This window comes from Aromatoleum evansii (assembly GCF_045689615.1).
Lineage (GTDB): Bacteria > Pseudomonadota > Gammaproteobacteria > Burkholderiales > Rhodocyclaceae > Aromatoleum > Aromatoleum evansii.
This window is the reverse complement of sequence record NZ_CP141259.1, coordinates 115,344-230,024: the sequence shown is the minus strand read 5'-3', so window position 1 is coordinate 230,024 and position 114,681 is coordinate 115,344. Positions and strand designations below refer to the sequence as shown.

At 67.9% G+C, this 114,681-nt stretch carries 97 protein-coding genes and 1 tRNA gene (2 of these 98 running past the window's edge); 41 read left to right on the top strand and 57 right to left on the bottom strand.

The genetic code is table 11. From position 1 onward, the window contains the following. The 3 genes in view from recD to recC are tightly spaced (each overlapping or abutting the next) and all read right to left on the bottom strand, a layout consistent with a single transcriptional unit that may run on beyond the window. A protein-coding gene (gene recD, locus U5817_RS00960; RefSeq protein WP_407279403.1) for an exodeoxyribonuclease V subunit alpha crosses the window boundary here: on the bottom strand, nt 1-500 show its start. It extends 1,645 nt beyond the left edge of the window; 500 of the gene's 2,145 nt are visible here — the first part of the coding sequence; its start codon is at nt 498-500; the stop codon falls past the left edge of the window. Continuing rightward, the gene (gene recB, locus U5817_RS00955) at nt 500-4,270 is read right to left on the bottom strand and encodes an exodeoxyribonuclease V subunit beta (RefSeq protein ID WP_407279402.1); all 3,771 of its coding nucleotides are present in this window, start codon (nt 4,268-4,270) and stop codon (nt 500-502) included. Before recB ends, recD begins: the two co-directional genes overlap by 1 nt. Beyond that, on the bottom strand, nt 4,267-7,857 hold the full coding sequence (gene recC, locus U5817_RS00950) for an exodeoxyribonuclease V subunit gamma (RefSeq protein ID WP_407279401.1): 3,591 nt from the start codon (nt 7,855-7,857) through the stop codon (nt 4,267-4,269). The genes recB and recC overlap by 4 nt, the downstream gene beginning before the upstream one ends. A gap of 161 nt (nt 7,858-8,018) precedes the next feature. On the opposite strand from recC, the gene U5817_RS00945 reads away from it, so the two are divergent. The 8 genes from U5817_RS00945 (at nt 8,019) to U5817_RS00910 (ending at nt 18,581) form a co-directional block, all read left to right on the top strand. After that, complete coding sequence (locus U5817_RS00945; RefSeq protein ID WP_407279400.1) at nt 8,019-8,276, top strand: hypothetical protein; 258 nt, start codon at nt 8,019-8,021, stop codon at nt 8,274-8,276. Nucleotides 8,277-8,383: 107 nt separating this feature from the next. Continuing rightward, nucleotides 8,384-9,325 carry an SdiA-regulated domain-containing protein gene (locus tag U5817_RS00940; protein ID WP_407279399.1) on the top strand — a complete coding sequence of 314 codons (942 nt, stop codon included), beginning with the start codon at nt 8,384-8,386 and terminating at the stop codon, nt 9,323-9,325. Nucleotides 9,326-9,463: 138 nt separating this feature from the next. Further along, a complete protein-coding gene (locus U5817_RS00935; RefSeq protein WP_407279398.1) occupies nt 9,464-11,050 on the top strand; it encodes a calcium-binding protein in 1,587 nt (528 codons plus the stop codon). A 266-nt stretch (nt 11,051-11,316) separates the two neighbouring features. Further along, nucleotides 11,317-12,936, top strand: coding sequence for a calcium-binding protein (locus tag U5817_RS00930; RefSeq protein WP_407279397.1), 1,620 nt, complete (start codon nt 11,317-11,319; stop codon nt 12,934-12,936). A 99-nt stretch (nt 12,937-13,035) separates the two neighbouring features. Further along, on the top strand, nt 13,036-14,742 hold the full coding sequence (locus U5817_RS00925; RefSeq protein ID WP_407279396.1) for a type I secretion system permease/ATPase: 1,707 nt from the start codon (nt 13,036-13,038) through the stop codon (nt 14,740-14,742). Continuing rightward, nucleotides 14,742-16,019: an HlyD family type I secretion periplasmic adaptor subunit gene (locus U5817_RS00920; protein WP_407279395.1), complete on the top strand. Its 1,278-nt coding sequence runs from the start codon at nt 14,742-14,744 to the stop codon at nt 16,017-16,019. Before U5817_RS00925 ends, U5817_RS00920 begins: the two co-directional genes overlap by 1 nt. A gap of 186 nt (nt 16,020-16,205) precedes the next feature. Then, complete coding sequence (locus tag U5817_RS00915; protein ID WP_407279394.1) at nt 16,206-17,309, top strand: metal-dependent hydrolase; 1,104 nt, start codon at nt 16,206-16,208, stop codon at nt 17,307-17,309. 168 nt (nt 17,310-17,477) lie between these two features. Next, entirely contained in the window at nt 17,478-18,581 is a 1,104-nt protein-coding gene (locus U5817_RS00910; protein WP_407279393.1) for an AI-2E family transporter, read from the top strand. An 8-nt stretch (nt 18,582-18,589) separates the two neighbouring features. Here U5817_RS00910 and U5817_RS00905 read toward each other — a convergent pair whose 3' ends face one another. Genes U5817_RS00905 through U5817_RS00885 form a run of 5 tightly spaced genes read right to left on the bottom strand, consistent with a single transcriptional unit; the run spans nt 18,590 to nt 24,573 of the window. Further along, nucleotides 18,590-20,470, bottom strand: coding sequence for an ATP-binding cassette domain-containing protein (locus tag U5817_RS00905; protein ID WP_407279392.1), 1,881 nt, complete (start codon nt 20,468-20,470; stop codon nt 18,590-18,592). A gap of 5 nt (nt 20,471-20,475) precedes the next feature. Beyond that, on the bottom strand, nt 20,476-21,357 hold the full coding sequence (locus tag U5817_RS00900; protein WP_407279391.1) for an ABC transporter permease subunit: 882 nt from the start codon (nt 21,355-21,357) through the stop codon (nt 20,476-20,478). After that, nucleotides 21,354-22,307: an ABC transporter permease gene (locus tag U5817_RS00895; protein ID WP_407279390.1), complete on the bottom strand. Its 954-nt coding sequence runs from the start codon at nt 22,305-22,307 to the stop codon at nt 21,354-21,356. Before U5817_RS00895 ends, U5817_RS00900 begins: the two co-directional genes overlap by 4 nt. Next, entirely contained in the window at nt 22,304-23,446 is a 1,143-nt protein-coding gene (locus tag U5817_RS00890) for an ABC transporter ATP-binding protein (RefSeq protein WP_407279389.1), read from the bottom strand. Before U5817_RS00890 ends, U5817_RS00895 begins: the two co-directional genes overlap by 4 nt. Nucleotides 23,447-23,469: 23 nt before the next feature. Continuing rightward, nucleotides 23,470-24,573 carry a polyamine ABC transporter substrate-binding protein gene (locus U5817_RS00885; RefSeq protein WP_407279388.1) on the bottom strand — a complete coding sequence of 368 codons (1,104 nt, stop codon included), beginning with the start codon at nt 24,571-24,573 and terminating at the stop codon, nt 23,470-23,472. 429 nt (nt 24,574-25,002) lie between these two features. On the opposite strand from U5817_RS00885, the gene U5817_RS00880 reads away from it, so the two are divergent. From U5817_RS00880 to U5817_RS00865, 4 genes are all read left to right on the top strand, one after another. Beyond that, a complete protein-coding gene (locus U5817_RS00880; protein WP_407279387.1) occupies nt 25,003-27,915 on the top strand; it encodes a type VI secretion system Vgr family protein in 2,913 nt (970 codons plus the stop codon). Nucleotides 27,916-27,924: 9 nt separating this feature from the next. Continuing rightward, on the top strand, nt 27,925-29,277 hold the full coding sequence (locus U5817_RS00875; RefSeq protein ID WP_407279386.1) for a hypothetical protein: 1,353 nt from the start codon (nt 27,925-27,927) through the stop codon (nt 29,275-29,277). Continuing rightward, on the top strand, nt 29,274-30,071 hold the full coding sequence (locus tag U5817_RS00870) for a hypothetical protein (RefSeq protein WP_407279385.1): 798 nt from the start codon (nt 29,274-29,276) through the stop codon (nt 30,069-30,071). Before U5817_RS00875 ends, U5817_RS00870 begins: the two co-directional genes overlap by 4 nt. A gap of 151 nt (nt 30,072-30,222) precedes the next feature. After that, nucleotides 30,223-30,585, top strand: coding sequence for a hypothetical protein (locus U5817_RS00865; RefSeq protein WP_407279384.1), 363 nt, complete (start codon nt 30,223-30,225; stop codon nt 30,583-30,585). 4 nt (nt 30,586-30,589) lie between these two features. Here U5817_RS00865 and trmA read toward each other — a convergent pair whose 3' ends face one another. Beyond that, complete coding sequence (gene trmA, locus U5817_RS00860) at nt 30,590-31,693, bottom strand: tRNA (uridine(54)-C5)-methyltransferase TrmA (protein WP_407279383.1); 1,104 nt, start codon at nt 31,691-31,693, stop codon at nt 30,590-30,592. Nucleotides 31,694-31,938: 245 nt separating this feature from the next. On the opposite strand from trmA, the gene U5817_RS00855 reads away from it, so the two are divergent. Together U5817_RS00855 and U5817_RS00850 are read left to right on the top strand one after the other, a co-directional pair. Next, nucleotides 31,939-32,154, top strand: a complete 216-nt coding sequence (locus U5817_RS00855) for a DUF3079 domain-containing protein (protein WP_407279382.1) — start codon at nt 31,939-31,941, stop codon at nt 32,152-32,154. A gap of 162 nt (nt 32,155-32,316) precedes the next feature. After that, nucleotides 32,317-32,892 carry a class I SAM-dependent methyltransferase gene (locus U5817_RS00850; protein ID WP_407279381.1) on the top strand — a complete coding sequence of 192 codons (576 nt, stop codon included), beginning with the start codon at nt 32,317-32,319 and terminating at the stop codon, nt 32,890-32,892. Between the two features lie 28 nt (nt 32,893-32,920). On the opposite strand, the gene U5817_RS00845 is transcribed toward U5817_RS00850, so the two are convergent. The 3 genes from U5817_RS00845 to U5817_RS00835 form a co-directional block, all read right to left on the bottom strand. Then, nucleotides 32,921-35,038 (bottom strand): AAA family ATPase, encoded by a 2,118-nt coding sequence (locus tag U5817_RS00845; protein ID WP_407279380.1) that lies wholly within the window; start codon nt 35,036-35,038, stop codon nt 32,921-32,923. A 206-nt stretch (nt 35,039-35,244) separates the two neighbouring features. Continuing rightward, nucleotides 35,245-35,760 (bottom strand): glycine zipper family protein, encoded by a 516-nt coding sequence (locus U5817_RS00840; protein ID WP_407279379.1) that lies wholly within the window; start codon nt 35,758-35,760, stop codon nt 35,245-35,247. A gap of 14 nt (nt 35,761-35,774) precedes the next feature. Then, nucleotides 35,775-36,191 carry a hypothetical protein gene (locus tag U5817_RS00835; RefSeq protein ID WP_407279378.1) on the bottom strand — a complete coding sequence of 139 codons (417 nt, stop codon included), beginning with the start codon at nt 36,189-36,191 and terminating at the stop codon, nt 35,775-35,777. 272 nt (nt 36,192-36,463) lie between these two features. On the opposite strand from U5817_RS00835, the gene U5817_RS00830 reads away from it, so the two are divergent. The 5 genes from U5817_RS00830 (at nt 36,464) to U5817_RS00810 (ending at nt 40,593) form a co-directional block, all read left to right on the top strand. Further along, nucleotides 36,464-37,870, top strand: a complete 1,407-nt coding sequence (locus U5817_RS00830; protein ID WP_407279377.1) for an MFS transporter — start codon at nt 36,464-36,466, stop codon at nt 37,868-37,870. 128 nt (nt 37,871-37,998) lie between these two features. Then, the gene (locus tag U5817_RS00825) at nt 37,999-38,412 is read left to right on the top strand and encodes a hemerythrin family protein (RefSeq protein ID WP_169125639.1); all 414 of its coding nucleotides are present in this window, start codon (nt 37,999-38,001) and stop codon (nt 38,410-38,412) included. A 31-nt stretch (nt 38,413-38,443) separates the two neighbouring features. Further along, nucleotides 38,444-39,346, top strand: coding sequence for a fructosamine kinase family protein (locus U5817_RS00820; protein ID WP_407279376.1), 903 nt, complete (start codon nt 38,444-38,446; stop codon nt 39,344-39,346). Nucleotides 39,347-39,848: 502 nt separating this feature from the next. Then, nucleotides 39,849-40,112: a hypothetical protein gene (locus U5817_RS00815; RefSeq protein ID WP_407279375.1), complete on the top strand. Its 264-nt coding sequence runs from the start codon at nt 39,849-39,851 to the stop codon at nt 40,110-40,112. Between the two features lies 1 nt (nt 40,113). Then, nucleotides 40,114-40,593: a type II toxin-antitoxin system HicB family antitoxin gene (locus U5817_RS00810; protein ID WP_407279374.1), complete on the top strand. Its 480-nt coding sequence runs from the start codon at nt 40,114-40,116 to the stop codon at nt 40,591-40,593. A gap of 350 nt (nt 40,594-40,943) precedes the next feature. On the opposite strand, the gene U5817_RS00805 is transcribed toward U5817_RS00810, so the two are convergent. Then, nucleotides 40,944-46,103, bottom strand: coding sequence for a RecQ family ATP-dependent DNA helicase (locus U5817_RS00805; RefSeq protein ID WP_407279373.1), 5,160 nt, complete (start codon nt 46,101-46,103; stop codon nt 40,944-40,946). A gap of 334 nt (nt 46,104-46,437) precedes the next feature. On the opposite strand from U5817_RS00805, the gene U5817_RS00800 reads away from it, so the two are divergent. After that, the gene (locus U5817_RS00800) at nt 46,438-47,391 is read left to right on the top strand and encodes a LysR family transcriptional regulator (RefSeq protein WP_407279372.1); all 954 of its coding nucleotides are present in this window, start codon (nt 46,438-46,440) and stop codon (nt 47,389-47,391) included. Between the two features lie 102 nt (nt 47,392-47,493). Here U5817_RS00800 and U5817_RS00795 read toward each other — a convergent pair whose 3' ends face one another. The 3 genes from U5817_RS00795 to U5817_RS00785 all read right to left on the bottom strand — a co-directional run bounded on the left by U5817_RS00795 (nt 47,494) and on the right by U5817_RS00785 (nt 49,604). After that, a complete protein-coding gene (locus U5817_RS00795) occupies nt 47,494-48,303 on the bottom strand; it encodes an ion transporter (RefSeq protein WP_407279371.1) in 810 nt (269 codons plus the stop codon). Between the two features lie 14 nt (nt 48,304-48,317). Beyond that, nucleotides 48,318-49,328 carry a TerC family protein gene (locus U5817_RS00790; protein WP_407279370.1) on the bottom strand — a complete coding sequence of 337 codons (1,011 nt, stop codon included), beginning with the start codon at nt 49,326-49,328 and terminating at the stop codon, nt 48,318-48,320. Nucleotides 49,329-49,418: 90 nt separating this feature from the next. Further along, nucleotides 49,419-49,604, bottom strand: coding sequence for a hypothetical protein (locus tag U5817_RS00785; RefSeq protein ID WP_407279369.1), 186 nt, complete (start codon nt 49,602-49,604; stop codon nt 49,419-49,421). 125 nt (nt 49,605-49,729) lie between these two features. Here U5817_RS00785 and U5817_RS00780 point away from each other — a divergent pair, with 125 nt between their 5' ends. After that, nucleotides 49,730-50,632 (top strand): LysR family transcriptional regulator, encoded by a 903-nt coding sequence (locus U5817_RS00780; protein WP_407279368.1) that lies wholly within the window; start codon nt 49,730-49,732, stop codon nt 50,630-50,632. Nucleotides 50,633-50,809: 177 nt separating this feature from the next. On the opposite strand, the gene U5817_RS00775 is transcribed toward U5817_RS00780, so the two are convergent. The 3 genes from U5817_RS00775 to U5817_RS00765 form a co-directional block, all read right to left on the bottom strand. Continuing rightward, a tRNA-Arg gene (locus U5817_RS00775) sits at nt 50,810-50,886 on the bottom strand. 104 nt (nt 50,887-50,990) lie between these two features. After that, nucleotides 50,991-55,412: a response regulator gene (locus U5817_RS00770; protein ID WP_407279367.1), complete on the bottom strand. Its 4,422-nt coding sequence runs from the start codon at nt 55,410-55,412 to the stop codon at nt 50,991-50,993. 34 nt (nt 55,413-55,446) lie between these two features. After that, nucleotides 55,447-56,544: a two-component system response regulator gene (locus tag U5817_RS00765; RefSeq protein ID WP_407279366.1), complete on the bottom strand. Its 1,098-nt coding sequence runs from the start codon at nt 56,542-56,544 to the stop codon at nt 55,447-55,449. Between the two features lie 261 nt (nt 56,545-56,805). Here U5817_RS00765 and U5817_RS00760 point away from each other — a divergent pair, with 261 nt between their 5' ends. Together U5817_RS00760 and U5817_RS00755 are read left to right on the top strand one after the other, a co-directional pair. Then, nucleotides 56,806-57,297, top strand: coding sequence for an OmpA family protein (locus tag U5817_RS00760; RefSeq protein WP_169125678.1), 492 nt, complete (start codon nt 56,806-56,808; stop codon nt 57,295-57,297). A 189-nt stretch (nt 57,298-57,486) separates the two neighbouring features. Then, nucleotides 57,487-57,954 carry a c-type cytochrome gene (locus U5817_RS00755; protein ID WP_407279365.1) on the top strand — a complete coding sequence of 156 codons (468 nt, stop codon included), beginning with the start codon at nt 57,487-57,489 and terminating at the stop codon, nt 57,952-57,954. A gap of 58 nt (nt 57,955-58,012) precedes the next feature. Here U5817_RS00755 and U5817_RS00750 read toward each other — a convergent pair whose 3' ends face one another. After that, nucleotides 58,013-58,576 carry a hypothetical protein gene (locus U5817_RS00750; RefSeq protein ID WP_407279364.1) on the bottom strand — a complete coding sequence of 188 codons (564 nt, stop codon included), beginning with the start codon at nt 58,574-58,576 and terminating at the stop codon, nt 58,013-58,015. A gap of 233 nt (nt 58,577-58,809) precedes the next feature. Here U5817_RS00750 and U5817_RS00745 point away from each other — a divergent pair, with 233 nt between their 5' ends. Together U5817_RS00745 and U5817_RS00740 are read left to right on the top strand one after the other, a co-directional pair. Further along, entirely contained in the window at nt 58,810-60,654 is a 1,845-nt protein-coding gene (locus tag U5817_RS00745; protein WP_407279363.1) for a PhnD/SsuA/transferrin family substrate-binding protein, read from the top strand. Continuing rightward, the gene (locus tag U5817_RS00740; RefSeq protein WP_407279362.1) at nt 60,638-61,270 is read left to right on the top strand and encodes a response regulator transcription factor; all 633 of its coding nucleotides are present in this window, start codon (nt 60,638-60,640) and stop codon (nt 61,268-61,270) included. Before U5817_RS00745 ends, U5817_RS00740 begins: the two co-directional genes overlap by 17 nt. Before the next feature lie 17 nt (nt 61,271-61,287). On the opposite strand, the gene U5817_RS00735 is transcribed toward U5817_RS00740, so the two are convergent. The 6 genes from U5817_RS00735 to U5817_RS00710 all read right to left on the bottom strand — a co-directional run bounded on the left by U5817_RS00735 (nt 61,288) and on the right by U5817_RS00710 (nt 69,828). After that, the gene (locus U5817_RS00735; protein WP_407279361.1) at nt 61,288-61,653 is read right to left on the bottom strand and encodes a hypothetical protein; all 366 of its coding nucleotides are present in this window, start codon (nt 61,651-61,653) and stop codon (nt 61,288-61,290) included. Between the two features lie 143 nt (nt 61,654-61,796). After that, complete coding sequence (locus U5817_RS00730) at nt 61,797-64,880, bottom strand: molybdopterin dinucleotide binding domain-containing protein (RefSeq protein WP_407279360.1); 3,084 nt, start codon at nt 64,878-64,880, stop codon at nt 61,797-61,799. 22 nt (nt 64,881-64,902) lie between these two features. Next, the gene (nrfD, locus tag U5817_RS00725) at nt 64,903-66,000 is read right to left on the bottom strand and encodes an NrfD/PsrC family molybdoenzyme membrane anchor subunit (protein WP_169125684.1); all 1,098 of its coding nucleotides are present in this window, start codon (nt 65,998-66,000) and stop codon (nt 64,903-64,905) included. Nucleotides 66,001-66,019: 19 nt separating this feature from the next. Beyond that, nucleotides 66,020-66,760, bottom strand: a complete 741-nt coding sequence (dsrO, locus tag U5817_RS00720; protein ID WP_169125685.1) for a sulfate reduction electron transfer complex DsrMKJOP subunit DsrO — start codon at nt 66,758-66,760, stop codon at nt 66,020-66,022. Between the two features lie 163 nt (nt 66,761-66,923). After that, nucleotides 66,924-68,906, bottom strand: a complete 1,983-nt coding sequence (locus tag U5817_RS00715; protein ID WP_407279358.1) for a UvrD-helicase domain-containing protein — start codon at nt 68,904-68,906, stop codon at nt 66,924-66,926. 238 nt (nt 68,907-69,144) lie between these two features. Continuing rightward, nucleotides 69,145-69,828 carry a DUF4197 domain-containing protein gene (locus tag U5817_RS00710; RefSeq protein WP_169125687.1) on the bottom strand — a complete coding sequence of 228 codons (684 nt, stop codon included), beginning with the start codon at nt 69,826-69,828 and terminating at the stop codon, nt 69,145-69,147. Between the two features lie 150 nt (nt 69,829-69,978). Between U5817_RS00710 and dksA the strand changes: the two genes are divergently transcribed. Beyond that, nucleotides 69,979-70,407 carry an RNA polymerase-binding protein DksA gene (gene dksA / locus U5817_RS00705; protein WP_169125744.1) on the top strand — a complete coding sequence of 143 codons (429 nt, stop codon included), beginning with the start codon at nt 69,979-69,981 and terminating at the stop codon, nt 70,405-70,407. A gap of 191 nt (nt 70,408-70,598) precedes the next feature. Here dksA and lipA read toward each other — a convergent pair whose 3' ends face one another. From lipA to U5817_RS00650, 11 genes are all read right to left on the bottom strand, one after another. Then, nucleotides 70,599-71,546, bottom strand: a complete 948-nt coding sequence (gene lipA / locus U5817_RS00700; RefSeq protein ID WP_169125688.1) for a lipoyl synthase — start codon at nt 71,544-71,546, stop codon at nt 70,599-70,601. A 51-nt stretch (nt 71,547-71,597) separates the two neighbouring features. Then, nucleotides 71,598-72,221 (bottom strand): lipoyl(octanoyl) transferase LipB, encoded by a 624-nt coding sequence (lipB, locus tag U5817_RS00695; RefSeq protein WP_407281139.1) that lies wholly within the window; start codon nt 72,219-72,221, stop codon nt 71,598-71,600. Between the two features lie 23 nt (nt 72,222-72,244). Beyond that, nucleotides 72,245-72,457 (bottom strand): YbeD family protein, encoded by a 213-nt coding sequence (locus U5817_RS00690; protein WP_407281137.1) that lies wholly within the window; start codon nt 72,455-72,457, stop codon nt 72,245-72,247. Nucleotides 72,458-72,509: 52 nt separating this feature from the next. Then, nucleotides 72,510-73,367: an aminotransferase class IV gene (locus U5817_RS00685; RefSeq protein WP_407279357.1), complete on the bottom strand. Its 858-nt coding sequence runs from the start codon at nt 73,365-73,367 to the stop codon at nt 72,510-72,512. A 19-nt stretch (nt 73,368-73,386) separates the two neighbouring features. After that, entirely contained in the window at nt 73,387-74,514 is a 1,128-nt protein-coding gene (locus tag U5817_RS00680; protein ID WP_169125692.1) for a D-alanyl-D-alanine carboxypeptidase family protein, read from the bottom strand. 132 nt (nt 74,515-74,646) lie between these two features. Continuing rightward, on the bottom strand, nt 74,647-75,648 hold the full coding sequence (locus tag U5817_RS00675; protein ID WP_407279356.1) for a septal ring lytic transglycosylase RlpA family protein: 1,002 nt from the start codon (nt 75,646-75,648) through the stop codon (nt 74,647-74,649). A gap of 16 nt (nt 75,649-75,664) precedes the next feature. After that, nucleotides 75,665-76,807, bottom strand: a complete 1,143-nt coding sequence (gene rodA, locus U5817_RS00670; protein WP_169125694.1) for a rod shape-determining protein RodA — start codon at nt 76,805-76,807, stop codon at nt 75,665-75,667. Next, nucleotides 76,804-78,792 (bottom strand): penicillin-binding protein 2, encoded by a 1,989-nt coding sequence (gene mrdA, locus U5817_RS00665; protein ID WP_407279355.1) that lies wholly within the window; start codon nt 78,790-78,792, stop codon nt 76,804-76,806. The genes rodA and mrdA overlap by 4 nt, the downstream gene beginning before the upstream one ends. A 4-nt stretch (nt 78,793-78,796) precedes the next feature. After that, a complete protein-coding gene (gene mreD, locus U5817_RS00660; RefSeq protein WP_169125695.1) occupies nt 78,797-79,318 on the bottom strand; it encodes a rod shape-determining protein MreD in 522 nt (173 codons plus the stop codon). Nucleotides 79,319-79,321: 3 nt separating this feature from the next. Next, the gene (mreC, locus tag U5817_RS00655; protein ID WP_407279354.1) at nt 79,322-80,218 is read right to left on the bottom strand and encodes a rod shape-determining protein MreC; all 897 of its coding nucleotides are present in this window, start codon (nt 80,216-80,218) and stop codon (nt 79,322-79,324) included. 57 nt (nt 80,219-80,275) lie between these two features. Continuing rightward, nucleotides 80,276-81,319: a rod shape-determining protein gene (locus U5817_RS00650; RefSeq protein WP_076602349.1), complete on the bottom strand. Its 1,044-nt coding sequence runs from the start codon at nt 81,317-81,319 to the stop codon at nt 80,276-80,278. Between the two features lie 120 nt (nt 81,320-81,439). Between U5817_RS00650 and gatC the strand changes: the two genes are divergently transcribed. From gatC to U5817_RS00615, 7 genes are all read left to right on the top strand, one after another. Continuing rightward, nucleotides 81,440-81,727: an Asp-tRNA(Asn)/Glu-tRNA(Gln) amidotransferase subunit GatC gene (gene gatC, locus U5817_RS00645; protein ID WP_407279353.1), complete on the top strand. Its 288-nt coding sequence runs from the start codon at nt 81,440-81,442 to the stop codon at nt 81,725-81,727. A gap of 3 nt (nt 81,728-81,730) precedes the next feature. After that, nucleotides 81,731-83,194, top strand: coding sequence for an Asp-tRNA(Asn)/Glu-tRNA(Gln) amidotransferase subunit GatA (gatA, locus tag U5817_RS00640; RefSeq protein ID WP_407279352.1), 1,464 nt, complete (start codon nt 81,731-81,733; stop codon nt 83,192-83,194). A gap of 7 nt (nt 83,195-83,201) precedes the next feature. After that, nucleotides 83,202-83,726, top strand: coding sequence for a hypothetical protein (locus U5817_RS00635; protein WP_407279351.1), 525 nt, complete (start codon nt 83,202-83,204; stop codon nt 83,724-83,726). A 25-nt stretch (nt 83,727-83,751) separates the two neighbouring features. Further along, complete coding sequence (gene gatB, locus U5817_RS00630) at nt 83,752-85,209, top strand: Asp-tRNA(Asn)/Glu-tRNA(Gln) amidotransferase subunit GatB (RefSeq protein ID WP_407279350.1); 1,458 nt, start codon at nt 83,752-83,754, stop codon at nt 85,207-85,209. Nucleotides 85,210-85,311: 102 nt separating this feature from the next. Beyond that, a complete protein-coding gene (locus tag U5817_RS00625) occupies nt 85,312-86,133 on the top strand; it encodes a class II glutamine amidotransferase (protein WP_407279349.1) in 822 nt (273 codons plus the stop codon). Between the two features lie 69 nt (nt 86,134-86,202). After that, entirely contained in the window at nt 86,203-86,625 is a 423-nt protein-coding gene (locus U5817_RS00620) for an HIT family protein (protein ID WP_169125702.1), read from the top strand. A 38-nt stretch (nt 86,626-86,663) separates the two neighbouring features. Continuing rightward, a complete protein-coding gene (locus tag U5817_RS00615; protein WP_407279348.1) occupies nt 86,664-88,304 on the top strand; it encodes a hypothetical protein in 1,641 nt (546 codons plus the stop codon). Here the strand turns inward: U5817_RS00615 and phoR are convergent. Beyond that, nucleotides 88,246-89,559, bottom strand: coding sequence for a phosphate regulon sensor histidine kinase PhoR (phoR, locus tag U5817_RS00610; protein ID WP_407279347.1), 1,314 nt, complete (start codon nt 89,557-89,559; stop codon nt 88,246-88,248). The two genes, U5817_RS00615 and phoR, sit on opposite strands and share 59 nt — an antisense overlap. Nucleotides 89,560-89,620: 61 nt before the next feature. Continuing rightward, on the bottom strand, nt 89,621-90,325 hold the full coding sequence (phoB, locus tag U5817_RS00605; protein ID WP_407279346.1) for a phosphate regulon transcriptional regulator PhoB: 705 nt from the start codon (nt 90,323-90,325) through the stop codon (nt 89,621-89,623). Between the two features lie 161 nt (nt 90,326-90,486). On the opposite strand from phoB, the gene U5817_RS00600 reads away from it, so the two are divergent. The 4 genes from U5817_RS00600 (at nt 90,487) to U5817_RS00585 (ending at nt 93,200) form a co-directional block, all read left to right on the top strand. After that, the gene (locus U5817_RS00600; protein WP_407279345.1) at nt 90,487-90,909 is read left to right on the top strand and encodes a gamma-butyrobetaine hydroxylase-like domain-containing protein; all 423 of its coding nucleotides are present in this window, start codon (nt 90,487-90,489) and stop codon (nt 90,907-90,909) included. A 2-nt stretch (nt 90,910-90,911) separates the two neighbouring features. Further along, nucleotides 90,912-91,649, top strand: coding sequence for a bifunctional demethylmenaquinone methyltransferase/2-methoxy-6-polyprenyl-1,4-benzoquinol methylase UbiE (gene ubiE / locus U5817_RS00595; protein WP_407279344.1), 738 nt, complete (start codon nt 90,912-90,914; stop codon nt 91,647-91,649). 73 nt (nt 91,650-91,722) lie between these two features. Continuing rightward, complete coding sequence (locus U5817_RS00590; RefSeq protein WP_407279343.1) at nt 91,723-92,574, top strand: Tim44 domain-containing protein; 852 nt, start codon at nt 91,723-91,725, stop codon at nt 92,572-92,574. A 23-nt stretch (nt 92,575-92,597) separates the two neighbouring features. Next, nucleotides 92,598-93,200 (top strand): SCP2 domain-containing protein, encoded by a 603-nt coding sequence (locus tag U5817_RS00585; RefSeq protein WP_407279342.1) that lies wholly within the window; start codon nt 92,598-92,600, stop codon nt 93,198-93,200. Nucleotides 93,201-93,300: 100 nt separating this feature from the next. Here U5817_RS00585 and U5817_RS00580 read toward each other — a convergent pair whose 3' ends face one another. The 14 genes from U5817_RS00580 to U5817_RS00515 all read right to left on the bottom strand — a co-directional run bounded on the left by U5817_RS00580 (nt 93,301) and on the right by U5817_RS00515 (nt 106,374). After that, on the bottom strand, nt 93,301-93,726 hold the full coding sequence (locus U5817_RS00580; RefSeq protein WP_169125710.1) for a F0F1 ATP synthase subunit epsilon: 426 nt from the start codon (nt 93,724-93,726) through the stop codon (nt 93,301-93,303). A gap of 53 nt (nt 93,727-93,779) precedes the next feature. Next, complete coding sequence (gene atpD, locus U5817_RS00575; protein ID WP_169125711.1) at nt 93,780-95,180, bottom strand: F0F1 ATP synthase subunit beta; 1,401 nt, start codon at nt 95,178-95,180, stop codon at nt 93,780-93,782. A 26-nt stretch (nt 95,181-95,206) separates the two neighbouring features. Beyond that, nucleotides 95,207-96,076, bottom strand: a complete 870-nt coding sequence (gene atpG / locus U5817_RS00570; protein ID WP_169125712.1) for a F0F1 ATP synthase subunit gamma — start codon at nt 96,074-96,076, stop codon at nt 95,207-95,209. Between the two features lie 21 nt (nt 96,077-96,097). After that, a complete protein-coding gene (gene atpA, locus U5817_RS00565; RefSeq protein WP_407279341.1) occupies nt 96,098-97,636 on the bottom strand; it encodes a F0F1 ATP synthase subunit alpha in 1,539 nt (512 codons plus the stop codon). Between the two features lie 12 nt (nt 97,637-97,648). Continuing rightward, the gene (locus U5817_RS00560; RefSeq protein ID WP_169125714.1) at nt 97,649-98,185 is read right to left on the bottom strand and encodes a F0F1 ATP synthase subunit delta; all 537 of its coding nucleotides are present in this window, start codon (nt 98,183-98,185) and stop codon (nt 97,649-97,651) included. Nucleotides 98,186-98,188: 3 nt separating this feature from the next. Then, the gene (locus tag U5817_RS00555) at nt 98,189-98,662 is read right to left on the bottom strand and encodes a F0F1 ATP synthase subunit B (protein ID WP_169125715.1); all 474 of its coding nucleotides are present in this window, start codon (nt 98,660-98,662) and stop codon (nt 98,189-98,191) included. Nucleotides 98,663-98,720: 58 nt separating this feature from the next. Next, nucleotides 98,721-98,966, bottom strand: coding sequence for a F0F1 ATP synthase subunit C (gene atpE, locus U5817_RS00550; protein ID WP_050414076.1), 246 nt, complete (start codon nt 98,964-98,966; stop codon nt 98,721-98,723). Between the two features lie 59 nt (nt 98,967-99,025). Then, nucleotides 99,026-99,856, bottom strand: a complete 831-nt coding sequence (atpB, locus tag U5817_RS00545; RefSeq protein WP_407279340.1) for a F0F1 ATP synthase subunit A — start codon at nt 99,854-99,856, stop codon at nt 99,026-99,028. 2 nt (nt 99,857-99,858) lie between these two features. After that, the gene (locus tag U5817_RS00540; RefSeq protein ID WP_407279339.1) at nt 99,859-100,200 is read right to left on the bottom strand and encodes an ATP synthase subunit I; all 342 of its coding nucleotides are present in this window, start codon (nt 100,198-100,200) and stop codon (nt 99,859-99,861) included. Between the two features lie 198 nt (nt 100,201-100,398). Further along, a complete protein-coding gene (locus U5817_RS00535; protein WP_169125718.1) occupies nt 100,399-101,259 on the bottom strand; it encodes a ParB/RepB/Spo0J family partition protein in 861 nt (286 codons plus the stop codon). Between the two features lie 25 nt (nt 101,260-101,284). Continuing rightward, on the bottom strand, nt 101,285-102,055 hold the full coding sequence (locus tag U5817_RS00530) for a ParA family protein (protein WP_169125719.1): 771 nt from the start codon (nt 102,053-102,055) through the stop codon (nt 101,285-101,287). Further along, the gene (rsmG, locus tag U5817_RS00525; RefSeq protein WP_407279338.1) at nt 102,056-102,691 is read right to left on the bottom strand and encodes a 16S rRNA (guanine(527)-N(7))-methyltransferase RsmG; all 636 of its coding nucleotides are present in this window, start codon (nt 102,689-102,691) and stop codon (nt 102,056-102,058) included. Beyond that, nucleotides 102,688-104,610 carry a tRNA uridine-5-carboxymethylaminomethyl(34) synthesis enzyme MnmG gene (gene mnmG, locus U5817_RS00520; RefSeq protein ID WP_169125721.1) on the bottom strand — a complete coding sequence of 641 codons (1,923 nt, stop codon included), beginning with the start codon at nt 104,608-104,610 and terminating at the stop codon, nt 102,688-102,690. Before mnmG ends, rsmG begins: the two co-directional genes overlap by 4 nt. A gap of 150 nt (nt 104,611-104,760) precedes the next feature. After that, nucleotides 104,761-106,374 (bottom strand): YiiX/YebB-like N1pC/P60 family cysteine hydrolase, encoded by a 1,614-nt coding sequence (locus U5817_RS00515; RefSeq protein WP_407279337.1) that lies wholly within the window; start codon nt 106,372-106,374, stop codon nt 104,761-104,763. Between the two features lie 207 nt (nt 106,375-106,581). On the opposite strand from U5817_RS00515, the gene U5817_RS00510 reads away from it, so the two are divergent. Beyond that, nucleotides 106,582-106,923 carry a zinc ribbon domain-containing protein YjdM gene (locus U5817_RS00510; protein ID WP_169125723.1) on the top strand — a complete coding sequence of 114 codons (342 nt, stop codon included), beginning with the start codon at nt 106,582-106,584 and terminating at the stop codon, nt 106,921-106,923. A gap of 28 nt (nt 106,924-106,951) precedes the next feature. Here U5817_RS00510 and U5817_RS00505 read toward each other — a convergent pair whose 3' ends face one another. The 4 genes from U5817_RS00505 to U5817_RS00490 all read right to left on the bottom strand — a co-directional run bounded on the left by U5817_RS00505 (nt 106,952) and on the right by U5817_RS00490 (nt 110,106). Then, nucleotides 106,952-107,680, bottom strand: coding sequence for an amino acid ABC transporter ATP-binding protein (locus U5817_RS00505; RefSeq protein WP_169125724.1), 729 nt, complete (start codon nt 107,678-107,680; stop codon nt 106,952-106,954). Between the two features lie 18 nt (nt 107,681-107,698). Next, a complete protein-coding gene (locus tag U5817_RS00500) occupies nt 107,699-108,379 on the bottom strand; it encodes an amino acid ABC transporter permease (protein ID WP_169125725.1) in 681 nt (226 codons plus the stop codon). Between the two features lie 2 nt (nt 108,380-108,381). Then, nucleotides 108,382-109,119 carry an amino acid ABC transporter permease gene (locus tag U5817_RS00495; protein WP_407279336.1) on the bottom strand — a complete coding sequence of 246 codons (738 nt, stop codon included), beginning with the start codon at nt 109,117-109,119 and terminating at the stop codon, nt 108,382-108,384. A 90-nt stretch (nt 109,120-109,209) separates the two neighbouring features. After that, nucleotides 109,210-110,106 (bottom strand): transporter substrate-binding domain-containing protein, encoded by an 897-nt coding sequence (locus U5817_RS00490; protein WP_169125727.1) that lies wholly within the window; start codon nt 110,104-110,106, stop codon nt 109,210-109,212. Nucleotides 110,107-110,547: 441 nt separating this feature from the next. On the opposite strand from U5817_RS00490, the gene U5817_RS00485 reads away from it, so the two are divergent. The 3 genes from U5817_RS00485 to U5817_RS00475 form a co-directional block, all read left to right on the top strand. Further along, entirely contained in the window at nt 110,548-112,806 is a 2,259-nt protein-coding gene (locus tag U5817_RS00485; protein WP_407279335.1) for a WD40 repeat domain-containing protein, read from the top strand. A 78-nt stretch (nt 112,807-112,884) separates the two neighbouring features. Then, nucleotides 112,885-114,018 carry an aminotransferase class V-fold PLP-dependent enzyme gene (locus U5817_RS00480; RefSeq protein ID WP_407279334.1) on the top strand — a complete coding sequence of 378 codons (1,134 nt, stop codon included), beginning with the start codon at nt 112,885-112,887 and terminating at the stop codon, nt 114,016-114,018. 232 nt (nt 114,019-114,250) lie between these two features. Beyond that, nucleotides 114,251-114,681 carry the beginning of an alpha-2-macroglobulin family protein gene (locus U5817_RS00475; protein WP_407279333.1) on the top strand. It continues 4,714 nt past the right edge of the window, so 431 of the gene's 5,145 nt are visible here — the first part of the coding sequence; its start codon is at nt 114,251-114,253; the stop codon falls past the right edge of the window.

The window sequence follows — 114,681 nt, the reverse complement described above, 5'->3', positions numbered from 1 at the left end:
GCACGCACGTCACATTCGTATTGCCAGTAGCGGCGCAGGTAGAGGCGGGAGCCGACGAGGACGAGCGGGGTCGTGCCGGCACCGCCGGCGACCAGCAGCGGGTGCGCCATCGCGGCGCGCCAGCGTTCGAGCGTCACGCCCGTGAGCACCTCGTCGGGCAGCGGCGGCAGGTCGGTGTCGTCGTCCCCCTCGGGCGGCAGCGACAGCGCGAAGCGCGGGTCCGCGAGCGTCGCAGCAAGGTCCAGGCACACGTGACCGCGGCCGAGCTGATGGCTCGCGAGCGCTGCGGCCAGGAGCAGCAGCGGATCGGCATCGGGCGCCTCGTCGCGCAGGAATCCCGCGAACACGCGGTCGAGCGGGCGCAGCCAGCCACGCTCGGCCCAGCGGCGCAGCAGCGCGGGCACATCGCCGCGCGCCGCGGCGCCGCGATCGTCCGCGCCCGCGAACAGGTCGTCCATGAACTCCGCGCCGGGACGGCGGCCTTTGCTCGTGCGCGTCATCACCGCACCTCCCCGACCGCGGCCACCATGCCGAACTCCGCATCCAGCGCCTCGATCAGCGCGCGTGGCGGGCGCTCGGCATGCACGCCGCGGGTCGGCGCGTGGCTGCCGCGCAGGAAGAGGTACACCGCGCCGCCGACGTGGCGGTCGTAGTCATAGTCGGGCAGGCGCGACTTGAGCAGGCGGTGCAGCGCGAAGAGGTAGAGCACGTATTGCAGCTCGTAGCGCTTCGCGAGCACCGCGCCGCGCATCGCGGCGGGGGTGTAGGCCGCGTCGTCCGGCCCCAGCCAGTTGGATTTGTAGTCGGCCACGTAGTAGCGCCCCTGGTGTTCGAAGACGAGATCGATGAAGCCCTTGAGCATGCCGTTGAGCCGGCCCGGCGCGAGTTCCGGGCGCGGTGCGGTGCCGAGCGTGTGGGCACGCACGAGGGCGTCGAGGCGCACCAGGTCGGCGCGGTGGGTCTCGAACCAGAATTCCATCTCGGGCCGCGCCCCCGCGAGGTCGGCCAGCCGCGCGGAGTCGCCGCCGGGCAGCGGCAGCGGCGTCGCGATGAAGTCGAGCAGCCAGCGTGTCAGGGCCTCGGTCCACTGGCTCCAGCCGCGCACGGCGCAGCGGCGCGCGATCATGTCGCGGGCGCGCTCGGGCGCCGCGAGCACGCGGCCGAAGCCTTCGCGCGCGGCCCATTCGAGGAGCTCGTGCAGGAAGGTGCCGGGGCCGGGGCCGCGCGCGAAGCGGTGCAGGCGCTGGTCGCCCGCCGGCGCGGCGGGGCTGCCGGGGGCTTCGGCCAGGGTCTCGGCGAAGGTCTCTTCGGCCGGGGTTTCCGCCGCGGGGGGGACGGGTTCCGCGGTCGGCGCGGTGCCTGCCGCGATCACCTCGGCGGCGACGCCCTCCGCTTCCGCCGTGCGCAACGCCGAATAGCTCGCGATCCACCAGAATTCGCGCACCGCCCGGCGCGGTTCGCGCGCGGCGCCTATTTCGCTGCGGGCGACGCGCGGGGCGAAGCGCTCGCCCGCGGGCGCCGGCGCGGGTTCGACCGCGATGTGCGCGCAGTCGCCGCGCAGGGCGGCCAGCGCATCGGGCAGGGCATCCGTGGCGATCGACGCGCCGCCGGCGAGGAGATAGCCCAGGGCACTGAGTTCGAGCTTCTCCAGCGGCGCGACGCCGATCCAGGTCGCGTGGCGCGCGCGGGTGAGCGCGACGTAGAGCTTGCGCAGGTCCTCGCCGAGGCGCTCGCGGTCGGCCTGCGCGATGTCGTCGCCCTGCGGCTCCAGCACGAGCCGGAGGGCGCCTGCGGCCTCGTGCAGCTTGATCGGCAGGTCGTCGGGATCGACCTGGCGACAGGTGCAGGCGAAGGGCAGGAACACCAGCGGGTATTCGAGGCCCTTGGACTTGTGCACGGTAACGACCTGCACGAGGTCGGCATCGCTTTCGAGGCGCAGTTTCCTCGCATCGTCGCCGTTGCCGGCGTCGGCGCGCTGCTCGGCCAGATGCCGGATCAGCGCGTGCTCGCCGTCGAGCGCGACGCTCGCGTGCTGCAGCAGCTCCGCGAGATGCAGCAGGTCGGTGAGCGCCCGTTCGCCGTCGCTCCCCGCGCCCGTCCCACCCTCCTCGCCGCCGAGGAGGCGCCGCGGCACGCCGAAGTCGCCCAGCAGGCGCCGCAGCATCGGCAGCACGCCCTGGCGGCGCCACAGCTGGCGGTAGCTGCGGAACTGCAGCACACGCTCTTCCCATTCGAGTTCGTCGTGGCGCAGGCGGTCGAGCGCGGCCCAGTCCAGGCCCAGACAGGGCGTGGCGAGCGCCGCGCGCAGCAGGCCGTCGTCGTCCGGCTCGGCACAGGCCGCGAGCCACTGCTGCAGCTCGGCGGCCTGCGGACTGGCGAACACCGATTCCTGGTCGGAGAGATAGACGCTGCGCACCCCGCCCGCGGCGAGCGCGGCGCGCACGGCGCTGGCCTCGGTGCGGCTGTTCACGAGGATCGCGATATCCGCCGGGCGCAGCGCGGCGAGCGCATCGCCCCCGGTTTCGTCCCCCGCCCGCTCGAATCCCGCCCGCCCCTGCTGGCCGAGGTTCAGCAGGCGCACGATCGCCGCGGCGCAGCTCGCAGCCATGCGCGTGCGGAAGTCGGTGACACCGACCGCCTTGCCTGCCTCGCGCGGGTCGAGCGCCCAGCAGGTGAGCGCCGTGACCGGCTCGCCGTCGACGACGAGGCGCTCGCGCCGCCCGCGGGCCTCGACCTCCAGGAAGGGCACGGGGTTGTCGTCCTGCGCGCGGAACAGGAAGGCGCCCGCGCCGTCCGCGCGCGCCTCGGCCTGCGCGAAGCAGCGGTTCACCGCGGCGACCATCGCTGCGGTCGAGCGGTAGTTCGTGCCCAGCGTGAACAGGCGCCCGCCGACGTCGCGGCGCGCGCGCAGGTAGGTGAAGATGTCCGCGCCGCGGAAGGCGTAGATCGCCTGCTTGGGGTCGCCGATCAGCACCACGCCGGCTTCGGGCGCGTTGTCGGCGATGCGATAGACGCGGTCGAAGATGTCGTACTGGACCGGGTCGGTGTCCTGGAACTCGTCGATCAGCGCGACCGGGAACTGGCGGCGGATCACCTCGGCGAGGCGCGCGCCGTTGGGCTGGCGCAGCGCCGCGGCGAGGCGTGTGAGGAGGTCGTTGAAGCCCATCTGCGCGCGGCGCTGCTGCTCGGCGGCGAAGCGGCAGGCGACCCAGCGCGCGGCGAAGCGCAGCAGGTCGGCGCGGGCGTCGGGCAGCGCGGCAAGCGCCGCCTGCAGGCGCGGGATCTCATCGAAGGCGGGGTGCGCGGGCGGCTCGACGCCTTCCTTCCAGCCGTCGGCGATGCCTTCGGGCGTGAGGCGGTCCCAGCCGCTCTTCAACTCCGGCGTTTCGGCGGCCTCGTCGGCAGCCCAGCCGCGCAGCGCGTCGAGCCAGGGCTGGTAGTAGCGCTTCTGGATCTTGCGGCCATTCACCTGCTTCGCGGCGACCGCACCGTCCAGCAGGGTTTCCAGCTCGTCCGCCCAAGCCGTCCACGGCGCCTTGAGCGCCGCGAGCGCATGCGCCTTGTCGTCGCGCGCGACCGCGACCGCCTCGGCCGGCGCCGGCGCGTCGTCGAGTGCCTCGGCGTGCTCGACCAGCTTGCCGAGCTCGCCCTGCAGCGCCTCCGGCGTCGCCCACCAGCCGGCGATCTCCGCGACCGCGCGCTCGTCCAGCGGCACGAAGAAGCTGCGCCAGAAGTCGCGCACGACCTCGGCGAGCAGTTCGCGCTGGTCGGTCTCGAGCTGCTGGGTGAACAGGCTGTCGCTGTCGAAGGCGTGCTCGTTGAGCATGCGCTTGCACCAGCCGTGGATCGTCGACACTGCCGCCTCGTCCATCCATTCGGCGGCGAGCTGCAGCTTGCGCGCGCAGCCGGGCCAGCTTTCCGGCGGATAGTCGGCGCGCAGGTCGTGCAGGAAGTCCTTGCCCGGCTCGCTCGTGCCGACTTCCGCCGGGTCGGTGCGGAAATACCCCGCGGCCTCGGACAGGCGCGCGCGGATGCGGTCGCGCAGCTCCTTGGTCGCGGCGTCGGTGAAGGTCACGACGAGGATCTCGGGCGGCGTCAGCGCGCGCGCGAAGGCGGCCTCGCCACCGTGGCCGAGCACGAGGCGCACGTACAGGGCGGCGATCGTGAAGGTCTTGCCGGTGCCGGCGCTCGCCTCGATGAGGCGGCTGCCGTGCAGCGGAAAGGCGAGCGGGTCGAGTCTGCGGGCGTCGGTCGTCATGGTGGCATTCATGCCTCGTCTCCCTTGGCGAGGCCCAGCTTGTAGTCCTTGCTCGTGCCGATGCCGAAATACACCGGCAACAGCAGCGCGTCGGCAAGCCGCGCGAACTCGCCGCCCGCCCACAGCGCGTCGAAATCCGGCCAGGCGCGGGCGAGGTAGGGGCTGTCCTCGATCTCGCCGCGCCGCTTGAAGCCGTCGCCCTCGTAGGCGATCCGCGCGGCGCGGCCGGCGTCGCTGTCCTTCGGGGTATCGGCACGGCCACCGGCGTCCAGCCACGCGAAGGCGGTCTTCGCGGCGAGCGGCAGCGGGCGCCTGAGGCCCTCGTGCCAGGCCTCGAGCAGGCTGCGGAACCAGCCGCGTGCGGCCTCGACGTCGAGCGGGTCGAGCGGCGCATTGCCGACCTTGCCGACGACGAGGCTCGCCAGCGGCACGCCCGCGAGGTGGCCGGCGACGTGCGCGACCCAGTGGCGCAGCAGCTTGTCGCGGCGGTACTTCTTCTCCTTCGTGACCACCCCGCTGCGCTCCAGCACGAGCCGTCCGCGCGCGCCCTCGGCATTGCGGCGCAGGCCGCCGAGGCGGTCGGCGACCATGAGCCGCGTCGCTCCAGCGCCGTGTTCGAAGGCGATCTCCTCATCCGGCTCGATCGCCTCCGGCCACTCGACGAGCGCCTGCGCGTAGCGCGCGAAGAGGTCCTCCATCGGCTCGGCCAGCGCGGCCTGCATCAGCGCGGCGAAGTTGCCGGGCGCGAGTTCGCCGCGGCGCTCGATGCGCGCGAGCGCCCGCTCCAGCGCCGCCTCGCGCTCATCGCCGTGGTCCAGCGCGTCGAGCTGGGCCGCGATCAGCTCGTCCTGCAGCTGCCAGTTCTGCAGCGCATCGAGCGCGAAGGGCTCGTGGTCCTCGCTGGCCGGGTCGGGCAGCTCGAAATACACGCCCAGGCGTCGGCGCAGGAAGACTTTCGCGGGCTCCTTGAGAAAATCCGCTAGCTCGCGCAGCGTCAGCGGCTCGGTCTCGTCGAGCGGCGCCAGCGGCGCGGGCACGGCGGCCGGGACCTCCGCCGCGAGGCCATCGCGCCACTCGTGCGCATAGGTGAACAGCGGCGACTGGGAACCCGCGGCCGGGAAGTAGTCCGGGCTGAAAGGCTGCAGGCGGTGTTCGACGGTGAGCGCACGAAGGAGCCCCTCGCCGGCGTCCTCGCCACCCTCCCGCGCCAGCCGCCAGCCGGCCGCGAGGTGGTCGCGCAGTTGCCCGACCAGCACCGAGGGCGGACGCTCCGTGTTGTCGTGGATGCTGCGCCCGACCCAGCTCACGTGCAGGCGCTCGCGCGCGGAGAGCAGCGCCTCGAGGAACAGGTAGCGGTCGTCCTCGCGGCGCGAGCGGTCGCCGGGGCGGTAGTCGCGCCCCATCAGGTCGAAGTCCATCGGCACGCGCGTGCGCGGGTAGTCGCCATCGTTCATGCCCAGCAGGCACACGTGGCGGAAGGGGATCGCGCGCATCGGCATCAGAGTCGCGAAGGTCACCGCGCCGGCGAAGAAGCGCTGCGACAGGCCCGAGTCGTCCATCTGCGCGAGCCAGTGTTCGCGCACCACGGACAGCGGCAGCGCCTCGGCGAGCCCCGCCGCGGCGCAGGCGTCCTGCCACGCCTGCAGCGCCGATTCGAGCCGCTGCAGCGTATACGCGCCGTTGCTGTCGGCGGGGTCGAAGAAGTCCGCGAGCAGCCCGCGCAGGCGGACGCACCAGTCCTCGACCGCGGCCGTCTCGCGCAGTCCGCGCCACGCCGCGTCGAGACGCTCCAGCAGCGTCGCGAGCGGTCCGACCAGGCCCGCATCGAGGCCGCCGATCTCGTCGTAGGGCTCGATGCCCTGCCAGGCCTCGTCTGCACTCCCTGCATCCCCCGCGCCGCCCACCGCATAACCGAGCAGCATGCGACGCAGCCCGAACAGCCACGAGTTCTGCTCCGCCCCATCGGGCAGGCCGAGGCTCGCACGCTGCTCCGCGTGCAGGCCCCAGCGGATGTTCGCGCCGCGCACCCAGCGGTGCAGCAGCGGCAGTTCGTCCTCCGCGATGCCGAAGCGCGCACGCAGCGCCGGCACTTCGAGGAGATCGAGCACGTCGGAGACGGCCACGCGCGACTGCGGCAGGCCCAGCAGCTTCTCGACGGCATTGAGCAGCGGATCGTGGTGGCGCAGGCCCTGGTCGGCGACCGTGAAGGGGATGAAGCGCGGATCCTCGGCGTCGAGCAGGCCGAACACCGCCTGGATGTGCGGCGCGTAGGCGTCGATATCCGGCACCATCACGATCACGTCGCGCGGGCGCAGCGTCTCATCGGCGTTGAAGGCCGCCAGCAGCTGGTCATGCAGGATCTCGACCTCGCGCTGCGGGCCGTGCGCGACGTGGAAGCGGATCGAGGCATCCGTCGCGGGATCGACCACCGGCCAACGCGCGCGCGTCTCCGCGAGCGGGCGCAGGTCGCGGATGTCGTCCTGCAACTGGTGCAGCAGGCAGTCGTCACCGTGCGGCGCGAAGAGATCGATGCGCGTGCCGACCTCGGCGAAGCGGCGCGCGTAGCGCTCGCGGGCGTCGCCGGCGTCGTGCTCGTCGAGCAGGCCGATGAAATCCCGCCCCTGCTTGCCCCAGGCCGCGAGCAGCGGATGGGCGTGCAAGTGCAGTTCCTCCTCCGCCAGCACCGCCGGCATGCCGGCGCGGCGCGCATGGCGCGAGCTGCTCGCGCGCAGCAGCTCCTTGTCCGCGACGATGTCGGCCCAGTAGTGCTCGCAAGGGTTATGCACGCACAGCAGCACCTGGCTCCACTGCGCGATCGCCGCGAGCACCTCCAGCGTCTGCGCCGGCAGCGAGGAGATGCCGAAGACCATCACGCGCCGCGGCAGCGCGGGCGGGCGGGGCGCATCGCGCATCTCCGCGACGGCCGCGAGGAAGCGCGTATGCACGGCCGCACGGCCGCTGCCGGCGAAGTCCGGGCCGACATCCTCCAGCAGCGCGCGCCACAGCGCCGGCTGCCAGACCTGCGCTGCCGGCAGCGCCTCGCGCGCACCGCGCGCGGTGAGCAGCACGTCCTCACCCGCCGCCCAGGCCGCGAGCCAGTCGGCGCGGTACATCTGGTACTGGTCGAAGAGGTCGGCGAGGCGCTCGGCGAGCTGGTGGCGCTTGCGCAAGTCCTCGTCGTCCGCCAGGAAGCGCGCGAGCGGTGCGAACTCGTCACGCGCGAGCAACGCCGGCAGCAGGCGCATCAGGCGCCACACCAACAAGGGCTTGTCGAAGGGCGACACCTCCGGCACCGCATCGCGCCCGAGCACCGCGCGGTACGCCTGCCACACGAAACGCGAAGGCAGGAAGGCATCCAGCGCCGCGGCGATGCCGCAGCCCCCCGCCGTCTCGTCGGCCGCCAGTGCCATCTTCAGCCACTGCGCGATGCCGTTGCTCTGCACCAGGATCAGCTCGTTCTCCAGCGGCGCCAACGGATGGCGCTTCATCCACGCGACCAGCACGTCGCGCAGCGCCTCGGGGTGATTGCCGTGGATCACCATCAGCCCGCCCCTCAGGTCGCCGGTCAGCTCGCCCGCCACTTCGTCCTCACCGTCCATGCCTGTCCCGGTCTCCCCTTGCCGCACCGAATCCATTCGCCTCGCACTGTAGCGCCGGGCTGCGACAGAATGCGTCGCACCCCGCCGCCGTAGCCGCGCGCAGCCCAACACAGTAGCATGCGCCCCGCGCCGCCCCCACCACGACCACCCCGGAGTCATGCATGGTCCGCGAAATCGAATTCCAGCTCGTCAGATTCGCCCCCGACGTCATGGACCTGTGGGCCGACGTGCTGCGCGTCAATTATCCCCGCCTGCGCCTCACCGGCCGCCCCAGCTCGCCCTGGAAGGTGCACGAGGTCATCGCCACCCGCGCCCGCATCCTCGACTCGGGCGAGCTCGAACTCTTCGCCGAAACCGGCTCGGGCGACCCCGTCACGCTGCGCATCCCCGCGCGGGAATGGGGCTGGCGCTCGCACTGAGAGTTCCGCGAGAAGACAGCCCCCGGGCGGCGCGCCCGTCGACAAGCGACTGAAACATTGCCCTGCGATAGTGCGTCGTACATGCGTAACGACGAACAGGCAGGACGATGACGCCGGACTCCCGAACACTCGCGCTTCCCCTCACGACCCCCTGGCGGGGCGCGCTCGCCGCGGCAGCGCTGCTGGGCCTGGCGCTGGCCATGCAGCAGGCCGACGGCGGACTGCTGGACCGCGCCTTCGCCGCCGCGATCTCCGCCCTGAAGCCCGCCCGCGCCGAAGGCACGGCCAGCGCTCTGTCCGACCCCCGCGTGAACGTCGAGGCCTACCCCGTCGCCGGCGTCGCGCGCAACCTCTCGGGCCTCGCCTGGGACGCGCAGCGCGGCCACCTGTGGGCCGTCGTCAATGAACCGCCGCAACTGCTGGCGCTCGACCGCGACGGCGACGTGCTGGCGCGCCATCCCCTGCCCGGCTTCAACGACGTCGAAGGGGTCGCCGTGCTGGGCGACGGCCGCCTGCTGCTCGCCGAAGAGCGCCGCCAGTCCCTCGTCGTCGCCCCGATTCCGGCGGCGAGCGACGCGGTGCTGTCGCGCGACGGCCTGCCCGCACTCACGCTCGCACTGGGTGGCGGCGACAACGCCGGCATCGAGGGCGTCGCCTACGACCCGGCGCGCGACCGCCTGTTCGTCGTCAAGGAGCACTCGCCACGCAAGCTCTACGAGATCCGCGGCCTGCGCGCGAGCCTCGCCGGCCACCTCGAGGTCGAAGTGATCGACCGCGAGGACTGGATTCGCGACAAGTTCGTCGCTCGCGATTTCTCCTCGGTCGAATACGACCCGCGCACCGGCCACCTGATCCTGCTCAGCGACGCCTCCAAGCTCGCGCTCGAACTCGATGCCGACGGCCGCTACGTCGGCTACCAGGGCCTCGCCGCCGGATTCGCCGGCCTCGCCGGCAGCATCCCCCAAGCCGAAGGCGTCACGCTCGACGAGCGCGGCAACCTGTATGTCGTCAGCGAACCCAACCTTTTCTACGCCTTCCGCCCCGAATAGGCGGGGCATTTCCCCCAGCCAAGTCAAGGACTTGAGCCAGATCAATCCTACCCGTTTTGCAAATTAGCCGTTGCTTACAAAGCCTATACTGAAACAGATAAGCAGGCTTCCGACGCACCACTGCAAAAGGGGAAGAAAATGACAAAGTTCACCAACCTGAACAGCACGGCGGCTGTTCTTGATCCGGGCTTCACGTTTTCCGCCTACACGGATGAGCTGCTCTCCGCGATGCTGTCGATCGACCAGGCGGCCACCACCATGAATTTCCAGGATCCGATATCGATGACACCGCCCGGTATCGGCACGATGCACGCGGAGTGGGCCGACGGCACGCACCTGCAGTTCGGCATCACCGCGCTCGGCTCCAACTCGCTGACGATGGACGGCCTGCATCTCGGCGCGGGCGACGGCTCCTACTTCACGCTGTCGGGCGGAGGTCGTCTCGCCGTCAATAGCTCGGGCGAGCTCACCAGTTCGAACCTGCGCATGACGCGCATGATCTTCGGCAACGACCAGGTCGGCCAGATCCTCGCCGGCTCCGGGCGCATGAACCTCGACACCGGCGCCGTGTCCGGCAAGATCACCGCCATGACCTTCAGCTGGCTGGCTGACGATGTCGCCACGCCGGCCCTCGAATGGCAGTACGTGACGCTCAAGGGTAGCGTCAAGCTCACCGGCGACGCCTTCTCGTCCGACCTCGGCACCCTGACCGGCCGGTTCACCGCTTTCGAATGGGGCACGATGAGCACGGATGCCGACGGCAACCCGATCGCGTTCACCCCAACGACGAGCTTCAGCGGGCTGAAGATGGATGCCGCAAGCACGCTGAACGGCCTCGATTCCGGCGGCTTCAACTCGCTGATGGCAGGGCTGTATGCCGGCAGCGACGTAATCGACGGCACCGCCGGTGACGACTTCCTCGAAGCCTCGAGCGGCAACGACAAGGTCTTCGGCGAGGAAGGCGACGACCACATCGATGGCGGCGCCGGCAACGACCAGCTGTTCGGGGGCGCCGGCAACGACCACATCATCGGCGGCGCGGGCAACGACAGGATCGTCGATGACGCCGGCAACAACACCGTGATCGACACCGAAGGCAACGCGCGCGTCACCACCGGCGCCGGCGACGACGACATCATCACCGGCGCGGGCAATGACAAGATCGTCGCGGGCGACGGCGACAATGATGTGGACGCCGGTGCCGGCAACGACAACATCGCGACCGGCGCGGGCGCGGACTTCATCCTGGCGGGCAGCGGCAACGACAAGGTCGTCGCCGGCGATGGCGCCAACTGGGTCGAGGGCGGCGCGGGTAACGACGTGCTGCGCACCGGCGCGGGTGCCGACGTGATCTACGGCGGCGAGGGCGCCGACAAGATCAACGGCGGCGCGGGCCTCGACGTCTTCGTGTTCGACAACCTCGCGGTCGGCGGCAAGGACACCATCAAGGACTTCAATGCTGGCGAGGATTTCCTCGCCTTCGACACCAGCGTGTTCACCTCGCTGTCGGGCGGCATCGCAGCCGGCAACGTGGTGATCGGCGATCGGGCGACCGCCGCGCAGGCGGATGATTTCCTGATCTTCGATACACGCGGCGGCAAGCTGTACTACGATGCCGACGGTAGCGACACGGCTTTCGCCGCGGTACAGATCGCGGTCGTGAAGGGCTCGCTGACCGACCTGGATGCCGGCAATTTCATCGACGAGGCGACGCTGTTCGCCTAGCCGCCAGCCAAACCACCATGCCCGGAAGGCTGCCTGCGGGCAGCCTTTGATTTTCGGCCCCTCCACAAGGGCGAAAGGTTCTGCATGCCCACCCGAAGCGCGTGACGACGAGGTCGTGGGGTGGCCGATCTCGCCGCGCCGCGGAGCAACCAATTCTCGCCCTGCATAGTTTGAATATGGCGTTGACCTAACTCAAGAGCGCAGGCAATCCATTCGCGCTACCATGCAATCAATTTTTACATTTCCCCGCGCAGGAGCATCCTCACATGGCTTCGTTCAGCAACGTCAACAACACCCTTGCAACCATCGATGCCGGTTTCAGCTACGCGGACTACGCGGATACGCTCCTCGATGCCGCCGACTCTATGTCTTACGCGCTTGACACAGTGGCGTATGGCGAACCGATGTACTGGGACATGTATGGCAATGACGCCTGGATCGAATGGGCGGATGGAACGGCCATTTACGCGGGGTTCTCATCGGTCGGCACGAGCTCCGCGACGATTGATGAGTTGAACGTCTATGGGCCGTACACCCTAGGTATGGGTTGGGGGTGGCTAGCCGCCGAAGGCAGTGGGAAGGTCGAGTTCAACCAGAATGACGGAATCACCTCGGCTTCCGTCTTCACGCTGAAATCGGCGACGCTGGGCGGATACAGCGATGCATATGATGCGATGGGCGACCTGACTCTCAAAGGCTCCATGAAGCTGAATCTTGATACAGGAGGATTCAGCGGCAAGGCGACCTCGGTGACGATGAAATGGTCGAACGATAACCCCACCACGCCTGACGTTTGGGAATGGGACTACGTGACGCTGAAGGGAAGCATCAGCCTGGGCAGCGCTGGCCTCGATTTTTCCGGCATCTCGGGCAAGATCACGGGGATCGAATGGGGCACCGCACTGGAAGCCTACAGTGACGAGGACAACGTGCAGTTCGTGGCATCCGGCAGCGCCAGCGGCCTGAAGCTCGATGCCGCAAGCGCCATGAACGCCCTCGAGGCTGACGGCTTCGCCGGTCTTTCCGCGTCTATCTACTCCGGCAACGACACCATCACCGGCACCGCGGGCGACGACTACCTCGACGCATCGACCGGCAACGACAAGGTCAACGGCGGCGAAGGTGCCGACGAGATCTACGGCGGTGCCGGCAATGACCAGCTCACGGGCGGTGCGGGAAACGACTACATCGATGGCGGCGCCGGCAATGACAAGATCAGCGACGATTCCGGCAATAACACGATCGTCGACGAATCGGGGAATGCCCAGATCACCTTGGGCGCGGGCCACGACGACGTGTTCACCGGCGCCGGCAACGACAAGATCGCTGCCGGCGACGGCGTGAACTGGATCGAAGCCGGTGCCGGCAACGACAACATCACGAGCGGTTCCGGGGCGGACTTCATCTTTGCAGGCAGCGGTAACGACAAGGTCGTCGCCGGCGACGGCGACAACTGGATCGACGGCGGCGCGGGCAACGACACCATCACGACCGGCGCAGGTGCAGATCTGATCTACGGAGGCGAAGGCGCCGACAAGATCAGCGGCGGCGCGGGTATCGACGCCTTCGTGTTCGACAACCTCGCGATCGGCGGCAAGGACCTGATCAAGGACTTCAACGCGGCCGAGGACGTCTTCGCCTTCGACACCACGGTATTCGGGTCGCTCGCCGGCGGCATCACCTCGGAAAACGTGGTCATCGGCGCGAAGGCGGTTGCCCTCGCAACAGACGATTACCTCATCTTCGACACCCAGGGCGGCAAGCTGTATTACGATGCCGACGGCAGCGGTGGCAACTTCGCCGCCGTTCAGATCGCGGTCGTGAAAGGCTCGCTCACCGGCCTGGATGCCGACAACTTCATCCAGGAAGCCGCGCTGTTTGCCTGATCCGGTCCGTCCCGGCAATTGCGAAAGGCTGCCCCGGGGCAGCCTTTTTTATGCCAATATGTTCGATTCGCCGTACCGGCCTCAAACCGCCTCTCCGTGATGTCAGAAACCCGGCAGTTCGTCTCCGCCTTCCGCTCCATCTTCGTGAACGCAGGTGTGTTCAGTCTCGCGATCAACGTCGCGCTGCTCGCCCCCTCCCTCTACATGCTGCAGGTGTTCGACCGCGTGCTCGCCAGCCGCAGCGACGAAACCCTGCTGATGCTGAGCATCGCGACCGCCGGCGCGCTGCTGCTGGCGCTCGCCCTCGACTACCTGCGCGGCCTGCTGCTGCAGCGGGCCGGCGCGCTGCTCGACCGCACACTCGGCCGCCGCGTGCTCGTCGCGCTGATCCGCAACGCCTCGAACATCCAGCGCCGCGAGAACCTGCACGGACTGCGCGACGTCGCGACGCTGCGCGGCTTCCTCACCGGCAGCGGCATCATCTCGCTGTTCGACGCGCCCTGGGGCCTGATCTTCGTCGTCCTGATCTTCCTCTTCCACCCGCTGATGGGCACCGTCGCGCTCGCCGGCATGCTCGCGCTGCTCGTGCTCGCGCTGTTCAACGAGCGCATGAACCGCAAGAAGGTCGAGGCGGTGCAGGACCGCGCGCGCCGCGCCGGCCAATACATCGACAAGGGCATGGCCAATGCCGACGTGCTCAACTCCATGGGCATGACGGTGCCCTTCGTCGAGCGCTGGCACGCGCTCAACGACGAGGTGATCACCAGCTCGCTCGCCACCAGCGGGGCCATGAGCGGGGTCACCAGCCTGTCGCGCTTCGTGCGCCAGCTGATCCAGGTCGCAGTGATGGGCACCGGCGCATGGCTCGTGATCGACCAGCACGTCACGCCGGGCATCATGATCGCCTCGACGATCCTGCTGGGCCGCGCGCTCGCGCCGGTCGAGAGCGTCATCGGCAACTGGAACAACTTCGTGCTCGCACGCGCGGCATGGGGACGCATGAAACCCTTCATCGACGAGGACGAGGCCGCGGCGCCGACCACCCTGCCGGAGCCGCGCGGCGAGCTCTCCGTCGAGGCGGTGACGCTCGCCGGGCGCACGGCGATGCAGACCATCCTGCGCCAGGTGAGCTTCCAGCTCCCGGCCGGCCAGTCGCTCGCGATCGTCGGCCCCAGCGCCTCGGGCAAGTCCAGCCTCGCGCGCCTGCTCGCCGGCGTGTGGGCGCCCACCCACGGCACCGTGCGCGTCGACGGCGCGGACGTGCGCCAGCTCGTCGCCAGCGGCCACGGTCGCCACATCGGCTACCTGCCGCAGGACGTCGAGCTCTTCCCCGGCACCATCGCCGAGAACATCGCCCGCCTCGGCAGCGTCGACGCCGAGCGCGTGATCGCCGCCGCGCAGCGCGCGCAGGTGCACGAGCTGATCCTGCGCCTGCCCGAAGGCTACGACACCCGCATCGGCCAGAACGATTACATCCTGTCCGGTGGCCAGATGCAGCGCATCGGCCTCGCGCGCGCGCTGTACGACGAACCCGCGCTGGTGATCCTCGACGAGCCCAACGCCAACCTCGACGCCGACGGCGAGGCCAGCCTGGTGCGCTGCATCCGCCAGATCACGCACGAAGGCGTGACGGTGGTGATGGTCACGCACAAGCCCAGCCTGCTCGACTGCATCGACCGCGTGCTGGTGCTGCGCGAAGGCCGCGTCGAAGGCTACGGGCCGCGCGAGGAGCTGCTCGCGCGCATCGCGCCGCAGCGCGTCGCGCCCGTCGCTCCCGTCTCCCCCTCGCGCGCGCAGGAGGCATGATGATCGACCAGACGAAACGCCTCGTCCGCGTCGGCCAGCTCATCATCGCGATCGCGTTCGTGGGCCTGGGCACCTGGCTCGCGCTCGCGCCGCTGCAGGGCGCCGTCATCATGATGGCGCAGGCGAAGGTCGACGCCAACCGCAAGGCCGTGCAGCACAACGAAGGCGGCATCGTGAAGGAAATCCTGGTGCGCGACGGTGACATCGTCACCGCGGGCCAGCCGCTCATCGTGCTGCGCGACGCGCAGGCCGAGGCGCTGTACTCGGTCACGCACACCGCGCTCGACGCCGAACTCGCCCGCCATGCCCGCCTCGAAGCGGAGATGACCGGCAGCACCCCGAAGTTCCCGCAGGCGCTGCTGCAGCGCAAGGACGAGCCCGTCGCCGCCGAGATGATGCGCCGCGAGCAGGCCCTCTTCGAGGAACGCCGCCGCGCGCTCGCCGCACAGATCGCCCTGCTGGAGAACCAGGCGAAGAGCGTCGGCGACGAAGTCGAGGCGCTCAAGGCGCAGATGGAGGCCGAGCGCATGGGCGCGGCCGCCGCCGAGGAGGAGATGGCCAGCCTCACGTCGCTGAAGGACCAGAAGTTCGTCGCCAACACCCGGCTGCTGACGCAGAAGCGCGTGATCTCCGACTACCGCTCGCGCGAGGAGGAGCGCCGCTCCGAGATCGCCCACGCGCAGAGCCAGCGCGAGGAGCTGCGCCTGCGCGCGGTGACGCTGCGCAGCGACCTCGTGCGCCAGGCCGCCGAGGAGGCGAAGGCCAGCACCACGCGCATCATGGAACTGCAGGACCGCCTGCGCCCGGCCTCCGACCTGCTGCAGCGCCTCACCATCCGCGCCCCGGTCGGCGGGCGCGTGCTGAACCTCACCGTGCATACGGCGGGCGGCACCATCGCCCCGCGCGCGACGCTGATGGAGATCGTGCCCGACACCGGCCCGCTCGTCCTCGAGGGCCGCGTTCATGTCGACTCGATCAAGGAGCTGCACGTCGGGCAGGGCGCGGACATCCGCCTCACCGCGCTGCCGCAGCGCACGACGCCGCTGCTGCCGGGCAAGGTCAGCTACATCTCGCCGGATGCGCTCACGGTCGAGGACGGCGCGACCTTCTACCTCGTCCAGCTCGTCCCCGATGCCGCGGAGGCCGATTCGCCGCTGGCCGAGCTGCAGCCCGGCATGGCCGCCGAGGTGTTCATCCGCACCAAACCGCGCACGGCGCTCGAATACCTGCTCGAACCGGTCACCGACACGATGATGCGGGCCTTCCGCGAACGCTGAGCCTATCGACGGGGCAGTCGGAAAGGACACCGGCCGTTCCCCCTGAGCCTGTCGAAGGGCCCGGTTCAGCAGGGCTCCGACAGGCCTGTCCTGAGCCTGCCGAAGGGCTCGGCCCGAACGGCCATTGCCTGCCGGGCGATCGGTGCGGACAGGGAACGAAGCCCGCCCGATCGCCTCAAACGCCGCATGGACACACTCACCCACGCCCTTTCCGGCGCGATCGTCGGCCGCCTGCTCGCCGCACGGCGGCCCGCCGCCTCCACCGCGGCCGCAACTCCCTCCGCCCCCGCGACGCCCCTGCCGGTCTGGCAGACGGTGGCCGCCGGCGCGGCGGCCGCGACCTTTCCCGACCTCGACTTCGTCCTCGGCTACGTCTCCGAACTCGCCTACCTGCGCGGCCACCGCGGCGTCACCCACTCGCTCGTCCTGCTGCCGCTGTGGGGCCTGCTGCTCGCGTGGCTGTTCGGGCGCCTCGCACGGCGCAGCCGCCCCGGCACGGACTGGCGCGGCTTCTATGCCGTCGCCTGCGCCGGCATCCTGATCCACATCGCGGGCGACCTCATCACCCAGTTCGGCACGATGATCCTCGCCCCCTTCTCCGACCGGCGCTTCGGCTGGGGCACCACCTTCATCATCGACCTGGTGATCACCGGCAGCCTCGTCGCGGGCCTCGTCGCCAGCGCGCTGTGGCGCAGCAGCCGCATCCCGGCCGCGACGGCGCTCGTGCTCGTCGTCGCATGGATCGGCGTCGGGGCCGTGGGCCGCGGCGAGGCGATCGCCGCCGCGCGCGCCTGGGCGGCGGCAAACCAGGTGCCGATCATCGAGGTCGATGCCGCGCCGCGCCCGGCCTCGCCCTTCAACTGGACCGCGATCGTGTTCGACGGCGAGCAGTACCATTTCGCCCACCTCAACACGCGTCGCACGGAGGTGCTCACCGCCGGCCCCGAGGACAACTTCATCCGCCGCTTCTCCGCCCCCTACCGCCCGGTCGCACTGGCACAGTGGGAAACACGCCCGCGCTTCGGCAACGGCAACCTGCAGGGGTTCGCGCGCGAGGTGTGGGGCAAGGGCGATTTCGCCTTCTACCGCTGGTTCGCGATGTTCCCGGTGCTCGACCACGCGCAGCAGGACGCCTCCGGCAGCCTGTGTGCGGGCTTCCGCGACCTGCGCTTCGAGATCCCCGGCCGTGCCGAACTGCCGTTCATCTACGGCCTGTGCGGCACCCCCGGCGCCGACGGCTGGCGCTTGTACAAGGTCGCCGCGGAAGGACGGCGCTGGGTGATGCACTGATCGGGCCCCGCGGCGGAACAGGCCACGACGAGCTCATCGAGAACCGGACCGAAAGACTGGCGGCCGCTTGATCGCGCAACACGCAGAAGTCTTTCATCGTCACACGGAGTCACGCATGAAACGCATCCTGCCGTTCCTGACCACCAGGCGCGCCGTCGAGGCGGCGCGATGATCGACCAGGTCGCCGACAAGCTGGTGCGCCGCGTGATCCTCGGCTTCCTGCTCGGCGGGCTGCTGGTGCTCGCCTACGCCGTGCTGCAGCTATTCATCGTGCCGGTCGCGTGGGCGCTCATCATCGCCTACGCGACATGGCCGCTGTATCGGCGCCTGCGCCGGGCGCTCCGCCGCCCGACGCCCAGCGCATTGCTCATGACGCTGCTGCTGAGCGCGGCCTTCATCCTGCCTGCGCTGTGGCTGGGCGGACTGTTCCGTGGCGAGATCGGCACGGCCTACACCGCGGTGATCGAGCGGCTCACGCAGGGGCCGCTGAGCTTGCCCGAGGCGATCCGCACGCTGCCCTGGCTCGGCGGCTGGCTGCAGGAACAGCTCGACCTGATCGGCAACGACCCGGACGCGCTGCGAACGCAGCTCGCCGCCTGGGGCCGCGAGGGTGCCGACCAGCTCGTCGCCCTCGTCGGCGATGTCGGGCGCAATGCGGCGAAGCTCGGCTTCGCGCTGATCACGGTCTTCTTCCTGTACCGCGACGGCGAAAAGGTTCTGCAGCAGGTCCACAGCGTCCTGTCCCGTTTTCTCGGCAGCCGCATCGACGCCTACCTTGCCGCCGTCGGCGGCATGACCAAGGCGGTGGTGTGGGGGTTGATCGCCACCGCGCTGGCGCAGGGCTTCGTCGCCGGGCTGGGCTACTGGTGGGCGGGCCTGCAGGCCCCGGTGCTGCTCGGTGCGGTCACCGCGCTGATCGCGATGATCCCCTTCGGCGCACCCTTCGTGTGGGGGTCGATCGGCGTCTGGATGCTGGTCAACGGCGACATGGTCGGCGGCATCGGCCTGCTGCTATGGGGCGCGCTGGCGGTGAGCTGGGTCGACAACCTGGTGCGCCCGCTCGTGATCAGCAACGCGACGCGCATTCCCTTCCTGCTCGTGATGTTCGGCGTGCTGGGCGGCCTGGCGGCGTTCGGGCTGGTCGGGCTGTTCCTCGGCCCGGTCATTCTGGCGGTCGTGATGGCCGTGTGGCGCGAATGGATCGAGGAGTCCCGGCTCGAGGCTGCGGCGCCTAAAGCGGCCGACGCTTCGGCATCCGAAGGATCGCGCTGACGGCGGCATCAGCCGCGCGCGCTGCCCTGCACCGCGAGCATCTCGCGGAACAGCGGCGAGACCTGCGCGAGCTCCCACGCCGTCCCCATCGCCTCGATGCGCCCGCCCTGCATCAGGATCACCTGGTCGAAACGGTCGAGCAGGTGCAGGCGGTGCACCGAGGACACGACCACCGCATCGGCGAAATGCGCGAACAGGCCCTGATACACGCGCGCCTCGGTTTCCGGGTCGAGCGCGCTGCTCGGCTCGTCGAGCAGCACCAGCGAACTGCCGTCGGCCGCGAGCACGCCGCGGGCGAGCGCGAGGCGCTGGCGCTGGCCACCGGACCAGTTCGCGCCGCCTTCGACGACGCGCGCGGCGAGCCCGCCGTGCAGTCCTTCGACGAAGGCATCCGCGCAGGTCGCGCGCAGCGCGGCGGTGATCGCGTCGGGATTGGCGGTGCCGCCCAGCAGGAGGTTCTCGGCGACCGTGCCGTCGAACATCTCGGCCTGCTGCGGGATCAGCGTCGCGATGCCGCGCAGGATGGACGCGGCCTCGGGCGCGGGGATCGCGTCGAAGCTCACGACCGCCTCGGCCGGGGTGTCGAGCCCGGCGAGCAGGCGCAGCAGCGTGCTCTTGCCCGCGCCGCTGGGGCCGACCAGCGCGTAGCGGCGGCCGCGTTCGAGCTCCAGGCGGGGGATATCGATCGCCGCGCCGGCGCGCTCGGCTCCGGCATGGGCGAAGCGCAGGTCCACCACGGTCATGCGCTGCCACGGCTCGCCCTCGGCGCTGCAGCGCGCGGGCTCGGCCGCCTCGCGCGCCGCGAACACCGGCTGCGCCGAGGCGAAATCAGCGCGCTGGCGCGACAGCGACTGGAAGTGCGAGGCGATCGCGGTGATCACCCCGCCGGCCTGCTGCGAGTATTCGTACACCATGAAGACCTTGCCCAGCGCGATGCCGGTCGCGACGCCCGCGGCGGCTTCCGCACCGATCACGCCGGCCGCCTGCGCGGCATACACGGCGACGAGGATGCACCACAGCAGGCTCGCGAGCAGATCGACCGACGCCCATTTCGCCTCGTTGATGACGATACTGCGCTTCAAGGGCCCCGCCATCGCCTCCAGCCGCGCCGCGATCAGGCGCGCGACGCCCTCGGCGCGGCGCAGCGCGAGCACGGACAGCACGTTGCCGAGCACGTCGACCAGGGTCGCGGACCACGCGCGCTCGGCGCGGTTGGTATCGACGGCGATCTTCATCATCACACGGTCGAAGCGCGTGATCATCAGCGCGATCAGCCCGTAGCCGATCACCGCGACGCTGCCGACCAGCGTGGAGATCAACCACAGCGCGACGATGGGGCCGATCAGCTGCACGGTGTTCTGCAGGTAGATGAACTGGCTCTGCGCGAAGTCGTACAGCGCGCTGGTGCTCTGCTGCACGCGGTGCGTGATCTCGCCGGAGTGGTGGCGCTCGTGCCACGCCAGCGGCGCGCGCATCAGCCGCCCGACGAGCAGCGCCGACAGGCGTTCGCGCACGCGCAGCGCAACGTTGCGTTCGAGGATGCGACCGGGGCCGTGCAACAGCCAGGTTGCGACGATGGCCGTGAACACGAGGATCAGCCAGCGCCCGGCATCCGACAATGAGCCGAGCCCGCCCTTCTGGATCGCGTTGATCGCGTTGCCGGCGAACCACGGCACCGCGAGCTTGAAGAGCTGGGAGGCGAGCAGCAGGCCGAAGGCGCCGAAGATCAGGTGGCGCACGCCCTCGGCGTGCAGCCACAGCGCGCGGTACATCGCCGGCAGGCTGGCCGGGCGCTCGTCGGCGGCATGCTCCTCGACCGCGGCGGCCGCCTGGACGGCCTTCTCGTCATCCTGCTCGTCGATGATCTCGACGGTTTCGGGAACGCGCAATCCACTCACCTCCGCATGTCGGGACTCGAAAGTGTAACGGTTGGCGCAGCCGTCGGTGAAATTCCCGCCGCATGACGCAGCGCCGCCGCGCGTTTCCTCTGCGCCGACAGCATCGCGCGATTGGCGACGACGACGGCGAGCGACACGAGCACGACGATGACCGTCGCAAGTGCATTGATCTCGGGTTTCAGGCCGTGGTGCAGGCGCGCGAACACCAGCACCGGCAGCGTCGTGCTGCCGGGATCGGACAGCATCGCGGCGAGCACGAAGTCGTCCATCGACAGCGTGAACGCGAGCAGCCATCCCGCCAGCAGCGCCGGCGCGATCACCGGCACGGTGATCACGAAGAAGACCTTGAACGGCGGGCAGCCGAGGTCGAGCGCCGCCTCCTCCAGCGAGCGGTCCATCTCGCGCAGGCGCGACTGCACGAGCACGGTGACATAGGCGGTACACAAGGTCGTGTGTGCGGCCCAGATCGCCGCGACGCCGCGCCCGCCGAGAAAGGCGAAGAGCGGATGCGTGAACAGCAGCACCAGCGACAGCCCGATCACGACCTCGGGCATCACCATCGGCGCCGTCGTCATGCCGGCGAAGGCGGCGCTGCCCGGATAGCGCCCGAAGCGCGCGAGCACGAAAGCCGCCGCAGTGCCGACGACAACCGCCGCCGTCGCCGCCAGCGCGCCCACGCGCAGCGACAGCAGCACCGCGCCGATCAGCTCCTCGTCGCGCGCGAGCTCGGCGTACCAGCGCAGCGAGAAGCCGTCGAGCTGCGTCGTGATCTCGCCGGCCGTGAAGGAGAACACGATCAGGCACAGGATGGGCACGTACAGGAAGGCGTATACGGCCAACAGCCAGGCCGTCGCACCGGGACGGGAGCGCACGCTCATGGTCCTGCCTCCCCGTCGTCGCCATTGGCGCGGCCATGCCGGTGCAGCAGCACGATGGGAGCGAGCAGCACCAGCACCATCGTCACCGCGACCGCCGCCGCCATCGGCCAGTCCTGGTTGGGACCGAAGTCCTCCCAGATCCTGCGGCCTATCATCAGCACGTCGCCGCCGCCCAGCAGATCCGGGATCACGAACTCGCCCACCGCCGGGATGAACACCAGCATGGCCCCGGCGACGATGCCGCGCCGCGACAGCGGCAGGGTCACGCGCAGGAAGGTCGTCCACGGCCGCGCGCCGAGGTCGGCGGCCGCCTCGAGCAGGCGCTGATCGAGCTTCACGAGGTTGGCATAGAGGGGCAGCACCATGAAGGGCAGATAACTGTAGACCATGCCGACCAGCACCGCGCCCTGGTTGTAAAGGAGCTGCAGCGGCGCATCGACGAGGCCCGCCGCGAGCAGCAGGCGGTTGATCAGCCCCAGCTCGCTGCTGTCGAGCAGCACCATCCACGCATACACGCGCAGCAGGAAGGAGGTCCAGAACGGCAACATCACCAGCATCAGCAGCGTATTGCGCGCGGCCTCGCGCGCGCGGGCGATGTGGTAGGCGAAGGGATAGCCGATCAGCAGGCACAGCAGCGTCGTCAGGGCCGCCAGCAGCAGCGAGCCGCCCCACGCGGAGAGGTACTGCAGGTCCGCGCCGGGCGTGCCGAGCGCGAGCAATTCGTCGTGCAGACGGCGGTAGCTCGTGAAGTCCGGGCGGAAATGCGGCAGCAGCTCGCCCGGCTCCATGACGAAGGGCGGCACGTAGGGCGGGATCGCGAGCTCGGGCGTGGACAGGCTGACCTTCACGATCAGCGCGAAGGGCAGCGCGAAGAAGAGCAGCATCCACGCCCAGGGCAGCAGCCCCGTCCAGAAGCGTCCGCGCGCGAGGACGAAGCGCCGCCGTGTCATCGCGCCAGCACCACGCCGTCGGGCGCGAACCACGCGACGCGCACCGCATCGCCCCAGGTCGGCGGCGCGGCGTCGCCCCAATGCACGGACGGCACGCTCGCGATCACGACGCGGCCGCTGGCGAGGCGCACGTGATACACGGAATGGCTGCCGAGATAGGCGATCTCGGCGACCTCTCCCGTCGCCGCGTTGCAGCCGGCGCCATCGGACGTTCGGCTGGATGCGGCGCCGACGCGGCTCAGCGTCACGCGTTCGGGGCGCACCGAGACCCAGGCCTCGTCCCCTTGCGCCAGCGCCGCATCGGGCGGAAGCATGATCGGCGCGGGAAACTCCGCGCACGCGAGTGCCCCACCGACGACACGCCCATGGAACAGGTTGGTCTCGCCGATGAACTCGGCCGTGAAGCGGCAGTCCGGCGTCTCGTAGATATCGCCCGGCGTGCCGACCTGCAGCAGCCGCCCCTCGTTCATCACGCCGATGCGCCCGGCCATCGTCATCGCCTCTTCCTGGTCGTGCGTGACCAGGATGCATGTCACGCCGACACGCTCGATCAGGTTCACCAGCTCCAGCTGCGTGCGCTGGCGGATCTTCTTGTCCAGCGCGGCGAGCGGCTCGTCGAGCAGCAGCAGCTTGGGCTCCTTTGCGAGGCTGCGCGCGAGCGCGACGCGCTGCTGCTGCCCGCCCGAGAGCTCGTGCGGCTTGCGGCGCGCATAACGCTGCATCTGCACCAGCTCCAGCATCTCGGCGACGCGCGCTTCGACCTCGGCACGCGCGAGGCGCGGGCGCAGCTGCCACAGCCCGAACGCGACGTTGGCCTCCACCGTCATGTGCGGGAACAGCGCGTAGGACTGGAACATCATGTTGGTCGGGCGCCGGTGCGCGGGCACGGCAGCGAGGTCCTCGCCGTCGAGCACGATGCGCCCCGCGTCGGGCATCTCCAGCCCCGCGAGCATGCGCAGCAGCGTGCTCTTGCCGCAGCCGGAGCTGCCCAGCAGCGCGAAGATCTCGCGCTCGGCGATCTCCAGCGACACGTCATCGACCGCGAGGGTGTCGTCGAAGCGCTTGGTCACGCCCTCGATGCGCAGGTAGGCGCGCCGGTTTGCCCTACCCCCCGCCGCCCCGTCGCCGTTGTGGTCCACGACCGCCTCCCGGCCCGGCCGCGCTACTTCGCGGTCTTGAAGCGGTTCAGCGCCTGCGTGAGCTCGCGCTGAACCTCCTTCGTCAGCACCGGCTTGGCGTGCAGGCGCTGCTTCAGCGCCTCGGGCACGTTGATCGCCGGGTTGCCCGTGATCTCCGCCGCGGTCAGCGGCAGCGCCGCCTTGTTCGCGCTGAGGTAGTAGGTCTCGTTGGAGATCTGCGCGACGACCTGCGGATCCAGCATCGCATTGATCCATGCGTGCGCGTTGGCGACGTGCGGCGCATCGCGCGGAATCGCCATCACGTCCACCGACATCATCGCCCCCGTGTTCGGGATCAGGTAGCGCACGTTCGCGCCGGTGTGCGACTCGGCCGCCCGCCGCGCGGCGATCAGCGCGTCGCCCGAGAACATCATCGCGACGCACAGGCTGCCCTTGGCCATCTGGTCGATCGGCGACGTGTTGAACACGCGGATGTCGCCCCGCACCGGGCGGATGCGCTCGACCGCGGCACGGATGTCGGCCGCGTCCATCTTCGCGGTGTCGGCGCCGGCATACAGCATCGCCGCGGGAATCACGTCGCTCGCCTCGTCCATCAGCGCGATGCCGCAGCCCTTCAGGCGCGCGGTCACGCCCGGGTCGAAGAGCAGGTCCCACGCGTTGTCCGGCAGCTTGCCGCCCAGCGCCTTCCCGACCTTGTCGACATTGATCGCAACCCCGGTCGTGTACCACATGTAAGGCACGAGGTACCGATTACCCGGGTCGGCGCGCTCGACTGCCTTGAGGATCACCGGATCGAGATTCGCGAGATTCGGCAGGCGCGCCTTGTCGAGCGGCTGGAAGATGCCCGCCTGGATCTGCCGGCCCGCATACTCGACGCTGGGATAGACGACGTCGTAGCCGCTCGCACCCGTCAGCAGCTTGCCCTGCAGCGTCGCGTTGCTGTCGTACAGGTCGTACTTCACCGCGATGCCGGTCGCCTTCTCGAAGGCCGGGACCGTATCGCGCGCGATGTAGTCGTTCCAGTTATAGACGTTGAGCGCATTCGCGTCGGCCGCGCCCGCCGCGGACGCGAACAGGCCGGCGCCCAGAAGGCCCAGCAGCGTCACCAGAAACCCGTGCAGTCGCATGGCCGTCCTCGCACCAAGTCCCGTTGTCGTCATTGTGCCCAGACACCCGAAAAATGTAAGCAACATTTTTCGCAGCGCAGCACCCCGCGCGCGAGCCCGCAGCAGGCATCCGCCACCAACTTCGACCGCGTTTTGCGCGCTCCGTGCCACCGCGTCAGCGGGGTCAGCCGCTGATCGGCACCGATTCCCCCGTGGGAGCCGCTGATCGACACCAATTCCCCCGTAGGAGCGGCTTCAGCCGCGAATGGGCCGCGCCGCGTGCGATATCGCCGATTCGCGGCTGAAGCCGCAACCCCCTCCATCGCCCTGCGAGCCGCTCGACGATAATCCCGATGACATTGATTTACGTTATGCTAACGGGCTTTCCTGCAACCTGGCGCAAGCGCCGCTGCTGCCCCTGTTCGCGGCGGCGCGCGTCCCGGCTCCCACATGGACAGAATTCCCGAATTCATCGCCGGCGGTGCCGGCTGGCGTCAGAGCGCGCGACTGCTCACCCTGACGACGCCGCTCGGCCCCGACGTGCTGCTCGCCGAAACGGTCACCATCGACGAATCGCTCGGTCCGCTCGCCGAGCATGCCGGCTTCCGCATCGAACTCACCGCCCTGAGCGCCGACGCCAGGCTGCCGCTGGCCGCCCTGCTCGGGCAGCCCGCACGCGTCGATCTCCTCACCGCCGCCTCGCGCACCGCGCCGCGCCCCTTCCACGGCCACATCACGCATGCCGCCCGCCTCGGCGCCGACGGCGGCTTCGCGCGCTACCGGCTGACCATCGAACCGTGGCTGAGCTTCCTCGGCCACACCCGCGACAGCTACCTCTTCCAGGACATGAGCGTCGTCGAGATCGCCGACGAGCTCCTTGGCAACTGGCAGGGCCGCGGACGACTCGCCCCCGCGTGGCGCTGGCAGCTCGCCGATCCTGCGGCCTACCCGCGCCGCGGCATGAGCACCCAGTACCGCGAGAGCGACCTCGCCTTCCTCCACCGCCTGCTCGCCGAGGAAGGCCTCTTCTGCTGGTTCGAGCACCAGTCCGACAGCGGCCCCGCGCTTGGCGCCCACACCCTCGTCATCGCCGACCACAACGCCGCCTTCCGCGACAACCCGCAGCCGCAGGTGCGCTTCACCCAGGCGGGCGCGACGCTCGCCGAAGACAGCCTCGACCGCTGGCGCGCCACCGCGCGCCTCGACACCACCACCACCCGCGCCGCGAGCTGGGACTACCGCAGCCTGGCGACCCGCCCCCAGGCCGCCGACAGCGCCCATCGCGACGCAGCGGCCACCACCGTCGCCACCGACGACCCCGGCCCCTACGCCTGGCAGACCACAGCCGACGGCGAACGCATGATCCGGCGCCAGCGCGAAGCCATCGACGCCCGCCAGCGCGAGATGGTCGGTGAAGGCACCGTGCGCGACGCCGCCCCCGGCACCACCTTCGAACTCCGCGACCACGCACGCCACCTGGGCACGGACGCGGACCAGCGCCGCTTCCTCATCACCGCCGTCACGCACCGCGCGCGCAACAACCTCGCGACACTCCCCGTCATCGCGGGCAGCCCCGCCCCGGAAGGGGACACCGCCGACTTCTACCGCAACCGCATCCGCTGCGTCCCCGCCGCGGCGCCGTGGCGTGCGCTGCTGCACGACGGCCACGGCCGCGCCATCCACCCGCGCCCCACCGCCAGCGGCCCCACCACAGCCATCGTCGTCGGCGACTGCGCCGGAACGGGTGAGCCCGCCCCAACCCACACCGACCGCGACCAGCGCATCCGCGTGCAGTTCCACTGGCAACGCGGCGAACGCTCGGCGAGCCGCCAGCCCCACCCCAGCGGCAGCGACAATGCCCCCGCCAATGCCACCCGCGGCGTATGGCTGCGCCTGCTCTCGCCGATGGCCGGCGCCGACTGGGGCGGCCACCTCGTCCCTCGTCCCGGCCAGGAAGTGCTCATCGCCTTCCAGCACGGCAACATCGACCGGCCCGTCGTCATCGGCGCCCTCTACAACGGCGAGGGCAACCCGGACGGCGCCGGTAACCGCCTCGCCGGCGGCACCCAGCATGCCACCGCCAACGCCCCAGCCTGGTTCGCCGGCCGTTCGGATCCCGCCCACACCCACCGCGCCAGCCTCTCCGGCATCAAGACGCAGGAACTCTCCGCCAGCCGCAGCGGACAGGGCGGCTACAACCAGCTCGTGTTCGACGACACCGCCAACGAAGCGCGCATCGAACTCTCCACCACCCAGCACGACACCCGTCTGCAACTGGGCCACCTCAAGCAGCAGAGCGGAAACGCCCGCGCGGCCAGCCGCGGACACGGCGCCGAACTCGCCACCCGCGCCGCGCTCGCCACCCGCGCCGGCAGCGGACTGCTCGTCAGCGCCGACGCACGGCCCGGCGCGCACGGCCCCCACCTCGACAGCCGCGAGGCGATCGAGCGCACGGACGAAGCCCGCGACCTCGTACACGGCCTCGCCGCCACCGCCCACAAGCACCACGCGGGCCTGAGCGGCGACGACGCCCCGGACAGCCTCCCCGCCACCACCTCGCTCGAACATGCCCTCGACGTCCTGCGCAGCACCGCCGAACGCCAGGACACCGACGCCGGCGCGAGCCCCAGCAGCTTCCTCGCCGCCGGCGGCGGCACCGGCACCGTCCCCGCCTGGTCCGCCCCCCGCATCCAGTACAGCGCTCCCGCCGGCATCGCCCAGCTCACCCCGCAAGACCTCATCCTCGCCGCCGGGCAGAACCTCGTCACCGCCTCCAGCGACGCCCAGTTCGTCAGCCAAGGCAATCACGCCATGGCGATCGCGCATGGCCTCGCGCTCTTCACCGTCGGCAAGGCCCCGGGCGGGCAGAAACCCAACACCGAAACCGGCATCCACCTGCATGCCGCCAGCGGGCAGGTCAGCGTGCAAAGCCAGAGCGGCAGGCTCAACGCCGCCGCCGACAAGAAGGTGACGGTCGCCAGCACCACCGCCGCGCTGTCCGCCACCGCCAGGAAGCACATCCTCGCCACCGCGCAGGGGGCGTATCTCAGGATCGAGGGCGGGAACATCCAGTTGCACGCACCGGGCGCTGTCAAGCTGAAGGCCTCGCAGAAAGTTCTGACCGGACCTGCGAGCATTGAAAACGCGGAACATGCTGCCAAGGTGGGCGAACTGCGCCTCAAGCGCGACATGGAAATTCGCTATCTCGACGCTGATGGTAAGCCCGCCGCAGGAGAACATATTGCTTTGTCCTTCAACGACGGGGCGAGCAAAACAGCAATGCTGGATGCCACCGGGAAGACAATTCTTAGGAACGTGCCGCTAGGGCCTTTCAATGGACGCCAACCGCGTCGTCGCATGTAAGGAACAAAAATGAAGATGCTTGCCGAACAAACCAAACGTCAAGCGACTCCCGAAACCGGGTACCAGCGTGTCTGCATTGATCTGCCCGGCGAAGCTGTTCGCTGCTGGCGTTCAAGCGAGAAGGTCGAAGTGATTCTGCGCAAACATCGAGACGTCATCCTGCAGTTCAAGATGAAGCCGGCCTCCACGTACACAGTTGAAAGCGAGCCGAACCCCGTCTTGAGAGCTGGATCGCCCGGCAGGCCGCACGAATCGATCCTTTCCCAACGCGACTTCTATAATGCCCGGGACAAGAAACTGGTTGAAGCCAGACTGAAACAGAAAGTCCATTTTCAGGATGGTGAGCAACTACATCTCTGGGTCGGACGCGAATTCAACGGCGTGTTGCTGGTAAAGCGGGGCGATGAGGTCGTGGGCCGCTTTGAACCGAACGTATTCGACCCCTTCGCCTACGGGTCGAATCCGAAGGCAAAGCCGGCACCTATGATCGTGGTAGTCGACTCCACCACCCCCGATGCAGGAACAAGCCGCAGTACCCCCGGATCGACAGAGACCATGCATGTATTGGAGGTCAGACGGAACCTTGGTTCGTTACCGGATGATATCGCCGATTTCTTTAAGAAAGGTGGCGAGGAAACTGCCGTCGACACAAGCAAATTGATGACCCGCAACTGGCTGTGGGCGCAGATCACGGGAACCATCGCGTATCTCGACAGCAACAAGGCGTGGATTCGGGAACTGTGGACTCAAAAATTCCTGATTACCAAGGTCAAGGACAAGGCTTACATCATTTTCAAGGGAAACCACAAGCTGCGCGAGTATCTGAAAGGGACTCGCTACCTTTCGGACAACAGCAAGGTCGTTGCCATCAGTGCCGGCGCAGGAACGCTGAAAGGGGCACACAAAGCCGCATGGGACGCATCCAAAGGCAGTTTCAAAGGCGCCGCCGGTTGGGCCGTGGTATTCACCATCAGCCTAGACGTAGCTGAATGGCTTTCCGATTATGAAGCGCGCAATCCCAATACGGGCCGACCTAAACGGGATTTCTTCGATCTTGGTGCAAAAATTTTTACCGATGTTGCTTGGGCTGCGCTGGGCGCGTGGATTGGTTCGGTGGCGACGTCAATTATATTGACCCTGACGGGTGGGGCTATTTTAGGTGCGGTCGTGGTGGTTGGAGCAATTGCCGCAGCAGTTCTTGTAGGCTATGGACTCGCATGGCTCGACTCAAAATTTGGAATCACAACAACTATCGCCGAAACGGCTCGGAATTCAGCTGCACATCTCGACAAAAAATTTCCAAACGATTACTCAAATTACCAGTCATCGGTCCATGAGATGCTGTCGCAGGGGGCACAATGAGTAACGTATCTCATCGTCGACAAGCGTTCGATGCCGATCGGTGCAAAATTTTCGCATGGAGCTGGATATTTCTTGGTCTATTTTCCGCGTTTGGCGCTTGGGCAATTCAGGATAGCCTCGGAATCGCAAGCGACGCCCCGACCATTTTCGCCGCATCTGGAATTGCAGGAGGAGTTTCCTTTCTCGCCATTAGCCACGTTAAATTAAGAATTCGTCGAGCACTCACGTGGGCAATTGCTATCGGCTTTGCAAGTGCGACGCCAGTTCTCGCCCTCTTTGGGTTTATGGGTTTTGCGTACTTCATCCTGATTCCGCAACCGTTAGAAGTCCGGCTACTGCAATGGACTGTAATTTTCTTTGCGGGTGGATTGTGGAGTTGGATCGACCTCAACGGAACACGCCGACGAGTCGTAAAGAAGCGTTACATAGAACGTGAATTCGCTGAATCTACCGATCACGTTACGTTGCGGTGGGAACGAAAAACGGATCTCGAAACACCTTCGATTAGCAGCAACACAATGCTCGGCCGCCTATGGAACAGTCACGGAGCAAAAATAGTTATGGCGTTGGCCCCGCTGACCAGCGCAGGTTATGCGACTTCCAGGATTGCTGATGCAGCCGGTGGCGCTGAGGCTGTCCTGCTTCTATTGACTTTTCTCGGGTTGCCGATTTCCTTGTGGGGTATTTCGAAGCTGGTTTCTGGCATCTATCTTAATATCTATCTTGTATGGCAGGTTGAGCGCAAGACTGGCAAACCTGTGCTTTTCGATTTTATTCCAGATGGACCATCGTAGAAAAATCAAAGATTTCTGACGTATCCCCTGAGTCGGCTTAAGCTTGCTATCGACCGTCGAGTGAACCCCGCAGGTTGCAAAACGAAAGATATTGCACGGAATCATCCGCGCCCGAAAGCGTCAAACCTCGACCAGAACAAAAGGAGTCGCCATGAACTCCCCCGCATCCCCCGACAGGAACGCCGTCTCGACGGCGTTCGAACGCAGCCTGCTCGTACGGCTCCCCTTTGTGCTGGCAGGCGGCACGCTGATCGCCGCCCTGGCGCCAGCGCTCGCCCGCCTGATGGCGTGGGCCGGCATCGGCCCGGATCCTACGGCGAGTATCACCACCGCCGACATCATCGGCCTCAGCATCCTGGGCCTGACCTTCAGCACCGTTGCCATACTTGCGATCGGCGCCGTGATCGTGCTGATCATGAAGGGGCCGGCCTACTTTGCCGATTCCTATCCGCTGCAGGACGCCGACCGGCCCGATCCGCCGTCGCAGGCGCGGGCGACGACGCGCGGCCGCTGAGCCCTCAGCCGGACAGGCCGCGCCGCGTCAGCAGCAGGCCGGCCTCCAAGTGGTGGGTGTAGGGGAACTGATCGAACACCGCCGCCGAGGAGATTTCGTGGGTGTCGGCGAGCGCGGCGACGTTGTCGCGCAGCGTGAGGGGGTTGCAGGAGATGTACAGGATGCGGTCGAAACCGCGTGCGAGCTTGACGGTAGCGTCGTCGAGGCCGCTGCGCGGGGGATCCACAAACAGCGTCGAGAAATGGTAGCCGGCGAGCTCGACGTCCTTCATGCGGCGGTATTCGCGCCCGCCGGCGAAGGCGTCGCTGATCTCGTCGCTCGACATGCGCACCATCGTGATGTTGTCGACGCCGTTCGCCTCGATGTTGTAGTGCGCGGCGCGCACCGAGGACTTGCTGACCTCGGTCGCGAGCACGCGGTCGAAGAGCGGCGCCAGCGCCATCGTGAAGTTGCCGTTGCCGCAGTAGAGTTCCAGCAGGTCGCCGCCCACACCGGCGACCTGACGCCGCGCCCAGCCAAGCATCTGGCGGTTCACGCCGCCGTTGGGCTGCGTGAAGCTGCCTTCGATCTGCTGGTAGCGCAGGGGCCGGCCATCGACCTCGAACTCCTCCAGCAGCCAGTCGCGCTCGAGCACGATCTTCTGCTTGCGGCTGCGACCGATGACCTGCACGCCCAGCCCGGTCGCAAGCTCACGCGCGGCCGCTTCCCAGTCCGCGTCGAGCGCGCGGTGATAGACCAGGCTCACCATCAGTTCGCCGCTCAGCGTCGCGAGGAACTCGACCTGGAAGATCTTCTTCCGCAGCACCCCGTTCGCGCGCAGTGCGTCGCGCAGGCGCGGCATCAGCGCGCAGATCGGCGCCGCGGCGGCGGGGAAATCGTCGAGCAGCACCGGCGTCTTCGGGTCGTCCGGGGCGAACATGGCGTAGTCGACCAGGCCGTCGCCGTGGTGCCACATGCGGAACTCGGCGCGCAGGCGGTAATGCAGGGGCTCGGACGCGAACAGTTCCGGCGCGGGCACCCCCAGCGGCGCGAAGTCGCTGGCAAAGCGTGCTGCCTTGTCGGCGAGCTGGATGGCGTATTCGGCGGGATCGAAGCGGGGCAGTGACATCTTGGGTCGGCGGCGATGGCGCCGTGCGGCAGCGCTCCGGGCGGAGCGGCGGACGCGGGCGCGGAAGGATCGATGAGGGGTCGTTGCGGGGATTTCTCGCGGAGACGCGACTATACGCCGCCCGCGCCCCCGATGCAGCCGCACGGAATCGTTTTGACGGACGTCAAAGCCCGCCGGCCATGACCGAGTAAAATAGTCGGAAATTCACAGAATCCGCACACCAAGCGGTCACGAGGCTCCCCGACATGGCCAAGAAGTTTCCCCTGCACCCCAAGCACCCCGAACGGATCTGCTGGGGCTGCGACAAGTACTGCCCGGCCGACTCGCTCGCCTGCGGCAACGGCTCCGGTCGCACCCTGCACCCGGCCGAGATGCTCGGCGAAGACTGGTACGAATACGGCGACTGGGGGTTGGACGCCCCGGAAGAACCGAAGAAACCTGCCGACCCGGCGAGTCGCTGACGGCGACCGGGGGCACGAGACAGCCCGCCTTCATCTTCCTTCGGTACTACACTGCAGCACAGGAGTTGTCGCGATTCACGCGTGCGCGGCAGGCGTCGTCGCCGCTCGCCGTTACAACTCCACACGCACGCATCCACCAACGGACAGGAGGGCCTGACTAAGATGGCATCCATGTTCCGCCTCGCCACCCCTTCCGCACACCTGCAACTGCTGGTCGCGATGCTGCGCAATCCGGGCTCGACCGGCACGCTGCTGCCGTCGTCGCGCGCGCTCGCGAACGCGCTGGCGAGTGCCGCGGACGGTGCGGACCTCGTGGTTGAACTGGGCGCAGGTACCGGCCCGGTGACCGACGCGCTGCTGACCAGGCTGCCCGGCGTGCCGCTGATCGCGGTCGAACTGCAGGCCGCCCTCGCGCAGCGCCTGCGCCATCGTTATCCGTCGATGGACGTGCGCGAGGCGACGGCACGGCAGGTAGTCGATTCGCTGTTCGATCGCCCCGGCCGGATCGTCCTCGTTTCCAGCCTGCCTTTCCGTTCGCTTCCCGCGCATGTTGCGTCCGAGACCGCTCACAGCCTGTGCCGCTTCCTCGCGCACAGCCCGGAACGCAAGCTGGTGCAGTTCACCTACCATCCGCGTGCGCCCTTCGCGGCGCCGCGCCACCTGCGCTGGAAGCGGACATCGGTGATCTGGCGCAACACGCCGCCGGCGGGAATCTGGGAGCTGCGTCTGGCCCCTTGAGCACGCGGTGCGGACCGATCCGCCGGCCTCACCCTGCGGCCTTCAACGCGCTCCAGCCCACGCTACGGTCCGACGCCAAATTCTCCGCCTCGAAGCGCCGGATCTCGGCGAGCGCGTCTTCCAGCCCCATCTCGCCGGCCTCCATCAGCTTTCCGGCCAGATGCTCCGTAAGCGGCTTGAGCTCGGCCAGCACCGCCTTGGTCTCGCCATACAGGCGCTCGCTCTGCGCCTCCATGATGGCGCGCGTTTCCTCGTCGAGGGCGCGGCTCGGCCCCTGGCCGTCGTTCGCGAGGGCGCCGAAGTTGAGGCGCGTCTTGCGGTACATGCCCATCTCGCCGACGGCGTGATGCAGGAGCTGGGTGACGCGGGTGATGTCGTTGTGGGCGCCGTTGGTGGTGCCGTCCTCGCCGAAGAAGAGCTCCTCGTTGGCCATGCCACCGAGCAGCACACGCACGTCGTGCTCGATGTCGCCCTTGGTCTTGAGCAGGTTGGTGCCCTGCTTGTGGAAGACGAAGCCGAGCGCGTTGCTGCGCGGGATGGCCTTCAGCGAGATCTTGATGGTCTTCATGTCGGCGAGGATGCGGTCCCAGTCGTCGTGCGTGAGCTCGCGCTCGCGCTGCAGATCGACGAGGAAGTGGCCCCACTCGTGCACGGCGATGATGCGGCGGTCGCGCTCGCGTTCGTCGGTGGTGCTGGAGTTCACGTTGCCGACCAGCACGCGCTCCGCAGCCTGCATCAGGGTGTCGGCGCCTATCATCTCGCCCGCCTGCACGGCGGTGATGCCGGCCTGGTTCACGATCGTCTCGAGGTCCGCGGGGCTGCGCCCTTCGGTGACGCCGACGAGGTGGCTCAGGTCGAGGCCGGGCAGCACCTTGTCGGCGCGCTGGGCGAGGTAGTGCAGGATGATCGCGAGCCGCTCCTCGCGGTTGGGCAGGCGGAAATCGACCTTCATCTGGAAGCGGCGCAGCATCGCCTCGTCCATCTGCATGGTCTGGCTGTTGAAGTTGCTCGCCACGATCCAGATGATCTCGGCCTCGTCCTTGCTGCGCACGCCGTCGAGCACGGCAAGCAGCGTATTGGCGGTATCGTCGTCGAACTTGCGCCGTCCGCCGCGCTTCATGAAGAGATCCTGCGCCTCGTCGAGAAACACGATGCAGCGCTTGCGCCGCTTCGCCATCGACACGATGCGGTTGAGGGTGTTCGCGCCGCCTGCAACATAGCCGGTCTCGAGGTTCGCGGCGGAGTGGAACAGGATGGGCAGGTTCAGCTCCTTCGCGAGATAGCTCGCGAGCTTGGTCTTGCCGGTGCCGGCCGGGCCGCTGAACATCACGTTGAAGGGCTTGCGGATGCCGTATTCGGCGTACAGCGCGCGCCGTTCGTACTGGTCCTTGATCTGCGCGACCTCGGCCTTGATGTCGTCCATGCCGACGAGTTCGTCGATGGAGCCGCGTATGTGTCCGGGCTCGATGAACTTCAGCGCCTTGAACTGCCCGCGCAGTTGCATGAACAGGAAGGCCAGCAGGCCCAGCATCAGCGCCGTCGACAACACCCCGCTCACCGCGGAGCGCCAGCCGTCGTCGGCCGAACGGGGGCGACCGTTGGCGAAGCGCTGGTCGAGGCGCTCGAACACCTTCAAGGCGTTCTCGCCGAGTTCGGCGCGAGGCACGAAGGCGAGCCGGGCCGACCACGGCGCGGACACCGCCTTGTCGGCGAAGATCTTCGTCTCCAGGTCGCTCGGATAATAGGCGTGCTGCTGCCCCTGCGACTGCACGAGGATGATGCGCTCGGACAGGTTCCACATCAGCGGCTCGTAGATCACCGTGACACGTTCGACCGGGTTGGTATCGAGGAAACCGAGCACCGAACCGCTGCCGAGCACCACCGGCACGCTCTCGTCGAAGGCCCACACCCCCGCCCCGCGGGCGACCGCCATCGCCTTGACCTCCTCTGCCAGCACGGCGCGCTTCTGCGCCAGCATCAGGGAGTAGATGCCGGTGAGGGGAATCAGCAGCGCGATTGCCACGACCAGGAACTTGACCGGTGCGGACTGGATCGCGAACCAGTCCTGCAGCCGGCCGGCGGACTTCCTCAGCCGGAGCCAGGGGCCGGCCGGCCCGGCAGCGCGGGAATTCGACTCATCTGACATGGCGGTCCTCCGCTACGGTCGCACCGCAGGGTTACGGCACGAAATCGTCGATCGGCGCGGCCGCACCCGGAATGGCCGCGCGTACGGCGCTGGTCGCCCCGACGCGGTCGCCGTCAGGGCGAGAGGAGGTCCAGCATAGCGAGCCGTCACGCCGGCGTGGCGTGAAGTATTGAACGCAGGCCGGACGATCACCGCCGCGACGCGCGTCAGCGCACGCCGGGCGGCGGCGGCGGGGGCGTGCCGGCGGGCGGCGGCGGCGTACTGCGGTAGCGATCCGAGCGGCCGGGCGAATAGCGGCCCGACACTGGCACGCGATGACCGCTCGCGTACATGCACTGCACGTAGGCGTGGTCGTAGCGCCGCTGCGCTTCGTAGCCGGACACCTCGGCTGCACCGCTGCCCGCGGCGCTGCCGACCAGCAGCCCGGTAGCGGCACCGACGCCCGCACCGTGCCCGCCATCGACCGCCGCACCCACTGCGGCGCCGATCGCCGTGCCGACCACGGCGCTGCGCACGCCGGCATCGGCCGCGGCCTGCCCGGCCGAACGGCCGCCGATATATTCGTACGCGTATTGGCGGCAGGCCGATTCGTCGGCGCGGAACTCGTTGAAGCTTGCGCCGGTGCCGGGCAGCACGAGCACGCTCGGCCCGGAGGGCAGCGACACGCAACCCGCGGTGACGACGGCCGCCGCGAGCGGAACGAAATGGAAACGGTTCTTCATGTTCGGATCCTCCCTCAACGCGACGGCCGCGGCGCGACGCGCTCCCACCCGCCGGGGCATTCCTTGACGTAGGGGTAATAGCCCTCGGGGCGGTCGCAGTAGTACCAGTAGCTGCCCGCGGACTTGCGGTCGCCGTCCGCGTCGTCATCGTCGCGTTCGATATATACCGGCGGCGACGATGGCGCACTCATGGCCGGCGGATAGGCGTAATACGGCGGGTAGGCGTAGTAGGGGTAAGGCGCGTAATAACGGTAGGGCGAGTAGCCGTAATACGGGCCGGGCCATCCCCAGAACAGCGGGATCCCGATGTGCACGCCCAGGCGCGAGTGGCTGTGGTGCCGGCCGATGCGGCCGCGATCCGCGGATGCCACGTCCGGCAGCGCGGTGCCCACTACCAGGAGCGCCGCAAGTGCAAGTCTGAACCATTTCATGGTGGCCTCCCTGTCGACAGGATGACACGTCCATTCAACGTGCAAGCCCATCCAAAAGACCACAAGCGCGCCAAGGAATTCCCGTCCGAGTGTGACGTATTTTTTCATCCGCTTGCGATACGCCGACACCGCAACGTCGGCAAGCGTTACGGGGGAAATGCGTTACTAATGCGATACAAATTGCTTGCTGTCCATCAATCAAGATAGTATCGTTTTCGCCAAATGGGATCGCCCGCCCCCGAGCGAACCCGTCATTCACTGGAGACACACCGATGCAGCAGAAGTCCGCGCCCGTCGATATCGGCGGCATACTCGACTACGGACCATTCACGTCGATGCAACGACTCGTCGTGACGCTCGCCGCTCTGGCAATCGTCATGGACGGCTTCGATGGGCAGCTCATCGGCTTCGCCATCCCGGCGCTGATCAAGGAATGGGGCATCACCAAGGCCGCCTTCGCGCCCGCCGTCGCCGCAGGCCTGGTCGGCATGGCCGTCGGCAGTGCCTGCGCCGGCATCGTCGCAGACCGCCTCGGCCGCCGGCTGGTGCTGATCGCCAGCGTGTTCCTGTTCGGCGCCGCCACGATCGCGATCGGCTTCGCGCCCGACGTCACGGCGATCGCCGCGCTGCGCTTTCTCGCCGGCCTGGGCATCGGCGGCGCACTGCCGAGCGCCTCGACGATGACCGCCGAGTTCACCCCGGCACGCCGTCGCACCCTCGCGGTCACCGCGACCATCGTGTGCTATCCCCTCGGCGGCATGCTCGCGGGCCTGTTCGCCGGCGCGGTCCTGCCCGTGCTCGGCTGGCGCGGCCTGTTCTGGATCGGCGGCGCATTGCCCGTCGCCTACAGCCTCGTGCTGCTCGCGCTTCTGCCCGAATCCGCCCGCTACCTCGCGCGCAAGACCGCGCGCTGGCCGGAACTGCGGCGACTGCTCACGCGTATGGAGCGCCCCGCCGACCCCGGCACGGCCTTCGTCGACGCCGCGGAAACCGGTGCCGAGCAGCGCGCCGGCTTCACCGCCCTGTTCCAGAACGGCCGCGCACGCGACACCCTGGCGATCTGGGTCGGCTTTTTCCTCGTCATGCTCGCCACCTACACCGCCTTCAGCTGGCTGCCGACGATGCTCGCCACCGAAGGCCTGCCTGCCGCCCTCGCGGGTTCCGGCCTCACCGCCTACAACCTTGGCGGCGTGATCGGCTCGCTCGGCTGCGCGCTGGCCATCACGCGCTACGGCTCGCGCTGGCCGCTGATCCTGTGCAGCCTCGGCGCCGCCGCGAGCGCCTTCGTGCTGCAAGGCGTCGACTTCGCGACGAACACCACCTGGCTGATGATCGGGTTGGGGGTGCACGGCATGTTCGTGATCGCCGTCCAGGCCACCATGTACGCGCTGTGCGCCTACGTCTACCCGACCATGATGCGCGCCACCGGCACCGCCTCCGCCTTGTCCTTCGGCCGCCTCGGCGCGATCCTGAGCTCCTTCGCCGGCGCTGCCGTCATCACCTCGGGCGGCGCGGACAGCTACCTGTCGCTGCTCGGCAGCGCCATGGTGCTCACCTTCCTCGCGCTGGCCGTGGTCAAGCGCCACATCCCGGGGCTGCACACGCAGCACCGCGCCGAACCGGCTACGGCCGCCCCCACGCCGTCCCTGGTCGTCGGCACTGCGCGCCCGGGCGCCTGAAGCGCCGCGCAATCACGCTCCCGGCCACCCCCGCGCTCGTATTCGGTTAGGATATGCGCGGGGCAGCCCTCCGCGCAGATCCAGCCGCACGGCGAGGCGCCACCCAGACTCGCCAGGCGGAGACGGACGTGATTGACATCAAGTGGGACAGCAAATTCGAGGTCGGACACCCGCGCATCGACGCCGAGCACCGCGCCTTCATCGACCTGATCCGCGCGGTATCGGTGGAAGCGGATCGGCACTGCCCGAAGGAAAAGGCCATGCGCCTGCTGCTGGAGGTGCGCAAGTACGCGGAGTTCCACTTCGTCAGCGAAGAGAACATCATGCTCGACGTCGGCTACGCGGGCTACGAGGAACACCGCGAGGAACACGCGTGGCTGCTGCGCCGGCTGGAGCACGAAACCAACCTCTATTACACGGACAGCGCGCCCCTCGAGGAACTCGCACACTTCATGTTCGACTGGTTTGCGATGCACACCACCGTGGCCGACAAGAAGCTCGTCGACAGCATTGCCGCGCACGAGGCCATCTCCACACCCTGACCCGCGCCGGCCCGGACTGGAACTTCTGCAGTTGGCGCACCCGCATACTCCGGACGACCGCCTCGCCCGCGCCCTCACGGCCGCCAGCGGCATCGACTTCGCCGGCGCACGCCTGAATCCGGTCAGTGGCGGCTGCATCAATCGCGCGCTGGAAGTGGCGGCGGGCGGCCGGACCTGGTTCCTCAAGCTCAACGACGCCGCCGCGCTGCCGATGTTCGAGGCCGAAGCCGACGGCCTCGCCGCGCTGGCCGCCTGCGACGCCTTCCGCGTGCCGCGCCCGCTCGCATGGGGCACCACCGACGACGAGGCCTTCCTGCTGCTCGAACACCTGCAACTGCGCCCGCTCGCGAGTGCCGAAGACGGTCGGCGCTTCGCCGAGGCGCTCGTCGAACTGCACCGCGATACGGACGAGCAATTCGGCTGGATGCGCGACAACTACATCGGCGCCACCCCGCAGCACAACACACCGCACGACGCCTGGGCGCGGTTCTTCGTCGATTGCCGCCTCGTGCCGCAACTGCAGATGGCACGCGCGAAGGGTTACGCCGGCGCCCTCGGACGCGACGCCGACAAGCTCCTCGAACGCATCCCCGCCCTGTTCCTCGACTACCGCCCCCGCGCAAGCCTGCTGCACGGCGATCTGTGGAACGGCAACGCGGCCATCGCCGCGGACGGCACCCCCGTCATCTTCGACCCCGCCGTCTACCGCGGCGACCGCGACGCCGACCTCGCGATGAGCGAACTCTTCGGCGGCTTCCCCCCGTCCTTCTACGCCACCTACCGCAGCGCCTGGCCGCCCGCCGAAGGGTATGAGCTGCGCAAGACGCTGTACAACCTGTACCACATCCTCAACCACCTCAACCTCTTCGGCCGCGGCTATCTCGGGCAGGCCGAGCGCATGATCCGCACGCTGGCGTCGGAACTGCTGCGCTGACGGCGGCGACGTCTCACCGACGCGCGCGGGCAGACGTATCAGGCCTTGGGGCCGGTAACGCTGGACCGCTGGGAGGGCGATCGGCTCCCGTCGATTACGTGGCGGCTGGAGCGGGCGTTGCCGGTGGGGTTGTTCAGGCGGCATAGCCTGTTACGGTCGTAAGTCGGGAACACCGCCGGAGGGGCGTTGAGGGGTGAATACCGGACCGTCCGCAAAGCTCATCTCGATCGAGATACCTGCACTGAAAGGCCGAATCAACAGCCGGAACGAGACTAAACACGACGGCGTCGGCTTTCATCTTTATGCCATCTGATATGCTGTTGCGTTGCGCATAGAACGGCGGCGGCAGTGGATTGCGGGCAGCGCCATCGCCCGTCGAGGTGGTGTGCTCGAATGCTATGCACCAACTATCGAAAGCGTCATGCGTGTCTTAGGCGACAGAGAACGACAATATTGTCACTATCCGTTAGTTGCAGAAGACTGAAGAAGTCTGCATAATCCGATGTCCAAACAGCAAAAATTACTACTGCGGTTCTTGGCAGAGCCCCCGGTTAAGGACTTTCGCTGGGACGATTTCGTCACGATGATGGATCGTCTCGGGTTCGATCTCGAGGAAACTTCTGGCGGCTCCTCGCACAAGTTCTTTGTGCTGAGGTCGGATGCCGACAAGGTCATTCACACGCACCGGCCCCACCCTGGCGGTATCCTCTGGGCAAAGCAGATCCGGGACGTTCGGGAACGACTGGCAGAATGGGGAGTTATCTAGAATGAGCAACGATCTCGAGTACAAAGGGTACGTCGGCTCGGTCGAATTCAATGCTGAAGACAAGCGCCTGTTCGGCAAGGTTCTGTTCATCGATAGCCTGCTGATGTACAACGGAGAATCTGTCCGCGAACTCGAAGCCGCCTTTCAGGAGACCGTCGACGCCTACCTGGAGCTTTGTGCGGCGAAGGGCCGCGAACCGAACAAGTCGTACAGCGGCTCCTTTAACATCCGGATCGGGCCGGATCTGCACAGGAAATGTGCAATCGAGGCGCATCGTCGGGGGCAGACCCTGAACGAGTTCATGACACGGGCTGCCGCTGCCGCCTGCGCGGACGAACACGCTGTGAGCCGTGTCGAGCATGTCCACAATCACCATCTTACGGTGACGCTGCAAGGCAGCGGAATCGCCGAAACTCGTCTCGTAACCCCGCAGCAACCTACTCACTGGGAACCGATGAATGCAAGCGCCAGCGCCCACTGAACCTCTGACGCTAAAGCAGCTCACTACGATCCTGATCAAACATCACGGGTTGCATGAGGGTTTGTATGACTTGTCGATCGAGTTCAGTTTCGCTGTCGGCGCCATCGGGCCAAAACCCGATGAGCTGCTGCCCGGGGCGATGATCGGTGTATCCAGAATTGGCATTTCGACGCCGTCATCCCCCGGCCCGAACACGGTCGATGCAGCGGAGGTCAATCCTCGCAAGGCGGCCACTAGATCAAGGGCCGCTAAGGTCAAGTAACCCACTACGGTCCCCCGAGGTTTACAAACCTTCCGCCCATTGCGGCACCGGAGCTTCGTTATCTGCCTGCATCCACACCGGAGCGCAGTCAGGGGACGTATTCGATCTCCGGCAGCACCAGCTCCCAGGATCGGCAGCGCACGTCCTGTTCGTCGTCTCTGGCATGACGCACGAGCATCACCGCAACCCGTACTGCACCGATCTCGCCCTGCGGCAGCCGGAACTTCGACGACATGCGCCCGACCGCCACACCTGCCGCATCGGTGAGCTCCCACCCCGCCTTTCCATCGCTCCGCGGCCGCAGCGCCAGCGGACTCCCCACATCGAGCGCTGCCAGCGCACGATGAATCGGCGCCGAGGGCGCGAACTTCCCCGGCCAGGAAAGGTAGACCTTCTCCGGATCCGCGCACCAGGTGCGATGCGCGACACCCGGCTCAGGCGGGCGTGCCTCCGGCCGCGAGCGCAGCACCAGCCCCTCCAGGTCGCGCACGAAGGGATGCTGCCCGCCGACCGCCTCGCATAAGGTCAACGACCGCCGCGCCCGCGTCATCGCGACGTAGAACAGCCGCCGCTCGTCATCGCCACGGCCCTGCCAGCCACCGCCGTCGAGGATCAGCACGTGGTCGAATTCCAGGCCCTTCGCGCGGTGCGCGGTCATCAGCACGAGCGGCGCGTTGGGGCGGGCGTCGGCGACGGGTTTGCCGATCGCGCCAAACTCGTACAGCGCTTCGACGAGGTCGTTGACGACGAGCTGGCGGCCCGGCGCGGTGGATTCGGCCTCGACGATGAACTGCGCGAGTGCAGCGCGCTGGGGGTGGTCGACGAGGCCGTCGGGCGACGTGTGGAAGCGACGACGGAACCAGCGCGACAGGACGCCGGCGCGGATCAGCACACGGCGACGCTGGGCACCACGGCGCAGGCCGCGCAGCAGCGTCGCAAGGGTGTCGCCTTCGCGCGTCTGGTGCAGGCTGACGCTTGCGCCGTCGCGCAGCAGCTGCACGGGGATGCCGCGCAGGCGGGCGAGCGCGGCCATGGGTTCGAGGTCTTCCCAGCGGCGGGCGATGACGACGAAGCGGCCCCATTGTCCGGCGGCGCCGTCCTGCGCGATCAGGGCGTGCAGGCGCTGCAGTTCGTCGAGCGCGACCTGCACTTCCTGCAGCGGGTTGCGCGGAACTTCGAGCACATGCACGCGCCCCTCGCCGAGCGGGTCGAGCGCCGCCTGCTCGCCGCCGTCGGGCTGGTCGCGCCGCGCGTGGTTCACGCGGATCGACTGCCCGGCCTTCATGCGCTCGCGGGCGCGTTCGATGACGCGGTTGCCAGCGTGGATGATGTGCTTCGTGGAACGGTAGTTCTCGACCAGCGCGTAGCGGCGCGCAGCGTAGTCGGTTTCGAACTGGCGGATGAAGCGCACGCTGGCGCCGTCGAAGGCGTAGATGTTCTGGTCGTCGTCGCCGACCACCATCAGCGAGACGCGATCTTCCTCGGCCTGCAGCGTACGGCCGGCGACCGCGCTGACGAGTTCGTAGTGGTCGCCGTTGATGTCCTGGTATTCGTCGACGAGCAGGAAGCGCAGGCCGGCGAGCAGGCGGTCGCGCACGATGGAGGGGCCGACGCTTGTTTCCGTCCCCTCGCTGGCATCCTGTTCGGCGGCGCGCAGGCAGCGGGTCGCCTGGCGGATGACTTCGCCGAAATCGAGCGCCTCGCCGCGCTCGATGGCGACTGCGTAGCTCGTGCCGGTAATGCGCATCGCGAGCCCGTGCAGCGTCTGAACGGTGACGCCGGCCGCGTCCGCGCCGACCAGCGCCCACAGGCGGCGGCGGATCTCGTTGGCGGCGGAGCGGTTGTAGGCGAGCACCATGATCGCCTCGGGCAGCACCATGCATTCGCGCAGCAGCCATGCGACGCGGTGCACGATGACCCGGGTCTTGCCCGCGCCGGGGCCGGCGAGCACGAGGTGATTGCCTTCGAGCGGCGCGGCGACGATGGCCTGCTGCTCCGGATTCTGGAGGTCGGTGAGGATGCGGCGGTGCGCGGCCTCGGTGGTCGCCATCTCCAGCACGTCCTTGCGCCCGGCGAAGTAGCGGCGCACGAATTCGGCGCGGTCGAGGCTGAAGTAGTCGACGATGAAGGCCATCGCCGCCTGGATCTTGCGGATCGCGAGCCGCGCGTACTCGGCCATCACATGCACCTGGACGATCTTGTCCTTGTAGTGCAGCGCGAGCTCGGCGTAGTCGGATTTCCTGAACTGGCGGCGGCGCGCCTCGGCGTTGAGCTCGATGCTCATCGCGGAGCGGAACACGGCCTTGCCGCGTGCCAGATGCAGGACTTCGTTGGCGTCGAGGTAGAGCAGCGCCGCGGACAGGGCCGTGTCCCATTTCTCGCTGCCGACGTCGGCGAGCGTGGTGTCGGCCTGCAACGCGGCTTCGAGCTCGCCCTGCTTGGCGGTGACGAGCAGCGTGTTGCCCTGGCGGCGGCGCTGGAATTCCTGCACCAGCGCGCGGGCGACGCGCATGCGCCGTTCGCGGATGGTCTCGATGTCCTGCCACGGGCGCAGCAGCTTGAGGTAGCGCCGGTCCGCCGCGAGCGGGCGCAGCGCGAAGAAGCCGCGGTGCGTGGCGCCCTCGCCGAAGGGCTCGGCGAAGGATTTCAGCAGGCGCGTGAGCCGGTCCGGCCCGAAGTCGACCTCCGCGTCGCGTCGCAGCGTGTCGCACAGGCGGCGCACGTCGAGGATCTGCCAGCTCTCGTCGTCCGCATCGGGCGCGGCCTCGCGCAGGTTCCTGAGCAGCGCATCCTCGATGCGCGTGAGCTCGACGAGGCGCTGCGCGGTGTCCGGATCGCGGTAGAAGGTCACGCCGATCTCGGTGTCGTTCGACAGCAGCTTCCAGCGGTCGAGTTCGCGCAGCATGTGCTGCAGCGTGCGCGAATCCTTGCCGGTTGCGAGCATCAGCTCGTCAGTCGAGAGCCCCTCGTCGTCGTCGGCGCGGATCAGGATGCCGAGGATGCGCACGTAGGGTTCGATGTCGGCGTCCGCCCCGAGTTTCTTGCGCAGGATCGCGCGCGCCTCGTCCTCGGTCGCGACTAGCAGGCTGCCCGGAAAGACGCGCGTGTGGTTCTCGTGGCGTTCGAGCAGGCGGGCCTCCTCCAGCCACGCGACAGCGATGCGCACCTTGGTGTCGGCGTCACTGGCGTCCGGGTCGATGCGGTGCGCATCGGGGATCTCGAGCAGGATCTCGCCGCTCGTGACGACGACCTCGCCTTCGCTGCGGTCGCGGCGCTCGATCGCGCGCAGCGCCTTGAGGATGGCGCCGATGTCGTGCTGTGTGAGGCGCGAGTTCCTCAACAGGCGGAACTGCACATCGAGGTCGGCATCGTCGTAGAGCAGGATGCAGCGCGCCGGCGACTGGTCGCGCCCGGCGCGGCCGGCCTCCTGCAGATAGTTTTCCAGCGAGCCGGGCGTGTCGAGGTGGATCACGAGGCGCACGTCGGGCTTGTCGACGCCCATGCCGAAGGCGTTGGTCGCAGCGATCACGCGCAGCGTGCCGGCGAGGAAGGCTTCCTGCACGTCGCGCTTGTCGGCCGGCAGCATGCCGCCGTGGAAGAAGCCGCAGTCGAGGCCGGCGCTCCTGAGGAACTCCGCGAGCTCCTCCACCGTCTTCTGCCGCGCGCAGAACACGATCGCGCCGCCTTCCTCGCGCAGCGCGTCCTGCAAGAGATGCAGGGTCTCGGCGTATTTCGTTGCGGCCGGCACCGCGCGCACCTCGTAGGCGAGGTTGTCGCGGCTCACGCCGCCTTCGAGGCGGTCGAGCGTGACGCCGAGGCGCTTCTCGAAGTGCTGGCAGATGTCGTCGACGACGTCCGGCTTCGCGGTCGCCGTAAAGCCGAACACCGGCGAGGGTTTGTCCTTCTGGCGCGCCTTGATGAAGCGCGACACGTAGAGGTAGTCGGGGCGGAAGTCGTGGCCCCACTTCGACAGGCAGTGCGCCTCGTCGAACACCCAGGCGCCGATCTCGCGGTGCATCAGCGCATTGGCGAAGGCGACGCTGCGGAACTGCTCGGGCGCGACGAAGATCAGCCCGAGGTCGCCCAGGCGCAGCTTGTCGAGCATCACGCGCCGCTCCATGGGGTTGAGCAGGCTGTTGAGGTAGCCCGCGCAGGTGATGCCGCGCGCCTCCAGGTTGTCGACCTGGTCCTTCATCAGCGACTGCAGCGGCGAGATCACCACCGTCAGGCTACCGTTGCGGTAGTAGCGCGCCAGCGCCGGCAGCTGGAAGCACAGCGACTTGCCGCCACCCGTGGGCAGGATCGCGAGCGTGGGCCGCCCCGCGAAGCCGTTCTCGACGATCGCCTGCTGCAGCGAACGGCCGTCGTCGGTGGTCGGCGTGCTGCGAAAGCGCGTGATGCCGGGGAAATAACGCGGCAGCAGGGCCTCGATATCGTGCTGCTCGCGGCACCATGCGCAGGCCGGGTCCGGGCAGGGCACGTCGCGCAGCATCGCGATCGCCTCGCGCGCCCGGGGAAAGCTCAGGCTCACCCATGGCGGCAGCACCGAGTTGCCGCCCGCCACCCGCAGCCACGCCAGCGCATACGCGAGCGGCTTGTGCCAGCCCGGATCGGGCAGGCAGTGCTCAACGACCCGGCGCTGCCCGGTGACGCATACCTTGCCGGCGGTCGCGCGCTGCCACGCGGCGGCAGCGTCCGCCAGCGAAGGCTTCAACGCACGGCGCAGCGTCGCGAAGAAGTTCGCCACCCCCTTGCCGTTTTCCGGCGAGAGCAGGAAATGCAGGCACAGCGCCTCGTCGGGATGCTCGGCGACGCGCTGCTGCAAGGCCTCGTTCTGGTCGACGAAGAGCTCGTAGGCGAGTTCGGCGTCGCGCACCGGATCGTTGCGCGTGGTGGTGCACAGCTTGTAGTCCTTCACCAGGCGGTGGTACGGGTTCTGCGGGAAGGCGACGGGCGACAGTTCCAGCGTGTCGATGAGCGGCAGGCGGTGCAACGCGAGTTGCGGGTGCAGCGCCGCGAGCGCGGGCTGATCGAAGGCGACGACGTTGTGGCCGAGCACGAAGGCCGCGCCGGCGGTGAGCGCATCGAGGCGGGGAACGAGTTCGGGATCCTGGCCGGAAATCTTCAGCCGCGCATCGAGATCCGGCCGGAACACGCCCAGCTCGCGCAGGGCCATGCGGTCCTGGCGAGCGGTTTCGATGTCGAGACACAGGCACCGCGCGCGGGGCGCGGCGGGCGGAGCGGCCATGCAGGGCGGTCGGGAGAAATGGAGTCGTCCCCGATTCTATCCGGATGCGGGCTCTTGCCCCCCTGCATATGACGACGCGGGCCAACGCCGCACGAGGCGGGTTGGCCCGGACCGATTCATCGCACGCCGGTGGGCGCAGCGTCCGGCAGGCAGCATTCCGGTAGGAAGGCCGGGCCGAGGCATCCTGGCGAGATGTCGCCGGAGGCCCGTCGCTCGTGGCGTCGGGGGATGCGTCGGCTGCGGATGGGTCCATTAGACCCGCCGGGCGACGATCTGGAAAATACAGAATCACGATCATTCCATCTGTTTTTCAGATCGCACTACAATCCACCACATGGAACTGCGCCAGCTGCGTTACGTCCTCGCGATCGCCCGCTGCGGCAGCCTGTCGAAGGCCGCCGAGCAGGTGTTCGTCGCGCAGTCGGCGCTGAGCCACCAGCTCGCCCAGCTCGAGGAAGAGCTGGGGACGCCGCTGTTCCATCGCTCGCGGCGCGGCGTGGAGCCGACCGAGGCGGGTCGCATCTTTCTCGCCCATGCGACGGCGATCCTGCGGCAGGTCGAGGATGCCCGCGTCGCAGTGCAGACGGCGCGCGGCGAGCCTACGGGCAAGGTGGTGTTCGGCATCCCGCACAGCATCTCTGCCGCGCTCGCGCTGCCGTTGCTGCAGGCAGTGCGCGAGCGCCTGCCGAAAGTCGAACTGGAGCTGACCGAGGAGCTCACCGGCAACCTCGTGCCCCAGCTGCGCAGCGGCCAGCTCCACCTCGCGGTGCTCTTCGACGACGGCCTGATCGGCGAATTCACGCAGCAGCCCTTGCTCGACGAGCGCCTGATGCTGATTTCTCCCGCCCTGGCGCCGGACCGTCCGCGCCGGACATCGGTCAATCTCGCCACCGCGCTGGCGCTGCCGCTGATCCTGCCCGCGTCACCGCACGGGGTAAGGCCCATCATCGAACAGGCCGCGCGGGAACATGGCCTGCCGCCTCCCAACGTTGTCGCCGACATCAGTTCGATCAGCATCCTGCGCACCAGCCTGCTCGCCGGTCTCGGCCACACGCTGCTGCCCCCGATGCCGCTGCGCCACGAGCTGGACACCGGGCTGCTGAAAGGCTGCGAGGTGACCCGCCCGACGCTCAGCCGGCGTGTCGTGCTGTGCGCATCGCGCCACCTCCCCTTGTCCGTGGCAGCCGACGCGGTGGCTGCGCTCGTTGCCCCCTTGTGCCGGGAACTCGCGCATTCGGGACGATGGCAGGGCGCGACGCCGGTAGTCAGCCCGGATCAGGTGTCTTGACCGCCATGAACGGCAGCATTCAAGCATCCGGTCACTGAAGTGACGCTCGGCAGCGGAAGGAGGTCATGTCGATCGTCTGTCAGCCTCCGGTTCGATTCCTGACTAGTGTTCTAGAGGGCGAGTCGCCCGAAGTTCACGGCGCAAGGCAGCGATCTCGACTCGCAGCTGCGCGAGCTCGTCGCCGGCGGCGGAGGCGGACTCGCCCGAATGCTCGTTCTGGATCGCATTGACGATGACTGCGATGAACAGGTTGAGCAGCGTAAAGGTCGAGGAGAGGATGAAGACGAGGAAGAAGATCCACGCCAGTGGAAACACCTCCATCACCGGTCGGACGATGCCCATTGCCCAGCTTTCCAAGGTCATGACCTGGAAGAGCGTGAAGGCACTGCTGCCGAGCGAGCCGAACCATTCCGGGAACGCTGCCCCGAACAACTTGGTAGCGATCACTGCGGCGACATAGAAGATGATGCCGATGATGGCGCTGACCGAACCCAGTCCCGGCAAGGCCGACAGCAGGCCGCCGACGACGCGTTTCATGCTCGGCACCAGCGTAAGCAGGCGCAGTACGCGCAGCACGCGCAGGGCACGCAGGACGGCGAACGGTCCCGAGGCCGGAATCAGCGCGATGGCGACGACGGCGAAATCGAACACGCTCCATGGGTCGCGGAAGAACGCAAGGCGATGCACGGCCACGCGGAGCGCGATTTCGACCACGAAAACGACCAGGATGGCGCGATCGGCGGCATGCAGCCAGGTTCCCCAATCGGTCATCAGCTGCGGGCTCGTTTCCAAGCCGAGAACGGCAGCATTGACGAGGATCAGCCCGATCAGGCTGCGCTGGACCGTGGCGCTCTCGAGCCAGGCCCCGGCGCGCTGGCGCCAGGGCAAAGGGGCCTTGAGGACGAGTTCCATGATTGTTTCCCCGATCAGTTGCTTGAGTCGTTCAGCACGGGCTTGGTACTGGCCGGCTCGCACCTGTTCCGGCGCAGCGAGAGCACGATCGAAATCGCGATGATCGTGGCCACGACGCCGAGCGAGACGGCTACGGGGATCTTGATAAGGTCGATCAACAGCATCTTGACACCGATGAACATCAGCACGATGGCCAGGCCGTACTTGAGCAGCGAGAAGCGGTCGGCCATGTCGGCGAGCAGGAAGTACATCGCGCGCAGCCCGAGGATGGCAAAGACGTTGGACGTGAGCACGATGAACGGATCGGTGGTGATGGCGAAGATCGCGGGAATCGAATCGACGGCAAAGATCAGGTCCGACAGCTCCACGAGAATGAGGACCAGGAACAAGGGGGTCGCGTAACGGACGGCACGGGTCACGCCGTCAATGGTTTCCTCGCGCATCACGAAGAAACGCTCGCCGTCGAGTCTTTCCGTGATCTTGAGGTGCCCCTTGAGCCAGTTGATCACCGGATTCTTTGCCAGGTCCGGCTTCTCGTCGGCGAACCACCACATCTTGATGCCGGTCACCAGCAGGAAGGCGCCGAAGACGTAGAGCAGCCAGTGGAACTGGGCGATCAGCCAGACGCCGGCAAAGACCATGACGGTGCGCATGACGATGGCGCCGAGGATACCGAAGAGCAGGACGCGCTTCTGGAGTTCGAGTGGCACCGCGAAGAAGCCGAACAGCATCAGCCAGACGAAGACGTTGTCGATCGCCAAGGATTTCTCGATCAGGTAGCCGGTAATGAACTCGAGCGACTTGGCGTTGGCGACCTCACGCCCGGCGGCGCCGTCGAGGTAGAACCACAACGCACCGGCAAAGGCCAGCGAGACGCCGACCCATATGCCCGACCAGGTCGCGGCTTCCTTGAAAGACACGCGATGCTGTTTGCCGCCGCCGACTACAAACAGGTCGATTGCCAGCATGACCAGGACGATGGCGAAAAACGCCGTCCAGAGCCAGGGGGTGCCGATGCTTTCCATAATGGTTGCTCTTTCGCGTCAGTGTTCGTTGAATCGATATCAGTCAAAGGCGGAGGCCGGGGCCAACTGCCAGCGCCGCAGCTCTTCTCCTCAAGCGGCCAAACGGGACGGTTCCGGCGCACATGCGCCGGCCGTGCGGTCATCGGCTGTTCCGCCCAGCCTCTCGTGGGCATAGGCACACGCCAGAACGAGGGGAAGGCTATGTTCTTCTGCGACTTTTTCCACCACGACGGCGGGTATTTCGCAAAAAGCGAAGCAGTCATCGAGGGTGATCATTTTTTGTCTCCAGATTTGGTGTCGGCGGGAAATCCGTGCCCGACGAAGCGAACTCTAGGCGGACATACGTATCGAATAAATGGATTAATATAGTTAAAACACTTCCAAAAAATGGAAATATCACTGTGCACCCCGCCGACCTTAACTTTCGTCATCTGATGTATTTCTGGATGGTTGCCAAAGAAGGCAGCATTACGCGGGCAGCCCAGCGTTTGGGCTTGTCGGTGCAAACGATCAGTACGCAGTTGGGGCAACTGGAGCGGCAGCTCGGCTATGCACTGCTGGCCCCGCAAGGCCGCTCGCTCACCCTCACCGACGCTGGCCGGACCACCCTGGGGTACGCCGAGCAGATTTTTCACCTAGGTGCCGAGCTGCGCCGCGGCCTTGCCGAAACCCGAACGGCGAGGCCGCATCTGACGGTCGGCGTGACAGACGGGGTTCCGAAACTGCTCGCCTTCCGGCTACTGGCCGATGTCGTGCGAGCGCCGCTGTCCGTGCGGCTGGAATGTCGCGAAGGCGATTTCGACAACTTGCTGGGCGAGCTGGCCGTGAATCGCCTCGATCTGGTGATCGCGGACCGATCGGCGTCACAGCTCGCCAATCTCAAGCTGCATTCACATCTGTTGGCGACGCAAGGAATCGATCTTTATGGGACCGAAGACTTCCATCGGGTCTATGCCGCAGGTTTTCCAGGAAGCATCAATGGCGCGCCCATCCTCCTGCCAATACGCGGCGATCCCTTGCGCCCTGCGATCGATGCCTGGTTCGAAGCCCGGGATTTGCGGCCGGAGGTCGTGGGCGAATTCAGCGACAGCGCCTTGTTGAAAACTTTTGGTCGGGCGGGCGTCGGGTTGTTTCCGGCACCCGCCGGCATGAGCGAAGAGATTGCGGCGCAATATCGCGCCCGACCGATCGGAAAGCTGCAGGGCGTGAGCGAGACCTGGTACGCGATTTCAACCCAACGAAGAATTCAGCACCCGGCGATCAGCGCCATTGTGGCGGCCGGACAGAGCAGCTTGCCGACATGATCGGGCCGGCGTGCGGCCCGGTAGGGGCAACGATGAAGCGATCGTCCTTGTCGGCGCCGGCAGGGGGCGCTGCTGGCCGGCTCGTTCCTGCACAACGTGGGCAAGATCGGGATCCCGGATGCGATCCCACGAAAAGAAAAAAGGGCCATCCGGAGATGGCCTAACTCTTTCAAATATTGGCGCGCCCGAGACGATTCGAACGTCCGACCCCTGCCTTCGGAGGGCAGTACTCTATCCAGCTGAGCTACGGGCGCCTTGTGCCACTGGCGTGGCGACGGAACGCGGCATTATACCTGATCTGCGGCGCATGACGACTCCGGCCTTCGGAGAGCGGCGTTCGGCGGCGCGCAAAGTCACCTCAAGCGCCCTTGGTGCTCAGGACCGCGAGGCATTCCAGCGCCTTGTCGTAGTCGTAGGCGGCAACGCTGGCAGCGACCTGTTTGAGGGCGGGCGCGAGCGGGGTGCCAGCGGCGCGGCGGGTGAGGGCGTCGGCCTCTTCGGCGGCTTCGGGGTCGCTGTCTTCCAGCAGGGCCCTGAGGTGCTCGAGCTCCTGCTGCAGGTTCGCGGCGTCGATGGCCACGGCTTGCGCCGCGGTCTGTGCACTTTCGGGGGGCTCGATCCGCCGCAGCCCCTCGATGACAGGTTCGAGTTCGGCCAGCGTCCAATCCAACAGCGGCGTGAGCTGGGCGACGGGCAGTCCGTCGCGGCAGGCTAGTTCGAGGGCTTCGGCCGCGCTCTGGACGCCGCGCGCGCCGATATTGGCGGCGTTGCCCTTGAGGGTGTGGGCAGCGCGCATGGCGGCACTCGGATCCGGGTCGGCCTGGGCGGCGGCGAACTGTTCGGCGAAGCGGCTTTGGGTGTCACGGAAGCGCGCGAGCATGCGCAGGTAGAGCTCGCGGTTGTCCATCGTCGTCGCCAGGCCGGCGGCGACGTCGATGCCGGGGAGCGAGGGCAGCGCGGCCGCGCCCTTCTCCGGCGCAGCCGGCAAGGCCGCCGCGCTTGCGGGCGCGCCGGCTGCAGGGCGGATCCATTTCGCGAGGGTGACGAACATGCCGGAAACGTCGAGCGGCTTGGCGATGTGGTCGTCCATGCCGGCGGCAATGGCCTTGTCGCGGTCGCCAGCCATGGTGTTGGCGGTCATGGCGAGCACGGGGAGCTTGGCCCACGCCGGGTTGCGGCGGATTTCGCGCGTGGCGGTATAGCCGTCCATGACAGGCATCTGGCAGTCCATGAGGATGCCGTCGAAGCGGGCGTCGCGCGCGAGGGTGTCGAGCGCTTCCTGGCCGTTGCCGGCGACCACGACTTCAATGCCTGCCTGGCGCAGGAGGTCGGTGGCGAGCTCCTGGTTCATTTCGTTGTCTTCGACGAGCAGCACGCGGGCGCCGGCGAGGGTCGCCATGGCGGCGCTGGAGCCGTCGATGCTTTCGTGCGCGCGAGTATCGACGAGGCCGCGCTTGTCGAGCGCCTCGCCGATCGCTTCGAGCAGGCGCGATGCGGTGACGGGCTTGGTGAGGACGGACTTGATGGCGACGCCGCGCAGTTCGGCCGAGCCGAGCGCTTCTTCGCGGCCGTAGGCGGTGACCATGATGACGGCCGGCTGCCGCGCGGGATGCCCCGCCTGCAGGCGGCGCACGGCCTCGACGCCGTCGATGACGGGCATCTTCCAGTCCATCAGCACGAGGTCGTAGGGGGCGCTGCGGGCGTCGGCGGCGACGATCATGTCGAGCGCCTGGCTGCCGTCCCAGGCGACATCGACCGCCAGGCCGAAGTGGCGCAGCATGGCGGAGAAGATTTCGCGTGCGGAGGCGTTGTCATCGACGACGAGGACGCGCACGTCCTGCAACTCGTCGGCGCGCAGCATGCGCCGGACGGCCGGCTCGGCCTGCAAGCCGAAACGGGCGGTGAAGTGGAAGGTGGAGCCGCGGCCGACGGCGCTTTCGACCCAGATGCGCCCCTTCATCATCTCGACGAGCCGCTTCGAGATCGCGAGGCCGAGGCCGGTGCCGCCGTACTTGCGCGTGGTGGAGGCGTCGGCCTGGGTGAAGCTGCGGAACAGCGATTCGCATTGCTCGGGGCTCATGCCGATGCCGGTGTCGCGCACCGAGAACTGCAGCTCGACCTGCTCGGCGGTCTGCGAGACGGTTTCGATGCCGACGACGATCTCGCCCGTTTCGGTGAACTTGACCGCATTATTGCCGAGGTTGACCAGGACCTGGCCGAGGCGCAGCGGGTCGCCGACAAGGGCAGTGGGGACGTCCGGGGCGGCGTTGAACAGCAGTTCCAGCCCCTTGTCCTCGGTCTTGAGGCCGACGAGGTTGGCGAGGTGGTCCATGACGTCTTCGAGACGGAATTCGACCGTTTCCATCGACATCTTGCCGGCTTCGATCTTGGAGAAGTCGAGGATGTCGTTGATGATGCCGAGGAGGTTCTCGCCGGCGCGATGCACCTTCTCGATGTAGTTGCGCTGCTTGCGGTCGAGCGGACCCTGCAGCGCGAGGTGCGACATGCCGATGATGGCGTTCATCGGGGTGCGGATCTCGTGGCTCATGTTGGCGAGGAAGTCGCTCTTGGCGCGCGTGGCTTCCTCGGCGAGCTCCTTGGCGCGCAGGATCTCGGCCTCGGCGCGCTTGCGGTCGGTGATGTCGAGCAGCCAGCCCATGACGCCTTTCTCGCCCTCGTGGGCGAAGGGCATGAAGGTGACGAGGAAGTCGCGCAGTTCCCCGCCCGCAGCCACCAGGCGCATCTCGCGGTCGCGGATGTAGCCCTCGCGGCGTAGGTCCTCGACCATGCGCAGGCGGTCTTCGGGCGAGGCGTAGATGTGCAGCGCGGGGTCGCCCGGGCGGCTGTCGAACATGCGCGTGAATTCGGGGTTGGTGTAGCGGAACACGCCGTCGGTGGTGAAGGCGGTGCCGACCGGACTGTGATCGAGGATGTATTGCAACGAGGTGCGCTGGTCGGCGAGGGCCTTCTCCGCAGCCTTGCGTTCGGTGATGTCGCGGAACACGACGACGGAGCCGACGAGGGCACCGTCCTTGTGGATGGGGGTGGTCGAGTATTCGACCGGCAGCGCGGTACCGTCCTTGCGCCACAGGACTTCGCTGTCGACGATGCGCGCCTCGCCGTCCATGCCGGTGAGATACATCGAGCACTCGTCGCGCGGGAACGCGCGGCCGTCCGGGTAGCTGTGGTGGATGAGGGCATGCACGGCCTGGCCGACGAATTCCTCTTCGCTGTATCCGAGCATCGCCGGCGCGGCGGGGTTGGCGAAGGTCATCACGCCGTCCTGGTCCAGGCCGATGATGCCGTCCTTGACGGAGCCGAGGATCAGGCGGCTGCGCTCTTCCAGGATCGCCAGGTGGGCGGAGGTTTCGCGCAGCGACTCCTGCTGGGCCTCGAGTTCGACGGTCTGCTCCTCGAGCTGGCGCGCCTGCTGTTCCATGTTCTCGGCCTGGCGCTGCGTTTCCTCGAGCAGCGTCTGCGTGGCCGCGTTGCGCTCGAGGATTTCGAGGCTCATTGCGAGGATGGGCATCAGGCCGTCGAGCAGGGCTTGCTGATGGGGGCCGAATCCCTCGAAGGTGGCGAGTTCCACCACCGCGAGCAGGCGTTCGTTGCGTGCCACGGGGAAGACGCCGATCGCGCGCGGGGCGGCCTCGCCCAGCCCCGATCCGATGTGGATGTAGTCCGCTGGCGGGTTGGTGAAGATGATCGACGCGCGCTCGAGCGCACATTGTCCGACCAGGCCTTCGCCGGGGGCGAACTGGGGGACGGGTTGCGCGGGCCCGCGCAGAGCGTAGCCCGCGAGCAGGACGAGGCGGCGTGCGGGTTCGTCGTGATAGTAGAAGGCGGCGTGACCGAGATGGAGGACCGGTGCGAGGTTGGAGAGGAACTTCTGTGCCAGCTCAGCGAGGCCGGACGACATCTGCAGGTCGCCGGAGATGGCCGCGAGGTGGGTCTTGAGCCAGCGCTGCGTCTCGACCTTGCGCGCCTCGACACGCAGCACCTCGATGGCGCGCGCAAGGTCTCCGATTTCGTTGGGATACTCGGTGTGCGGGACGGACTGTTCGAAATGGCCGGCCGAGATCTGCTCGACGACGCTGCGCAGGCGTTCGGTCGGCCGCCGGATGGACTGCGCGACGAGGGTACCCAGCAGCAGCGCGACCAAGCCTCCGCCGACGATCATGGCGTAGGTGGTGCGCTCGATCTGGACCATGCGCCGGTCGGCGGCGATGGCGGCGTCGCGCGCTTCTTCCTCCATCACGCGCGCGATGTCGACCAGCGTGTCGCCGGCAGCCTTGCCGGCGTGCTGAAAGCCGGGCGAGGCGACCGCGGCGAGCGCCTCCATGAGCTCGGCCTTCTTCTGCAGCTCGACGACCCGCGCGACGCCGATCTTGTATTGCGCAAAGCGGTCCTCGAAGCGCGCGAGCCGCTCGCGGTTGTCCTCGCGGTGGAACAAGGCCACCGCCGCCTCCAGTTCGCTGCGCATGCGGCTCTCGGACTCGGCAAGCTGGCGCAGGGCCAGATCGCGTTCACCCGGCTCCTGCGGCAGGATGGCCTGGCGCAGCGCATGACCCATCTGCGCGAACTGGATGCGCGCCTCCTTGACGTGCGAGACGCCCATCAGCTCCCGTTCATAAAGCGCCTGCAGGTCGTTGTTGAGCAGGTTCTGGTTGTGCAGGGAATTCAGGCTGATGCCGCCGACAACCAGCAGCAGGCCGACGAAGCCCAGCATCAGTTTCACCGCCAGGGTGCGGCGCTCCAGCGCGGACATCGAAAGGCTCATTGTTGCGGCTCCTGGTTGTCGCACCGATTGCGGCCTAGTCGGCAAAGCGCGCGGCGATGGCGCGGAATTCATCCTGCAGCACGACGAAGGCGTCGACGATGTCGGGGTCGAAGTGCGAGCCGCGGCCCTTGCGGATGATCGCGGCGGCCTGTTCGTGCGACATGCGGTCCTTATACACGCGCTTGCTGATCAGCGCGTCGTACACGTCGGCCAGGGCCATGAGGCGCGCGGAGATCGGGATCGCGTCGCCGGCGATGCCCTCGGGGTAGCCCGATCCGTCCCACTTTTCCTGATGGTAATAGGCGATCTCCTTGGCGAGGCGCAGGAAGCCCACGTCCATGCCGAGTTTGCGCTCGGCGTGGATGATCGCGTCGCGGCCCAGCGTCGTATGCGCCTTCATCGTCTCGAACTCGGCGTCGTCGAAGCGCCCGGGCTTGAGCAGGATGCGGTCGGGAATGCCGACCTTGCCGATGTCGTGGAGCGGAGCCGACTTGAACAGCATGTCTATGGTGGCGTCGGTCAGGAAATCGCGGAACCGTGGGTGCGGCTGCAGGTGCTCGGCCAGCGCGCGGACGTAGAACTGCGTGCGGCGGATGTGGTTGCCGGTGTCGTTGTCGCGCGTCTCGGCGAGCGAGGCCATCGCGAGGATGGCGACGTCCTGGATCGCGGCGAGCTCGCGCGTGCGCCGGGCGACCTCGGCTTCGAGGTAGGCGTTCTTGTCGCGCAGGAAATCCGCCGCCGCCTTGATGTGCAGGTGGGTGGCGACGCGCGCCAGCACCACCGGCGGATTGACCGGCTTGGTGATGAAGTCGGCCGCGCCCATCGCGAGGCCCTTCGTCTCGTCCTCGGTCGCGGTCATCGCGGTGAGGAAGATGATGGGGATGTCGCGCGTGGCGGCGTCGGCCTTGAGCGCCGCACACACGTCGTAGCCGGAGAGGCCGGGCATCATGATGTCGAGCAGGATCAGATCGGGCGCCGGCTCGCCGCGGGCGATGCGCAGCGCCTTGTCGCCGTTGTTGGCGACCTTGACCTTGTAGCGGTCCTTGAGCAGGCCGGACATCAGCGACAGGTTGTCCGGGGTGTCGTCGACCACCAGGACCGTGGGCTTCTCGATGAGGGTCGGTATGTCCATGTCTCTCCTTGCCGCTGCACGCGGGCCGGGGGCACGCACCCCGCTCCCTTCCCCGTGCAGCCACTTGAACCGTGCATATTCAAACGCCACGGCGCGCGCCAGGCAACTGGTCTGCCGCCCCGATTACCGCTCCATGCGGAAAATTCCGCGCCGTGGCAGCGATCATCCGCGAAATGATTCGATACGATTCGGCAATCGTTTCGGCTAAACTGCCCGCCGACCCTGCGTACGCGGGATAACCCTGTGCTTGGAGCGTAGAACATGTTCGATCAGGAAGACGGAGAACTCAACGTCGTCATCGGTGTGCTCTTCGGTGTCATCGCGCTGGTGATCGCGCTGGTGGTCGGCCTCGGGACGTGGAAGCTGCGCGCGGCCGAGGCGCCGGCACCGGCCGCGGCTGCAGCTGTGGCGGACCAGTTCGCCGACGTGGCCGAGGTAGGGGAAGCCCTGGTTAAGTTCTATTTCGCCGTTGGCGAGGCAGCGCTGCCGGCGGATGCGTCGCCCGACATCGCGACGATCGTGGTCGCGCTGGATGCGGCACCCGAGAAGAAGGTGCTGCTGTCGGGCTTCCATGACGAGACCGGCGGCGCCGCGGTGAATGCCGAGGTGTCGAAGAACCGTGCGCTGGCCGTGCGCGACGCGCTGGTCGAGGCGGGCGTGCCGGCCGAACGCGTGCTGCTGCGCCGTCCGGCGGTGACGCTGGGGGGTGGCGACGCCGCCGAGGCGCGCCGCGTCGAGGCGCGCGTGCAGTAATCGACGCGCTTCACGCCACACGCGAATCAGCCGGGGATCCCCGGCTTTTTTGTTTGCGCGCGGCGACACGCGGGGCAGGATTGCCCGCCCCGGGCAGGCCGGGCCACCGGCACACCGCCGCCATCCGGCCCGCAGCCGGCGTGGCGGCTATACTTCCGGTTTTCCCAAAAACACCTACAAGGAGCCCGCATGCCCGCCCTGCGCAACCGGCCCATCGCTTCCCCCGACAGTCTCCCGCGCCGCGCCGCGCTGCCCGCCCTCGCCCTGCTCGCGGCGCTGCTGGGAGCCTGCAGCCAGCCGCAGCAAGGCGACCCGGAAGCCCGCGCGAGCCGCATCGAGCCGGTCGCGAAAATCTCGCTGAAAGTGCAGAAGGTGGCGCCGGGCAGCCGTACCGGCGAACAGGTCTACCAGGGCACCTGCGCCGGCTGCCACGCCGCGGGGGCACTCGGTGCGCCGAAGACCGGCGACGCCGCCGCCTGGGCGCCGCGCATCGCGCAGGGTTTCGACACGCTGACGAAGAACGCGATCAGCGGCATCCGCCAGATGCCGCCGCGCGGTGGCGGCGCCGACCTCACCGATACCGAGGTGCAGCGTGCGGTGGCCTACCTCGCCAACAGCGGCGGCGCGAAGTTCGCCGAACCGCCGGTCGCCAAGTAAGCCCGCACGGGCTCGCGCGAGGACGGGGACGCCGCGCATGGCGTCCCCGCGGCAGCACTCAGGGCACGAGGCAGACCTTGCCGGTGAACTTCATGTCGACGGCGCCGGCGCAATTGACCGTGCCGTCGATGTACAGCCGCCCGCCGCCCGTGGGCGAGAAGATGCCGCGGCCGCTCTGCGGATCGGAAACCTCGGTGAAGGAACCGTATTCCAGGCCGGGAATGCCGCAGCTGCGGAAATCCGGAACGCTGGAGAAGCGGCTGATCGACACCACCTGCGAGTGAATCTTGTCGCCGCCGTACTGGGCCGGCGCAATGTCGTCGCACACCAGCGTGTGCGTGAAGCCGCCGAAGCTGCCATCCGGATTGAAGAAGGCCTTGCCCTGGAGGCCGCATTTCAGGTTCTGCTGGCCGTCGATCCTGCCCGACAGCACGCCCAGCGTGTCGCCCGGACCCAGCGCGTTGGTGAGGATCTTCCCGGAGATCGGCACCAGTCGGCCGGGCGCCTCGCAGGGCGCTTCCTCGGCGCTGGCCGTGCCGGACGCCATGGCCAGTGCCGCAACGGCGGCCACCGCCACGCCACGGATGAGGGAATTCACCAACGTCGGATTGTCGTTATTCATCAGTTCAGTTCCACCGGAAGTGTCGTTTCGAAGGCCCGTAGCGATCCATACGCTGGCGAACGGACAGGAAAAACCCGCGGAGGATTCTACGGAGACACATTGTGGGTGGGTGAGATCGCGCAACTTATGCGCAGCCCGGCGTGAAAAACGTCACACCGCGTGTGTTGTTGCGCAGGCATCGGAATCCATGACAGCCGCTTGACCGGCCGCGGCGAACGCGGGATGCTTGCCCGATGCCTGCATACTCCGGCGTGCGGCGCCTGCTCGGCGCCGTGCTGTTCCTCCTCGCCACCCTCGCGCCGGCCCGCGCGGCCCCGACCGATGAGCCCGACACGGTGCGCATCGGCGTGCTCGCCTTCCTCGGCGCGGACGCCACCATCGGCGAATGGTCGCCGGTACTGCGACGCCTGCAGGATGCCCTGCCCGGGCGCACCGTCAGCCTCGTGCAACTCGACCACGCCGGCCTGCGCGACGCCGCGGCCGCGGGCGATATCGACTTCCTGATCACCAACCCCGGCCATTACGTCGAACTCGAGGCCGAACTGGGGGCGAGCCGCATCCTCACGCTGGACCCCGGTCCGACGCGTACCCCCGAGCGCGCGATCGGCTCCGCGGTGATCGTGAAGGCCGGCAACGACAGGCTGCGCACCCTCGACGACCTGCGCGGGAAGCGCGTCGCGGTGGTATCGACGGAAGTGTTCGGCGGCTTCCAGACGATCTGGCGCGAGCTCGCCGCGCAGGACATCGACCCGCAGCGCGACTTTGCGGAGTTGAAGCCCGTCGGCCTGCCGATGACGCGCGTGTTCGAAGCGGTGGCGCGTGGCGAGGCGGACGCCGGTATCGTGCGCAGCTGCCTGCTCGAAAGCCGCGAGGAATGGCGCCGCGGCTTCACGGTGCTGGGCGCGCGCAGCGAGTCCGACTTCCCCTGCGCGACCTCGACGCGGCTGTATCCCGACTGGCCGCTCGCGACCCTGCGCCACACCCCGACCGCGCTGGCGAAGGAAGTCACCCTCGCGCTGCTGGCGATGTCGACCGCGCGCGACGGCATGGAGTGGGCCGTCCCGGCGGACTACCAGGCCGTGCACGAGATGTTCCGCGAGCTGCAGATCGGCCCCTACGCCTACCTGCGCGAACCGACGCTGATGGTGCTGGCCGAGCGCTACTGGCGCTGGATCGCGGCCTTCGCGCTGCTGCTGGCCGCGTGGATCCTGTACACGGTGCGCGTCGAACACCTCGTGCACGCGCGCACGGCCGAGCTGCGCGCGGCGCTCGCGGCGCGCGAGGCGCTGGAGGCGCGCATCCGCGCCAACCAGGAACAGGCCGACCATCTCGCGCGCCTGTCGGTGCTGGGCGAGCTGTCCGGCACCCTCGCGCACGAGCTCAATCAGCCGCTGGCGACGATCGTGAATTACGCGCAAAGCCTCGTCCGCCGCAGCGACAACGGCAGGCTCACCGACGACGCGGTGCGCGAGGCCTCCTCCGAGATCGCCGGCCAGGCCGAACGTGCCGCGGGCATCCTCGGGCGCATCCGCGGCTTCGCGAAGAAGCGCGCCGCGGTGCGCGAGCGCGTCGCCCCCGCTGCGCTCGCATCGGAGGCGGTCGCGCTGTTCCGCGGCATGCTGGCGAATGCACCCGAGGTGAGCATCGACGACACGCTGCCGGCCGGCGCGATCGTCGAGGTCGACCCGCTGCAGATCCAGCAGGTGCTGCTGAACCTGCTCAAGAACGGGTACGATGCGGCGCGCGGCCTGCCGCGCGAGCGCCAGCGCCTGGCCATACGCATCGGGGAGGGCGCGGGGGAGAGTGCAGGCCATGCCTGCATCGCCGTGCGCGACCGCGGCAGCGGCCTCGACGCCACAGCGCGCGAACGCCTGTTCGAGCCCTTCTTCACCACCAAGCCGGACGGGCTGGGCTTGGGCCTGTCGATCTGCCGCACGATCGCCGAGGCCCATCGCGGCCGCCTGACTGTCGACGGCACGGGCGAAGGCCCGGGCTGCGAATTCATCCTGAGCCTGCCGCTGGGGCCGTCCGCCAGCGCACCACCGGAGAGCCGAACCGATCATGCAGCCGACCGATGACGCCGTGATCCATGTCGTGGACGACGACGCGGCCTTTCGCCGCTCGCTCGTTTTCCTGCTCGAATCCGTGGGCTGGCGCGTCGCGAGCCATGCCTCCGCCGAGGACTTCCTCGCGACCCAGGCCGGTTCGCCCGAGGCGCCCGCCTGCCTCGTGCTCGACATCCGCATGCCGACCATGAGCGGGCTCGAGTTGCAGGAACGCCTGCGCGCCGGCGGCACCCTGCCGCCCATCGTCTTCATCACCGGCCACGGCGACGTCGAGCTCGCGGTGCAGGCGATGAAGCACGGCGCGTGCGACTTCCTGCAAAAGCCGTTCAAGGATCAGGCGCTGCTCGACGCCGTCGCCGCAGCGGTGCGCCGCGGCGCCGAGGACCGCTCGCGCCACGCGCAGCGCGACGAGGCGAAGGCGCGCCTCGCCCGCCTGTCGCCGCGCGAGCTGGAAGTCGCCCGCCTGGTTGCACAAGGGCTGCCGAACAAGCTCGTCGCGCGCGAGCTCGACATCAGCGAGAAGACGGTGCATGTGCACCGCCAGCACGTGATGGAAAAGACGGATACGAGCAGCGCCGCGGAACTCGCCCGCCTGATGCTGCGTGCCGATCCGGCAGCGCTGGACTGAGGCCCCGACCGTCCGCGCTAACGTCGCGGACCGCCGCCCATGCCTCCGCCGGGTCCCATGCCTCCGCCGGATCCCATGCCACCGCCCGGGCCCATCATCGCGCCGCCACGCATCGGCGGCTCGTCGGGCAGCGTGACGCCGCGCTCCTTGGCGCGCTTGACCATCTGCTCGTGATGCTCGGCACGGATCTTCTCGCGCTCCTCGAGCGTGTTCGCGGCGCGCATGCGGTCACGGTGTTCGAGGCGCTCCTGCGCCGTCATCATCTGCGAGCCGAAGATCGGCGCGTCGTCTGCAATCGGCGGCAGGCCACCGGCCGGCTGGGCAAAAGCTCCGCCCGCGAACAGCGCGGCTGCGCAGACCGCCGCCAGCAATCCGGATTTCATGGCATCCTCCTGAGTCGGTAAAGGAAACGGCAAACGGCCGACGGAGCGCTCGTGCCGCGGAGCGCGACCGTCGACATCCCGTTTAAATATAGCCTTTTTCTTATACGGATCCGCCTGCCGTTACATTCCGTTCGAATTGCGCGTCACAGCCGCACGAGCTTCGCCGGCAGGCCGTTGCGCACCGAAGTGCCGGACACCGCATCGACCCAGATCGCCTCGCCGCCACGGGTCGGATCGACCAGGCCCAGATCGTTGAGACAGATCCCCGCCGCGAGATCCCGCCGCTGCGGTTGGCGCTCGCCTCCGATCCCGTGGGCACGCGCGCCCAGTTCACGATGGCCGTAGCCGTGCTCGACCGCCAGCACCCCACGCATCACGCCTTCATGCACGATGACGCGGCAGGTCGCCTCCCCTCCGGGTGTCTGCATGCGCGCCAGATCGCCCGTCGCCAGGCCGAGGCGCGCGGCATCCTCGGGATGCACGATCACCGGATTGTCCGGATGCAGGGACGTGATGCGCGTCGCGATACTGTAGGAGTTCTGTAGCGCGGACTTGAAGCTCACCGCAAGCAGCGGCCAATCCGCTTCCTTGTGCAGCTCGCGCATCGGCGTGCCGTCGGCAAACGCGGGCGGCTGCCAGGTCGCGCAGCCCGCGAAGCGCTTGCCGGTGAGGCTGTTCTTCGCACCGCCGACGTTGTCGTTCCACAACCACAACGCGTTCTTGAAACGGTTGGTCTGCCACTCCGGGTTCACCTCGTCGTGGGCCTCCTTCGCCGGTTGGTAACGTCCGCCGCGTGTGTACAGGAAGGCCACCTTGCGCCATTCGTCTTCCTTCAGCGTCGCTTCGAGCAGCGGGCGCAGGCGCTCGACGCCCGAAAGCGCGAGATCCTCGTCGCTCGCATCGCCGACCGGCGCCTTGCCGAGGAAGGCGATGTTCGCGCCGCCCCGCAGGTACCAGTGTTCGGGCCGTTCCAGCGGCAGGCGTTTGCCCTCCATGTCGGCGAGCCCTTCCGGGCCGAAGCCGGGCAGGTTCATCGCCTTCGCCAAGGCCATGAAGAAGGTCTCCATGCCGATCGCCTGACCATCCGGCGTCTTCGCCGCCTTGGGCTCGACCACCGGCCAGCGCGCGGTGGTGGCCTTCGTCGGCACGCCGTTCCATGGCGCCGTCCAGCCCCAGCTCTCGTACATCAGCGAATCCGGCACGATGTAGTCGGCGTAGGCGTTGCTCTCGTTGATCAGCGGGTCGACCGACACGATCAGCGGGATCTTCTTCGGATCGGCGAGCTCCTTTTCGATCAGCGGGCGCACGCCGGGCAGGCCGTACACCGGGTTCGAACTCCACAGCACCAGCGCCTTGACCCCGTAGGGATAGCCGCGCAGCATCGCCGGGAACCACTCCGTGACCAGCCCCGGCGCGTTCGGGAACCACGCGTCGCGTGCCGGATAGGGCTTGCCCTCGGCCTTGCGGCGCGCGAACTCGGCGGATTTCTCGTACGGCACGTTGCGCCCGAGCGGCGTGCCCTTCGGCTTCACCATTCCCGGGAAGGTCTCGAGGTCGTAGCGCGGCCCTGCACCGGCGTCCTTGAAGCCGCCGCCGTTCACGACGAAGCCGCCCTTCCAGTTGAGGTTGCCGATGAGCGCGTTGAGCGTCACCACCGCATAGGCGTTGTAGAAGCCGTTGCCGGCCATCATGCCGCCATGGGCGATCGCACAGGCCTTGCGGCCGTGGCTGCTGAATTCGTCCGCCAGCCCGGTGATCACGGCTTCCGGGACCCCGCAGATCGCCGCGCACTCGGCAACGCTCAGCTTCAGCGCCGATTCGCGCAGCAGTTCGTGCGACGTCTTCACCGCGAGCGCCTTGTCGCCGACCATCACGCTGCCCGCCGCTTCCAGCGGTGCGGGGCCGGTCGCGGCATCGACCGGCATCGGCTTGCCATCGGCGCCGAGCACGAGATAGGGGTCCGCCTCCTTGTACTTCTCCTCCTCGGTCACCGTCATGCCGATGTCCGATCCGCGCAGGAAGCGCCCTTCGCGTGGGTGACCCTTCTCCGTGACCACGAGCCAGCTCGCGTTGGTGAAGGACGGCTCGCCCGCGGCCTCCGCCGCCGCGAGGTTCGGATACGCGAGATAGGCCGTATTCACGCGGCCGTTGTCGAACATCCAGCGCATCATGCCCATCACCAGCGCACCGTCGGTGCCCGGACGGATCGGCACCCAGCGCCCGCGCTCGCCCGCCGCGCGGTTGTCGGCGTTGGTCAGCACCGGATCGACGACGACGTACTCCAGCCGCCCTTCGCTGCGCCCCTTCGCGAGCAGCGTGCCTGTGCGCTTGAAGGGGTTGCCGGCGTTGCCCGGCGCGGTGCCGATGAAGATCACGAACTCGGCATTTGCCAGATCCGGCTTCGCGTGCGGCATCTTCTTCATGTCGCCGAACAGCGCGCCGGAGCCGGAGCGGTATGCACCGCCGCAGTAGGAACCGTGTCCGACGAAGTTCAGCGTGCCGTAGGACTGGTTCCAGAAGCGGCGCGCAAAGGCCTCGCGTCCGTCATTGACGCTGGAGATCAGCGCGACCTGGTTCACGCGCGGCCCCAGTTCGGGCGCGACGGGATCGATCGGCGTCGCGAGGTCGCGCAGCGCCCTGAAGCCGTCCACATGCCCTTCGCCGAACAGGTCGCCGCCCTCCACGAGCTCCTTCACCAGCTGCTCGAACGAGATCGGCTGCCACTCGCCGCCGTTGCGCGGCCCGACGCGCTTGAGCGGCGTGAGCACGCGGAAGGGCGAATTCATCTGGTCCATCGCCGCGTTGCCGCGCCCGCAGGCCGTCGAGCGCCCTGCCAGCCCCTTGTCCTGGAAGCGCGACAGTGCGACGAAGCTCTCCTTCACCGAGGCCTTCATCGGCAGATGCGGCTCGGTCGACAGCGGGCTATAGGGGTTGCCGGCGACACGCAGGACATTGCCGGTGGTCTTGTCCACGCGCACCCGCACCCCGCACTGCGTCGTACAACCCAGACAGGCGGTGTAGCTCACCTGCTGGTTCGGGTTCAGGCGCAGCTCGCCGGTCGAGTGATCCACGCTGAATTCCGGCTCTGCCGAGCGGCCATGGATGCTGTGCGCCTTCGGTTCGTCCCCGACGAGGCCCGACACCATGCGGCCCAGGGTCTGGGAGAAGCCGGCGGCGAAGGCGGCGAGGCCCCCGGCGGCGATCAGTTCGCGACGTTCGATTTTCATGATTCGTTTCCCTTGATCCATTTCACCCGCGCGCAGGCTGTGCCTGGCCGATGCGGTCCAGCGGCAGCAACGTGGTCAGCACGACGAAGAGGAAGATCCACAGTCCGGCGGTGCCGACAATGCCCATCAGGCCTTCGGGACCGAGCGGAAGCTGGTAGCTGTAGTAGCCGGCGCCGGTCTTGGGGACCTCCTGGCCGCCGATGAAGATGGTCCAGCGCATCATCCACGCCGAATGCAGCGCCAGGAGCCCGATCAGCAGGCCGGAACCGGGGCGCCACACAGCCAGCGCGAGCGTCGCGACCGTCGCGAGCACGGCCCATACCGCGCTCACCTTCCAGTTCGCCGACGGGGCGACCTGGGCAAGCGCCTGCGCGTGCTCGGGCGACATCCCGCTCATGCCCAGCGCAAGCCACACCACGCCGACGAGCAGCGCCACCAGCTGCGTGAGCGCCAGCCCGATCGCCATGCGCCGCGTCGCCGCCGGGTCGCCCCCCCCGGGCAGCGCGCGGTTGAACACCAGCGCGAGGCCCAGCCCGCCCGCCACCGCCGTGACGAAGAACTGCACCGGCAGCAGCGGGGTGTGCCACAGCGGACGGGCACGCACCAGCATCACCTCGACGCCCGTATACAAGGCGACCAACGCCGCGCCGACGAAGGTCAGCAGCGCCGCCGCGACCAGCGCCTTGCGGCTCTCGTGCCCACCGTAGGCGAGCCGGCGCGCGAGCCCCGCGAGCTTCCCGCCTTCCTCCGCATGCCGCGCCAGCGCCGGCCGGAAGGCGAGCCACGCGTACAGGATCAGGCCGGTCAGATACACCGGGATGAAGAACGCCCCCCACGACATCCACGACGTGGGCGTGAAGTAGGCATAGAAGTGCCAGAAGCGCCCTGGCTGGTGCAGGTCGGCGAGCAGCGCGACCGGCGCGGTCAGCCCGCACACCAGCGCCGCCAGCAGCGCCAGGCGCGAGATGCCTTCCCAGCCGGGACGGCGGAACACCAGCCCGGGCAGCGACACGAGCCAAGCGCCGTAGGACAGGCCGATGAGGAAGAAGTACTGCACCGCCCACGGCAGCCACGCGATCTCGCGGGCGACATTGACGGTTTCGACGATATCGGGGGTCATGATCGGTCTCCTGTTCGCGTCAGCCGTGTGCCTTGCGCGGCTGCCACAGCGTGCCCTGACCTTCGACCTTGCCCTGGAAGCGCTCGTCGAGGCCGATGTAGAACACGCGCGGCTCGGTACCCTGCTCGGGCTTGAGCACCTTCACCTCGGCCTTCGCGGCATCGAGGCGGCGGCGCAGTTCGCCCTGCGAGTCGTTGAGGTCGCCGAAGATGCGCGCCCCGCCCACGCAGGTTTCGACACAGGCCGGCAGCAACCCGGCATCGACGCGATGCGCACAGAACGTGCATTTGTCGGCCTTGTTGGTCGCGTGGTTGATGAAGCGCGCATCGTAGGGACAGGCCTGCACGCAATATGCGCAACCGACACAGCGATCGCCATCGACAGCGACGATGCCGTCTTCGCGCTTGAAGGTGGCGCCGACCGGGCACACCGGGATGCACGGCGGCTCGTCGCAGTGGTTGCACAGGCGCGGCAGCATGTAGGTGCCCGCGGGCTGGTCACCATCGGCGAGCTTCACGCTGTAAGTCGACACGATGGTGCGGAAGCTGCCCTCCGGCACCGCGTTTTCCTGGATGCACGCGACGGTACAGGCCTGGCAGCCGATGCACTTCCTGACGTCGACGAGCATGGCCCAGTGATGCTTTCCATGCGCCGCCAGCGCCGGAGCAGGCAGTGCTGCCGCCGCAGCGGTGAGCACGGGGATGCCGCGCAGGAAGGCGCGGCGGGATGCCGACACTTCACGCGGTTCTTGGTCTTTCATGACAACGCTCCATGAGGTTGGGAGTCGGTGTCACTTTAAGTCGGTACGGGAAGGACCGAAATTGGGCGGATGAAGAAGCGCGCTAGACGCTTTTCCCTATTGCCGTGGGTGAAATTCCCCGGTCTGCGGCCCGTAACGCCGGGGCTTACCGCCCGGCCCGCCCTCAGCGCTTTTCCAGCATCGCCATCAGGTTCGCGATGCGCGCGCGTCCCTCTTCCTTCGACACCGGCGCATTGGTCTTGCGGTCGCTCATCCTGATGTCGCCACCCATCTCGGCGATGAAGCGCGAGGGCTCGCAGGTGCGCGTCTCCTTGCCGGCCTTGCGCCGCTCGCACCACGTGATGTTGAGCGTGCGCTGCGCGCGCGTGATGCCCACGTACATCAGGCGCCGCTCCTCATCCACCTTGTCCTCGTCGATCGAGGACTGGTGCGGCAGCAGGCCCTCCTCGACGCCGACGAGGAACACGTGCTTGAACTCCAGCCCCTTCGACGCATGCAGCGTCGCGAGCTGCACGCCGTCGAACTCGGCGTCGTCCTTGTCCAGCATCGAGATCAGCGCGATCGTCTGCGTCAGTTCGATGAGGTTCTTGCCGTCCGCCTCGCCCTTCCTGCCCAGCCAGTTCACGAAGTCGCGCACGTTGCTCCACTTCGACTCCGCCTCGCGCGTGTCGAGATGCTCGAACAGCCAGGCCTCGTAGCGGATCGCGGCGAGCAGATCCTCCAGCACGCGCGCCGCCGGCTCGCGGTGGGCGCGATACTGCATGCGGTTCACGAAGTTGCCGAACTCCTGCAACTGCTCGAGCTGGCGCGCGTTCAGCGCATGCGCCGCGCCTTCCTCGAACACCGCCGCAAAAAAGCTCACATGGCGCCGGCCGGCGTAATTGCCGAGCGCCTCGATCGTCGCCGCGCCCACGCCGCGCCGCGGCGTCGTGATCGCGCGGATGAAGGCCAGGTCGTCGTCCTCGTTCATCAGCAGGCGTAGCCAGGACATCAGGTCTCGAATCTCGGCCTTGTCGAAGAAGGACTGCCCGCCCGACATCGCGTAGGGGATCTTCTGGTTGCGCAGCTGCTGCTCGATCACACGCGCCTGGTGGTTGCCGCGGTACAGGATCGCGTAGTCGGAGAACTTGGTGCGGTGCTCGAACTTGTGCGCGCTGATCTTCGACGCGACCCACTCCGCCTCGTGATCCGCGTCGCGACAGGCCGTCACCGCGATCTGCTCGCCGTCGCCGTGCTCCGACCACAGCTGCTTCTCGAAGAGCTTCTCGTTGTTCGCGATCACCGTGTTCGCCGCGGTGAGGATGCGCCGCGACGAGCGGTAGTTCTGCTCCAGCTTGATGACCTTCAGCTTGGGGTAGTCCTGCTGCAGGAGCTTCAGGTTCTCGACGTCCGCGCCGCGCCACGCATAGATCGCCTGGTCGTCGTCGCCCACCGCGGTGAACGCCCCGCGCACGCCCGAGAGCTGGCGCAGCAGGCGGTACTGCGCCTTGTTCGTGTCCTGGTACTCGTCGACCAGCAGGTAGCGCAACTTGTTCTGCCAGCGCTCGCGCACGTCCGGATTCTCTTCCAGCAGCCGCACCGGCAGCGAGATCAGGTCGTCGAAATCCACTGCCTGGTAGGCGCGCAGGGTGCGCTCGTACTCCGAATACAACATCGCGGCGGCCGACGAGATCTCGTCGTCGGCGAGCTGCGCCGCCTGCTCGGGCGTGATCATCGCGTTCTTCCAGCCCGAGATCTGCCACTGCATCGCCTTCGAACGCGCCTTGTCAGAATCGCGCGAGATGTCGGACACGATCTGCACCGTGTCGGAGGCGTCGAGAATGGAGAACTGCGGCTTCAGCCCGCAATGCACCGCCTCCTGGCGGATCATCTTCACGCCCAGCGCGTGGAAGGTGCACACCGTGAGGCCACCCGGCGCGCGCCCGCCCATCAGGCCCGCGACGCGCTCCTGCATCTCCTTCGCCGCCTTGTTGGTGAAGGTGATCGCCGCGATGTTCGACGGGTTCAGGCCGCACTCGTTGATCAGGTGCGCGATCTTGTGCGTGATCACCCGCGTCTTGCCGCTGCCCGCCCCCGCGAGCACCAGGCTGGGGCCGTCGAGATAGCGGATCGCTTCGCGCTGCGGGGCGTTGAGGAGAGCGGACATGGGCCTTGCGGACGGAACTGCGGTGGGGAAAAAGACAGCGCCGCCCGCGGGCGGCGCCAGGCCGGATTTTACCCCATCGCCTCCGGCGCATCGGCCCGCTTACAACCCGAAGCGGGCGCGGTCCGTCTGCGCGTGGATGGGCTCGACTCTGTGGGAGCGGCTTCAGCCGCGAACGGGGCCGATTCGCGGCTGAAGCCGCTCCCACGAGCACACCGCAATGCGCCGGGCGTGCCCGGCCCTACTGCCCGAGCATCCCGAACACCTTCTGCGCCAGCGAACCCGCGGCCTGCACCGGGTTCTTGCGGATCGCCTTCTCTTCCTCGGCGATCATCACGTACAGGCCGTCGAGCGCCTTGCGCGTCACGTAGCTTTCGATCTGCGCGTCCTCGTTCTTCACCAGGCCGAAGCTCGCCGCCTGGCCCGCGAGCTTGTTGTATTGCCCGGCCAGCGCGAGGCGGTCGGTGCTCTGCTTCACGATGGGCAGGAATTTTTCAGCGAGGCGCGACTGCGTCTTCGACTTGAAATAGCGCGTGGCCGAGTCGTCGCCACCGGTCAGGATCCCGCGCGCGTCCTCCACCGACATCTGCTTCACCGCATCGACGAGCAGCGTCTTCGCCTCGGGCACGGCGGCCTCGGCGGCGCGGTTCATGGTCGTCACGAGATTGTCGAAGTCCTTGCCGCGACCGGCCATGCGCATCACCGGCTCGACCTGCGCCAGCCCGTCGGGCAGCGGGATCTTCACCTTCTTGTTGGCGAGGAAACCGTCCTTGCGCCCCAGCATTTCGACCGCGCGTCCGGCGCCCTGCGTCAGCGCCTCGCGCAAGCCGCCGGAGGCCTCCGAGTCGGTGAGGTTCCCCAGTCCGGCCGCCCAGGCCGGCACACAGATGACAAGCAGGGCGAAAGCTCGCAGAATGGAACGCATGATGGTCTCCAGGGACGGGTTTCACACGAAGCGCCCGTGAGCATACCCCCGCATCGGGTAGCGTGCGCGTGCAGGAGTTACCCTTTTTTCATTAATGCACTTGACCCCGCGGCACCGTGGTGCACGGGGTGGTAACACGGAGAACTCATGATGACGGCGACTGCCACACGCAACGGCACACTCTCCGAAGTCGAACTGCTGGCGATGTCGGCGGACGACTACATGAACGCCGCGCAACTCGAATTCTTCCGCCAGCGCCTCCTCGCGCTGCAGGCCGAGCTGCGCGAGAACAGCGAGGAAACGCGCTCGCATCTGCGCGAAACCGTCGCCACCCCGGACGAGGCCGACCGCGCCACGCAGGAAGAGGAACAGGTGCTGGAGCAGCGCATCCGCGACCGCGAGCTGAAGCTGCTGCACAAGGTGGAGGCCGCGCTGCGCCGCATCGAGGATGGCAGCTACGGCTACTGCGAGGTCAGCGGCGAACCGATCGGCGTCGGCCGCCTGCTCGCACGCCCGACCGCGACGCTGAGCATCGAGGAGCAGGAACGGCACGAGCGCGAGGAGCGCCTGTACCGCTGAACGTGAGGGCGCGGCCCCGGCCGCGCCATTGGCATCCTGCCTGCGTTTGATACCAAACGCGACCGCGGACGCCCGGATCTCGTAGGGCGGGAGAAGCGCAGCGCATCCCGCCACGCGACGTTTCCGCCCCCTCCACGTCCGGCATGGCGGGATACGCCTTCGGCTCCTCCCGCCCTACGTCCCTGCTCGGGTCAGACGACGCCGGCGCCGTGGGCCTGCTGATCCGCCCAGTAGCTCGAGCGCACCATCGGACCGCAGGCGGCGTTCTTGAAGCCCATCTTCAGCGCTTCGGTCTCGAACATCTTGAAGGTGTCCGGGTGCACGTAGCGCAGCACCGGCAGGTGGCCGGTCGAGGGCTGCAGGTACTGGCCGATCGTCAGCATCTCGACGTCGTGCGCACGCAGGTCGCGCATCACCTCGAGGATCTCCTCGTCGGTCTCGCCGAGTCCCACCATCAGGCCGGATTTGGTCGGCACCTCCGGGTGGCGCGCCTTGAACTCCTTCAACAGCTTCAGCGAATATTCGTAGTCCGAACCGGGACGGGCCTGTTTGTACAGGCGCGGCACGGTCTCGAGGTTGTGGTTCATGACGTCGGGCGGCGCCTGGTCGAAGATCTCCAGCGCGATCTCCATGCGGCCGCGGAAGTCCGGCACCAGCACCTCAATCGCGGTCTTCGGCGAAGCGGCGCGCGTCTCGCGGATGCAGTCCACGAAATGCTGGGCGCCGCCGTCGCGCAGGTCGTCGCGGTCGACGCTGGTGATCACGACGTAGTTGAGGCGCATCGCGGCGATCGTCGCGGCGAGGTCCTTCGGCTCGTCCGCGTTGAGCGGCTCCGGACGGCCGTGGCCGACGTCGCAGAACGGGCAGCGGCGCGTGCAGATGTCGCCCATGATCATGAAGGTCGCCGTGCCCTTGCCGAAGCATTCGTGGATGTTCGGACAGGAGGCTTCCTCGCACACCGTGTGCAGCTTGTGGTCGCGCAGCGTCGCCTTGATCTCGTTGAAGCGCTCGGCCTCCTGGCCGGCGCCGAGCTTGATGCGGATCCACTCGGGCTTCTTCAGGCGCTCGGCGGGCACGATCTTGATCGGGATGCGTGCGGTCTTGTCGGCGCCACGCTGCTTGCGGTTGTCGGTACTCATGCGGGGTCTCTCGTCTCTTCGGGGTCGCGGGCGCTCGTGGCACCCGCTGCATTATGGCCTGTCGGGGGCCGTGCGGAGCGCCAGCAGGCGCTCGAGATGGGCAAGCAGGCGCTCCCCCACCGCGTCCACGCCGTCGGTCACGCCGAAATCCTTCATCCTGATCGTCTGCAGGCCCTCGTAGCCGCAGGGGTTGATCGCCGAGAACGGCGCGAGGTCGGCATCGACGTTGAGCGCGAGGCCGTGGTAGGTGCAGCCGTTCCTGACCCGCAGGCCCAGGGCCGCGATCTTCGCGCCGTCGATATACACGCCCGGCGCGCCGTCCTTGCGCTCGGCCACGAGGCCATAGTCGGCGAGGCAGTCGATCAGCGCCTGCTCCATCAGGTTGACCATCTCGCGCACCTTGATGTGACGGCGGTGCAGGTCGACCAGCAGGTAGACGACGATCTGGCCGGGGCCGTGGTAGGTAATCTGCCCGCCGCGGTCGATCTTCACCAGCGGGATGCCGGTCTCACGCAGCAGGTGCTCGGGCTTGCCGGCCTGCCCAAGCGTGAACACCGGCGGGTGTTCCAGCAGCCACAGCTCGTCGGGCGTCTCCGCGGTGCGCGCGTCGGTGAAGGCACGCATCGCCGCCCAGGTCGGCTCGTACTCGACGAGGCCGAGACGGCGCACGACCAGCGGCAGGGCTTCCACCACCTGCACTACAGCACCACCTTCACCAGCGGGTGAGCGGACAGGTCGCGGTACAGCGCATCGAGCTGCGCCTTCGACTCGGCACGCACGGTGCAGGTCAGGGAAATGTAGTTGCCCTTGCTCGACGGCCGCATCTGCACCGTCGCGGGATCGAACTCCGGCGCGTGCCTGCGCACCACGTCCACGACGACCTGCGCGAACTCATCGACGCGCGCGCCCATGATCTTGATCGGGAAGTCGCAGGGAAATTCGAGGAGGGTTTCGGGGTTCTGGTCAGCCAACGCGCATCACCGTGTTCTTGAATTCCTGGTACCAGGCATGCATCTCCCGCCCCACCGGGCCCGGCCGGCCGTCGCCGACGGGGCGCCCGTCGAGGCTGGTGATCGCGAGCACTTCCTTGGTCGACGAGGTGAGCCACACCTCCTCGGCCGTGCGCACCTCGTCCTCGAGGATCTCGCGCACCCGATGTTTGAGACCGTGCCGGGCGGCCAGTTCCAGCACCACGTCGTAGGTGATGCCGGGCAGCATCAGGTGGCTCTTGGGCGGCGCGAGCAGCACGCCGTCGCGCACGATGAAGATGTTGGAGGCGGCGCCTTCGGTGAGGAAGCCGTCGCGGAACAGTACCGTCTCGGCGCAGCCCTTGTCGATGGCGACCTGGCGCAGCAGGCAGTTCGCGAGCAGCGCGGTGGTCTTGAGGTCGCAGCGCGCCCAGCGAAAATCGGCCGCGCTCACCGCCGCGACGCCGCTCGCCAGCACCTCGGCAGAGGGCGTCACGAGCGCCTCGCTCATCAGGAACACCGTCGGGCGCATCACGGCCGGGAAGGCGTGGTTGCGCCGCTCGTCGGGGCCGCGCGACACATGCAGGTAGATCGACTGGTCCACCCACGCATTGCGCGCGACCAGCTCGCCCACGATCGTCTCCCATTCCGCGGCGGCGTGCGGGTTCGGGATGCGTACCGCATCCAGCGTGCGCCCGAGGCGCGCGATGTGCTCGGCGATGCGGAAGGGGCGGCGCGAATACACCGGGATCACCTCGTAGGCGCCGTCGCCGAAGAGGAAGCCGCGATCCATCGGCGAGATGCGCGCCTCGGTCAGAGGCTGGTAGCTGCCATCGAGGTAACAGATGCTCATGCGTGCCCCCGCGAAATTCTTACAGGCTCTTGATCCACATCACGATGGTATCCCACAGGCGGCCGAAGAAACCGGCGACGGGAACGTCCTGCAGCGCGACGACCGGGTACTCGCCGATCGGCTGGCCGTCGAGCGTGAGCTGCAGCGTCCCGACCTGCTGGCCCTTCTGCAGCGGCGCGACCACCGGCTGCTGGCTGGTGAGCTGGCTCTGCACCTTCTCGGCCTGGCCCTTGGGCAGCGAGATCACGAAATCGTTGAGGAAGCCGACCGGCAGCTCGTTCTGCTCGCCCTTCCACACGCGGAAGCGCGACAGCTCCTGGTTCGCGGCGTACAGCTTGGCGGTGTCGAAGAACTGGAAGCCGTAGTTCAGCAGCTTGAGCGACTCCTGCGCACGGATGGTGTCGGAATCGGTGCCCAGCACGACCGACACGAGGCGACGCTGGCCGCGCAGGGCGGAGGCGATCAGGCAGTAGCCGGCCGCCGCGGTGTGGCCGGTCTTCAGGCCGTCGACGGTCGGGTCCAGCCACAGCAGGCGGTTGCGGTTGGGCTGCGTGATCTTGTTGTAGGTGTATTCCTTCTGCGAGTAGTAGCGGTAATACTCGGGGAAGTCGCGCGAGATCGCCGACGCGAGCAGGGACAGGTCGCGCGCGGTGGTGTAGTGGTTGGGGTCGGGCAGGCCGGACGAGTTCATGAAGCTGGTGTTCTTCATGCCCAGGCGCTGCGCCTCGCGGTTCATCAGGTGGGCGAAGGACTCCTCGCTGCCGGCGATCAGTTCGGCGAGCGCAACGCAGGCGTCGTTGCCGGACTGGATGATCATGCCCTGCACCAGCTCCTCGACCGTGACCGGCTTGTCGGGCTGGATGAACATGCGCGAGCCTTCCATGCGCCAAGCCTTCTCGGACACCGGCACGGTCTGCTGCAGCGTGATGCTGCCGCTCTTGAGCGCCGCAAAGGTGAGGTAGGCGGTCATCAGCTTGGTCAGCGACGCGGGCTCGATGCGCGTGTCCGGCTCGCGCGCGGCGAGCACCTGGCCGGTGGCCTGGTCCATCAGGAGCCAGGCACGCGCGGCGAGCGTGGGGGGCGGGACGTTCTGGGCGGAAACGGCGAAGGAGACGACGGCAAACAGCAGGGCGACGAGGAAGCGCATGAGGATCGGCTGGCGGGTGGCAGTGGGCAGACGGAGGCGGCGAGGCCTCGGGGCCGGGGCAAAGGGTCGATTATAGAGCCTTGCCCGGTCCCCGACAGAAGACCGGGCAAGGCTCCATTGGTTCAGATTGCATCAGCGCGTAACGACGAAGGGGCGGAATTTGAGTTCGCGCGCGATGCGCTCGGCCTCGGCCTTCGCTTCCGTCACCGACGCAAAGGGGCCAAGGTGCAGCCGGTAGCGCTTGCCGTCGACGAGGACTTCGAGACGCTCGGCATGCTCGGCGAAGGTATCGCGCACCATGCCGCGGAAGCCTTCCGCGCTCGCGGCGGTGGAAAACGCGCCGAGCTGCAGGAAGATGCCGGACGTCGCATCGGTGAGCGTGGACGGTTCGGCCATCGCGAGCTGCACCGGCGGCTCGGCCGGCGCTGGCGTCGGCGGCACGAGCGCCGCCGGACGGCGGCCGGGTAGCGGCGGAATCGGTTTTTCGGTGGCGATCAGCTCGACGCCGTCGGGCACGATGGCCTCGACCTCGACCTCGGCGCTACCCACGTTCACGTAGCCCAGGCGATGCGCCGCGGCGTAGGAGAGATCCATGACGCGGCCCTTGTGGAAAGGCCCGCGGTCGTTGATGCGCACCACCACAGAGCGCCCGCTCGCGCGGTGCGTGACGCGCGCATAGCTGGGAATCGGCAGCGTCGGGTGGGCCGCGGTCATCGCGTACATGTCGTAAGCCTCGCCGCTGGAAGTGGGCTTGCCGTGGAAGCGCTTGCCGTACCAGCTGGCGCGTCCGAGCTGGCGGAAGGGCATCACTGCCTTCGCCGGCACATAGTCCTCGCCGAACACGTTATACGGGCGGTTGGCGAAGCGGTGCAGCGGCTCGACGCGCGGCTGCGCGTCGGGGATGTCGTCGAGGTTGGCCGGCGGGTTATCGCCCGGGCCGTCGTCCTTGTAGTAGGCGCCGCCGCGCTTCTGCACGACGGCGCTCTTGCCCGGCACCGGCTGGGGTTGGGTGGCGGCGCTGCCATCCACGTAGGGTGTCGTGCTGCAGCCGGCCAGCGCCAGCACGGCCGCAATCAGGCCCGCGAACAGCAGCTTGTACCCGGACGGGCCGGTTGGCAGGGTATGCGTCGGCATCGGTCAGTCTCCGTAATCACGCCTGCGCGAGCACGCGGCTGCGCTGGATGCTCATCAGTATCCCGACCCCGAGACACAGCGTGACGAGCGCGGTTCCCCCGTAGCTGATGAAGGGCAGCGGTACGCCCACGACCGGCAGGATACCGCTGACCATGCCCATGTTAACGAAAGCATAGGTAAAGAAGATCATGGTGATGGCGCCCCCGAGCAGGCGCGTCGCCAGCGTCGGCGCCATCGCGGCAATGTAGAAGCCGCGCAGCAGCAGCAGCACGTAGATCGCCAGCAGCACGACGATGCCGATCAGGCCGAACTCCTCGGCGAGCACCGAGAAGATGAAATCGGTGTGGCGCTCGGGCAGGAAGGCGAGATGCGTCTGGGTGCCGTCCATCCAGCCCTTGCCGAGCACCCCGCCCGAGCCGATGGCGATGGTCGACTGGATGATATGGAAGCCCTTGCCGAGCGGATCCTGGGTCGGGTCGAGCAGGGTGCACACGCGGTGCTTCTGGTATTCGCGCAGGCCCGGCCAGTCGACGCCGGGCTGGCAGATCTGGTCGCCGAAGCCGACGATTGCACCGATGCCGATGACCCCGACCGCGACGACGGGCACCAGCAGCTTCCAGGACAGGCCGGCGAAATAGATCACATAGACGCCCGCCGCGGTCACGAGCAGGCTCGTGCCCAGATCGGGCTGCACCATGATCAGTCCGACCGGTACAACCAGCAGCAGGCCGGCGACGATGAAATCGCGCAGGCCGATCTGGCCCTCGCGTTGCTGGAAGTACCACGCCAGCATCAGCGGCATCGCGATCTTCATGATCTCGGACGGCTGGATGCGCGTCACGCCGATGTCGAGCCAGCGCGTCGCGCCTTTCGAGGTCTCGCCGAAGAGATCCACCGCGATGAGCAGCAGCACACCGATCAGGTACAGCGGCAGCGCAAGGCTCAGCAGGCGCTGCGCCGGCACGCGCGCCGTCACCCACATCGCCGCGAGCGCGACGGCGGTGTTCACTTGCAGGGACGGGATGCGCTCCGGCGAGGCGCTCATCATGAGGACGAAGGCGTAGCCGAGGAGCAAGGCGAGCAGCAGGAGCAGCGGCAGGTCGATCGGGCGCAGGAAGCCGAGCAGGAGCTCGCGCGGATGGAATCGCGTGTCGGTCATTCGGAACGAGGCTCCCCTTCTTGTCCGCCCGCCTGCGGCTGCGCCGGTTCCGCTGCCGCAGCATGCGCGCCGGCGTGCGGGTGGGTGGCGTGCTCGTCGCCCTCGTCGGCCGCGTCGACATCCTCGCCGGCCGGCTGGTCGCGGCGCTTGCCGAGGAGGTGGTAGTCGATCACCTGGCGCGCGATCGGCGCAGCCGACTGCGCACCGAAACCGCCGTTCTCGACCAGCACCGCGAGCGCGATGGTCGGCTTGTCGGCCGGCGCGTAGGCGATGAACCATGAGTGGTCGCGCAGGCGTTCGCTCACGCGGCCCTCGACGTAGCGCTGGCCACGCAGCGAGAACACCTGCGCCGTGCCGGTCTTGCCGCCGACCGAATAGGGCGCCCCGGCGAAGGCACGCGCGCCGGTGCCGACCTTGTTCACGTCCACCATCGCCTGACGCACTGCGGCCGCGTGTTCGGGCTTGAAGGGGATGGTGCGGATCGGCGCGGGCTCGACGACACGGCGCTCGCCCGTCACGGGGCTCACGACATGGCGCACCACGTGCGGGCGGAACAGCTTGCCGTCATTGACCAGCGCCGCCACCGCGTTGGCCATCTGCAGCGGTGTGTAGGCGTTGTAGCCCTGTCCGATGCCCACCGAGATGGTCTCGCCACCGAACCACTTCTGGTGTTCCTTCTTGCGGAAGCGCTTCTTCTTCCATTCGGGCGTCGGCAACACGCCCTCGGCCTCGCCGGGCACGTCGATGCCGGTGCGCGAGCCGAAGCCGAAGGGGCGCATGAAGTTCGCGATGCCGTCGATGCCCAGGTCGTTGGCGAGCTGATAGTAGTAGGTGTTGCACGACACGACGATGGATTTCGGCAGATCCACCATGCCGTGCCCGCCGATCTTGTCGTCCATGAAGCGGTGGCCGCCGAACATGAAGTAGCCCGGATCGGGAATCGTCTGCGTGATCGTGCGCTTTCCCGCCGACAGGCCCGCCATCGCCATGAAGGGCTTGAAGGTCGAGCCCGGCGGATAGGCGCTGAAGATGGCGCGGTTCACCAGCGGGTGGTCGGGCGATTCGTTGAGCGACTTCCAGTCTTCGGTCGAGATGCCGTCGACGAACAGGTTCGGGTCGTACCCGGGCTTGGACACCAGCGCCAGCACGCCGCCGGTCGCCGGCTCGATCGCGACGAGTGCGCCGCGGCGCTTGCCGAAGGCGGCTTCGGCGACCTTCTGCATCTCGATGTCGAGCGTCAGCTCCAGATCGTTGCCCGCCAGGCCCGGCGTGCGCGCGAGCTGGCGCACGGCGCGTCCGCCGGCATTCACCTCGACCTGCTCGGCGCCGGTGACGCCGTGCAACTCGGCCTCGTAGCTCTGTTCCAGCCCGCTCTTGCCGATATGTTCGGAGCCACGGTAGTTCGCCTCGTCGCCCGACTCCTCGATGCGCTCGCGATCGCGCTGGTTGATGCGGCCGATGTAGCCGATCACGTGCGAGGCGAGCTCACCCTGCGGGTAGTCGCGGAACAGGCGCGCCTGCACCTCGACGCCGGGGAACTGGTAGCGCCGCGCGATCACGCGCGCAACCTCCTCTTCGGTCAGGCGCGTGCGCAGCGGCACGCTCTCGAAATTCTTGCTCTCTTCCAGCAGCTTCTTGAAGCGGCGCCGGTCGCGCGCGTCGATCTCGACGATCTCCGCCAGTCCGTCTATCGTCGCCTCGAGGTCGCGCACGCGCGAGGGCGTGATCTCCAGCGTGTAGGCGGCGTAGTTGCGCGCGAGCGGCACGCCGTTGCGGTCCGTGATCGAACCGCGCCCCGGCACGATGGGCAGCAGCGCAATGCGGTTATCTTCGGCGCGGGTGTGGTAATAGTCGTAGCGCACGACCTGCAGGAACCAGAAGCGCGCCACCAGCAGGCCGAAGCACACGGCGATGAAGATGCCCGCGATCAGGACGCGGCGGCGGAAGCGCCCCAGTTCCTCGTCGGGGGTACGGAATTCCATCATGGGTTCAGATCGGCCGGTTGTCGTCCCGGTCCACCGGCTGGTACTGCGGCAGCAGCAACAGGTAGTTCAGCGGCACCCACAGCGCCGCGCTCGTGAGGCTCGAGAGGAAGTACCACCAGCCGGGAAACTCGGCGCCGGCAACGAGGCGCACCGTGACCATGATCACCTGCGTCAGCAACAGCAGCGGGAACATCTGCAGCGCCTGCTGCGTCGGCCCGAACCACAGCACGCGCCGCGACACCGAGGTCGCGAGATAGCACAGCACGACGTAGGCGAGCGCATGCTGGCCCATCGCGGCGCCGTGGCCGATATCGACCAGCACGCCGAACAGGAAACCCGCCCCCATGCCGACGCGCAAGGGCTCGCGGATCGACCAGAAGGCCAGCACCAGCGCGACCCAGTCGGGCACGCCGGGCGTGAGGCCGGTCGGGATGTAGCTCAGGCCGAGCGCCACGAGCAGGCTCAGCCAGGCGAACCAGGTCTTGGCCGGCAGCAGGATGCGACTGGAACGGTGGGTCGGTTGCATCGATTATCCCTTGCGCCCCTTGCGCGGCTCGGGTTCGGGCTCCGGCACCGGACGCGGCGGCGGCGGCGCGGCGCGCCCGAGCAGCAGCACCTGCGTCGTGCGCTCGACGCCGGCGACGGGTTCGCACACGATCACCGCGAAGGTCTGTGCGTCGCGGTCCACGCTCACGACATCGGCCACCGGCAGTCCGGCGAGGAACAGGCCGTCCAGGCCCGAGGTCACGAGCCGGTCGCCCACGCGCACGTCCGCGCCCGACAGCGTGAAGCGCAATTCGAGCCGCCCCTGGCCCGCGCCGGCGAGCACGCCACGCAAGCCGTTCCTCGCGACCTGCACCGGCACCGCCTGGTCCTTGTCGGTAAGCAGCGTGACCTCGGCCTGCACCGGATACACGCGCGTGACCTGGCCGATCATGCCCTGCTCGTTGACCACCGCCATGCCGGCTTCGACGCCCTGCTGGCTGCCGCGATTGAGGATCACCTTGCGGTCGAAGGGGTCGGGCGCGTCGTAGAGGATCTCGGCGGCGACGCTCTTCGTCGCGACCGACGCGCCCATGTCGAGGAGCCCGCGCAGGCGACGGTTCTCTTCCTCGAGCTGCTCGAAGCGCAGCAGGCGCTGCGCCGCCTCCAGTTCGCGCCCGCGCAGCGCGGAGTTGTCCTTCTGCACTTCGACGAGGGTGGCGAAATACACGGCGGCGTTGCGCACGAAGTCCGCGGGCGCGGCTGCCGCCATCTGCAGCGGCCAGGTTGCCACCGACAGCGCCTGGCGCACCACTTCGAGGTAACGGAACTTCAGGTCGGCGACCAGCATCGCCAGACAGATGGAGACGAGCACCGCCAGCCGCACCAACGGCGTGGGTCCCTGCTTGAAGATCGGTGGTGACGGATGACCGGCGAGGGACATCGTGCGGCGTCTACGGCGCGGCGCGGCAGGCGGGGGCGCCCGCCGCGACGACGCGAATTACTCGGAGGCGAAGATGGAGCCGAGCTTGTCCATCTTCTCGAGCGCCATGCCGCAGCCGCGCGCGACGCAGGTCAGCGGCTCCTCGGCCACGATCACCGGCAGGCCGGTCTCCTCCATCAGCAGGCGATCGAGGTCGCGCAGCAGCGCGCCGCCGCCGGTGAGCACCATGCCGCGATCGGCGATGTCCGCGCCGAGCTCGGGCGGGGTCTGCTCGAGGGCGATCTTCACCGCGGAGACGATCTGGTTCAGCGGCTCGGTGAGCGCCTCGAGGATCTCGTTCGACGAGATCGTGAAGCTGCGCGGGATGCCTTCGGCGAGGTTGCGCCCCTTCACTTCCATCTCGCGCACTTCCGAACCGGGGAAGGCCGAGCCGATTTCCTTCTTGATGTTCTCGGCGGTGGTGTCGCCGATCAGCATGCCGTAGTTGCGGCGGATGTAATTGACGATGGAGTCATCGAACTTGTCGCCGCCCACGCGCACCGAACCGGCATACACCATGCCGCCCAGCGAGATCACGCCGACCTCGGTGGTGCCGCCGCCGATATCGACGACCATCGAGCCGGTCGCGTCCGACACCGGCAGGCCGGCGCCGATCGCCGCCGCCATCGGCTCCTCGATCAGGTACACCTGCGAGGCGCCCGCAGCGAGCGCCGCGTCGCGGATCGCGCGGCGTTCGACCTGGGTCGAACCGCAGGGCACGCAGATGATGATGCGCGGGCTCGGCGAGAACATGCGCGAGTCGTGCACCTTCTTGATGAACTGCTTGATCATCTGCTCGGTGACGACGAAGTCTGCGATCACGCCGTCCTTCATCGGGCGGATCGCGGTGATGTTGCCCGGCGTCTTGCCCAGCATCTGCTTCGCCGCGTGGCCGACCGCCTGGATCGTGCGCTTCGCGTTGGGCCCGCCCTCGGTACGGATCGCGACGACGGACGGCTCGTCGAGCACGATGCCCTTGCCGCGCACGTAGATCAGCGTGTTCGCGGTGCCAAGGTCAATGGCCAGATCGTTGGAGAAATAGGAACGCAGGAAACCAAACATGCGGAAAAATCCCGAAACCGGTAAGGAGGGTGGGCGGTGGGGCTGATGCCCGGCCGGACTGACGGCAAACGAGTATGATAACCTACAAACCTTTGTGATTTAAGCGGGTTTTGTTTCCTCATGTCGCTTACCACTGAACAGGTCCTGCGCATCGCCGGACTCGCGCGCATCGAACTCGCCGAGAGCGACGTCGAGGCCACGCGCGCCAAACTGAACGGAATCTTCGGCCTGATCGAGCAGATGCAGGCGGTCGACACCAGCGGCGTCGAGCCGATGAGCCACCCGCAGGATGTCGCACAGCGCCTGCGCGACGACGTCGCGACCGAAGCGGACCGCCGCGAGGCCTTCCAGCGCGTCGCCCCGCAGACCGAAGCGGGCCTCTACCTCGTCCCGAAGGTCATCGAGTAAGCCATGATCAACGCCAGCCTCACCGAACTGCGCGCCGCGCTGGATGCGAAGAAGATCTCCAGCGTCGAACTCGCGACCCTCTTCCTCGACCGCATCGAACGACACAACCCGGCGCTCAACGCCTTCATCACCGTAGACCGCGACGGTGCCCTCGCGGCCGCCCGTGCCGCCGACGCGCGCATCGCCGCCGGCAACGCCGGCCCGCTCACCGGCATCCCGCTCGCGCACAAGGACGTGTTCTGCACCGAAGGCGTGCTCACGACCTGCGGCTCGAAGATGCTGTCGAACTTCGTCAGCCCCTATGACGCCCACGTCGTCTCGCTGCTCAAGGCCGCCGGCGCGGTGAACTTGGGTAAGACCAACATGGACGAGTTCGCCATGGGCTCGTCGAACGAGAACTCGCACTACGGCCCGGTCAGGAACCCCTGGGACACCACGCGGATCCCGGGCGGCTCCTCGGGCGGCTCGGCCGCGGCGGTCGCCGCGCGCCTCGCCCCGATCGCCACCGGCACCGACACCGGCGGCTCGGTGCGCCAGCCCGCCGGCCACACCGGCATCACCGGCATCAAGCCCACCTACGGCGTCGTCAGCCGCTACGGCATGATCGCCTACGCCAGCTCGCTCGACCAGGGCGGCGCCTTCGGCGCGTCCGCGGCCGACTGCGCGCAACTGCTGAGCGCCATGGCGGGCTTCGACGAGCGCGACTCCACCAGCCTCGAGCGCCCCGCCGAGGATTACGCGCGCGAGCTCGCCGCACCGGCCAGCGACCAGCCGCTTGCCGGCCTGCGCATCGGCCTGCCGCGCGAATTCTTCGCCGAAGGCATGGCCGAGGACGTGCGCGCCGCGGTCGAGGCCGCGCTCGAGCAGTACCGCAAGCTCGGCGCGACCACCGTCGACGTGAGCCTGCCCAACGCGAAACTGGCGATCCCCGCCTACTACGTGATCGCGCCGGCCGAGGCGTCGAGCAACCTGTCGCGCTTCGACGGCGTGCGCTACGGCCACCGCGCCGCCGAATACCGCGACCTCGCCGAGATGTATGCGAAGAGCCGCGCCGAAGGCTTCGGCGCCGAAGTGAAGCGCCGCATCCTGGTCGGCACCTACGTGCTGTCGCACGGCTACTACGACGCCTACTACCTGCAGGCGCAGAAGCTGCGCCGCCTGATCGCGCAGGACTTCCAGGCCGCATTCGCGCAATGCGACGTGATCGCCGGCCCGACCAGCCCGACCACCGCCTGGGCGATCGGCGAGAAGACCGACGACCCGGTGCAGATGTACCTGTCGGACATCTACACCATCGCCGTGAACCTCGCCGGCCTGCCCGGCCTGTCGCACCCCTGCGGCTTCGGCGGCGGGAATCTCCCGGTCGGCCTGCAGCTCATCGGCGACTACTTCGCCGAGGCGCGCCTGCTCGCCACCGCGCACCAATATCAGCAGGCGACCGACTGGCACCTGCGCCGTCCGGGCTGAGCGTCCCATGCGCCGCCTTCATCCCGCCCTCCGCGCGGTCGCGCTTGCCGCCGCCGTACTGCTGGGCGCCTGCGCGACCCCGCCCGAGCGCAAGCCCGAGCCCGCGGCGACCACGCCCTCCCCGGCACAATCCGCCGCCGAGGCCGAACCGGAGCGCGCGCTGCAGCGCGGCCGGCTCAAGCCCATGCCGGTGCGCCCGCTCTCCATCAAGACCGACTGCCGCTTCAAGGACGAGGTCGGCTACGGCGGCAGCGCCGTGCTGGATGTCAGCCACTCCGAGGTGCGCGCCTTCGCCGCGACGGTCGACGTCCCCAAGCGCGGCAGCTGCAAGTTCGACCTGGCCGACTTCAGGCAAGTGCTGAAGGAGCCGCACGTCGAGCTGCAGGCGCGCGACGGCTGCACCGTGCGCATGTGGGAACAGGGCGAACAGGTCACCGTCGCATTCTCCGAATGCGCGAAACGCTGCACCCGCGGCACGTTCGAATATGTATGGCCGATCCTGGTGGACCGGTCGAGCGGCCAGTGCACCTGACCGCAGCGAATCAAGAGACAGGACTATGAGCAGATCGGATTGGGAAGTCGTCATCGGGCTGGAAGTGCATGCCCAGCTCAACACCGCCTCCAAGATCTTTTCCGGCGCCAGCACCGCCTTCGGCGCGGCGCCGAACGTGCAGGCCTGCGCCGTCGATATCGCGCTGCCCGGCGTGCTGCCGGTGCTCAACCGCGGCGCCGTCGAACGCGCGATCCGCTTCGGCTTGGCGATCGGCGCCGAAGTCGCGCCGAAGAGCGTGTTCGCGCGCAAGAACTACTTCTACCCCGACCTCCCCAAGGGCTACCAGATCAGCCAGTTCGAGCTGCCGGTGGTGCAGGGCGGCACGATCACGATCCGCATCGGCGAGGGTGACAAAGCGTACGAGAAGACCGTCAACCTGACCCGCGCCCACCTCGAGGAAGATGCCGGCAAGTCGCTGCACGAGGACTTCCACGGCATGAGCGGCATTGACCTCAACCGCGCCGGCACGCCGCTGCTCGAGATCGTCTCCGAGCCCGACATGCGCTCCTCGGCCGAAGCCGTCGCCTACGCCCGCACGCTGCATGCGCTGGTGCGCTGGATCGACATCTGCGACGGCAACATGCAGGAAGGCTCGTTCCGCTGCGACGCCAACGTCTCCGTGCGCCGCCCCGGCGGGCCGCTCGGCACCCGCCGCGAGATCAAGAACCTCAACTCCTTCCGCTTCCTGCAGCAGGCGATCGACTACGAGGTGCAGTGGCAGATCGACACCCTCGAGGACGGCGGCAGGATCCAGCAGGCGACCGTCCTGTTCGACCCCGACACGGGCGAGACGCGCATGATGCGCTCGAAGGAAGACGCGCACGACTACCGCTACTTCCCCGACCCGGACCTCCTGCCGCTCGTGATCTCGCCCGAGTGGAAGGCGCGGGTGCAGTCGGAAATGCCCGAGCTGCCCGGCGCGATGAAGGCCCGCTTCATGGAACAGTGGGGCCTCTCCGCGTACGACGCGACGACGCTCACCGCGTCGAAGGAAGTCGCAAGCTTCTACCAGACCGCCGTCGAGGCCGCCGGCGTCGCGCTCGCCAAGCCCTGCGCGAACTGGGTCATGGGCGACCTCGCGGCGCGCCTCAACAAGGCCGAGCTCGACGTCGCCGCTTCCCCTGTGTCGCCCGTGCAGCTCGCCGGCCTGGTCGCGCGCATCGCTGATGGCACGATCTCGAACAACATCGGCAAGAAGGTGTTCGACGCCCTGTGGAACCGCGAAGGCAACTCCGCCGACGCCGTCATCGAGGCCCAGGGCCTGCGCCAGACCAACGACGCCGGTGCGATCGAGGCGATGATCGACGAGGTGCTCGCGGCCAACCAGAAGTCGGTCGAGGAATTCCGCGCCGGCAAGGAAAAGGCCTTCAACGCGCTCGTCGGCCAGGTCATGAAGGCGAGCAAGGGCAAGGCCAACCCGGCGCAGGTGAACGAACTGCTGAAACGCAAGCTCGAAGCTTGATCGATACCGTCCGGGCGGCGCTTGGCGCAACCCGGACGACGCCCTTCGACCGGCTCGGGACGAAGGGATGATTGCCGCATCAGACGAGAGAGGAATCGCGCGATGTGCCAGCTCCTCGGGATGAACTGCAACGTGCCGACGGACATCTGCTTCTCGTTCGCCGGCTTCCAGGCGCGCGGCGGCGCCACCGACGTGCATGCCGACGGCTGGGGCATCGCCTTCTTCGAGGGGCGCGGCGTGCGCGTGTTCCTCGATCCCCAGCCCAGCGCCTCGTCGCCCATCGCGGAGCTGGTGCGCAACTATCCCATTCGCTCGCTCAACGTCATCGCGCACATCCGCAAGGCCACGCAGGGCCAGGTCACGCTCGACAACACCCACCCCTTTCAGCGCGAGCTGTGGGGCAGCTACTGGATCTTCGCGCACAACGGCAACCTGCTCGACTACGTGCCGCACTTCGACGGCCGCTTCCTGCCGGTCGGCAACACCGACTCCGAGACCGCGTTCTGCGACATCCTGCAGCACCTCGCCGCCGAGTTTCCCGACGGCCCGCCCCCACCCGAGGCCCTGTACGCGTCCCTGCGCCGCCTCGCGATCCGCATCGGCGCGCACGGCCCGTTCAACTTCCTGCTGTCGAACGGCGACTACCTCTTCGCGCACTGCTCGACGCGCCTCGCCTATATCGTCCGCCAGGCCCCCTTCACCACCGCGCACCTCTCCGATCAGGACCTCAGCGTCGACTTCAGCCGGCTCACGACCCCGGCCGACCGTGTCGCCGTGATCGCGACCGCGCCGCTGACCGACAACGAGGTGTGGCACGCGATCCCGCCCGGGACCCTGCTCGCGTTCCGGCATGGCGCGATCGAGCCCCTGGGCGAGGCGACGACCATCGCCGGGAACCCCGCTGCCGGTGCGGGCAGCGTGTAGATTTCACTTCGCAGCCTCATGCCGAAAGGCTAAAGTCCGATTTTCACCATAGCGCCGAAGGGGAAACCCGTGTCCGATTGCCCACTGTGTCTGGCCGCCAACGAAACCCTGGTGTGGCGCGACGGCAGCTGCCGCGTCATCCTCGTCGATGAGCCCGGCTATCCGGGCTTCTGCCGCGTCGTGTGGAACCACCACAGCGCGGAAATGACCGACCTCAACGCCGGCGAGCAGCGCCATCTCCTCAACGTCGTGCTCGCGACCGAGGCCGCGCTGCGCCAGCTGATGCGCCCCGACAAGATCAATCTGGCGAGCCTCGGCAACGTGGTCCCGCACCTGCACTGGCACGTCATCCCGCGCTTCGCCGACGACGCCCACTTCCCGCAACCGATATGGAGCGCCCCGCTGCGCACCGCCGCGCCGCGCCCGGCCCCGCCGGTGGCGACCCTCTCCGCGACGCTGGTCGCGATGCTCACCGAACAGACCGCCGGATGAAGCCTGCGCACCCGGACCGTACGCACCACGGAGAACCCATGGGTTATCACGATCCCGTCGAATGCCTGGCGCTGCTGGCCAGGCTGCATCCGCTGAACGTCGACGAGACCCACCGGCTGCTGTCCGAGATGGTGACGGCACTGCTGCGCGACCCGCCCGCACCCGAACGGCACCTCGAGATCCTCGAGGCCGCGCGCCCGCACGTCGCGCTCGCGCAGTCCACGCTCGCCAGCCGCTATGCCGCGCATCCGCTTCCGCCCGACGGCGTGGAAAACGAGACGCTGCGCAGCGTCGTCGCGCTGTGGCTGGCCATGGCGCGCTCCTACGGCCTGGTCGCACGCACGAGCGGGACCGAACGCCTGCCGACCGACCAGCGCGCGCTGCTGGCGCAGCGGCGCATCCACTACGCGGGCATGGTGCCGCTCGAATACTTCCGCGCCCACCGCGCGATCCCCCGCGGGACGTGGACGGCACTGCACGACAGCTTCTGCGCCGCCGAGGCACAGGGCATCGCGACGATCCGCGTCCCCGATGCGCTCAACGACATCTGGAAGGCGCAGAGCCCGGCCGAAGCCTTCGTCGCCGTGCTGCTCGTCGACCTCGCCAACCCCTACGGCCGCAGCGAACGCGACCTCGGCTGGGTGTGCCGCTGGGCGCAGCGCTTCGCCCCCTACTGCGAGCTGCTCGGGGCGCCCGACGGCGACACCCCGCAGCCGGCCACCTACGGACTCGATCTCGGTGCCGACCACGGCTTGCGTCCGGTCGGGGTGCTGACGCCCTCGACGAACCTGCGCCGCTTCGACGGCAGCAAGCTCGCCGGCCAGATCCAGGCCGTGCTCAAGCAGTTCAAGCAGGGCGTCACGCCGTCCTCGCTCGGCCTCGGTGCCGACTGCCCCGTGGATGCCTGCGCAAAACTGCTGCTGTCGCTGTACCGCCCCTGGGGCCTGGCCTCCGCCGGGCGACGCTTCCCGCGACGCGGCACGCAGGGGCGCGCCGAACTCACCGTCGGCTGGTCGTCCATCGCCTTCCACGTCAGCGGCAAGGCCTTCGAACAGCCGCCGCTGTACGCCACGCAGCGCAGCCTGCGCAGCGACATCTCGCTGCTCACCTTCGGCGAACGCGTCGCCCAGGCCGAAAACCCGCGCTGGAACGAGAACGAACGCCGCCGCGCGGCCGCGCGGCTCCGCTTCACCTGCGAGCACTGGCAGGTCGCCGACCACTCGGTCAGCGGCTTTCGCCTGTACCAGGATCCCCATACCCAGCGCCTCGAACACCATCAGCTCGTGGGCGTGCGTCCGCCCGATGGCGAGCAGTTCCTGCTCGCGCAGCTCAGCTGGCTCATGTATCGCGCCGACGGCGTCATGGAAGCCGGCGTGCAGGTGCTTCCGGGCTTGCCGCGCGTCGTCGCCGTGCGCCCCTTCGGCCTCGCGGGCAATCTGCACGAAGCCTTCCTCGAGGGTTTCCTGCTCCCCCCCACGCCGGCACTGAAGGCCGGCGCCTCGCTGATCCTGCCGGCCAAATGGTTCCAGCCGCAGCGCGTGATCGACGTCGTCGACCGCAACGAGCGTTACCAGCTGCGGCTCGTCAAGGCGCTCCTGCGCGGCCCCGATTTCGTGCAGGTCAGCTACGAAGCGCTGGAAGCGCCGACTCCAGGCGCGAAGCCGGGAAACACGCGCTGAAGCGGCTCCCCTCGCCCGGCGCGCTAGCGATGCGCAGCTCGGCCTGGTGGCGCGACAGGATGTGCTTGACGATCGCCAGGCCCAGGCCGGTACCGCCCGTTTCGCGCGAACGTCCGCGGTCGACGCGGTAGAAGCGCTCGGTCAGGCGCGGGATGTCGTCGGCCGCGATGCCGATGCCGTTGTCCTCGACCGCAAATTCCCCGCGGCCGTCCGCGCAGCTCCAGCTCAGGCGGATGCGTCCCCCGGCGGGCGTGTAGCGCACCGCATTGCTGGCGAGGTTCGCGAACGCCGAACGCAGCTCCTTCTCGCTCCCCAGCAAGGTTGCGCAGCCGGCGCGCACGTCGATGTCGGCCTCGATCTCGTGCCGCCCATTCGACAGCAGACGCGTGTCCTCGGCGATGCTATGGACCAGCGCGGCGACGTCCACGCGCTCCTCCACCGCCGCCGGCGCGCCCGTCTCCAGGGCGGACAGCGCCAGCAGATCCTCGATCAGCGCCTGCATGCGCAGCGACTGCTCCAGCGCCAGCTGCAGGAAATGCGTCACGTCCTCCGGCGTGAAATCGTCGCGGCCGTCGATCAGCGTCTCGAGGAAGCCCGTCACCACGGTCAGCGGCGTGCGCAGCTCGTGCGACACGTTGGCGATGAAATCCCGCCGCATCGTCTCCAGCTTCTCCAGCTGGCTCACGTCGCGCGACACCACCATCTTCTGCTTGTCGCCGAAGGGCACTACCTGCACCAGCAGCGTCAGGCCTGCGCGGCGCGTCGAATGCAGCACCAGCGGCTCCGCATGGTCGCCCCCCTGCAGGAAACGCACGAACTCCGGTTCGCGCACCAGCGTCGTCACCTGCGCCCCGTGGTCGCGCCGCCCGTCGATGCCGAATTGCTGCTCGGCCTTGCGGTTGAGCCACTCGATGCGGTCGTTCGCCGACAGGTACAGCACCCCGTCGGGCATCGCCTGGCTGGCCTCGTGGAAGCGGTCGAGGGCGGCCGTCAGGCGTTCGCGCAGATCGGCCGAAGTGCGCGAACGCCGGTCGAGATCGTAGAAGACGTGCGCCCAGATGCCGACGCCGGCGGGCAGCGAAACGCCCCTCGGGGCATGCATCCATTCGACCAGGCGCTGCAGGTTGAAGAGCTGCCACGCAAGCATCGCCAGCAGGCCGGCAAACAGCATCGCCAGCGCCGCGACCTTGCCGCCGATCGCGCCGACGATCAGTGCCAGCAGCGCGACCAGGCCCAGCACGCGCAGCGCCTGCATCCACACGTATCGCGATTCGGGTCTGATGGGGGACTCCCGCGGGTAACCGTCCGCCCGGATCTTACACGCCCGCCACCGCCGGCAGCGCCGACAGGCGGTAGCCGCTGCCGCGCACCGTCTGGATCAGCCCGTCCTGGCCGACCGGTTCGAGCGCGGCGCGCAGGCGACGCACATGCACGTCCACCGTGCGCTCCTCGACGAACACATGGTCGCCCCATACCTGGTCGAGCAGCTGCGCGCGTGAATGCACGCGTTCGGGATGGGTCATGAGGAAATGCAGCAGACGGAACTCCGTCGGCCCCAGCGCCACCGGCTGCTCCCCGGCGGAGACCCGGTGCGTCGCAGGATCGAGGCACAGCCCCCCCAGCGCCACCGGGTCTTCCGTCGCCTGCGGCGCGCGCCGACGCAGCACCGCCTTGATGCGCGCGACCAGCTCGCGCGGACTGAAAGGCTTGGTGATGTAGTCGTCGGCCCCCATCTCGAGACCGGCAACCTTGTCCTGCTCCTCGCCGCGCGCCGTCAGCATGATGATCGGGATCGCGCGCGTGCGCTCGTCCGCCCGCAGGCGGCGCGCCAGCTCGATGCCCGACATTCCCGGCAGCATCCAGTCGAGGAGCACCAGGTCCGGCAACGCGTCGCGCACGATGCGCTGCGCCGTCTCGGCGTCACCGGCGCGCACCACGTGATGCCCGGCACGCCCGAGGTTGGCGGCAATCAGCTCCTGGATCGCCGGTTCGTCTTCCACAAGCAGGATGTTCGCGGCCATATTCACACTCCATGTCGTCACACGCAGTGTATTGCAGGAAATTGACGATTTTGTGACAGGTCACGCCCCCGCAACAAGCGTCGCGGGCAGCCCCGCGCGGCACGGGCCGCCCCCGAATCGGGTATGATTGACGTCCCCTCCAACAACGAGCAGGGGCAAGCATGGCCGGCCTCGACGACGAAACCCCCATCCCCACCGCACTCACGCTGCACCGCAAGTCGCGCGTGCTCGAAATCGCCTTCGGCGAAGACCGGCAGTACTCGCTGCCCTTCGAATTCCTGCGCGTGTATTCGCCCTCCGCCGAAGTCCGCGGTCATGGCGTGGGGCAGGAGACCCTGCAGGTTGGCAAGCGCGACGTCGAGCTCCTCGACATCGAGCCCGTCGGCCACTACGCGGTGAAGCTGGTGTTCTCCGACGGCCACGACAGCGGCCTCTACTCCTGGGACTACCTCCACATGCTCGCCACGCAGCACGACACGCTGTGGCAGCAATACCTCGACCGCCTCGCCGAGGCCGGGGCGAGCCGCGACCCCGCCGACAACCCACCGCCCGCCCCGAAGCACGGCTGCGGCCACAAGCACTGAACATGAACGACAAGACCACCCACTTCGGCTTCCAGACGGTCGCCGAAGGCGAGAAGCAGCAACGCGTCGCCGAGGTCTTCTCCTCGGTCGCGACCAAATACGACGTCATGAACGACCTGATGTCCTTCGGCCTGCACCGGATGTGGAAGGCGTTCACGATCCAGATCTCCGGCGTCGGCCGCGGCGACCGCGTGCTCGACGTCGCCGGCGGCACCGCCGACCTCTCGCTCGCCTTCGCCAAGCGCGTCGGACGCGAAGGCCAGGTCTGGCTCACCGACATCAACCACGCCATGCTCTCGGTGGGCCGCGATCGTGTGCTCGACCGCGGCTACGCGCTGCCCGTCTCGCAGTGCAACGCCGAGAAGCTGCCCTTCCCCGACAACTGGTTCGACTGCGTCACCGTCGCCTTCGGGCTGCGCAACATGACGCACAAGGACGCCGCGCTGGCCGAGATGCGCCGCGTGCTGCGCCCGGGCGGCCGCCTGCTGGTGCTCGAATTCTCCAAGGTGTGGGGACCGCTGTCGCCCGTCTACGACCTCTACTCGTTCAAGATCCTGCCGTGGATGGGACAGAAGGTCGCCGGCGACGCCGACAGCTACCGCTACCTTGCCGAATCCATCCGCATGCATCCTCCCCAGGAGGAGCTCAAGGCGCTGATGGAACAAGTGGGTTTCAAGCGGGTCGACTACTTCAACCTCAGCGCCGGCATCGTCGCGCTGCATCGCGGCTACAAGGTCTGAACGCCGCCGGCGCTGCCGCACACGGCTCCGCCGCGGCGGGCGCCGCACAATGTGCCATGGAGCGAATCGAGCCATGAAGAAAGACATCCTCGCCCTCCTCGCCGTCGTCTTCAGCCTCGGCCTGGGCATCGCCGACGTCGAGGCGAAACGTCTCGGCGGCGGCAGCAGCCTCGGCATGCAAAGGCAGATCAGTCCCCAGCAGGCGCCACGCCAATCCGCGACGCCCGCCCCGCAACCGTCGCAGGCCGCCACTGCCACGACGCAGCCCAGGCGCTCCTGGATGGGCCCGCTCGCCGGCCTGGCCGCCGGCCTGGGCCTCGCGGCGCTGTTCGCCCATCTCGGCCTGAGCGAGGAACTCGGCTCGCTCCTGATGATCGCGCTGCTGCTGTTCGCGGGCATCGCCCTGTTCCGCATGCTTACGCGCCGTGCGGCCGCCACCCGCGCCAGCCCCGGCATGCAGTACGCCGGCGCCGTCGAGGGCAGCGGCGCCGCGCCCCGCTACATTGACGCCTCGCTCCCCGGCGGAGGCGGCGACGCCGGCACGCGCGCCTTTCCGCATGACTTCGATGCCGATGCCTTCGCCCGCCAGGCCAAGGTCAATTTCATCCGCCTGCAGGCGGCCCACGACGCTGGCAACGTCGACGACATCCGCGAGTTCACCACGCCCGAGATGTACGCCGAGATCCGCCTGCAGATGGCCGACCGCGGCATGAGCGAACAGCGCACCGACGTCGTCGAGCTCGACGCCCAGGTCCTCGAAGTCGTCGAGGAAGCGCAGCGCTACGTCGTCAGCGTGCGCTTCACCGGCCTGCTGCGCGAGGACCCCGGCGCGGCACCGGCCTCCTTCGACGAAGTCTGGCACCTCACCAAGCCCGTCAGCGGCACCGGCGGCTGGGTCATCGCCGGCATCCAGCAGGTCGCGTGAGTCGGCCAGCCCGTTCCGAGAATATGTCCGTCCTTGATTTCGGCACTCGCGGCGCCCTGGCCGCCATCAACCATCTCCTCGCGCGTGCGAACTGGGCGCGCGAGCGCCTCGCCCCGCATGCAGGCCGCTGCGCGCGCCTATCTGCCGACCCGGTCGCGCTGGCATTCGGCATCGACACGGACGGCTACCTCGTCGACGCCGCGGACGGGAGGGCGCCGGACGTCACCCTGTCACTGCCGTTCTCGGCGCTGCCCGGCCTCGCCGGCGGCGACGCGAACAAGCTCATGAACGCTGTACGCATCGAGGGCAGTGCCGAGCTCGCCGACGCCCTGGGCTTCGTGTTCCGCAACCTGCGCTGGGATGCTGAGGAGGACCTGTCGCGCGTGTTCGGCGACATCGTCGCACACCGCATGGTCGAAGGCGCCGCGAGCCTGCGTCGCATGCATGAGCGCGCCTGGGCCGGCCTCACCGGCAACCTGGCCGAATATCTTGCCGAAGAGCAGCAGGCCCTGGTCACGCGCGCCGCGCTGGCGAGCTTTGGCGACGAGCTGCGCATACTGCGCGACGATCTCGCGCGCCTCGACAAACGTCTCGGCCGGCTCTACCCGCCCCCAACCCGCGCCTGAGCGGTGCCCCACCCTCGCGGGCGGGCCGGAAATGGAAAGGGCAGTCCTCGCGGACTGCCCTTCGTGCTTCCTGCTCGCCGCAAACGCGGCGAAACGCCGATCAGTGGCCGCGCTTGCGCAGCTTCTGGATCGCGGCGATCTGCGCGATCGCCTCGGCCAGCTCGGCTTGCGCCTTGGCGTAGTCGAGCTCGGACGACTTGTTCTGCAGCGCCTCTTCCGCCATACGCTTGGCTTCGAGGGCCTTGGCCTCGTCGAGATCCTTGCCCCGGATCGCGGTGTCCGCCAGAACGGTGACCAGCCCCGGCTGAACTTCCAGGATGCCGCCGGCGACGAACACCAGCTCTTCATCCGCCTGATCCGGCACCTTGACACGCACCGCGCCCGGCTTGATCCGGGTCATCAGCGGCATGTGGCCGGGCAGGATCCCGAGTTCGCCCGCTTCGCCCGGAAGCGCAACGAACTCCGCCAAGCCGGAAAAGATCTGCTCTTCCGCGCTGACGATGTCCACGTGGACCGTCATTGCCATGTTGACTCCTTTTCAAGGCCGCGCAGCAGCGGACTGCTGCGCGGCGGCCCAGATTACTGGAGCTTCTTGGCCTTCTCGATGGCCTCTTCGATGCCACCGACCATGTAGAACGCCTGCTCCGGCAGGTGATCGCACTCGCCATTGACGATCATCTTGAAGCCCTTGATCGTCTCCTTCAGCGGCACGTACTTGCCCGGCGAGCCGGTGAACACTTCCGCGACGTGGAAGGGCTGCGACAGGAAGCGCTGGATCTTGCGCGCGCGCGACACGGCCAGCTTGTCTTCCGGCGACAGTTCGTCCATGCCGAGAATCGCGATGATGTCGCGCAGTTCCTTGTAGCGCTGCAGCGTCATCTGAACCTGGCGAGCGACACCGTAGTGCTCTTCACCGACGACCAGCGGATCGAGCTGGCGCGAGGTCGAGTCGAGCGGATCGACGGCGGGGTAGATACCCAGCGCGGCGATGTCACGCGACAGCACGACGGTCGAGTCGAGGTGCAGGAAGGTCGTTGCCGGCGACGGGTCGGTCAAGTCGTCCGCAGGGACGTACACGGCCTGGATCGAGGTGATCGAGCCGACCTTGGTCGAGGTGATGCGCTCCTGCAGGCGGCCCATTTCTTCCGCCAGCGTCGGCTGGTAGCCCACAGCGGAAGGCATACGGCCCAGCAGCGCGGACACTTCGGTACCGGCCAGGGTGTAGCGGTAGATGTTGTCCACGAAGAACAGGATGTCGCGGCCTTCGTCGCGGAAGCGCTCGGCCATGGTCAGGCCGGTCAGCGCGACGCGCAGACGGTTGCCCGGGGGTTCGTTCATCTGACCGAACACCATCGCAACCTTGTCGAGAACGTTGGAGTCCTTCATCTCGTGGTAGAAGTCGTTGCCCTCACGGGTACGCTCGCCCACGCCTGCGAACACCGACAGACCCGAGTGCTGCTTCGCGATGTTGTTGATCAGCTCCATCATGTTCACGGTCTTGCCCACGCCGGCACCGCCGAACAGGCCGACCTTGCCGCCCTTCGCGAACGGGCACACCAGGTCGATAACCTTGATGCCGGTTTCGAGCAGGTCGACCGACGGCGACAGGTCGTCGAACTTGGGGGCCTTGGCGTGGATAGGACGCAGCTCGTCCGCTTCCACCGGACCAGCTTCGTCGATCGGGCGACCGAGCACGTCCATGATGCGGCCCAGGGTGCCGTGACCGACCGGAACCGAAATCGGCTTGCCGGTGTTGGCGACCTTCATGCCGCGACGCAGGCCGTCGGAGGAGCCGAGCGCGATGGTGCGCACGATCCCGTCACCGAGCTGCTGCTGCACCTCGAAAGTCAGCCCCTCTTCCGCGAAGGAATCGGCGGCGCTTTCGAGCTTCAGCGCGTCGTAAACCTTGGGCATGGCTTCGCGGGGGAACTGGATATCCACCACGGCGCCGATGCACTGAACGATAGTTCCTTGACTCATCGTCGTTTCCTTAATTCAATATTCCGTTACACCGCAGCGGCGCCGCCGACGATCTCCGACAGCTCCTTCGTGATCGCTGCCTGGCGGGTCTTGTTATAGACCAGCTGCAGGTCGCCAATCACGGTCTTGGCATTGTCGGAGGCGGCCTTCATTGCCACCATTCGCGCACTCTGTTCGGAAGCCATGTTCTCGGCGACAGCCTGGTACACCAGCGCCTCGACGTAACGCACCAGCATCTCGTCGATGACCACCTGAGGATCCGGCTCGTAGAGGTAATCCCACGAGCTTTCGGGTGTGCCCAGCTGTTCGCCGGAGAGCGGGAGCAGCTGCTCCAGCACCGGCTCCTGCTTCATCGTGTTGATGAAGCGCGTGTAGGCAATGTAGACCGCGTCGAGCTCGCCGTTCTGGAACGCGTCGAGCATGACCTTGACCGGGCCGATCATCTTTTCCAGGTGCGGCGTGTCGCCCATCTGCACGACGTGCGACACGACGTTCGCGCCCATACGCTGCATGAAGCCGAAACCCTTGTTGCCGATGCAGCAGGCACGGATATCGGAAACGCCGTTGGCGTTCCATTCCTTCATCGCGTTCAGCGCAACACGCTGGATGTTGGTGTTGAGACCGCCGCACAGACCCTTGTCGGTTGTGACGAGGATCAGGCCCACCCGCTTGACCTGGTCCTTGTGGACCAGGAAGGGGTGCTTGTAGTCGGTCACATTGGCCTGGGACAGGTTCGCGGCGAGTCGGCGGATCTTGTCGGCGTAGGGACGGGCAGCACGCATCCGGTCCTGCGCCTTGCGCATTTTGGATGCGGCCACCATTTCCATGGCCTTGGTGATCTTGCGCGTGTTTTGCACGCTCTTGATCTTGGTACGGATTTCCTTACCGCTAGCCATATTCCGTCTCCGTCCGCGGCCTTAGGCCCAGCTCTTCTTGAACTCTTCGATCGTGGCGACGAGTTGCTTCTCGCCCTCGGCGTCGAGCTCCTTGGCGGACAGGATCTTGGAGACCAGCGCGGCGTTCTTCGTCTTGACGAACTGCTGCAGGCCGTTCTCGAAGGCGAGCACGCGGCCGACTTCGACGTCGTCGAAGTAACCGTTGTTCACCGCGAACAGCGTGATGGCCATTTCCGCGATCGACATCGGCGCGTACTGGACCTGCTTCATCAGCTCGGTCACGCGGCGGCCGCGCTCGAGCTGCTTGCGGGTCGCGTCGTCCAGATCCGAAGCGAACTGCGCGAAGGCCGCAAGTTCGCGGTACTGCGCGAGGTCGGTACGGATACCGCCGGAGAGCTTCTTGACGACCTTGGTCTGCGCGGCGCCACCGACTCGCGACACCGAGATACCGGCGTTGATCGCGGGACGGATACCGGCGTTGAAGAGGTCGGTATCAAGGAAGATCTGACCGTCGGTAATCGAGATCACGTTGGTCGGAACGAACGCGGAAACGTCGCCGGCCTGGGTTTCGATCACGGGGAGCGCGGTCAGCGAACCGGTCTTGCCCTTGACTTCGCCGTTGGTGAACTTCTCGACGTAGTCGGCCGAGACGCGCGAGGCGCGCTCGAGCAGACGCGAGTGCAGGTAGAACACGTCGCCGGGGTAGGCTTCGCGGCCCGGCGGGCGGCGCAGCAGCAGCGAGATCTGACGGTAGGCCCAGGCCTGCTTGGTCAGATCGTCGTAAATGATCAGGGCGTCCTGGCCGCGGTCGCGGAAGTATTCGCCCATCGTGCAACCCGAGTAGGGCGCGATGAACTGCATTGCGGCGGACTCGGAAGCGGTCGCGGCGACGACGATGGTGTATTCCATCGCGCCGTGTTCTTCCAGCTTGCGCACCACGTTGGCGATCGTCGAGGCCTTCTGGCCGACCGCAACGTAGACGCAGAACATGTCCTGGCCTTTCTGGTTGATGATCGCATCAACGGCCACGGCGGTCTTGCCGGTCTGGCGGTCACCGATGATCAGCTCGCGCTGGCCACGGCCGATCGGCACCATGGAGTCGACCGACTTCAGACCGGTCTGCACCGGCTGCGAAACCGACTGACGCCAGATAACGCCGGGAGCGACCTTCTCGATCTTGTCGGTCAGCTTGGCGTTGATCGGGCCCTTGCCGTCGATCGGCTGGCCCAGCGCGTTGACGACGCGGCCAACCAGCTCGGGGCCGACCGGGACTTCGAGAATGCGGCCCGTCGCCTTGACGGAGTCGCCTTCGGTGATGTGCTCGTACTCGCCGAGAACCACCGCGCCGACCGAGTCGCGCTCGAGGTTCAGCGCGAGGCCGAAGGTGTTGCCAGGGAATTCCAGCATTTCGCCCTGCATGACGTCCGCCAGGCCGTGGACGCGGGTGATGCCGTCGGTAACCGACACCACCGTACCCTCGTTGCGCGACGTGGCTGCGAGCTGCAGGTTCTGGATCCGGCTCTTAATCAGATCACTGATTTCAGAGGGGTTGAGTTGCATCTGGGTATGCTCCTAGTTCTTTAGCGCAGCGGCCATGTTCGCGAGTTTGCCGCGGACCGAGGCGTCGATCACTTCGTCGCCGATGGCGATACGGACCCCGCCGATGAGTTCGGGGTCGAGGCTCACGCTGATGTTCAGCTTGGACTTGAAACGGCTTTCAAGATCGGCTTTCAGCGTTGCCAGGGTCGCATCGTCGAGCGGGAAGGCGGAGGCGATTTCGGCCTCCTTGACGCCCTCATGTTCGTTCTTGAGATCGACGAACAGGTCACGGATCTCCGGAAGCACCTGCAGGCGCTCGTTGTCCACGAGGACGCGGACGAAGTTCTGCAGTTCGGGGGTCAGGCCCTGACCCGCAACGTCGACGAACAGCTGGAACAGCTGTTGCGCCGACAGTTTCGGATCACTGATGCAGGCCCGCATCGTGCCGTCCGCGGCAATCGCGGCCAGACGATCGAGTGCTTCCGACCAAGGCCCCAGCGCACCTGCCCCGCGGGCCAGCTCGAAGGCGGCATCCGCATAGGGGCGCGCGATGGTGACGTTCTCGGCCATGACTTATTGCAGTTCCTGTTTCAGGTTGGCGAGCAGGTCGGCGTGCACCTGGGCGTTGATCTCGCGACGCAGGATGCGCTCGGCACCGGCCACGGCGAGGTTGGCGACCTGGTCGCGCAGGGCTTCCTTGGCACGCTGCGCTGCGGCACCGGCTTCGCCCTGGGCGGCTTCACGCGCCTGGGCAATGATGCGCGCGGCTTCGGCGCGGGCTTCGTCGAGAACGGTGGCGGCCTGCTTTTCAGCGGCCGTGCGCACGTCACCCGCGGATTCGCGGGCCTTGCGCAGTTCCTCGACGACCTTCTTCTCGGCGAGAGAGAGGTCGGCCTTTGCCTTGTCCGCAGCCGCGAGCCCGTCCGCGATCTTCTTCGCGCGCTCGTCGAGTGCCTTCACGATGGGGGGCCACACGAACTTCATGGTGACCCACGCCAGAATGAAGAACACAACGAGCTGGGCAATCAGGGTTGCGTTCAAATTCACTGTTCTTGCTCCTCAGTTGTGTTCAATGAGGCCGATGGAGGCCAAATGAGCGAACCGATCAGAGCTGGAACGGGTTGGCGAAGGCGAACATCATCGCGATACCGACACCGATCAGGAACGCGGCGTCGATCAGACCGGCCAGCAGGAACATCTTGGTTTGCAGCGCGTTCATCAGCTCAGGCTGACGGGCCGAAGCTTCGAGGTACTTGGAACCCATGATGCCGATACCGATACAAGCACCGATAGCACCCATACCGATGATCAGACCAGCGGCCAGAGCAACAAAACCCAGAACGTTTTCCATGACGACTCCTTAAGTAAGAAATTGAAGTTAAAAAGAAACCAGTTGGGACTACAAAACGATTAGTGGCTTTCGTGAGCCTGGCCGATATACACCAGCGTCAGCATCATGAAGATGAAGGCCTGCAGCGCGACGATCAGGATGTGGAACACGGCCCAGATCGAACCGGCAATGATGTGGCCGACGAAGCCGAAGACGGTGGCAGTGCCGCCGAGCAGCGCGATCAGCATGAAAATCAGCTCGCCGGCGTACATGTTGCCGAACAGTCGCATGCCGTGAGAGACGGTCTTGGCGAGGAATTCGATCATCTGCATCAGGAAGTTCACCGGGTACAGCAGGGGATGGCTGCCGAACGGAGCGGTGAAGAGCTCATGTACCCAGCCCGACATGCCCTTGATCTTGATGTTGTAGTAGAGGCACAGCAGCAGCACGCCGATCGACATGCCGAGGGTACCGTTGAGGTCGGCGGTCGGCACGACGCGCAGATAGGCGTGCGAGTCGCCCGTCATGAGCTGCCAGATCTTCGGCAGCAGATCGACCGGCAGGAAGTCCATCGAGTTCATGAGGAAGATCCACAGGAACACGGTGAGCGCGACCGGGGCGACGAACTTGCGCGACTCGGCGCTGTGCACGATGCCCTTGGCCTGGTCGGCGACCATCTCGACGAGGATCTCGACGGCGGCCTGGAAGCGGCCCGGCACGCCGGCGGTGGCCTTGTTGGCGGCACGAATCAGGAAGAACAGGGTGACGACGCCCAGGAAGATCGAGAAGAACAGGGTGTCGAGGTTCCACACGCTCCAGTCGATCACGGCCTTCTGGGCGTGCCCGGTGGAGTTGAGGTGGGTGAGGTGGTGGACGATGTACTCGCCTGCGGTGGGTGCTTCGGTAGCCATAATCAGGTCTTCACCAAGAATGCAAACAAATTCGCCTTGAGTGCCAGGATCAGGCCGATGAAGAGGCCGCCCCAATGGACGTCTTCATAGCGCAACCCGACCAGCACCAACAATCCCACTATCGACGCGACCTTCAGGAACTCGCCGACAAAAAAAGCTGTCACATGGCCTGACCCGCCGCGCTTGGCGACGAGGTGCAGCCGCAGCGCAAACAAGGCGCTTGGCAGCACGCAGGACAGACCTCCGAATGCTGCGGAGATCGCTCCGGCCGGGCCGAAAAAAACGGCCGCAATGGCCGTTGCCACGATCGTCGCGCCGAACTGCAGTAAGACCATCTTCAGCATGGATCTGCCGCCGCGCCGCGCCTGTCAGGCGCCGATCGCCTCAAAAATTCCGCGAATACTAGGGGTTAACCGTAACAAAGTCAAATATGTATGGCACTGCAGCATGGCCGCGACGCCAGGTCCTGCATCTTATAGAAGATAGGCAGTTTTTCGTAGCCGGGAGGCCATTCGACCTGCGAATGGGGTCAGCAAAACGTCTTATTCCGTCTCGCCGCGAAGGCGTGCGAGGAGGCCGTCCAGTTGGTCGAGGCTGCCGAACTGCAGACTGATTTCTCCCGCCCCCTTGCGGTTGGCCTTGATGCGGACAGTCGCCCCGATGAGGTCGGCGAGCTCCTCCTGCAGGCGCAGCAGGTCGCGATCGGGTGCCTGGGCGGCCTTCTTGGGGCGCGGGTTGACGGTCTGCTGGACGAGACGCTCGGTGTCGCGCACCGACAGGCCGCGCGCGGCGACCTGGTTGGCGAGCTGGATCTGGTTGGCGCCGTCGAGCGGCAGGATGGCGCGCGCATGGCCCATGTCGATGTCGCCGGCCATGAGCAGCTCCTGCACCGGGCGCGCGAGATTGAGCAGGCGCAGCAGGTTGGAGGCGGCCGGACGCGAGCGCCCGACCGCATCGGCGGCCTGCTGGTGGGTCATGCCGAACTCGTCGATGAGGCGCTGGATGCCGCTCGCTTCCTCGAGCGGGTTGAGGTCCTCGCGCTGGATGTTCTCGATGAGCGACATCGCGAGCGCCGCCTCGTCCGGGATCTCGCGCACGAGGCAGGGCACCTCGGCAAGCTCGGCGATCTGCGCGGCGCGCCAGCGGCGTTCGCCGGCGATGATCTCGTAGCCGCTGCCGTCGACGGGGCGCACGAGGATGGGTTGCATGACCCCCTGGGCCTTGATCGAGGCGGCCAGCTCCTCGAGCGAGCCGGGGTCCATGCGCGTGCGCGGCTGGTACTTGCCGGGCTGCAACGCGGACACCGCGAGGGTCTGGAGCTCGCCGACCGCTTCGTCGTCGTTGTTGGCGGCGAGCAGGGCGTCGAGGCCGCGGCCTAGGCCTTTCAGTTTGGGTCGGGACATGGGTTTTGCCTGATTTCGGATCGGGTTACAGCGTCTTCACGCGTTCGATCATTTCCTTCGCGAAGGCCATATAGGCCTGCGCACCCTTGGCCGCGCGGTCGAATACGACACCGGGCATGCCGTGGCTGGGTGCTTCGGCGAGGCGCACGTTGCGGGGCACGATGGCATCGAACACCTTGTCGCCGAAGTGCTCCTCGAGCTGGGCCGAGACCTGCTGCTGCAGGGTCATGCGCGGATCGAACATGACGCGCAGCAGGCCGATGATCTTGAGGTCGCGGTTGAGGTTGGCGTGCACCTTCTTGATCGTATTGACGAGGTCGGACAGGCCTTCGAGCGCGTAGTACTCGCACTGCATCGGGATGATGACGCCGTGCGCGGCGCACAGGCCGTTGAGCGTCAGCATCGACAGCGAGGGCGGGCAGTCGACGAGGACGAAGTCGTAGTCGGCGTCGAACTGCCGGAAGGCGTCGCGCAGGCGGTTCTCGCGCCGTTCGAGATCGACGAGCTCGACTTCGGCACCGGCGAGGTCGCGGTTGGCGGGGAGGACGTCATATCCGCCGGTGGGGGAGCTTACGCGGGCTTCGTCGAGGGTCGCGAGGCCGACGAGGACGTGATACACGGATTTCTCGAGTCCGCGCTTGTCGATGCCGCTACCCATCGTCGCGTTGCCCTGCGGGTCGAGGTCGACGAGGAGGGTGCGCTGGCCGGCGAGCTGCAGCGCGGCGGCGAGGTTCACGCAGGTGGTGGTCTTGCCGACGCCGCCTTTCTGGTTGGCGACACAGAAGATTCGGGCCATTCAGCTCTTTTCCACGATGATCAGGTGTCGGTCGGCGCCCAGCCCGGGCACCGTCAGCGGCACGGCCTCGACGACGCGGAAGGCGGCGGGAAGGCGTGCGATTTCGTCCCGAGGATACACGCCCTTCATGGCAAGGAAGCGACCGCCGGGGCGCAGCAGGTGTTGCGTGAGGCCGACGAAATCGGCGAGCTCGGAGAAAGCGCGCGAGATAACGGCGTCGAAGGGCTGCTCCGGGCGGACGTTTTCGACGCGCTCGTTGAGGACGGTGAAGTTCGCGAGGCCCAGCTCGATCTTCGCCTGCTGCTGGAAGCTCGCCTTCTTGTTGACGGTCTCGATCGAGCTGATCGCGAGCGCAGGCTGGCGTCCGGCCGTCGCAATCGCGAGCGGGATGCCCGGAAGCCCGCCGCCGGAGCCGATGTCGGCGAGGCGTTCGATGCCGGCGAGACGCGGCAGCACCACGAGCGAGTCGAGCAGGTGGTGCGTGATGACCTGGCCGGCGTCGCGGATCGAGGTGAGGTTGTAGACCTTGTTCCACTTCTGCAGCAGCGCGGCGAAGTCCAGCAGCCTCGCCTGCACCTCGGCCGGCAGCTCGATCCCCATTTCGGCAAGACCGCGTTCCAGGGTGATGGCGCTCATGCGGATTTCGCCTGTGTCGCGTCGGTGCCGCGGCTGCGCGCGACGAGTTCGCGACGCTTCAGCCACACCAGCAGCAGCGAGATCGCCGCGGGCGTGACGCCCTGGATGCGACCGGCCTGGCCGATGGTTTCGGGTTTGTGCAGATTGAGCTTCTGCTGCACTTCCTTGGACAGGCCGCGCACCTCGGCGTAGTCGAGCCCGGCGGGCAGGCGGGTCGATTCGGCCTGCAGCTGCTTGGCGACCTCGTCCTGCTGGCGGTCGATGTAGCCCTGGTACTTGGCGGCGATCTCGAGCTGCTCGATGACCTGCGGGTCGGTTTCCGGATCCTCCGGCGCGCCGGGCAGCGTCATGAGGTCCGCATAACGGGTGTTCGGACGGCGCAGCAGTTCGAAGAAGCGGTATTCGCGTTCGAGCGCCTTGCCGACGACGCGCTCGGCGTCCGCAGCAGGAACGCGGTCGGGAACCGCCCAGGTGGCTTTCAGGCGTGCCGTTTCGCGTTCGATCGCCTCACGCTTGCGGCAGAAGGCCTCCCAGCGGACGTCGTCGACGAGGCCAAGCTCGCGGCCCTTCTCGGTCAGGCGCAGGTCGGCATTGTCTTCGCGCAGGGACAGGCGGTATTCGGCGCGCGACGTGAACATGCGATAGGGCTCGGCGACGCCGCGGGTAATGAGGTCGTCGACGAGCACGCCTAGGTAGGCTTCGTCGCGGCGCGGGCACCAGGCTTCGCGTCCCTGCACCTGCAGCGCGGCGTTGGCACCGGCCAGCAGCCCCTGCGCGGCCGCTTCCTCGTAGCCGGTGGTGCCGTTGATCTGGCCGGCGAAGAAGAGGCCGTGGAAGGTCTTGGTCTCGAGGCTGCTCTTGAGGTTGCGCGGGTCGAAGTAGTCGTATTCGATGGCGTAGCCGGGACGCAGGATGTGGGCGTTTTCGAGGCCGCGGATCGAGCGCACGACGGCGAGCTGGACATCAAAGGGCAGGGACGTCGAGATGCCGTTGGGGTAGATCTCGTGCGTGTCCAGGCCCTCGGGCTCGAGGAAGATGTTGTGGCTGTCCTTGTCGGCGAAGCGGTGGATCTTGTCCTCGATCGAGGGGCAGTAGCGCGGGCCGACGCCCTCGATGACGCCGGAGTACATCGGCGAGCGGTCGAGGTTGGCGCGGATGATGTCGTGCGTGCGCTCGTTGGTGTGCGTGATCCAGCACGGGAGCTGGCGCGGGTGCTGCGCGGCCGAGCCGAGGAAGCTGAACACGGGCACCGGGTCGTCGCCGGGCTGCTCCTGCATCACCGAGAAGTCGATCGTGCGCGCGTCGAGGCGCGGCGGCGTGCCGGTCTTGAGGCGCCCCTGCGGGAGCTTGAGTTCCTTGAGGCGCCGGCCGAGCGAGATCGCCGGGGGATCGCCGGCGCGGCCGGCGGAGTAGTGCTCGAGGCCGACGTGCACGAGGCCGTTGAGGAAGGTGCCGGCGGTGAGGACGACGGCGGGGGCCTCGAAGGCGAGGCCGATCTGCGTGACGACGCCGGTGACGCGATCGCCGACGACGGTGATGTCGTCGACGGCCTGCTGGAACAGCCACAGGTTGGGCTGGTTCTCGAGGCGGCGACGGATCGCGGCCTTGTAGAGCACGCGATCGGCCTGGGCGCGGGTGGCGCGCACGGCCGGGCCTTTCGAGGCGTTGAGGATGCGGAACTGGATGCCGCCCTCGTCGGTGGCGGCGGCCATCGCGCCGCCGAGCGCGTCGACCTCCTTGACCAGGTGGCCCTTGCCGATGCCGCCGATCGAGGGGTTGCAGCTCATCTGGCCGAGGGTCTCGATGTTGTGCGTGAGCAGCAGGGTTTTCGCGCCCATGCGGGCGGACGCAAGCGCGGCCTCGGTGCCGGCATGGCCACCACCGACAACGATGACATCGAAACGGGAGGGATAGAGCATGGCGCACCCCGGCGCAGATGAAGCGAAGGACGCCCGATTTTACGCTGTTGCGGTGCGAAAGCCTAGTGTTCCGCGAAAATGTTTCACGAAAAAACTACGCACAAACAGCAACTTGCGTGACACATTCGCGCCATCGCCACCCGTAGGTGCTCAGCGGCGGGCGAGCCTGACCACCTGCGCCTGCACGAGCCGGGCCATGGCGTCGGCCCGCCCGGACTCGACCTCCTCGCCGTCGCGGTAGAGCAGGGCGACGTCGAGGGGGCCGCCGCCCACGGCCCGCACGGCGACGTTGTCGGGGCTGATCGTGACGCGCCCCAGGCGTCGCTCGGTGGGCCAGTCGAGATGCAGGTAGCTGTGATAGACCAGTTCGGAACAGACGATCCGGTTCGTCGACTCGACATCGAAATTGAAGTCGTAGCCCTTGCCCACCTGACGCAGCGCCTGCAGGACGATTTCGGCGCGCTGGACGTGGGAGAGCTCGTCCTGACGCAGCAGCGCGAGGTCGTCGACGTTGAGGAAGTGCGCGAGCGTGTTCATCTCGACGCCCGAGCGCAGGGCCTCGACGACGCCCCGACCGGCCCGTATCTTCTCCTGCAGCGGACGCACGACGGGATGGTCCCACACGCCGAGTTCGCGCAGCTCGGCTTCGCTGCCGACCCACACGGCGACGTGGCCCCAGTGCCCGGGAATGAAGGCGTCGGTGAGGCGGAACGGCGTCTTTTCGAGCAGGATGTCGCCGGCCCGCGCGGTGGCGGCGACTTTCGCCAGCACCGACGGACGCGCATCGAGCTTGCCGCGGCGGCTCTCGACGAGACCGACCGCATTGCCGAACAGCAGGCTGGAGACGTGCACGCCGTCCTTGCTCAGGCCGGCGAAGGCGTCGGCGCCAAGCGTGGAGAACATGCCGAGCATGTTGCCGACGAATTCGAGCGGCCGGACGTGGCGGACGACGTTGCGCGAGGGGCTTTGGTCGATAAGCTGGGCGAGGTAGCGGAAGGCCTCGTCGCCGTTCTCTTCTTCCAGCGCACCCGCGGGTGCGTGCTCCTCCAGCCACATCAGGGCCCGACGCACGCGACTGCGGTTCTCGGGCGATGCGAAGGACGCGGCGATCCTGTTCAGTTCGCCACCGGGGAGCGCAAAGCCGCTGTCGGCGCGGTTGAGGTGCTGGCGCAGGACCGGATCGGAGCGATACAGGGAGATCACGGAGAGGTAGTTGTCGTACAGCACGAGCGCCGCCGACAGCGACATCGCGATGCCGGTGGCCTGGCGGCGCGCGGCCTGCGGGTCGTCGGGGACGGGCTCGTCGAGCCAGCATTCGTGCGCGAGGCTGATCCGGTAGAGCGCCGCGCGCTGTTCGAGCATGGCCGCGGCGCCCTGGTTGAGGCGCAGCAGGTCACGACCGGAAAGCGCCTGGCGATGCGTGATCTTGTCGCGCAACTCGTCGAGCAGGCGGATCGAGCGCGCCCGCATGGCGAGGGCTTCCTCGACCAGCCCCTGGTAGGCCAGCACCTCGCGCGTCTGGGCGCGCTGCTGCTCGTCCGGGGCGCCGCCGTGGAATTCCGCGCGGTGCCGGCTGCATTCCTCGCCACCGCCCAGCCTTGCGCGCTCGACGGCGGTGCCGGGCGCCTCCGCGGACAGGCGGTAGGCCGGGTCGATGTCGCGTTCGAGCGCAACGGCGCTCGCGCAATGCAGACCGACGATCAGCCCCGCCGCCCCCAGCTTCAGTACCCCACGACATCCCGCCGCGATCGCCCGCACGCTCATGCTTCCCGTCACCCCATCCGTTTGCGCGGCGCCCGGCATGACCTCGCGATCTGGCGCGACAGGGACGGCGGGCACCGCGATACGCACGTCATATTAGCGAGTCTTCCCGCGGTTCGCCACCGGCATGGCGGCACACGCCGACGTTGCCAACCCTGCCGGCGTTGGGGATACTCCGGGCTTTTCGCGCCAGCGCCCAGCGAGCACTCCATGTCCGACATCCCGTCCTGCCCCCAATGCACCCTCGAGAACACCTACCCCGACGGTGCGAACTACGTGTGTGCCGACTGCGGCTACGAATGGCCGATGGCCGAGGCCGCAGCACCCGCGGATGAGGGCGAGGCGCTCGTCAAGGATGCCAACGGCAACGTGCTGCAGAACGGCGACTCGGTGGTGCTGATCAAGGACCTGAAGGTGAAGGGTTCGTCGATCACGCTGAAGGTCGGCACCAAGGTGAAGAGCATCCGTCTCGTCGGCGGCGACCATGAAGTCGACTGCAGGATGGACGCCGGCAACTTCATGCTGAAGGCCTGCTACCTGAAGAAGGTGTGAAAATCGGGGCGCGGCGCGCCCCGATGCCTCAGTGATTGAGGATCTTCGCGAGGAAGGTCTGCGCGCGTTCGGAACGCGGCTGGCCGAAGAAATCTTCCTTTGCGGCGTCCTCGACGATGGCACCGCGGTCCATGAAGATCACGCGGTTGGCGACCTTGCGCGCGAAGCCCATCTCGTGCGTGACGCACATCATCGTCATGCCCTCCTGGGCGAGCTGGACCATGACGTCGAGCACCTCGTTGATCATCTCGGGGTCTAGCGCCGAGGTCGGTTCGTCGAACAGCATGCAGATCGGGTCCATCGCGAGCGCGCGGGCGATCGCGACACGCTGCTGCTGCCCCCCCGAGAGCTGGCCGGGAAACTTCGCCGCCTGATTCTTGAGGCCGACGCGGTCGAGAAGCTTGAGACCCTTGTCGACCGCCTCCTCCCTGCCGCGGCCGAGCACCTTGATCTGCGCGATCGCGAGGTTGTCGGTGATCGTCATGTGCGGGAAGAGCTCGAAGTTCTGGAACACCATGCCGACCTTGGCGCGCAGCTTGGGCAGGTCGGTCTTCGGATCCTCGACCGCGATGCCATTGACGACGATGCTGCCCTGCTGGAAGGGTTCGAGCGCATTGACGCACTTGATCAGCGTCGATTTGCCCGATCCCGAGGGGCCGCACACCACCACCACCTCACTCTTGCCGACCTGGGTCGTGCAGTCGGTCAGCACCTGGAAGCTGCCGTACCACTTCGAAACGTTCTTGATCTCGATCATCGTTGGTGGCTCCGTTACTTAGCGGATGATGGCGATGCGCGACTGCAGCCGCTTCACGAGGCGCGAGAGCGTGAAGCAGATGACGAAATAGACGACGGCGACGGTGGTGTACATCTCGACCGGGCGCAGGTCGCGCTGCGTGATCTTGTCGGCGGCGCCGAAGAAGTCGGTCGCGCCGATCGCATACACGAGCGACACGTCCTGGAACAGGATGATGGTCTGCGTGAGCAACACCGGCAGCATGTTGCGGAAGGCCTGCGGCAGCACGACGTGGCGCATCGTCTGGCCGTAGGTGAAGCCGAGCGCGTAACCCGCGGCAATCTGGCCCTTGGGGATCGACTGGATGCCCGAGCGCATGATTTCCGAGTAGTACGCGGCCTCGAAGATCGTGAAGGTGAAATAGGCCGAGTTGGCGGCGCCTATCGGCGTCGATTTGCCGGTGATCATCTGCAACACGAGCGGGATGATCAGGTAGAAGGCGAGGATTACCTGCACCAGCGGCACGCTGCGGAAGACGTTGACGTAGCCGGCGGCGAACCATTGCAGCGGCGCGATCGAGGACAGGCGCATCAGCGCGAGCACGGTGCCGATGAGGATGCCGCCGATCATCGCGGTGACGGTGACCTGCAGCGTGTAGCGCAGGCCTTCGGCGAGGAAGGCCCAGTTCTGCGTGATGACCGAGAAGTCGAAGTCGCTCATGATCACTTGCCTCCCTTCTGGCCGACGATGAGGCCGGGCACGCGCGTGCGGGCCTCGACGAAGGCAAGGATGCGGTTCATGACGAAGGCGAGGATGAAGTAGGCGAGCGTAACAACGATGGTGATCTCGAGCACCTGCGAGGTCTTCTCGATGATCTGCTTGTACTGGAAGTAGAGCTCGAGGATGCCGACCGCGTAGGTCACGGCCGAGTTCTTGAAGATGTTCATCGCCTCCGACGTGAGCGCCGGCAGCACGATGCGATAGGCCATCGGCAGGCGCACGTAGCGGTAGGTCTGCCACTCGGTGAAGCCGAGCGCGAGGCCGGCAAAGCGCTGGCCGCGCGACAGCGAGTTGATGCCCGCCTTGACCTGCTCGGCGATGCGCGCCGCGGTGTACAGGCCCAGGCCGACGATGGCGATGACGAAATAGGGCAGGTCCTGCTTCATCCACAGGCCAAGCTTTTCGGGCACCAGCTCGGGCACGACGAAGAACCACATGAAGAGCTGGACGATCAGCGGGACGTTGCGGAAGAGGTCGACGTAGGCGTCGCCGAGGCCGACGAGCCAGCGCTTCGGCGTCGTGCGCATGACGCCGAGGGCCGAACCGAGGATCAGCGCGACGGCGAGCGAGGCGAGCGAAACGAAGGTGGTCCAGCCGAGGCCGGACAGGATCCAGTCGTAGTACTTGAGACCGTCGTCGGTCTCCTGGAAGAAGAACATCCAGTCCCAATGGTAGTTCATGCGAACTCCCCTCCCTGGGCGGCGCGCGGGCGCCGGGTTTGTCGGATGTCGGGTCGCGGCGGCCGTCTCCGGCCGCCGCGCGCGGGCCGCTTATTCGACGCCCTTGTCGGTCGGGTTCTGGAACGCAGCCTTCACCGCCGCGCTCATCGGGAAGTTGAGGTTCACGTTGCGCGGCGGGATCGGGTTCATGAACCACTTGGCGTACAGCTTCTCGGCCTCGCCGGACTTCATCAGGCCGGTGAGCGTCTTGTCGACTATCGCCTTGATCGGTGCGTCGTCCTTGCGCATCATGACCGCATAGGGTTCGTCACGCAGCGAGGGACCGACGATCTCGAACATCGCGGGATTCTTGGAGCTGGCGATCAGGCCGGCGAGCAGGATGTCATCCATGACGAAGGCGGCGGCGCGGGCGCTCTCGACCATCAGGAAGGAGTCGGCGTGGTCCTTGCCGTAGATGTTCCTGACGTCGATGGTCTTGCCCTTCTCGTTCATCTTGATGAGCTGGTCGGACGTCGTCCCCGTGGTGGTGACGACCGGCTTGCCGTTGAGGTCGCCGATGTCCTTGACGCCGGAATCCTTGCGCACGGCCATGCGCACGCTGGTGACGAAGTAGGCCACCGAGAAGCCGACCTGCTGCTGGCGCGCGACGCTGTTGGTGGTGGAGCCGCACTCGAGGTCGATGGTGCCGTTCTGCATCAGCGGAATGCGGTTCTGCGAGGTCACCGCCTGGTAATTCACCTGCAGGCTGGGCATCTTCAGCTCGGCCTTGATCGCATCGATGACCTTGGCGCACAGGTCCATCGCGTAGCCGACGGGCTTCTGGTTGGCGTCGAGGTAGGAGAAGGGCACCGAGGATTCGCGGTGGCCGATCGTGATCGCGCCCGAATCCTTGATCTTCTGCAGTGTGCCGGTGAGCTGGGCGTGGGCGGGAGCGGCGAGGACGGCGACGGAGAGGCACAGGGCGAGGGCGGTGAGGGACTTGCGCATGAACGGACTCCAATTGTGTTGGTTCGGAAATGCGGAGGACGGCTCTTTTGCCCGGTGAGGCGTGAGCAGCGCGGCGGGTGACGGCCGCCCACGCCCATCGTAAGGCATGGCGGGGCTCGCGGGCATAGGGATCAACCCGAGTCTCCGTGCGGGCTTGCGCTCGGACGGATTTACACATTGTAACCGGCACTGTCCCAATGTCCGCGGCATTCTGGGGACAGTCGCCCGGGGGGCGCAGCCGCGCGGGGACGCGCGCTTCATCCGCGCGCGGGCGTCGCGGACGCGGCAGTGGATCGACGCGCCGGACGCGATGTATGGTTGTCGGGGCACACGTGACCGAACTCCTTCGAACGGGAGCGTGCTTCAAATATAGTTCAGCGGCGGGGAGGCGCCAGATCGCCTGGCGGGGCGCCTCGCGGCGAATCGGCGAGGAGGACGGTGGTGGCATCATCTGCTGACGGCATGATCGCGGAACTGCTGACGGACGGGCGTCCGGCAAGAAGCTGCGACGAGGGCAGCACCGCCGGCCATGCCCTCACCGCGGATCCCTCCGTCATCGCGCGGCGCATGCGGCGGCGCGCGATCGGACTGGGCATCCTCGCCTTCCTGCTGGCCATTGCGGCAATCGCGGCGCTGGTCGCACGGCAGGTGGCCGAACTGCAGCGCCGCCAGCAAGCCGAAGTGGCGCTGTCGCTGCAGTTGGTCGCCACGGCCGTGCGCCACGTCGACTCCGACCCGGATCTCGCCGCGCGCGCGGCTCTTGCGGCGCTGCGGCGCACCGCGGAGGCCGCACCTTTCCTGCGCGCCCAGGCCGAGGACGCGGCGCGCCGCAACCTGGACGCAAACCGGCTGCGCCTGACCCTGCGCGGGCACGCGGGCCGCATCAATGCGATCGCCTTCAGCCCGGACGGGTCGCTGATCGCGTCGGCCGGGCAGGATGGCACGGTACGCCTCGGGAATGCCGTCGACGGCTCGGCGTCCCCGGAGCTGCGCGGACACGAGGGCGAAGTCCGCGACCTCGCCCTCGATCCCGCCGGACAGACGCTCGCATCGGTGGGCGAGGACGGTCGCATCGTCCTGTGGGACGTCGGGCGCGGCGAACGCCTGCGCGAGCTGCCGCGGCAGCCGGAACCTTTGCATGGCGTCGCGTTCGGCCCGGACGGCGAGATCGTCGCGACGGTGGGGCAGAGCCCGGTCGTGCGGCTGTGGGACGCCGACACGGGCGGCTTGCTCGCCAACCTCTCCGGCCACAAGGGGCAGGTGCACGCGGTGGCATTCAGCCCGGATGGACGGCATCTGGCGACCGCCGGTACCGATGCCTCGCTGCGCATCTGGGATCTCCTGAGCGGACGGGCTCTGCACGTGCTCGACGGCCATGCCGGGACGGTCCTCGTGCTCGCGTTCAGCCCGGACGGGCGCTGGCTGGCGAGCGCGGGCGAGGACCGCCGGGCACGCCTGTGGGACGTCACCAACGGCACAGCGGTGCGCGAGCTGGCCGAACAGCCCGGCGCGATCCGTGCCGCTGCCTTCAGCCCGGACGGCAGCCTGCTGGCGACCGGTGACTACGACGGCTCGGCGCTGCTATGGGATGTGGCAGGCTGCACGCGCCCGGGCGGGGAATGCCCGCCGCGCGCCCCTTTCGCCGGCGACGGCAATCCGGTTACCGACCTCGCTTTCGACGCGGCCGGGACGACGCTCGCGACGACCGGCATCGACGGCAGCGTGAAGCTGTGGAACCTCGCCTTCGGCCACGAGGGCGCGATCCGCAGCCTCGCCTTCAGTCCCGACGGCAAACGGCTGGCGACGGCTGCGGCCGGCACGGATGCCGCGGTGTGGGAGCTCGCGAGCGGGCGGATCCTGCACCGGTTCGCCGGGCCGGCCGGCACGACGGCGCGCGTCGCATGGAGCCCGGACGGCAGCCGCATCGCCGCCGCGCAAGCCGACGGCGCTGCAATGCTTTGGGACGCCGCCGGCGAACGGCCGCCGCTGACGCTTCTCGGGCATGCGGGACGCGTGAATGACATCGCCTTCAGCAGCGACGGACGCAGCGTCGTCACCGCCGGACACGACGGGATGGTCGGCGTGTGGGATGCCGTCAGCGGTACGCGGCGCCTGTGGCTGCGCACCGGCACCGCGCCGTTGAACCGCGTGATCTTCAGCCGCGATGGGCGCAGCGTGCTGACGGCCGCAGCCGACGGGGCGCTCGCGGAATGGAATGCCGCCGACGGCAAACGGCAGCGCACCCTGCAGCAACGCGGCGACGAGATCCTCGACCTTGCGCTGAGCCCTGACGGCTCGCTGCTGACGACCGGCGGCAGCGACCGCGTGGTGCGCCTGTGGGGGCTGACGGCCGGAAAGCCGGTGCGCAGCCTGGCGGGACATGCAGGCGCGATCGATGCGCTCGCATTCAGCCCCGACGGGCGCCTGCTCGCGACGGCCGCACGCGACCGCAGCGCGCGCATCTGGGAAGTCGCGAACGGCTCGCAGCGCCTGGTGCTGCCGCCGCAGGATGGTCCCGTGCATGCGCTGGCCTTCTCGCCCGACGGACGCGTGCTCGCGACCGGCGGCAGCGACCGGCGCGTGCATTTCCATCCCCTCGACGCGGCGCAAGTGGCGGCGGCGCTGCGCGAGCGGGTCGCCGCCGGCCTGACGGACGCGGAATGCGCACAATACCTCAACAGTGCCCCCTGCCCGCCCTGAACGCCAGGCGCTGCGAGCCGCACCGCGTGCTAAGCTGGACAGCCATGTCGGATTCATCTTCTGTGGAGCCACAAGAACATGCCGAGCCTGCTGCCCCAACCCGATCCCGAAGGTCTGCTCGAATATTCGGTCGTGTATACCGACCGCGCGCTCAACCACATGTCGCAGCGCTTCCAGGGCGTGATGCGCGACATCTCGCGCGTGCTGAAGAAGGTCTATGGCGCCCATGCGGCAGTCATCGTGCCGGGCAGCGGCACCTTCGGCATGGAGGCGGTCGCGCGCCAGTTCGCGACCGGGAAGAAATGCCTGGTGATCCGCAACGGCTGGTTCAGCTATCGCTGGACGCAGATCTTCGACATGGGCGCCATCCCGTCCGAATGCACGGTGCTGAAGGCGCGGCAGCTCTCCGCCGGAACGCAGGCGCCGTTCGCGCCGGCGCCGGTCGCCGAGGTCGTCGCGACGATCCGCGCACACAAGCCCGATCTGGTGTTCGCGCCGCACGTGGAGACCGCGTCGGGGATGATGCTGCCGGACGACTACGTGCGCGCGGTCGCCGACGCCGTGCATGAGGTCGGCGGCCTGTTCGTGCTCGACTGCATCGCCTCCGGCACGATCTGGGTGGACATGGCCGCGAGCGGTGTAGACATCCTCATCAGCGCGCCGCAGAAGGGCTGGAGCGCGCCACCGTGCTGCGCCCTGGTGATGCTGGGCGAACGCGCACGCGAGCGCATCGAGGCGACCACCAGCACCAGCTTCGCGTGCGACCTGAAGAAGTGGCTGCAGATCATGGAGACCTACGAGAAGGGCGGCCACGCCTACCACGCGACGATGCCGACCGACGCGCTGACGGCGCTGCGCGACGTGATGCTGGAGACCGAGGCCTACGGCTTCGACAAGGTGAAGGCGGAACAGCAGGAGTTGGGCCGGCGCGTGCGCGCCTTGCTCGCCGCGCGCGGCTTCCCCAGCGTTGCGGCACCGGGCTTCGAGGCGCCGGGGGTGGTCGTGTGCTACACGGACGACCCCGAGATCCAGTCGGGGCGCAAGTTCATCGCCCAGGGCCTGCAGACCGCCGCCGGCGTGCCGCTGCAATGCGACGAGCCGGCCGATTTCCGCAGCTTCCGCATCGGCCTGTTCGGCCTCGACAAGCTGCACGCGGTCGAACGCAGCGTGAAATCGCTGGAACAGGCGCTCGACGCGCTGCGCCCGGCATAAGCGCGGCAAGGCTGTATCGATGTCCGCCAGGCGTTCAGCAGTCTGACCGTGGGAGCGGCTTCAGCCGCGAATCGGCGATTCACTCCGCAACACCGCTGCTTCGCGGCCGAAGCCGCTCCCACGGGACGCCCGGTCCAGCGGATCTCGCGATTACCCGGGTGATCCAGTCCGGCCCGGAGAACTTCCCGCGCTCCTCGGTTACAATTCCGTCCGCATATAACGGGGGAATGGCATGCGGTTCGGAAAGGCTGGATCCAGGGGCGTCGGCATTGCGCCGGTCGCGCTCGTCATCGTTCTGGTGGCGGCGCTCGGCGGCTACTTCTTCGCGACGCGCGACCGGACGGGCGAAGAGAGCGAAGCCGACAACGTACCCTTCGAACTCGTGGACGGCGCCCCGCGCGAACTCGACGGCTCGCCGGCCCTCGCCCTGTCGTTCAGCCTGCCGCTCGACGCCCGCGGCGATCACGACAAGTTCCTGCAGGTGCTGGAGATGCCGTCGCCCGGCCACGCCGCGGAAGGCTCGTCGGCGGGCGTACAGTATGAAGACGAGGAAGACGGCAGCACAACCACCGCGGTCAGCAACGCGAGTAGCCGCGATGCGGCCGACACGGCGACCGAGGGCGGCAAGCCGGTCGCCGGCGCCTGGGTCGTCGGCGAAAACCC

Excerpts from the sequence above, each read along its gene's own strand:
- lipA (WP_169125688.1), bottom strand. The coding sequence starts at position 71,546 with ATGAGTACCGACAACCGCAAGCAGCGTGGCGCCGACAAGACCGCACGC.
- nrfD (WP_169125684.1), bottom strand. The coding sequence starts at position 66,000 with ATGACCCCCGATATCGTCGAAACCGTCAATGTCGCCCGCGAGATCGCG.
- U5817_RS00765 (WP_407279366.1), bottom strand. The coding sequence starts at position 56,544 with ATGGACATACCGACCCTCATCGAGAAGCCCACGGTCCTGGTGGTCGAC.
- mrdA (WP_407279355.1), bottom strand. The coding sequence starts at position 78,792 with ATGATGGAATTCCGTACCCCCGACGAGGAACTGGGGCGCTTCCGCCGC.
- U5817_RS00715 (WP_407279358.1), bottom strand. The coding sequence starts at position 68,906 with ATGTCCGCTCTCCTCAACGCCCCGCAGCGCGAAGCGATCCGCTATCTC.
- U5817_RS00815 (WP_407279375.1), top strand. The coding sequence starts at position 39,849 with ATGTCCAAACAGCAAAAATTACTACTGCGGTTCTTGGCAGAGCCCCCG.
- U5817_RS00915 (WP_407279394.1), top strand. The coding sequence starts at position 16,206 with ATGGACACACTCACCCACGCCCTTTCCGGCGCGATCGTCGGCCGCCTG.
- U5817_RS00800 (WP_407279372.1), top strand. The coding sequence starts at position 46,438 with ATGGAACTGCGCCAGCTGCGTTACGTCCTCGCGATCGCCCGCTGCGGC.
- U5817_RS00935 (WP_407279398.1), top strand. The coding sequence starts at position 9,464 with ATGACAAAGTTCACCAACCTGAACAGCACGGCGGCTGTTCTTGATCCG.
- U5817_RS00910 (WP_407279393.1), top strand. The coding sequence starts at position 17,478 with ATGATCGACCAGGTCGCCGACAAGCTGGTGCGCCGCGTGATCCTCGGC.
- U5817_RS00870 (WP_407279385.1), top strand. The coding sequence starts at position 29,274 with ATGAGTAACGTATCTCATCGTCGACAAGCGTTCGATGCCGATCGGTGC.
- mreD (WP_169125695.1), bottom strand. The coding sequence starts at position 79,318 with ATGCAACCGACCCACCGTTCCAGTCGCATCCTGCTGCCGGCCAAGACC.
- U5817_RS00690 (WP_407281137.1), bottom strand. The coding sequence starts at position 72,457 with ATGGGCGCGCGCGTCGATGAGTTCGCGCAGGTCGTCGTGGACGTGGTG.
- ubiE (WP_407279344.1), top strand. The coding sequence starts at position 90,912 with ATGAACGACAAGACCACCCACTTCGGCTTCCAGACGGTCGCCGAAGGC.
- U5817_RS00895 (WP_407279390.1), bottom strand. The coding sequence starts at position 22,307 with ATGACACGGCGGCGCTTCGTCCTCGCGCGCGGACGCTTCTGGACGGGG.
- U5817_RS00850 (WP_407279381.1), top strand. The coding sequence starts at position 32,317 with ATGGCATCCATGTTCCGCCTCGCCACCCCTTCCGCACACCTGCAACTG.
- recB (WP_407279402.1), bottom strand. The coding sequence starts at position 4,270 with ATGAATGCCACCATGACGACCGACGCCCGCAGACTCGACCCGCTCGCC.
- U5817_RS00615 (WP_407279348.1), top strand. The coding sequence starts at position 86,664 with ATGGGTTATCACGATCCCGTCGAATGCCTGGCGCTGCTGGCCAGGCTG.
- U5817_RS00505 (WP_169125724.1), bottom strand. The coding sequence starts at position 107,680 with ATGATCGAGATCAAGAACGTTTCGAAGTGGTACGGCAGCTTCCAGGTG.
- U5817_RS00740 (WP_407279362.1), top strand. The coding sequence starts at position 60,638 with ATGCAGCCGACCGATGACGCCGTGATCCATGTCGTGGACGACGACGCG.
- U5817_RS00580 (WP_169125710.1), bottom strand. The coding sequence starts at position 93,726 with ATGGCAATGACGGTCCACGTGGACATCGTCAGCGCGGAAGAGCAGATC.
- rsmG (WP_407279338.1), bottom strand. The coding sequence starts at position 102,691 with ATGAGCGCCATCACCCTGGAACGCGGTCTTGCCGAAATGGGGATCGAG.
- U5817_RS00855 (WP_407279382.1), top strand. The coding sequence starts at position 31,939 with ATGGCCAAGAAGTTTCCCCTGCACCCCAAGCACCCCGAACGGATCTGC.
- U5817_RS00940 (WP_407279399.1), top strand. The coding sequence starts at position 8,384 with ATGACGCCGGACTCCCGAACACTCGCGCTTCCCCTCACGACCCCCTGG.
- U5817_RS00845 (WP_407279380.1), bottom strand. The coding sequence starts at position 35,038 with ATGTCAGATGAGTCGAATTCCCGCGCTGCCGGGCCGGCCGGCCCCTGG.
- U5817_RS00900 (WP_407279391.1), bottom strand. The coding sequence starts at position 21,357 with ATGAGCGTGCGCTCCCGTCCCGGTGCGACGGCCTGGCTGTTGGCCGTA.
- U5817_RS00600 (WP_407279345.1), top strand. The coding sequence starts at position 90,487 with ATGGCCGGCCTCGACGACGAAACCCCCATCCCCACCGCACTCACGCTG.
- U5817_RS00535 (WP_169125718.1), bottom strand. The coding sequence starts at position 101,259 with ATGTCCCGACCCAAACTGAAAGGCCTAGGCCGCGGCCTCGACGCCCTG.
- U5817_RS00680 (WP_169125692.1), bottom strand. The coding sequence starts at position 74,514 with ATGCGCTTCCTCGTCGCCCTGCTGTTTGCCGTCGTCTCCTTCGCCGTT.
- U5817_RS00830 (WP_407279377.1), top strand. The coding sequence starts at position 36,464 with ATGCAGCAGAAGTCCGCGCCCGTCGATATCGGCGGCATACTCGACTAC.
- U5817_RS00675 (WP_407279356.1), bottom strand. The coding sequence starts at position 75,648 with ATGCCGACGCATACCCTGCCAACCGGCCCGTCCGGGTACAAGCTGCTG.
- U5817_RS00480 (WP_407279334.1), top strand. The coding sequence starts at position 112,885 with ATGCCGAGCCTGCTGCCCCAACCCGATCCCGAAGGTCTGCTCGAATAT.
- U5817_RS00585 (WP_407279342.1), top strand. The coding sequence starts at position 92,598 with ATGTCCGTCCTTGATTTCGGCACTCGCGGCGCCCTGGCCGCCATCAAC.
- U5817_RS00925 (WP_407279396.1), top strand. The coding sequence starts at position 13,036 with ATGTCAGAAACCCGGCAGTTCGTCTCCGCCTTCCGCTCCATCTTCGTG.
- U5817_RS00650 (WP_076602349.1), bottom strand. The coding sequence starts at position 81,319 with ATGTTTGGTTTCCTGCGTTCCTATTTCTCCAACGATCTGGCCATTGAC.
- atpG (WP_169125712.1), bottom strand. The coding sequence starts at position 96,076 with ATGGCTAGCGGTAAGGAAATCCGTACCAAGATCAAGAGCGTGCAAAAC.
- U5817_RS00490 (WP_169125727.1), bottom strand. The coding sequence starts at position 110,106 with ATGCGCAAGTCCCTCACCGCCCTCGCCCTGTGCCTCTCCGTCGCCGTC.
- U5817_RS00810 (WP_407279374.1), top strand. The coding sequence starts at position 40,114 with ATGAGCAACGATCTCGAGTACAAAGGGTACGTCGGCTCGGTCGAATTC.
- U5817_RS00770 (WP_407279367.1), bottom strand. The coding sequence starts at position 55,412 with ATGAGCCTTTCGATGTCCGCGCTGGAGCGCCGCACCCTGGCGGTGAAA.
- U5817_RS00760 (WP_169125678.1), top strand. The coding sequence starts at position 56,806 with ATGTTCGATCAGGAAGACGGAGAACTCAACGTCGTCATCGGTGTGCTC.
- U5817_RS00875 (WP_407279386.1), top strand. The coding sequence starts at position 27,925 with ATGAAGATGCTTGCCGAACAAACCAAACGTCAAGCGACTCCCGAAACC.
- atpE (WP_050414076.1), bottom strand. The coding sequence starts at position 98,966 with ATGGAAAACGTTCTGGGTTTTGTTGCTCTGGCCGCTGGTCTGATCATC.
- U5817_RS00920 (WP_407279395.1), top strand. The coding sequence starts at position 14,742 with ATGATCGACCAGACGAAACGCCTCGTCCGCGTCGGCCAGCTCATCATC.
- U5817_RS00745 (WP_407279363.1), top strand. The coding sequence starts at position 58,810 with ATGCCTGCATACTCCGGCGTGCGGCGCCTGCTCGGCGCCGTGCTGTTC.
- rodA (WP_169125694.1), bottom strand. The coding sequence starts at position 76,807 with ATGACCGACACGCGATTCCATCCGCGCGAGCTCCTGCTCGGCTTCCTG.
- U5817_RS00930 (WP_407279397.1), top strand. The coding sequence starts at position 11,317 with ATGGCTTCGTTCAGCAACGTCAACAACACCCTTGCAACCATCGATGCC.
- U5817_RS00530 (WP_169125719.1), bottom strand. The coding sequence starts at position 102,055 with ATGGCCCGAATCTTCTGTGTCGCCAACCAGAAAGGCGGCGTCGGCAAG.
- U5817_RS00750 (WP_407279364.1), bottom strand. The coding sequence starts at position 58,576 with ATGAATAACGACAATCCGACGTTGGTGAATTCCCTCATCCGTGGCGTG.
- U5817_RS00625 (WP_407279349.1), top strand. The coding sequence starts at position 85,312 with ATGTGCCAGCTCCTCGGGATGAACTGCAACGTGCCGACGGACATCTGC.
- U5817_RS00945 (WP_407279400.1), top strand. The coding sequence starts at position 8,019 with ATGGTCCGCGAAATCGAATTCCAGCTCGTCAGATTCGCCCCCGACGTC.
- gatC (WP_407279353.1), top strand. The coding sequence starts at position 81,440 with ATGTCGCTTACCACTGAACAGGTCCTGCGCATCGCCGGACTCGCGCGC.
- U5817_RS00635 (WP_407279351.1), top strand. The coding sequence starts at position 83,202 with ATGCGCCGCCTTCATCCCGCCCTCCGCGCGGTCGCGCTTGCCGCCGCC.
- U5817_RS00685 (WP_407279357.1), bottom strand. The coding sequence starts at position 73,367 with ATGAGCATCTGTTACCTCGATGGCAGCTACCAGCCTCTGACCGAGGCG.
- U5817_RS00510 (WP_169125723.1), top strand. The coding sequence starts at position 106,582 with ATGTCCGACATCCCGTCCTGCCCCCAATGCACCCTCGAGAACACCTAC.
- gatB (WP_407279350.1), top strand. The coding sequence starts at position 83,752 with ATGAGCAGATCGGATTGGGAAGTCGTCATCGGGCTGGAAGTGCATGCC.
- U5817_RS00865 (WP_407279384.1), top strand. The coding sequence starts at position 30,223 with ATGAACTCCCCCGCATCCCCCGACAGGAACGCCGTCTCGACGGCGTTC.
- U5817_RS00710 (WP_169125687.1), bottom strand. The coding sequence starts at position 69,828 with ATGCGTTCCATTCTGCGAGCTTTCGCCCTGCTTGTCATCTGTGTGCCG.
- trmA (WP_407279383.1), bottom strand. The coding sequence starts at position 31,693 with ATGTCACTGCCCCGCTTCGATCCCGCCGAATACGCCATCCAGCTCGCC.
- U5817_RS00805 (WP_407279373.1), bottom strand. The coding sequence starts at position 46,103 with ATGGCCGCTCCGCCCGCCGCGCCCCGCGCGCGGTGCCTGTGTCTCGAC.
- U5817_RS00540 (WP_407279339.1), bottom strand. The coding sequence starts at position 100,200 with ATGCTGAAGATGGTCTTACTGCAGTTCGGCGCGACGATCGTGGCAACG.
- U5817_RS00735 (WP_407279361.1), bottom strand. The coding sequence starts at position 61,653 with ATGAAATCCGGATTGCTGGCGGCGGTCTGCGCAGCCGCGCTGTTCGCG.
- mreC (WP_407279354.1), bottom strand. The coding sequence starts at position 80,218 with ATGTCCCTCGCCGGTCATCCGTCACCACCGATCTTCAAGCAGGGACCC.
- phoR (WP_407279347.1), bottom strand. The coding sequence starts at position 89,559 with ATGCAGGCGCTGCGCGTGCTGGGCCTGGTCGCGCTGCTGGCACTGATC.
- U5817_RS00590 (WP_407279343.1), top strand. The coding sequence starts at position 91,723 with ATGAAGAAAGACATCCTCGCCCTCCTCGCCGTCGTCTTCAGCCTCGGC.
- U5817_RS00835 (WP_407279378.1), bottom strand. The coding sequence starts at position 36,191 with ATGAAATGGTTCAGACTTGCACTTGCGGCGCTCCTGGTAGTGGGCACC.
- dsrO (WP_169125685.1), bottom strand. The coding sequence starts at position 66,760 with ATGAAAGACCAAGAACCGCGTGAAGTGTCGGCATCCCGCCGCGCCTTC.
- atpB (WP_407279340.1), bottom strand. The coding sequence starts at position 99,856 with ATGGCTACCGAAGCACCCACCGCAGGCGAGTACATCGTCCACCACCTC.
- dksA (WP_169125744.1), top strand. The coding sequence starts at position 69,979 with ATGACGGCGACTGCCACACGCAACGGCACACTCTCCGAAGTCGAACTG.
- U5817_RS00880 (WP_407279387.1), top strand. The coding sequence starts at position 25,003 with ATGGACAGAATTCCCGAATTCATCGCCGGCGGTGCCGGCTGGCGTCAG.
- recC (WP_407279401.1), bottom strand. The coding sequence starts at position 7,857 with ATGGACGGTGAGGACGAAGTGGCGGGCGAGCTGACCGGCGACCTGAGG.
- U5817_RS00885 (WP_407279388.1), bottom strand. The coding sequence starts at position 24,573 with ATGCGACTGCACGGGTTTCTGGTGACGCTGCTGGGCCTTCTGGGCGCC.
- atpA (WP_407279341.1), bottom strand. The coding sequence starts at position 97,636 with ATGCAACTCAACCCCTCTGAAATCAGTGATCTGATTAAGAGCCGGATC.
- mnmG (WP_169125721.1), bottom strand. The coding sequence starts at position 104,610 with ATGCTCTATCCCTCCCGTTTCGATGTCATCGTTGTCGGTGGTGGCCAT.
- U5817_RS00515 (WP_407279337.1), bottom strand. The coding sequence starts at position 106,374 with ATGAGCGTGCGGGCGATCGCGGCGGGATGTCGTGGGGTACTGAAGCTG.
- U5817_RS00790 (WP_407279370.1), bottom strand. The coding sequence starts at position 49,328 with ATGGAAAGCATCGGCACCCCCTGGCTCTGGACGGCGTTTTTCGCCATC.
- phoB (WP_407279346.1), bottom strand. The coding sequence starts at position 90,325 with ATGGCCGCGAACATCCTGCTTGTGGAAGACGAACCGGCGATCCAGGAG.
- atpD (WP_169125711.1), bottom strand. The coding sequence starts at position 95,180 with ATGAGTCAAGGAACTATCGTTCAGTGCATCGGCGCCGTGGTGGATATC.
- U5817_RS00560 (WP_169125714.1), bottom strand. The coding sequence starts at position 98,185 with ATGGCCGAGAACGTCACCATCGCGCGCCCCTATGCGGATGCCGCCTTC.
- U5817_RS00500 (WP_169125725.1), bottom strand. The coding sequence starts at position 108,379 with ATGAGCGACTTCGACTTCTCGGTCATCACGCAGAACTGGGCCTTCCTC.
- U5817_RS00840 (WP_407279379.1), bottom strand. The coding sequence starts at position 35,760 with ATGAAGAACCGTTTCCATTTCGTTCCGCTCGCGGCGGCCGTCGTCACC.
- U5817_RS00730 (WP_407279360.1), bottom strand. The coding sequence starts at position 64,880 with ATGAAAATCGAACGTCGCGAACTGATCGCCGCCGGGGGCCTCGCCGCC.
- U5817_RS00785 (WP_407279369.1), bottom strand. The coding sequence starts at position 49,604 with ATGATCACCCTCGATGACTGCTTCGCTTTTTGCGAAATACCCGCCGTC.
- U5817_RS00795 (WP_407279371.1), bottom strand. The coding sequence starts at position 48,303 with ATGGAACTCGTCCTCAAGGCCCCTTTGCCCTGGCGCCAGCGCGCCGGG.
- gatA (WP_407279352.1), top strand. The coding sequence starts at position 81,731 with ATGATCAACGCCAGCCTCACCGAACTGCGCGCCGCGCTGGATGCGAAG.
- U5817_RS00755 (WP_407279365.1), top strand. The coding sequence starts at position 57,487 with ATGCCCGCCCTGCGCAACCGGCCCATCGCTTCCCCCGACAGTCTCCCG.
- U5817_RS00495 (WP_407279336.1), bottom strand. The coding sequence starts at position 109,119 with ATGAACTACCATTGGGACTGGATGTTCTTCTTCCAGGAGACCGACGAC.